The 115,343-nt window shown below is 32.3% G+C and carries 102 protein-coding genes, 8 pseudogenes, 1 riboswitch and 1 other annotated feature (1 of these 112 running past the window's edge); of the genes and pseudogenes, 27 read left to right on the top strand and 83 right to left on the bottom strand.

What is annotated here, in order from left to right:
- Window positions 1-1,053 carry the 5' portion of an AimR family lysis-lysogeny pheromone receptor gene (locus ACLBXA_RS18700; RefSeq protein WP_414978455.1) on the bottom strand. 99 nt of this gene lie to the left of the window's left edge, so the window shows 1,053 of its 1,152 coding nt (coding positions 1-1,053); its start codon is at window positions 1,051-1,053; the stop codon falls past the left edge of the window.
- Window positions 1,054-1,598: 545 nt separating this feature from the next.
- Between ACLBXA_RS18700 and ACLBXA_RS18695 the strand changes: the two genes are divergently transcribed.
- Complete coding sequence (locus tag ACLBXA_RS18695) at window positions 1,599-2,708, top strand: site-specific integrase (RefSeq protein WP_414978454.1); 1,110 nt, start codon at window positions 1,599-1,601, stop codon at window positions 2,706-2,708.
- A gap of 68 nt (window positions 2,709-2,776) precedes the next feature.
- Here ACLBXA_RS18695 and ACLBXA_RS18690 read toward each other — a convergent pair whose 3' ends face one another.
- The 10 genes and pseudogenes from ACLBXA_RS18690 to ACLBXA_RS18645 all read right to left on the bottom strand — a co-directional run bounded on the left by ACLBXA_RS18690 (window position 2,777) and on the right by ACLBXA_RS18645 (window position 11,957).
- Complete coding sequence (locus tag ACLBXA_RS18690) at window positions 2,777-3,448, bottom strand: pPIWI_RE module domain-containing protein (protein WP_447617372.1); 672 nt, start codon at window positions 3,446-3,448, stop codon at window positions 2,777-2,779.
- Window positions 3,449-3,759: 311 nt separating this feature from the next.
- Window positions 3,760-4,245 (bottom strand): hypothetical protein, encoded by a 486-nt coding sequence (locus ACLBXA_RS18685; RefSeq protein WP_002041181.1) that lies wholly within the window; start codon window positions 4,243-4,245, stop codon window positions 3,760-3,762.
- A gap of 209 nt (window positions 4,246-4,454) precedes the next feature.
- A pseudogene (locus ACLBXA_RS18680) lies at window positions 4,455-4,586 on the bottom strand (site-specific integrase); the annotation flags it as partial.
- Between the two features lie 152 nt (window positions 4,587-4,738).
- A complete protein-coding gene (locus ACLBXA_RS18675) occupies window positions 4,739-5,041 on the bottom strand; it encodes a heterocycloanthracin/sonorensin family bacteriocin (RefSeq protein WP_082199992.1) in 303 nt (100 codons plus the stop codon).
- A gap of 447 nt (window positions 5,042-5,488) precedes the next feature.
- Window positions 5,489-5,752: a DUF3937 domain-containing protein gene (locus ACLBXA_RS18670; protein WP_002082716.1), complete on the bottom strand. Its 264-nt coding sequence runs from the start codon at window positions 5,750-5,752 to the stop codon at window positions 5,489-5,491.
- Window positions 5,753-6,149: 397 nt separating this feature from the next.
- The gene (gene tenA, locus ACLBXA_RS18665) at window positions 6,150-6,839 is read right to left on the bottom strand and encodes a thiaminase II (RefSeq protein ID WP_000144509.1); all 690 of its coding nucleotides are present in this window, start codon (window positions 6,837-6,839) and stop codon (window positions 6,150-6,152) included.
- A gap of 127 nt (window positions 6,840-6,966) precedes the next feature.
- Window positions 6,967-7,072, bottom strand: a riboswitch (TPP riboswitch).
- Between the two features lie 73 nt (window positions 7,073-7,145).
- Window positions 7,146-8,060, bottom strand: a complete 915-nt coding sequence (locus tag ACLBXA_RS18660; RefSeq protein ID WP_002082718.1) for a D-alanine--D-alanine ligase — start codon at window positions 8,058-8,060, stop codon at window positions 7,146-7,148.
- A 4-nt stretch (window positions 8,061-8,064) separates the two neighbouring features.
- Entirely contained in the window at window positions 8,065-9,513 is a 1,449-nt protein-coding gene (pdxR, locus tag ACLBXA_RS18655) for a MocR-like pyridoxine biosynthesis transcription factor PdxR (protein ID WP_000471637.1), read from the bottom strand.
- 89 nt (window positions 9,514-9,602) lie between these two features.
- On the bottom strand, window positions 9,603-10,628 hold the full coding sequence (locus ACLBXA_RS18650) for a homoserine dehydrogenase (RefSeq protein ID WP_000701766.1): 1,026 nt from the start codon (window positions 10,626-10,628) through the stop codon (window positions 9,603-9,605).
- A gap of 87 nt (window positions 10,629-10,715) precedes the next feature.
- Window positions 10,716-11,957, bottom strand: coding sequence for an esterase/lipase family protein (locus tag ACLBXA_RS18645; protein WP_000517058.1), 1,242 nt, complete (start codon window positions 11,955-11,957; stop codon window positions 10,716-10,718).
- A 276-nt stretch (window positions 11,958-12,233) separates the two neighbouring features.
- On the opposite strand from ACLBXA_RS18645, the gene ACLBXA_RS18640 reads away from it, so the two are divergent.
- Entirely contained in the window at window positions 12,234-12,575 is a 342-nt protein-coding gene (locus ACLBXA_RS18640; RefSeq protein WP_001165517.1) for a DUF3914 domain-containing protein, read from the top strand.
- 77 nt (window positions 12,576-12,652) lie between these two features.
- Here ACLBXA_RS18640 and ACLBXA_RS18635 read toward each other — a convergent pair whose 3' ends face one another.
- The 6 genes and pseudogenes from ACLBXA_RS18635 to abc-f all read right to left on the bottom strand — a co-directional run bounded on the left by ACLBXA_RS18635 (window position 12,653) and on the right by abc-f (window position 19,040).
- Complete coding sequence (locus ACLBXA_RS18635) at window positions 12,653-13,336, bottom strand: lipoprotein BA_5634 family protein (RefSeq protein WP_231130553.1); 684 nt, start codon at window positions 13,334-13,336, stop codon at window positions 12,653-12,655.
- A 53-nt stretch (window positions 13,337-13,389) separates the two neighbouring features.
- The gene (locus ACLBXA_RS18630; RefSeq protein WP_000144146.1) at window positions 13,390-15,321 is read right to left on the bottom strand and encodes an ABC transporter permease; all 1,932 of its coding nucleotides are present in this window, start codon (window positions 15,319-15,321) and stop codon (window positions 13,390-13,392) included.
- Entirely contained in the window at window positions 15,296-16,066 is a 771-nt protein-coding gene (locus ACLBXA_RS18625) for an ABC transporter ATP-binding protein (protein ID WP_000404444.1), read from the bottom strand. The genes ACLBXA_RS18630 and ACLBXA_RS18625 overlap by 26 nt, the downstream gene beginning before the upstream one ends.
- Window positions 16,067-16,380: 314 nt before the next feature.
- Window positions 16,381-16,742, bottom strand: a pseudogene (locus tag ACLBXA_RS18620) (DUF3267 domain-containing protein); the annotation flags it as partial.
- A gap of 55 nt (window positions 16,743-16,797) precedes the next feature.
- Window positions 16,798-17,391 carry a GNAT family N-acetyltransferase gene (locus ACLBXA_RS18615; protein ID WP_000503550.1) on the bottom strand — a complete coding sequence of 198 codons (594 nt, stop codon included), beginning with the start codon at window positions 17,389-17,391 and terminating at the stop codon, window positions 16,798-16,800.
- A 20-nt stretch (window positions 17,392-17,411) separates the two neighbouring features.
- Window positions 17,412-19,040 carry a ribosomal protection-like ABC-F family protein gene (abc-f, locus tag ACLBXA_RS18610; RefSeq protein ID WP_002082721.1) on the bottom strand — a complete coding sequence of 543 codons (1,629 nt, stop codon included), beginning with the start codon at window positions 19,038-19,040 and terminating at the stop codon, window positions 17,412-17,414.
- A 518-nt stretch (window positions 19,041-19,558) separates the two neighbouring features.
- On the opposite strand from abc-f, the gene ACLBXA_RS18605 reads away from it, so the two are divergent.
- Window positions 19,559-20,548 carry an aldo/keto reductase family protein gene (locus tag ACLBXA_RS18605; RefSeq protein WP_000395976.1) on the top strand — a complete coding sequence of 330 codons (990 nt, stop codon included), beginning with the start codon at window positions 19,559-19,561 and terminating at the stop codon, window positions 20,546-20,548.
- 58 nt (window positions 20,549-20,606) lie between these two features.
- Here ACLBXA_RS18605 and ACLBXA_RS18600 read toward each other — a convergent pair whose 3' ends face one another.
- The 4 genes from ACLBXA_RS18600 to ACLBXA_RS18585 all read right to left on the bottom strand — a co-directional run bounded on the left by ACLBXA_RS18600 (window position 20,607) and on the right by ACLBXA_RS18585 (window position 24,434).
- Window positions 20,607-21,503, bottom strand: coding sequence for a LysR substrate-binding domain-containing protein (locus ACLBXA_RS18600; RefSeq protein WP_000354655.1), 897 nt, complete (start codon window positions 21,501-21,503; stop codon window positions 20,607-20,609).
- Between the two features lie 201 nt (window positions 21,504-21,704).
- Complete coding sequence (locus tag ACLBXA_RS18595) at window positions 21,705-22,688, bottom strand: sensor histidine kinase (protein ID WP_002082724.1); 984 nt, start codon at window positions 22,686-22,688, stop codon at window positions 21,705-21,707.
- Complete coding sequence (locus ACLBXA_RS18590) at window positions 22,685-23,392, bottom strand: response regulator transcription factor (RefSeq protein WP_447617371.1); 708 nt, start codon at window positions 23,390-23,392, stop codon at window positions 22,685-22,687. The genes ACLBXA_RS18595 and ACLBXA_RS18590 overlap by 4 nt, the downstream gene beginning before the upstream one ends.
- Window positions 23,393-23,519: 127 nt before the next feature.
- The gene (locus tag ACLBXA_RS18585) at window positions 23,520-24,434 is read right to left on the bottom strand and encodes an acetamidase/formamidase family protein (RefSeq protein ID WP_000285670.1); all 915 of its coding nucleotides are present in this window, start codon (window positions 24,432-24,434) and stop codon (window positions 23,520-23,522) included.
- A 150-nt stretch (window positions 24,435-24,584) separates the two neighbouring features.
- Here ACLBXA_RS18585 and ACLBXA_RS18580 point away from each other — a divergent pair, with 150 nt between their 5' ends.
- On the top strand, window positions 24,585-25,013 hold the full coding sequence (locus ACLBXA_RS18580; RefSeq protein ID WP_001128402.1) for a cell wall hydrolase: 429 nt from the start codon (window positions 24,585-24,587) through the stop codon (window positions 25,011-25,013).
- A gap of 59 nt (window positions 25,014-25,072) precedes the next feature.
- Here ACLBXA_RS18580 and lysS read toward each other — a convergent pair whose 3' ends face one another.
- Window positions 25,073-26,626, bottom strand: a complete 1,554-nt coding sequence (gene lysS / locus ACLBXA_RS18575) for a lysine--tRNA ligase (protein ID WP_000558611.1) — start codon at window positions 26,624-26,626, stop codon at window positions 25,073-25,075.
- Between the two features lie 84 nt (window positions 26,627-26,710).
- Window positions 26,711-26,967 (bottom strand) — a binding site (T-box leader).
- Window positions 26,968-27,036: 69 nt separating this feature from the next.
- Window positions 27,037-27,207: a DUF2197 domain-containing protein gene (locus tag ACLBXA_RS18570; RefSeq protein WP_000551042.1), complete on the bottom strand. Its 171-nt coding sequence runs from the start codon at window positions 27,205-27,207 to the stop codon at window positions 27,037-27,039.
- 144 nt (window positions 27,208-27,351) lie between these two features.
- Between ACLBXA_RS18570 and ACLBXA_RS18565 the strand changes: the two are divergent.
- Window positions 27,352-28,253, top strand: a pseudogene (locus tag ACLBXA_RS18565) (SMP-30/gluconolactonase/LRE family protein).
- Entirely contained in the window at window positions 28,250-28,951 is a 702-nt protein-coding gene (locus tag ACLBXA_RS18560) for a class I SAM-dependent methyltransferase (RefSeq protein WP_001079445.1), read from the top strand. Before ACLBXA_RS18565 ends, ACLBXA_RS18560 begins: the two are co-directional and overlap by 4 nt.
- A gap of 111 nt (window positions 28,952-29,062) precedes the next feature.
- Here the strand turns inward: ACLBXA_RS18560 and ACLBXA_RS18555 are convergent, their stop codons facing one another.
- The 5 genes from ACLBXA_RS18555 to ACLBXA_RS18535 all read right to left on the bottom strand — a co-directional run bounded on the left by ACLBXA_RS18555 (window position 29,063) and on the right by ACLBXA_RS18535 (window position 32,392).
- Complete coding sequence (locus ACLBXA_RS18555; protein WP_150158028.1) at window positions 29,063-29,695, bottom strand: type 1 glutamine amidotransferase family protein; 633 nt, start codon at window positions 29,693-29,695, stop codon at window positions 29,063-29,065.
- Between the two features lie 265 nt (window positions 29,696-29,960).
- Window positions 29,961-30,590: a class I SAM-dependent methyltransferase gene (locus ACLBXA_RS18550; protein ID WP_000397583.1), complete on the bottom strand. Its 630-nt coding sequence runs from the start codon at window positions 30,588-30,590 to the stop codon at window positions 29,961-29,963.
- Between the two features lie 258 nt (window positions 30,591-30,848).
- Window positions 30,849-31,346 carry a DUF421 domain-containing protein gene (locus ACLBXA_RS18545; RefSeq protein ID WP_150158029.1) on the bottom strand — a complete coding sequence of 166 codons (498 nt, stop codon included), beginning with the start codon at window positions 31,344-31,346 and terminating at the stop codon, window positions 30,849-30,851.
- 55 nt (window positions 31,347-31,401) lie between these two features.
- Window positions 31,402-32,076 (bottom strand): zinc-binding dehydrogenase, encoded by a 675-nt coding sequence (locus ACLBXA_RS18540; RefSeq protein ID WP_002082729.1) that lies wholly within the window; start codon window positions 32,074-32,076, stop codon window positions 31,402-31,404.
- 37 nt (window positions 32,077-32,113) lie between these two features.
- Window positions 32,114-32,392, bottom strand: a complete 279-nt coding sequence (locus ACLBXA_RS18535; RefSeq protein WP_002162791.1) for an alcohol dehydrogenase catalytic domain-containing protein — start codon at window positions 32,390-32,392, stop codon at window positions 32,114-32,116.
- A gap of 110 nt (window positions 32,393-32,502) precedes the next feature.
- Here ACLBXA_RS18535 and ACLBXA_RS18530 point away from each other — a divergent pair, with 110 nt between their 5' ends.
- On the top strand, window positions 32,503-32,745 hold the full coding sequence (locus ACLBXA_RS18530; RefSeq protein WP_043333358.1) for a hypothetical protein: 243 nt from the start codon (window positions 32,503-32,505) through the stop codon (window positions 32,743-32,745).
- A gap of 23 nt (window positions 32,746-32,768) precedes the next feature.
- Here ACLBXA_RS18530 and ACLBXA_RS18525 read toward each other — a convergent pair whose 3' ends face one another.
- The 4 genes from ACLBXA_RS18525 to ACLBXA_RS18510 all read right to left on the bottom strand — a co-directional run bounded on the left by ACLBXA_RS18525 (window position 32,769) and on the right by ACLBXA_RS18510 (window position 35,451).
- The gene (locus tag ACLBXA_RS18525) at window positions 32,769-32,972 is read right to left on the bottom strand and encodes a hypothetical protein (protein ID WP_000290889.1); all 204 of its coding nucleotides are present in this window, start codon (window positions 32,970-32,972) and stop codon (window positions 32,769-32,771) included.
- 175 nt (window positions 32,973-33,147) lie between these two features.
- On the bottom strand, window positions 33,148-33,498 hold the full coding sequence (locus tag ACLBXA_RS18520) for a hypothetical protein (RefSeq protein WP_001254188.1): 351 nt from the start codon (window positions 33,496-33,498) through the stop codon (window positions 33,148-33,150).
- Window positions 33,499-33,518: 20 nt separating this feature from the next.
- Window positions 33,519-34,889, bottom strand: coding sequence for an aminotransferase-like domain-containing protein (locus ACLBXA_RS18515; protein ID WP_000280114.1), 1,371 nt, complete (start codon window positions 34,887-34,889; stop codon window positions 33,519-33,521).
- A 70-nt stretch (window positions 34,890-34,959) separates the two neighbouring features.
- Complete coding sequence (locus ACLBXA_RS18510) at window positions 34,960-35,451, bottom strand: DUF4030 domain-containing protein (protein WP_098578616.1); 492 nt, start codon at window positions 35,449-35,451, stop codon at window positions 34,960-34,962.
- Window positions 35,452-35,871: 420 nt separating this feature from the next.
- Here ACLBXA_RS18510 and ACLBXA_RS18505 point away from each other — a divergent pair, with 420 nt between their 5' ends.
- Window positions 35,872-37,563, top strand: coding sequence for a M3 family oligoendopeptidase (locus ACLBXA_RS18505; RefSeq protein ID WP_001190030.1), 1,692 nt, complete (start codon window positions 35,872-35,874; stop codon window positions 37,561-37,563).
- A 14-nt stretch (window positions 37,564-37,577) separates the two neighbouring features.
- Here the strand turns inward: ACLBXA_RS18505 and ACLBXA_RS18500 are convergent, their stop codons facing one another.
- Window positions 37,578-38,672 carry a helix-turn-helix domain-containing protein gene (locus ACLBXA_RS18500; RefSeq protein ID WP_001002111.1) on the bottom strand — a complete coding sequence of 365 codons (1,095 nt, stop codon included), beginning with the start codon at window positions 38,670-38,672 and terminating at the stop codon, window positions 37,578-37,580.
- A gap of 331 nt (window positions 38,673-39,003) precedes the next feature.
- Between ACLBXA_RS18500 and ACLBXA_RS18495 the strand changes: the two genes are divergently transcribed.
- Window positions 39,004-39,951, top strand: coding sequence for a phosphotransferase enzyme family protein (locus ACLBXA_RS18495; RefSeq protein WP_001037122.1), 948 nt, complete (start codon window positions 39,004-39,006; stop codon window positions 39,949-39,951).
- Window positions 39,952-40,029: 78 nt separating this feature from the next.
- Here the strand turns inward: ACLBXA_RS18495 and ACLBXA_RS18490 are convergent, their stop codons facing one another.
- The 5 genes from ACLBXA_RS18490 to ACLBXA_RS18470 all read right to left on the bottom strand — a co-directional run bounded on the left by ACLBXA_RS18490 (window position 40,030) and on the right by ACLBXA_RS18470 (window position 44,002).
- The gene (locus tag ACLBXA_RS18490; protein WP_447617370.1) at window positions 40,030-40,779 is read right to left on the bottom strand and encodes an aminoglycoside phosphotransferase family protein; all 750 of its coding nucleotides are present in this window, start codon (window positions 40,777-40,779) and stop codon (window positions 40,030-40,032) included.
- A gap of 116 nt (window positions 40,780-40,895) precedes the next feature.
- Window positions 40,896-41,690, bottom strand: a complete 795-nt coding sequence (locus ACLBXA_RS18485; protein WP_000627906.1) for a VOC family protein — start codon at window positions 41,688-41,690, stop codon at window positions 40,896-40,898.
- 117 nt (window positions 41,691-41,807) lie between these two features.
- The gene (locus ACLBXA_RS18480) at window positions 41,808-42,641 is read right to left on the bottom strand and encodes an alpha/beta fold hydrolase (protein ID WP_447617369.1); all 834 of its coding nucleotides are present in this window, start codon (window positions 42,639-42,641) and stop codon (window positions 41,808-41,810) included.
- Window positions 42,642-42,777: 136 nt separating this feature from the next.
- Entirely contained in the window at window positions 42,778-43,530 is a 753-nt protein-coding gene (locus ACLBXA_RS18475; RefSeq protein WP_098578044.1) for a class I SAM-dependent methyltransferase, read from the bottom strand.
- Window positions 43,531-43,663: 133 nt separating this feature from the next.
- Entirely contained in the window at window positions 43,664-44,002 is a 339-nt protein-coding gene (locus ACLBXA_RS18470) for a winged helix-turn-helix transcriptional regulator (protein WP_000365520.1), read from the bottom strand.
- A gap of 349 nt (window positions 44,003-44,351) precedes the next feature.
- Between ACLBXA_RS18470 and ACLBXA_RS18465 the strand changes: the two genes are divergently transcribed.
- Window positions 44,352-45,068 (top strand): SDR family oxidoreductase, encoded by a 717-nt coding sequence (locus tag ACLBXA_RS18465; protein WP_000029094.1) that lies wholly within the window; start codon window positions 44,352-44,354, stop codon window positions 45,066-45,068.
- Window positions 45,069-45,331: 263 nt separating this feature from the next.
- Here the strand turns inward: ACLBXA_RS18465 and ACLBXA_RS18460 are convergent, their stop codons facing one another.
- The 7 genes from ACLBXA_RS18460 to ACLBXA_RS18430 all read right to left on the bottom strand — a co-directional run bounded on the left by ACLBXA_RS18460 (window position 45,332) and on the right by ACLBXA_RS18430 (window position 55,957).
- Complete coding sequence (locus tag ACLBXA_RS18460; RefSeq protein WP_000472619.1) at window positions 45,332-46,141, bottom strand: MerR family transcriptional regulator; 810 nt, start codon at window positions 46,139-46,141, stop codon at window positions 45,332-45,334.
- 168 nt (window positions 46,142-46,309) lie between these two features.
- Window positions 46,310-49,480, bottom strand: coding sequence for an ATP-binding cassette domain-containing protein (locus tag ACLBXA_RS18455; RefSeq protein ID WP_151618894.1), 3,171 nt, complete (start codon window positions 49,478-49,480; stop codon window positions 46,310-46,312).
- 79 nt (window positions 49,481-49,559) lie between these two features.
- Window positions 49,560-50,039 carry an SRPBCC family protein gene (locus ACLBXA_RS18450; protein WP_016077658.1) on the bottom strand — a complete coding sequence of 160 codons (480 nt, stop codon included), beginning with the start codon at window positions 50,037-50,039 and terminating at the stop codon, window positions 49,560-49,562.
- A gap of 239 nt (window positions 50,040-50,278) precedes the next feature.
- Entirely contained in the window at window positions 50,279-50,842 is a 564-nt protein-coding gene (locus ACLBXA_RS18445; protein WP_141481291.1) for a class I SAM-dependent methyltransferase, read from the bottom strand.
- 156 nt (window positions 50,843-50,998) lie between these two features.
- Window positions 50,999-53,242 carry an MSCRAMM family protein gene (locus tag ACLBXA_RS18440; RefSeq protein ID WP_136804123.1) on the bottom strand — a complete coding sequence of 748 codons (2,244 nt, stop codon included), beginning with the start codon at window positions 53,240-53,242 and terminating at the stop codon, window positions 50,999-51,001.
- Window positions 53,243-53,404: 162 nt separating this feature from the next.
- Window positions 53,405-54,208 (bottom strand): class C sortase, encoded by an 804-nt coding sequence (locus ACLBXA_RS18435; RefSeq protein ID WP_079997319.1) that lies wholly within the window; start codon window positions 54,206-54,208, stop codon window positions 53,405-53,407.
- A gap of 87 nt (window positions 54,209-54,295) precedes the next feature.
- Window positions 54,296-55,957 carry an LPXTG cell wall anchor domain-containing protein gene (locus ACLBXA_RS18430; protein ID WP_082180164.1) on the bottom strand — a complete coding sequence of 554 codons (1,662 nt, stop codon included), beginning with the start codon at window positions 55,955-55,957 and terminating at the stop codon, window positions 54,296-54,298.
- A 591-nt stretch (window positions 55,958-56,548) separates the two neighbouring features.
- Here ACLBXA_RS18430 and ACLBXA_RS18425 point away from each other — a divergent pair.
- Window positions 56,549-57,775, top strand: a complete 1,227-nt coding sequence (locus tag ACLBXA_RS18425; RefSeq protein WP_000162842.1) for a helix-turn-helix domain-containing protein — start codon at window positions 56,549-56,551, stop codon at window positions 57,773-57,775.
- 332 nt (window positions 57,776-58,107) lie between these two features.
- On the opposite strand, the gene ACLBXA_RS18420 is transcribed toward ACLBXA_RS18425, so the two are convergent.
- The 6 genes and pseudogenes from ACLBXA_RS18420 to yqeK all read right to left on the bottom strand — a co-directional run bounded on the left by ACLBXA_RS18420 (window position 58,108) and on the right by yqeK (window position 64,698).
- Entirely contained in the window at window positions 58,108-60,789 is a 2,682-nt protein-coding gene (locus tag ACLBXA_RS18420; RefSeq protein ID WP_150158034.1) for a M4 family metallopeptidase, read from the bottom strand.
- A 175-nt stretch (window positions 60,790-60,964) separates the two neighbouring features.
- Window positions 60,965-61,339: a hypothetical protein gene (locus ACLBXA_RS18415; RefSeq protein WP_001059022.1), complete on the bottom strand. Its 375-nt coding sequence runs from the start codon at window positions 61,337-61,339 to the stop codon at window positions 60,965-60,967.
- Window positions 61,340-61,531: 192 nt separating this feature from the next.
- Window positions 61,532-62,380, bottom strand: a complete 849-nt coding sequence (locus ACLBXA_RS18410; RefSeq protein WP_336454846.1) for a GNAT family N-acetyltransferase — start codon at window positions 62,378-62,380, stop codon at window positions 61,532-61,534.
- Window positions 62,381-62,523: 143 nt separating this feature from the next.
- A complete protein-coding gene (locus ACLBXA_RS18405) occupies window positions 62,524-63,261 on the bottom strand; it encodes a phosphorylase family protein (protein WP_002082744.1) in 738 nt (245 codons plus the stop codon).
- Window positions 63,258-64,076, bottom strand: a pseudogene (locus ACLBXA_RS18400) (DUF3885 domain-containing protein). Before ACLBXA_RS18400 ends, ACLBXA_RS18405 begins: the two are co-directional and overlap by 4 nt.
- 13 nt (window positions 64,077-64,089) lie before the next feature.
- The gene (gene yqeK, locus ACLBXA_RS18395) at window positions 64,090-64,698 is read right to left on the bottom strand and encodes a bis(5'-nucleosyl)-tetraphosphatase (symmetrical) YqeK (RefSeq protein ID WP_098506502.1); all 609 of its coding nucleotides are present in this window, start codon (window positions 64,696-64,698) and stop codon (window positions 64,090-64,092) included.
- Between the two features lie 192 nt (window positions 64,699-64,890).
- On the opposite strand from yqeK, the gene ACLBXA_RS18390 reads away from it, so the two are divergent.
- The 3 genes from ACLBXA_RS18390 (at window position 64,891) to ACLBXA_RS18380 (ending at window position 67,925) form a co-directional block, all read left to right on the top strand.
- Window positions 64,891-65,586: a response regulator transcription factor gene (locus tag ACLBXA_RS18390; RefSeq protein ID WP_001038808.1), complete on the top strand. Its 696-nt coding sequence runs from the start codon at window positions 64,891-64,893 to the stop codon at window positions 65,584-65,586.
- Window positions 65,576-66,733 (top strand): sensor histidine kinase, encoded by a 1,158-nt coding sequence (locus ACLBXA_RS18385; RefSeq protein WP_098425356.1) that lies wholly within the window; start codon window positions 65,576-65,578, stop codon window positions 66,731-66,733. The genes ACLBXA_RS18390 and ACLBXA_RS18385 overlap by 11 nt, the downstream gene beginning before the upstream one ends.
- A gap of 175 nt (window positions 66,734-66,908) precedes the next feature.
- A complete protein-coding gene (locus ACLBXA_RS18380) occupies window positions 66,909-67,925 on the top strand; it encodes a D-alanyl-D-alanine carboxypeptidase family protein (RefSeq protein ID WP_426827784.1) in 1,017 nt (338 codons plus the stop codon).
- Between the two features lie 61 nt (window positions 67,926-67,986).
- On the opposite strand, the pseudogene ACLBXA_RS18375 reads toward ACLBXA_RS18380, so the two are convergent.
- Window positions 67,987-68,076, bottom strand: a pseudogene (locus tag ACLBXA_RS18375) (DinB family protein); the annotation flags it as partial.
- A 181-nt stretch (window positions 68,077-68,257) separates the two neighbouring features.
- Between ACLBXA_RS18375 and ACLBXA_RS18370 the strand changes: the two are divergent.
- Together ACLBXA_RS18370 and ACLBXA_RS18365 are read left to right on the top strand one after the other, a co-directional pair.
- A complete protein-coding gene (locus tag ACLBXA_RS18370) occupies window positions 68,258-68,395 on the top strand; it encodes a DUF3956 domain-containing protein (RefSeq protein WP_000376554.1) in 138 nt (45 codons plus the stop codon).
- Between the two features lie 608 nt (window positions 68,396-69,003).
- The gene (locus tag ACLBXA_RS18365) at window positions 69,004-69,612 is read left to right on the top strand and encodes a hypothetical protein (RefSeq protein WP_000136050.1); all 609 of its coding nucleotides are present in this window, start codon (window positions 69,004-69,006) and stop codon (window positions 69,610-69,612) included.
- Between the two features lie 271 nt (window positions 69,613-69,883).
- Here the strand turns inward: ACLBXA_RS18365 and ACLBXA_RS18360 are convergent, their stop codons facing one another.
- Both ACLBXA_RS18360 and ACLBXA_RS18355 read right to left on the bottom strand, forming a co-directional pair.
- Window positions 69,884-70,417, bottom strand: a complete 534-nt coding sequence (locus ACLBXA_RS18360; RefSeq protein WP_000990084.1) for a GNAT family N-acetyltransferase — start codon at window positions 70,415-70,417, stop codon at window positions 69,884-69,886.
- Between the two features lie 105 nt (window positions 70,418-70,522).
- Window positions 70,523-70,879: a hypothetical protein gene (locus tag ACLBXA_RS18355; RefSeq protein WP_000535572.1), complete on the bottom strand. Its 357-nt coding sequence runs from the start codon at window positions 70,877-70,879 to the stop codon at window positions 70,523-70,525.
- Window positions 70,880-71,478: 599 nt separating this feature from the next.
- Between ACLBXA_RS18355 and ACLBXA_RS18350 the strand changes: the two genes are divergently transcribed.
- Window positions 71,479-71,889, top strand: a complete 411-nt coding sequence (locus tag ACLBXA_RS18350; protein WP_447617368.1) for a hypothetical protein — start codon at window positions 71,479-71,481, stop codon at window positions 71,887-71,889.
- A 320-nt stretch (window positions 71,890-72,209) separates the two neighbouring features.
- Here ACLBXA_RS18350 and ACLBXA_RS18345 read toward each other — a convergent pair whose 3' ends face one another.
- From ACLBXA_RS18345 to ACLBXA_RS18310, 8 genes are all read right to left on the bottom strand, one after another.
- Window positions 72,210-74,150, bottom strand: a complete 1,941-nt coding sequence (locus ACLBXA_RS18345; protein WP_098832876.1) for an AMP-binding protein — start codon at window positions 74,148-74,150, stop codon at window positions 72,210-72,212.
- Between the two features lie 49 nt (window positions 74,151-74,199).
- The gene (locus ACLBXA_RS18340; RefSeq protein ID WP_063675383.1) at window positions 74,200-75,741 is read right to left on the bottom strand and encodes an acyl-CoA carboxylase subunit beta; all 1,542 of its coding nucleotides are present in this window, start codon (window positions 75,739-75,741) and stop codon (window positions 74,200-74,202) included.
- A 2-nt stretch (window positions 75,742-75,743) separates the two neighbouring features.
- Complete coding sequence (locus tag ACLBXA_RS18335) at window positions 75,744-76,532, bottom strand: enoyl-CoA hydratase (protein WP_000939799.1); 789 nt, start codon at window positions 76,530-76,532, stop codon at window positions 75,744-75,746.
- 4 nt (window positions 76,533-76,536) lie between these two features.
- A complete protein-coding gene (gene mvaB / locus ACLBXA_RS18330; protein ID WP_000775428.1) occupies window positions 76,537-77,448 on the bottom strand; it encodes a hydroxymethylglutaryl-CoA lyase in 912 nt (303 codons plus the stop codon).
- Between the two features lie 21 nt (window positions 77,449-77,469).
- Complete coding sequence (locus tag ACLBXA_RS18325; RefSeq protein ID WP_001987345.1) at window positions 77,470-77,685, bottom strand: acetyl-CoA carboxylase biotin carboxyl carrier protein subunit; 216 nt, start codon at window positions 77,683-77,685, stop codon at window positions 77,470-77,472.
- A 26-nt stretch (window positions 77,686-77,711) separates the two neighbouring features.
- Complete coding sequence (locus ACLBXA_RS18320; protein WP_000486743.1) at window positions 77,712-79,049, bottom strand: acetyl-CoA carboxylase biotin carboxylase subunit; 1,338 nt, start codon at window positions 79,047-79,049, stop codon at window positions 77,712-77,714.
- 15 nt (window positions 79,050-79,064) lie between these two features.
- Window positions 79,065-80,210, bottom strand: coding sequence for an acyl-CoA dehydrogenase (locus tag ACLBXA_RS18315; RefSeq protein WP_000397282.1), 1,146 nt, complete (start codon window positions 80,208-80,210; stop codon window positions 79,065-79,067).
- Between the two features lie 216 nt (window positions 80,211-80,426).
- Window positions 80,427-81,395: a YbgA family protein gene (locus tag ACLBXA_RS18310; RefSeq protein WP_001248638.1), complete on the bottom strand. Its 969-nt coding sequence runs from the start codon at window positions 81,393-81,395 to the stop codon at window positions 80,427-80,429.
- 233 nt (window positions 81,396-81,628) lie between these two features.
- On the opposite strand from ACLBXA_RS18310, the gene ACLBXA_RS18305 reads away from it, so the two are divergent.
- A complete protein-coding gene (locus tag ACLBXA_RS18305; protein WP_000728159.1) occupies window positions 81,629-81,928 on the top strand; it encodes a WGxxGxxG family protein in 300 nt (99 codons plus the stop codon).
- A gap of 121 nt (window positions 81,929-82,049) precedes the next feature.
- Here the strand turns inward: ACLBXA_RS18305 and ACLBXA_RS18300 are convergent, their stop codons facing one another.
- From ACLBXA_RS18300 to ACLBXA_RS18270, 7 genes are all read right to left on the bottom strand, one after another.
- Window positions 82,050-82,703: a TetR/AcrR family transcriptional regulator gene (locus tag ACLBXA_RS18300; RefSeq protein WP_001168192.1), complete on the bottom strand. Its 654-nt coding sequence runs from the start codon at window positions 82,701-82,703 to the stop codon at window positions 82,050-82,052.
- A 24-nt stretch (window positions 82,704-82,727) separates the two neighbouring features.
- Window positions 82,728-83,747 (bottom strand): ABC transporter permease, encoded by a 1,020-nt coding sequence (locus ACLBXA_RS18295; protein WP_001266715.1) that lies wholly within the window; start codon window positions 83,745-83,747, stop codon window positions 82,728-82,730.
- Window positions 83,744-84,469 (bottom strand): ABC transporter ATP-binding protein, encoded by a 726-nt coding sequence (locus tag ACLBXA_RS18290; protein WP_001187074.1) that lies wholly within the window; start codon window positions 84,467-84,469, stop codon window positions 83,744-83,746. Before ACLBXA_RS18290 ends, ACLBXA_RS18295 begins: the two co-directional genes overlap by 4 nt.
- 187 nt (window positions 84,470-84,656) lie before the next feature.
- Window positions 84,657-84,908, bottom strand: coding sequence for a hypothetical protein (locus ACLBXA_RS18285; protein ID WP_000548621.1), 252 nt, complete (start codon window positions 84,906-84,908; stop codon window positions 84,657-84,659).
- A 214-nt stretch (window positions 84,909-85,122) separates the two neighbouring features.
- Window positions 85,123-85,965: a metallophosphoesterase gene (locus ACLBXA_RS18280; RefSeq protein ID WP_000727189.1), complete on the bottom strand. Its 843-nt coding sequence runs from the start codon at window positions 85,963-85,965 to the stop codon at window positions 85,123-85,125.
- 263 nt (window positions 85,966-86,228) lie between these two features.
- Window positions 86,229-87,155, bottom strand: coding sequence for a class A beta-lactamase Bla1 (gene bla / locus ACLBXA_RS18275; RefSeq protein ID WP_041487946.1), 927 nt, complete (start codon window positions 87,153-87,155; stop codon window positions 86,229-86,231).
- Between the two features lie 217 nt (window positions 87,156-87,372).
- Entirely contained in the window at window positions 87,373-89,505 is a 2,133-nt protein-coding gene (locus ACLBXA_RS18270; protein ID WP_000662990.1) for a peptidoglycan D,D-transpeptidase FtsI family protein, read from the bottom strand.
- A 383-nt stretch (window positions 89,506-89,888) separates the two neighbouring features.
- Here ACLBXA_RS18270 and ACLBXA_RS18265 point away from each other — a divergent pair, with 383 nt between their 5' ends.
- Window positions 89,889-91,649 (top strand): peptidoglycan D,D-transpeptidase FtsI family protein, encoded by a 1,761-nt coding sequence (locus tag ACLBXA_RS18265; RefSeq protein ID WP_000902382.1) that lies wholly within the window; start codon window positions 89,889-89,891, stop codon window positions 91,647-91,649.
- A gap of 11 nt (window positions 91,650-91,660) precedes the next feature.
- On the opposite strand, the gene ACLBXA_RS18260 is transcribed toward ACLBXA_RS18265, so the two are convergent.
- From ACLBXA_RS18260 to ACLBXA_RS18240, 5 genes are all read right to left on the bottom strand, one after another.
- Window positions 91,661-92,488, bottom strand: a complete 828-nt coding sequence (locus ACLBXA_RS18260) for an SH3 domain-containing protein (RefSeq protein ID WP_001060767.1) — start codon at window positions 92,486-92,488, stop codon at window positions 91,661-91,663.
- Window positions 92,478-93,011, bottom strand: coding sequence for an RNA polymerase sigma factor (locus tag ACLBXA_RS18255; protein ID WP_000438327.1), 534 nt, complete (start codon window positions 93,009-93,011; stop codon window positions 92,478-92,480). The genes ACLBXA_RS18260 and ACLBXA_RS18255 overlap by 11 nt, the downstream gene beginning before the upstream one ends.
- A 405-nt stretch (window positions 93,012-93,416) precedes the next feature.
- Window positions 93,417-95,384, bottom strand: a complete 1,968-nt coding sequence (locus ACLBXA_RS18250; protein ID WP_000737764.1) for a penicillin-binding transpeptidase domain-containing protein — start codon at window positions 95,382-95,384, stop codon at window positions 93,417-93,419.
- Between the two features lie 548 nt (window positions 95,385-95,932).
- Window positions 95,933-96,988 carry a hypothetical protein gene (locus tag ACLBXA_RS18245; RefSeq protein WP_001088900.1) on the bottom strand — a complete coding sequence of 352 codons (1,056 nt, stop codon included), beginning with the start codon at window positions 96,986-96,988 and terminating at the stop codon, window positions 95,933-95,935.
- Between the two features lie 990 nt (window positions 96,989-97,978).
- The gene (locus tag ACLBXA_RS18240) at window positions 97,979-98,131 is read right to left on the bottom strand and encodes a hypothetical protein (RefSeq protein WP_000812116.1); all 153 of its coding nucleotides are present in this window, start codon (window positions 98,129-98,131) and stop codon (window positions 97,979-97,981) included.
- A gap of 999 nt (window positions 98,132-99,130) precedes the next feature.
- Here ACLBXA_RS18240 and ACLBXA_RS18235 point away from each other — a divergent pair.
- The gene (locus ACLBXA_RS18235; protein ID WP_000732058.1) at window positions 99,131-99,589 is read left to right on the top strand and encodes a DUF5065 family protein; all 459 of its coding nucleotides are present in this window, start codon (window positions 99,131-99,133) and stop codon (window positions 99,587-99,589) included.
- Between the two features lie 673 nt (window positions 99,590-100,262).
- On the opposite strand, the gene ACLBXA_RS18230 is transcribed toward ACLBXA_RS18235, so the two are convergent.
- Together ACLBXA_RS18230 and ACLBXA_RS18225 are read right to left on the bottom strand one after the other, a co-directional pair.
- Window positions 100,263-100,496, bottom strand: coding sequence for a hypothetical protein (locus tag ACLBXA_RS18230; protein ID WP_000979114.1), 234 nt, complete (start codon window positions 100,494-100,496; stop codon window positions 100,263-100,265).
- Between the two features lie 32 nt (window positions 100,497-100,528).
- The gene (locus tag ACLBXA_RS18225) at window positions 100,529-101,053 is read right to left on the bottom strand and encodes a DUF6843 domain-containing protein (RefSeq protein ID WP_001233343.1); all 525 of its coding nucleotides are present in this window, start codon (window positions 101,051-101,053) and stop codon (window positions 100,529-100,531) included.
- Window positions 101,054-101,203: 150 nt separating this feature from the next.
- Between ACLBXA_RS18225 and ACLBXA_RS18220 the strand changes: the two genes are divergently transcribed.
- On the top strand, window positions 101,204-101,779 hold the full coding sequence (locus tag ACLBXA_RS18220; RefSeq protein WP_000091044.1) for a hypothetical protein: 576 nt from the start codon (window positions 101,204-101,206) through the stop codon (window positions 101,777-101,779).
- A 492-nt stretch (window positions 101,780-102,271) separates the two neighbouring features.
- On the opposite strand, the gene ACLBXA_RS18215 is transcribed toward ACLBXA_RS18220, so the two are convergent.
- The 3 genes from ACLBXA_RS18215 to ACLBXA_RS18205 form a co-directional block, all read right to left on the bottom strand.
- Window positions 102,272-103,093 (bottom strand): peptidoglycan-N-acetylglucosamine deacetylase, encoded by an 822-nt coding sequence (locus ACLBXA_RS18215; protein WP_000694595.1) that lies wholly within the window; start codon window positions 103,091-103,093, stop codon window positions 102,272-102,274.
- A gap of 134 nt (window positions 103,094-103,227) precedes the next feature.
- A complete protein-coding gene (locus ACLBXA_RS18210) occupies window positions 103,228-103,731 on the bottom strand; it encodes a DUF3902 family protein (RefSeq protein ID WP_000833542.1) in 504 nt (167 codons plus the stop codon).
- Between the two features lie 381 nt (window positions 103,732-104,112).
- Complete coding sequence (locus ACLBXA_RS18205; RefSeq protein WP_003260087.1) at window positions 104,113-104,253, bottom strand: hypothetical protein; 141 nt, start codon at window positions 104,251-104,253, stop codon at window positions 104,113-104,115.
- A gap of 101 nt (window positions 104,254-104,354) precedes the next feature.
- Between ACLBXA_RS18205 and ACLBXA_RS18200 the strand changes: the two genes are divergently transcribed.
- Window positions 104,355-104,909, top strand: coding sequence for a helix-turn-helix domain-containing protein (locus ACLBXA_RS18200; protein ID WP_001059815.1), 555 nt, complete (start codon window positions 104,355-104,357; stop codon window positions 104,907-104,909).
- Window positions 104,910-105,059: 150 nt separating this feature from the next.
- Here ACLBXA_RS18200 and ACLBXA_RS18195 read toward each other — a convergent pair whose 3' ends face one another.
- Window positions 105,060-106,478, bottom strand: coding sequence for an S-layer homology domain-containing protein (locus ACLBXA_RS18195; RefSeq protein ID WP_000680992.1), 1,419 nt, complete (start codon window positions 106,476-106,478; stop codon window positions 105,060-105,062).
- Window positions 106,479-107,491: 1,013 nt separating this feature from the next.
- Between ACLBXA_RS18195 and ACLBXA_RS18190 the strand changes: the two are divergent.
- A pseudogene (locus tag ACLBXA_RS18190) lies at window positions 107,492-107,678 on the top strand (hypothetical protein).
- 1,017 nt (window positions 107,679-108,695) lie between these two features.
- Here ACLBXA_RS18190 and ACLBXA_RS18185 read toward each other — a convergent pair.
- A pseudogene (locus ACLBXA_RS18185) lies at window positions 108,696-108,875 on the bottom strand (nuclear transport factor 2 family protein); the annotation flags it as partial.
- Between the two features lie 467 nt (window positions 108,876-109,342).
- On the opposite strand from ACLBXA_RS18185, the gene ACLBXA_RS18180 reads away from it, so the two are divergent.
- Window positions 109,343-110,443 carry a response regulator aspartate phosphatase gene (locus ACLBXA_RS18180; RefSeq protein WP_001102552.1) on the top strand — a complete coding sequence of 367 codons (1,101 nt, stop codon included), beginning with the start codon at window positions 109,343-109,345 and terminating at the stop codon, window positions 110,441-110,443.
- Complete coding sequence (locus tag ACLBXA_RS18175) at window positions 110,443-110,601, top strand: Phr family secreted Rap phosphatase inhibitor (protein WP_000721348.1); 159 nt, start codon at window positions 110,443-110,445, stop codon at window positions 110,599-110,601. The genes ACLBXA_RS18180 and ACLBXA_RS18175 overlap by 1 nt, the downstream gene beginning before the upstream one ends.
- A gap of 551 nt (window positions 110,602-111,152) precedes the next feature.
- On the opposite strand, the gene ACLBXA_RS18170 is transcribed toward ACLBXA_RS18175, so the two are convergent.
- Window positions 111,153-111,446 carry an ArsR/SmtB family transcription factor gene (locus ACLBXA_RS18170; protein WP_000631350.1) on the bottom strand — a complete coding sequence of 98 codons (294 nt, stop codon included), beginning with the start codon at window positions 111,444-111,446 and terminating at the stop codon, window positions 111,153-111,155.
- 851 nt (window positions 111,447-112,297) lie between these two features.
- Between ACLBXA_RS18170 and ACLBXA_RS18165 the strand changes: the two genes are divergently transcribed.
- Both ACLBXA_RS18165 and ACLBXA_RS18160 read left to right on the top strand, forming a co-directional pair.
- Entirely contained in the window at window positions 112,298-112,702 is a 405-nt protein-coding gene (locus tag ACLBXA_RS18165) for a DUF3221 domain-containing protein (RefSeq protein WP_000482311.1), read from the top strand.
- A gap of 717 nt (window positions 112,703-113,419) precedes the next feature.
- A pseudogene (locus ACLBXA_RS18160) lies at window positions 113,420-113,886 on the top strand (RsfA family transcriptional regulator).
- A gap of 172 nt (window positions 113,887-114,058) precedes the next feature.
- On the opposite strand, the gene ACLBXA_RS18155 reads toward ACLBXA_RS18160, so the two are convergent.
- Complete coding sequence (locus ACLBXA_RS18155; RefSeq protein WP_001258009.1) at window positions 114,059-115,333, bottom strand: MDR family MFS transporter; 1,275 nt, start codon at window positions 115,331-115,333, stop codon at window positions 114,059-114,061.
- Window positions 115,334-115,343: the final 10 nt, after the last annotated feature.

The raw sequence follows: 115,343 nt of genomic DNA, 5'->3' as shown, positions 1-115,343 counted from the left end.
AGTACCTTCATATGTTAAACCTAAATATGCAGTCTGTATGTCTGTTAATCTTCCATTCTTCTCTTTTAATTGAATCAATAGTTTTCTCGCTTCAAACCTCTTACCTTGTTTAATCCTTAAATATGCTAGTTCACCTGGATGAACAACATCTATGCTACTAATTTCTTTATCATGATGGATCTTTAGAAATGATAATGTATGTTGCACCATTTTTCTTTTTCTCTCAATTCCTTTAACCTTACTATCCCCTAGCACTTCAAGAGTCTTTTCCAAATAATATTTTGCCTTCTCATATTCATTCGCTGAAAAAATATACGATTCTCCTAGCTTTAAATATGCATTTACTTTTGGAAAAGAAAAAAAGTTATCCCATTCAAGATCATCTAATAGTTCCATGCTAACATGCCTTGCTTCAATGACTTCACCACCCTGCAACGAAGTAACCGCAATGGCTTCTTTATATCGTAATTTATAACATTCTCGAATGTACCTATTACTTATTTTATTTATTTTTATTTCAAGAGATTTTAATCGCTCATTTAAAGAAGTAAAATTACCCGATTGATATTGCGCTTGACATAATAAAATTTCAATTAACACTTCCATCTCTGAGGTTCTTATCGATTTACTTTCGAGGCTTAATGCCTTATGGTACTGTATAGCATCAATCTCACCTATATATCGTCTATATATAATTCGATACACATTAGCAAATTCTCTATTTTCTGCTACCTTTGATTGTGATTCACTTTTTATAATATTAATTAATAGATTAAACTTTCCCCTTAAAGCTAAATCCTCCATTGCCTCACGTAAGTTTTCTGATTTTGGTTTCGTTATATATATATAGTCTGTTAACAAATTTTCTTGAACCTGTATGCCTTTGTTTAATAGGATGACTGTCTTAGAAAGAAAGCCAAAACTCATGTCTGTGTTACCTTTAAAAACTTTTGTAACAGTACTTGGCTTAACTCCCCAATAATTTGCTAGTTTATTTTTCCTTATTCCAGCTGCACATAACTCTTTTTCAATTTGATTTAGAGCTTTCCACATGTTTTGTCCCCCTTATTGGAACAAGACACACTTCCCTATCATGAAAACGCACCTTAATGATGAATTACATCTAAAAGTTGTGTTATACTAGCCGTATATGTTACGCATAGTCGTAACTAAAAGGCTCATGGCAAATGTTTTCCCTACTACAATTAGGGCAAACGGTGTAAAAGTGTTCCCAGCACAATTACACACGCTATGGGTCTTTTTCGTTCCATCAAATTATATTATTAAGAATATTCTATCATAAATAACCCAAACATCTATTCTCTCATATTCTGAAAATACTTGAGAAAGTTAAAAATATTAATATACTCCTTGTTTTTTAGACTTCCTAAAAAAATATGCAATATTGCATTTAATAATTGGAGTAGACATTTTACTATTGTTTAACAACAAATGAATCCCCTACACTATAACTGAATTTATTTTTATATGGTAAAATATATCCATCGCTGATATGTCCAAACATGTAATTTTCATAGCAGCAAAATTACAACTAGACTTATACAACATGATTCAAAACAAATGAAGGAGTGTTTTAAGTGAAAGGACATATTCGAAAAAGAGGAAATAAATACTGTATCGTTATTGATATCGGTCCTGATCCAGAGACAGGAAAAAGAAGACAGAAGTGGTTTTCTGGGTATAAGACCAAAAAAGAAGCACAGGCTGATGTGGCAAAGAAAATTACAGAGTTGAATGAAGGAACTTTTATAGAACCATCTAAAGTTACGCTAAAAGATTACCTAAATCATTGGCTAGAAATTAAAAGTATGAGCATAGAAAAGAGTACTTTTGCTGGTTATAGGGCATTTATCAGCCAACATGTTATACCTAGTATAGGAATGGTCGCGCTCCATAAATTAAATGTTATGCACATTCAAAAATGCTATAAGGCTGCGTTAGATAAAGGGATTGCAAACAATTCTATTCTGCTTATGCATAGAATTTTAAAGAGCGCTTTAAACCTAGCCGTAAAACAAAATATTATTTCTCGAAATCCAGCAGATTTTGCTGAGATACCTAAAAAAGAAAAAACCCCTATCCAGACTTGGACAGAGGAAGAAGTAAAAAAGTTTTTAGCTCATTCACAAGAATCACGATATCACATTGGGTATCTACTTGCAATAACTACAGGTATGCGTCTGGGAGAAGTTCTAGGTTTACGATGGCAAGACATTGATTTTGAAAAACACACTGTTACAATAAATCAAACATCTGGTCATGACAATAAAATCAAACAAACTGCAAAAACAAATTCATCAAAACGTACAATTCCTGTACCTAATGAAACAATAGCAGCCTTAAAAAAACATAAAATTTTAATTAATAAAGAGAAATTAAGGTTTGGTTCTGCATATCTAGATCAAGATTTAATAAATTGTAATGAGTTTGGAAGAATCATAAAAAGAGCATCTTTCAGAAAAGGTTTCATTAAGGCGACACACACAGTAGGTATAAAAGAAATTAAATTCCATGATTTAAGACATACACACGCAACGCTACTATTGAAACAAGGAGTTAATCCTAAAATCATCAGTGAGCGATTAGGTCATACAGATATTTCAATGACATTAAGTGTCTATTCTCATGTTTTACCGAATATGCAAGAAGAAGCCGTTAAAAACTTTGGTAAAAGCATCTTTGGATAACGTATGTTTGCAAAATGTTTGCAAATCATAAAAATAGGTCAAACAAACGTTGTTATATCAAGGTTTCTTTAACCTATCATCTTATATTCTTGATAAAATCTCCGAATCCCTATTAAAATATTTAATAATGGAGCGTTCTCACCACCACGGGTTATGCATTCGAATCGATATACATAGGAGAAAAAATCTTGTGTTTTTTCATCTTTTATTGGCCCTGACATCGCCTCACAAATATTTTGTGATCTAAGAGGAGAAAAATAGATTTCTTCTGCATTTGTATTTTCTAAATATATAGGACGCTCACAAAAAATATGTGAGATTAAAGCGGGCACCCACTTAGAATACGTTTCATTATCATGTAGTACTGGCAAATTAGAAATCAAATCGGATTGCCATTCATATTTTGGTGGTTCTACTAATCTATTTGGTTTCCAATCATGAATAATCTCATACCAACTTTGAAAAATATAATCGAGCTGCTCTTGTCTAATAGGTTCTTTCGATACAATCCATGGTGTATTTTCATTTAATACGTACGGGTTATGCTGAATAAACAATATATCCGAAAACATATCATACAATCTTTCATTCAAACGTTTCAACTTACTCGTTAATAAAAATGTCTTATAATGTATCTCTACGATGTCCAGCCATTCAATAGGAAAGTATATAAATGATACCTTTTCATTTAAAAGGGGTTCTACTATATTTTCAAATGTTAGCAGCCTTAATTTTTTCATAAAATGATTCCTTCCTTTCTTCAGTTGTCTTGATTATCAAAAAGCTAGAACAATAGTTACTTAATCTCATCCATTTAAACCAAGTATTTAAAAGAAACGTAAAAACTGTTTATCTACATAAATTATTATCAAACCGACTCTTTTAAAAATTCAAAGTAATTATCATGTATAACACCTCTATTATATTTGAATTTCGATACATTCGAATTATACATTACGCTTAATGCATTGCACTTATCATTTACAATATCTTTACAAAAAAACCAAAAAAGAACACCTTAATTCGGTGCCCTTTTTACAAATATCAACCTTTATGTAATTGAACATATAGATAACAGTAATCCCCCAAATGAAATTGCTCCTAGTAAACCTACTACAACTCCTGTTAAACAAATACAATCAGCAAGACAAATAGAAGACTGCGATAATGGAACAAATGACCTACTTGTACTCGAACCATATTGTTTTATTTTCTCATAATTCACATCTAACATTAGATGTAAACATGTTACACCATCCTCAATAGTATGTAGAGGTTCTTTTTCTAATCGCTCCAATAATTTACTATCAAAAGCAACTGATAGAGGATACTGCTTATCTAATTTCATATTTTGATAAATTAGTTGCAAACGAGATAATATATTGTTTTTCTTCTTTTCAGATGTTACTGTACATTTCATTTTATTAAATTCATTTAATAACAGTGTCAATTCATCTCTTTTTCCGTATAAATCTTTAGCTATTTTTCTCTTTAGTTTATACGAATGGATAATAGATTTTAGTTCAATCATATTCATACACTTCCTAATTACATATTATTTACCCGATTATTTTATAGATAAACAGTACTTTTTAATCTTATTTAAATTACACTCAAGCATCTTCATTTACTATCGATTAACATTACATTAACCTTACAAAGTTGTAATAAATTCATTAGCTAGAAGGAAGCAATGCCCAAACTAGACAGATATTTAATGATAAAACCATAAGAAAAAAACAATGATTAGATTTTAAATCTAGTCATTGCTTTATCCATCACATCTTGATTACACCTATATATCTTATTGTTACTCTTTCACTTGAATGATTGAATATATCCATTAATAATGACTATATTCTTTGTCGGCACGTACATATATAAAACTAATGTTTTTTAATTGATAAGGTGAAACTTTAATTAGCCCTCATCCATCGGGCTTTTATGGGCAGCCGGCCACCTAACTTCTCTTTGCTCTCGCTGAATTTTTTTAGGGTCTTACTGCCCGGCAAATAGCAGGATAAATGCAATCAATATTCATACGTTATAATAGTACCAGTAGTATCAGTAGTACCACTAAAACCATTAAAACAGTTAGAGCAACCGCCACAACCTCCGCAACCAAAACAACCGAAGCAACCAATACAACGGAATCCGCCACAACGACCTCCGCCACAACCCCCACAGCGACCACAACCCCCACAGCGACGAGCAGCATCTTCAATATAGTAATATGGATATTGATTTTGCTGGTCCCAATAGACAATATTTCCAGATCGGTAATCATTAAGGCTTAACGCTTGTATTTCTTGTTGAAACTGATTCATTTTCATAACCTCCGTTTATAAAATACAACCTCATTGATGCTTCCCTATATTTCTGTTCGTTACATCTAAGTAGAAATAGCGCTATAAACTAAGTTCAATACGTACACCAACAAAGTATGACTTATCACTAGATGATGCACCTTGTTCATATACCTATTTTTACTATGGGCTCATTTTTATAAATAGAAATTATAAAATATAAATTCTAGCGTCATATCTTCATACTTACTAAGCTCAATTAATTTCTCAATAATCACGCGGACAAATCCTATATATTTCCATATATCACTTAGATTTTCTTGTACTGTAAATGCCTTTGCTATAACACCTCTAAGTAACCGGTTTCTATGACGGTTAAGAAATTCCTATAAAGAAAAAAGCCCTAATTAGGGCTTTTTATTCTATTTCTCCAGCAAAGCTCTCTATGAAATTTCTAATTGAAAAAAGACACACTTAGATTGATGCGTCTTTTTGTGATGCCTCTTTTGTGAAATCATATAATGCAATTGCGCCTAAAAGAACAAGTATACCTTGAGGAACATCTAGTAAAATAGTTTTCCAAATTTCTGGAATTACCCATTTAATATCTGCTGCTGTTTCAAGATATGTTTGGAAATAGCTGATTGTAAAATTAATTATCCCTAAAAATACAAACAACGATAAACCAAATCGAATTAATTTCTTATTTGTAAACATATAACACCTCTCAAAATTCATTGGATATTCCTGCTTTTGCTTCTTTATATTTATATATCTCTATATTTTATTTTAACACACAAAGAACTCAAAAAAATACAATATGCAAATTTGCATATTGTATGAACAGCACTTCATGTTAACTTAGAAATTCCTGCAAAGAAAACACAACTCCGTTACAGCTAACAGCTCGGGTTTCTTTTCTTATTTAACTTCATACCACCAACATTTACGTTCTTTAATTGTAAAATAAATGTGACAGAAGTTTATCCAGTTAATGCGTAGACAATTAAATGAGCTAAATTATCGATATTCTATTTCACCATATCCGTAGCACTAATGACTTTACGCAAATTTGACAAGAAAAAATATAGAGATAGGTATGATCCATACCTATCTCTAACATTACTTCTATTCTTTATCCAATTACGTCTTTTACGTCTGTATCCACTGGCCACTTTTCTAATGTATAAGCCATTTCCCAAAATGAATATTCATATTGACTGCTAATAATAAAATGCTGTTTCATACGCTTGCGGTCTGCCTCTGTTACTTTTTCAGCAATAGTATCTAACCGTGTAATTTGTTCTTCAACTAGCGTACGGAACCAATCAGATCCATAAGCAGAAATCCATTCGTTATAAATTGGCTCTTCCGGCTGACATTCTTTTAAACGTTCCCCAATTTCGTAATACAACCAATAGCAAGGTAAAATTGCTGCAATGATATCTCCTAAATGCCCTTCATACGCAGCACGATACATATGTGAAGTATACGCATATGCAGTTGGCGCAGGAATAAAATTATCTTTTTCTTCTTTTGTTATCCCTAGCTTTTTAGCAAAATTCTCATGTAAAGATAACTCGGCCTCATATGTATTTTGAGCATGATGTGCCATACGAGCTGTCGTCTCTAATTCAAGAGCTTTTGCAGCTCCTAAAGTTTGTACTCTAGCAAAATGACTCAAATAATATGAATCTTGAAGCACATAATAGCGAAAACTAGCTAAATCTAACGTTCCTTCACCAAGTTTTTTTACAAAAGGATGGTTAAAACTCGCTTCCCAAATTGAATCTACTTCTTTACGTAATGATTGTGAAAAAGTCATTTAAATCCCTCCAATAATGTATAAAATATAAGTATTTATCCACAATTATTAAAGCTGTAAAATAAAAAAACTTTCTTTACAGGCGTAAAGAAAGTGAAATTGACAGTATTTATTTACTCATTAAATAGCAACGTCTTTCCCACTTCCCTACGCTGGCATTAACCAGATCAGGTACTAAGAGTCTCAAAATCACATTTGATCTCAGCCTATAAAAGGCCCCCCTAGTGGATAAATATTTTGTTTTTATAATGTATTCATCATAGCATACTTCGTGAAACTGTCAAAAGAATTAGTTATATAATCCCCTTAAAACCCTTCTTCTTTTCTAACTTTTAATGATGTTTCAATAATCATATCTAATAGTTTGCTATAACTAATTCCCGCTGCTTCTGCACTTTTTGGCAATAAACTTGATTGTGTCATCCCTGGTAATGTATTAATTTCCATTACATATGGAATTCCATCCTTCACCATCATATCAACTCTTGCATAAACACTACATTTTAATGCTTTATAACAAGCCAGTGACGCTTTATTTACACGTTCATTAATTTCCGCTGGAAGTTCGATAACTTCCTCAACTGTACTAGTATCATCATATTTTGCATTGTAGTCAAAGAACTCGGCTGCATGTCGAATTGAAACTATAGGTAACTGTTTTCCATCCAGAATGGAACATGTAATTTCATCACCTTTTATATACTTCTCAATTACTACTTCAGAATCCCATTCAAATACAGTTTCTAGCATTGAGATCAATTCATTTTTATTGTAAACGATTTTCACCCCGACACTCGATCCGCCAGAGTTTGGTTTTACCACTAATGGAAATCCTAACTTATCTAACTCATCAAGCTTTAGATCCTCCATTTTTGTAAGTTCAATCCAATCTGGTGTTTCTACACCTTCATAACGTAAAATCTTTTTCGAAATATTCTTATCCATACATATACTACTAGATAACATATTACTTCCGCTATAAGGAATCCCTAAACTCTCCAGTGTTCCTTGAACTGTCCCATCTTCTCCATATTTCCCGTGTAATGCGAGCAACGCAAAGTCAATGTCTTTCGCTTTTTCAATTAAATCCATTTTTTCATTTAATGTAATTGGGACTATTTCATACTTATTTTTATCTAAATGAGCAATCATTTCATTCCCTGTCATAATTGAAACTTGTTTTTCAGACGATACCCCGCCCATAATAACACCGATTTTCATTTTCTCAACTCCAAATTTCATTTTTTAATGTATCACCAATTATTTTAATTCCCCGAACTATTTCTTCTTCTTTCAAGCGCGAAAACCCTAATCGGAAAGTGTTCGCCCCTTCTCCATCAGAGTAAAAAACATCTCCAGGTGAAAACGTAACGCCTTTCTCATAACACTTTTGTAAAAGTGTGCGGGCATTCATATGCTCTTCTAGCTCTATAAATAAATGAAGTCCACCATCTCCAGTCATTCTTTTGAAAGGAATGAACTGATTACACGCGCCGACAGCTAACTCATATTTTTTCTTATAAACCGATCTTGCCTTTTTTAAATATTTCTCAAAATACCCCTCATGTAAATATTGAAATAGAACCGCTTGATCTAACGTAGATGTGTGGATTGTTCTTGCTCTTTTTACGCTTTCTAAATAATGAATCAGCTCTTTATCTGCAATAATCCAACCTACACGTAAACCAGGGAAAAGTACCTTTGAAAAGCTACTAATATAAATCACATTATTGCCAGCTCCAGCAAAAGTTAATAAGGGAGCTAAATGTGAACCTGAATAACGTAATTCTTCATTAAATCCGTCCTCTATAATAGGAACCTTATATTTCGAGAATAACCTCATCAATTCCGTTCTTTTCTCTGAACTCGTAACAATACCGGTTGGATTATGATAAGAAGGAATTAAATAAGCAAAATCAAAATCTTTTTCACGTAAGCTTTTTTCAACTTCATTCGTATCAATACCATCCTCATTCATATCAATCCCATGAACTTCAAGTCCATGTAAACGGAACAGCTTTAGTGCAGCGTGGTGAGTTGGATTCTCACAAATGACACGACCGGATTTTTTTGATAAAGAAGAAAGTACAATATCCAATCCTTCTGTAAATCCATTTGTAATTAGAATATCTTTATTCGAAATGTCTACACCTTTCATTTCCATGTAATGAAGTAAATAATTCATTAACGGTTTATATCCCTTTGCATATCCGTAGTTCAATACGATGTCCCCTTCAATGGACATACGAGTAAGAAAAGCTCTTTTGAAGTTTTCAACATCAAATAGCTTCTCATCCGGGGCTATACTATTAAAAACAATCATTCCCTTTTCCCAACGAACACCATGTTTCATTAAATCTAATTCATCCGCTAATGCGGTCACTGTATTAAGTTTATTTTTCCAATCTATTTCAACAGACGAAGTGTTAGATATATCTACCTTCGCAACAAAGTTCCCTTTTCCTTTAACTGCATAAATGAGTCCTTCTTGCTCTAAATCTGCATAAGCAGCAAGTACAGTGTTTCTACTCACACTTAGTAATTCACTTAGTTCCCTTGTTGATGGGATTTTTTGATTCCCGAGCAAGTGCCCTTTCATAATCATCTTCTTCAAATAATCTTTCAATTGAATATAAACGGGACGATCTTTAACAACTTTAAAATCCTTAAACAATTCCTTACCCCCTGCAATCATTTTTGCATATTTATTTCATTCACAAAAGGTCCACGACATATGTATTTTTTATAAAGGGCGGTACGGTCTTACAAGTCTTTTCGATATAAGTTAATTACATCTTTTAAAGCTGCAGCTGCAGCGCCTCGTGGATTAGAAGCCCCACCAATTGTAGTAACTTGTCCCATCGTATCTGTAAAGAACGTAATTCCTTTTTCGGTCCCATTTACTTTTGCTAACGGATGATCTTTTTCTATTTCGCACGGTTCAACATTTAAATTCACATTGCCACCCTCATCCTTATATATTGATGCTATTAATTTAATAATTTTATGTTGTTCCTTAGCATTTTGTATTTGTTGTTTTGTAACGTGCTCGATTCCTTTTATATGTATATCAGTAAGTGTTTTCTCTGTTTCCATTAAGCTGTTTGTCAAAAGTAACAATTTACACGCACTATCTGAACCACTTATATCTAATATAGGGTTTGTCTCAGCAATTCCTTTATTTTGCGCTTCTTTCAGTGCTTCTTCAAATGTCATATCTTCCTCATACATTTTCGTAAGAATATAATTAGTTGTTCCATTTAATATTCCTTCTATTTTTTCAATACTGCAACCGGCTAAACTAAATTGTCCGATATCTAGCGTCGGTAGTGCAGCGGCTGTTGCACCGCTATATCGAATTCGTACATTTACGCCTCTTGCTGCTTCATTTATTTCTCTCCAGTTTGTAACGAGTGCACCTTTTGAAATTGCTACTATATCCATCTGTTTCTCAATCGCTTGTTTCATATATTGTTTCCCTGGATTTCCATCTTTAAGATTTGTAACTGTTGATTCTACCAATACAGTACCACTTATGCTAGTTGTTGCACGTTCCTTCGGATGATACTCTAAATATTTTTCAATTGCAGCGGTACCGCCACCATACATCAATAAATGATGAAGAGATAAGCCGTCTTCATTATGTATTGCAATATTTCTTCCTAATACGCCACTTACAACTAATTGAATCCCATATGTTTCATATATATATGAATACTTTTCATTTAATAATTTTATAAACTCTCTGCCTACTGTTCCGTATCCTGATAATACAACTTGAATCTTCATAATATCCCCCCATATTTTTCTACCAAACCCCTCTTTCAATATAATATAAAGCGCTCTCGAATTCCATCGAGAGCGCTTTATTATTACTTATTTCGGTAAACGTGATAGCTTTTCAGCAATTGTTCTATAAAACTCTTGAATGCTAGAAAAACCTAACGAGTCTGAAACACTTAATCCTACCATGTCGAGATGATCCCAATTCGCTTTCGTTTCGATATGATTCCATTTTCCAACCTGTAATGACTCATGATTATTTACAGCAACATTAGAAATTGGTGCAATCATAGAATTGGTATTTACTACACCATCATTTTGCCACCAAGAAGTATCAACTAACGGACGGTTTTCTTCATATCTCGCATAAGAACCTAAGAAAAATGCATTCCCCATCAACACTTTATTCATCGTTATATGAGGCAAATGTAAACCTGTAATAGGTGCTGCTTGTGATGCATGTCCACTATAAGATAAGTAATAAACATCCGGTTGCGTCTTTACCCAATTATTTAACTCCTTTGCACCATCTGTACTTAAATCCCATTGACTTATATCTTTTGTATTTTTCCAAAGTGAACTATTTAGAATACGATTACTATATTGGAAAAAGGACTCTCCAGCAATCTTCTTTATACCCCATTGATCCAATTTAAAATCATATAAAGATAAATTATTGTTTCCTCCAAAGCTCGCAGCTGTAATGAGTAAATCTTTAACGAACGGCAGCAGAAGACTACCATCCGCAAGTGTTGTACCGTTGTGAGGGGTTGCTAATGTTGTAACACTATGAACATATGATTTTCCGCCTTCAAATAGTGGTGATATTTTGGTGTCTGGGTGATTTTTCGCATAATTCTTTTCTTCAAAACTACCTTCTTTTAATAGCTGTACTAATGTTCTAATCGTTTGTCCACCCATGCTATGCCCAACTAAATGAACTTTATTTGTTTCACTCCAATTCGGCGTAAAACCACTATAAGTTCTGCCAAAACGATTATGTCCATGTTTCTCAGCATGCGAGGCACCATAGTCTACTGTGCCACCGCTAATTTGCGCATACAATTCACATGCACGATCCCAGTTACTAGAAACAGGTCCAACAGCTGCGGTATGTACCGTATAACCATTTCGTTTCAAATCTTCCTGTATATCATGAACACCACCCCAATACTTTACGCCAAGCATTTCTTCTCTACCCCATCCAGCAAATCCATTCACCAATATGATAGGATAATTATTTGGTTGCCTCTCTTCAGCATATGATATTTTCGCTACAAATGAACATAAGGTCACTAATGCGAAAAAACATATTTTTAAAAATAACTTCCCCATACTTTCTCCCCCTAATAAAACGTTTACATTTTTCTTCTAAAAATTAACACAATGTTTTAACAACTTAAACATAATGTAAAGTATTTTATATACGTTGTATATATAGAAAACATATACAATTGTTGATAAATATTAATTCAAGTGAACATTTACTTTTTACAATACAACTTGTAAATCTGTTTATTTGAATTTATAATTAGATATAGTTTCCTCATGTTAAAAAAATTTAAAAACCATAAGAAAACTAATCTCATTGCTTGAAAAGGAGGAAAAAGCATGCAAATCGGATCAAATATTCATACATTATCTCAACCTACTAAAATAACTCCATCTACTCTTGAGCATAATACTATCTCTTCTACTAAACTGGAAAGTAAGAAAGTAAATGATCCTATCAAGTTTGATATTCGTTCATCTGAAAAAGAAATGAAACAGCCTGAGCATAAATTTAATGAATTAGATTTATGGAAGATGTTAAAGGATAAAGGTGTTCCTTTATGGATCATCCTTGAAATGCTACAAAAGGCTCGTAAAGAAAAAGAAGCCCAAAATAATTCAGTTCAAAATTCAAATGCGATTGAGGAAACAAACGAGACTCGATTAAATGAAGTAATGTAAAGCATAATATTTGATTGGTCTACAAACTAAAAAGAGTTCGGGGGTGATAAAGTTTCTATCAACCTCGAACTCTTTTTTTATGATTTTTCTCCAATCGTTACAAACTGGAAAGATACTTTTCCTTCCAAACCTTTAATTAGTTTTTTTACTTTAACATTTTCATTAACCAATGTATTATCTGTCGACATTTTAGGTTTTTCGTCACCTAGAGATTTTTTCAAATGAAGAAGATGCATTTTCATTTCATTTGCCTTTATTTCTTTATACACACTATTTTTTGCTACAATCATATACCATTCCGTTGAATATTTACGATTGTTACCTATCCAGGCATCACTATCGTATGTAACAGGAATCTCTTCCCCTCCTATTTTAATACTTTTCATAGTCTTATCGTCTTCACTTGTAAATAATAGTGACCCTTCTTTTGGGAATTTCGGTAACGTATCTATAATATAATTGGAGCCATTATCTTGTTTTCGAAAAAGTTTTTCTTTAATCAATGCTTGTGCTGTAGATTCATTTAAAATTAAGACATTTCCATTTCCAACTTCCCCTTTTTTCACAGAAAACACTTCATTTTCTTCCGTAATTTCCTGATAACGATTAATAATTGGTGAAATATTATTTTCATCTCCAATAATTAATACACCGTTTGCAGGAAATGAGTTGTCCTTTTTAGAACATGCACTAAAGCTTATTAAAAGTATTATAGTTAACATAAAAATAGTTAATATTCTTTTCATCACGATTCCTTTCATCATACAGTTCATTTTTCCACATACTTTAGTGTAGTCTTACAAGCTAATAAATTCTATTGCTCCATAACCTTATAAAGCTTTTGCAGGTAACGCCAACGGGTTATAAAGAAATATAAAACTTGTATACATATAAATGAAATTAAAATAACGATAGAGCTATTTATGATAGAAAAATCGACTAATTGCTGTAATGCTATATAAGCAACTACAGTATGAATCACTGCAACGAAAATTGGTAAAAAGAACATTAATAATAACTGCCTCGTTACAACTTTTTTCAACTCACCTTTACTTAATCCCATTTTCGAAATCATTTTATATTGCTGTTGGTCGCGATCCAAATCTGTATATAATCGGAAATAAATAAAACTAGCGGCGAATGTAAAGAAGACGATTCCAACTAAAATACTTACCATAAGTAATAAACCATTCTTTTGCTTTGCTTCCAACAAGTTTAATGTTAAAGCTTCAAAGTAGAAATCTCTGTCCCTAAGATTTTTATCGAATATACTCTTTAATTGATTTGAAATCTCTTTCGTTTTTATCCAATCATCTACAACAAATCCGTAAGTACGATATGGAATTTCTTTATTAACTGGGTCACTAGTAAGAGGTATTCCATCATATACCTGATCTTGAACAGCGATATAAATAGTTCTAGAATCATGTGGTAAAACTAAATTTTCTACAGCTTTTTTCACATGAAATGTCTTTGTCCAGTCACCTTGAATGACTTCTATATTCTTTTTATACTCGCCATTTTTAAATTCTTGTTTTTGTGATACGACTCCAGGAATTAATAAAATTTCATCTTCTTTTTCAATTGTTTCTTGTTGATAGCCTAGTGCTTTAGCAAGATCGTTGTATTCACTTAACTTCATTACATTTACGCCATTTTCTGTGTATATATATGAAGATGAAGCCATTCGATACGGAATATTAGCATCAGAAAGGTGTTTTTTTATAATAGAAAGATTTTTATTCAATACTTTGTCATTTTCAAAACTTCCATACAAAAATGTATACGGATTTGTCATCCTTACCAAATCCCTATTTCCAATTGCGGCCGTTGTACCAATTGCTGTAAATGCAACTGCTGAAACAATAGATACTATAAAAAACATCGTTGCATTATCTTTCATACGGTAAATTAATTCAGAAAATGTTAATATATTTGTTCTCTTTAAAAAGAAAGATTCTCTCCTTTTAGCAAGGTGCAGTATATACACGCTACACTGTGTATATAAAAAGTACGTTCCTATGATTACTAGAAGCACACCTATTCCAAGCGTAATAAAATTGGTACTTGGTATGAAGCGAAATACTGAAAAATATCCATACCCTATACTAATTAAAGAAAGTATCGATAATAAAACTGAAGATTTCGGTTCAGGTTTTGGCTTTTCCTCTGCTCGAATAAGTTCCACAAGTTCCGTTACTTTTATCATTTTAAATGTAAATAATGAAACAATTAAAAACAAGAAAAGAAATGTAATAACTGTTAATAATACAGCCTGCACTGGTATATAAAAAGGTAAACCATTATTAATCATTAATACACTTGCACTTATCAATAAGACTAGTTTAGAAAATATGAGTCCAATGAAAATCCCTATACAAATTGAACCAAGTCCAATCAACATATTTTCAATTAATAATAATTTCTTAAGCTGTCTCATTGACATACCTTGCATCATTAAAATACCAAATTCTTTCTTACGCGTTTTTAAAAACGAACTAACTGAATATAGAATGAAGAAAAATGAAAATACAAAAATCAATCCTTGCGAAACTGAAAATCCCAATGTACCAAATGCACTTATTGTTGCACTTGTCGATTTCAACTCACCTTGTAAATCAGGATGAAATAATAAAAGAGCATACGTAAAGAAAATCATAATAGAAAATGCACTACTTAAAAAATGGGCAGCATATGTACGCTTATTGCGAAAAATATTATTAAATGCGAACTGACGAAAAGTCATGCCTTTTCCCTCCTAACAAAGAAAGGACATCCATAATCTTTTGATAAAAAGTTTGCCTACTTTCACCACAATAAATTTCGTTATATAGTTGACCATCTTTAATAAAGATTACTCGGCTGCAAAAGCTCGCTGCATACGGATCATGTGTAACTAACATCATCGTTGCTTTTTCTTCTTTATTTAGAGTATCAAGCATCTCCATTACATCATTTGAAGATTTAGAGTCTAAATTCCCTGTTGGTTCATCTGCAAGTAACAATTGCGGCTTATGAACGATCGCACGAGCAATTGCTGTTCTTTGAGCTTGTCCCCCTGATATTTCAAACGTTCTTTTACTCAATATATCTATAATGTTTAATTTCTGTGCAATCTCTTCCACTCGTTTGTTCATATCTTGCACAGAAACACCATCTAAAGTCATCGGCAATACGATGTTTTCTTTTACAGTAAGTGTGCTAAGAAGATTAAATGATTGGAAAACAAATCCTAATTGTTTTCTGCGGAATAACGCTAATTCTTCTGATGATAATTGGAAAGGATTTGTACCATTAATAAATATTTCTCCCGATGATGGAGAATCAATAGTAGATACCATATTTAATAACGTTGTTTTCCCACTACCTGACGGGCCCATAATTCCTACAAATTCACCTTCTTGAATTGATAAATCAATATCTACTAATGCTTTAAAAGGTACTTTCCCTCTATATACTTTACTAATACTATTTGCCTGCAAAATTTCCATTTATATTCTCCCTTCATTTCCACCGCTCACTATAGAGTGTAAATGAATTGTCTTACAGCTCATATTGATTCATCTTTCATTTATCTTACAAGCTTGTAAGATTTCTAAAAAAACTGATAACAAACCTATTTTCAATCTATAAACAAAGCATATCTATCTTATAATATTTGCATATTGGTTTGAATTACAATGCTATTTTCTAATCTTTATTTTATTAATATGAAAAGACCGATTTTTATCGGTCTTTTTACTTTCAAATATTATATTTTAACTGTTGTATGTAGTTAAAGCATATTTGAGTTACCCATTAAATACTATTTCACTTTATAATAACCTCTGCAAAAAAAAATGAGTGCTTCGGTTTCATTGCAATCAAAAACGAATTGTAAATATCTGAGGCGGAAATGAATGTGTTTATCCAACATATAAATAATAAAATTGATTTAATATTTCCTGATACAAAGAACGACATCATGGCAGGTACTACTGATAATACAATAATAGGCAAGCTCATAAAGACCCAAAATCTCGTTTTGGATAAGACTGCATTTGTATTTAGCCCAAAAAATCTTTTACTAAATGTTAAGCTAATATCCCCTTTTTTACTTATTACTAAAATGTGTAAACATTCGTGAATGATAAAGATTAAGGTACCTATGCGGGATAAAATGAATATAAAAAAGCTTAGAGTTTTAGCTCTAAGCTTTTTTATGATTTCGTATTAATTCCTTTTACTGCACAATATTTTTTATCCATTCAGATTTACTCAATACATAATGATTATATAGTTGATTTGCTATCTTGTGTTCACTCAAATAAGTAAACCCGCATTTTTTAATAACTTTATTTGATGGTACATTGTTAATTAAAGTAATTGCGTTAAGGACAATTAAATTTGTTTCTTTAAACAAATAGTCAATTAAGCCTTTAGTCGCTTTTGTAGCATAGCCATGATTTTGATGTTTATTTGAGATAGCATACATTATCTCTCTGTTTGGTGAAGGGAGTTCTTCTTTCATGCCTGTGCAGCACCATCCAATGCATTCATTTGTAGCTTCCTTAAATATTCCTAGCTTTAACATATGATTATCTATGTTATTCGTAGTTTTCACTGCCTCAAGAAATGCTTTGTTTGCTGGTATTTCATAATTTGCAATCCAATCCACCCTTTGTTCTTTCGTCGATTTCCAGTCTGGTAAAAACTTTTCTATTTCCGGTTGATTGGCTATTTTATAAATACTTTCTGCATCTTTGACCATAAACCCTTGCAAGTATATATCTCCACAATCTATTCTAAATAACTTAGTTGAACTCTCTTCTCCCATGTTAATTCCCCTTACTTACGTTATAACGCCTTTATCTGCTTCGTAAGTTCTATAAATCGTTCATCAAGTTCTTTATATTCTTTGTCGTTAGAAGTTAAAAAGCTTAATTTCCCTAATACTTCTTGTCTCTCTGTTTCTAACGTTAAACGTAGCTCTTCAATATTATCTCTTGTTTTAGTAGGTTCTTCTAGCTGCTTTTGTATCGTATTGTTTAAAAACACGAGTTTTATGTTAGTTGTTTTCTCTAGAAAATATCGATCGTGAGAAACAATTATTAATGTTCCGTTATACTCAGCTAATGTATTTTCAAGTTGTTCACGTGAAGGTAGATCCAAGTGATTCGTCGGTTCATCTAAAATGAGTACATCTTTTTCATCTAAAATATAAGCCATTAGCTTACATTTTACTCTTTCTCCCATACTCATATGCTCAATCGGCTCTTTCCATTGAGAAGCTTGGAACCCTAAATGTTTCATTAAATTTTGGACTTTTCCTCTTTCTTCAAACGTCTCTTTAAAAAATAAATCTTCTGGCGTTTTGTCCAGTGGCAAATCAAAAACCTCTTGTGTTAAATAACCGATGTTTGCAGATGGTGAAATCCATATTTCTCCTTCAGCAGTTTCCGCTCCCATAATCATCTTCAGTAATGTTGTTTTCCCGCTACCGTTTGGTCCAACAATTGCAACTTTCTCACCGTGCTGAATTGTAAAATTAACGTTTTCAAATAATGCTTTTCCATTAAATTCTTTTTTTAATTGCTTTACTTCTAAAAAGCGTTTTCCTACTTTTTTACTCGCTTGAATAGAGAACTCAATTGAATACTCTTCTTTCACACGTTCTACTTTCGTTTTCTCCAGCTCTTTTTCGAGACGTTTTCTTTTTGACTTCACTTGCGCATCCATTCGTTTCGCTTTTACACGATAAAACTCTTTAAAACTTTCTTGTTTTGTAGACTGCGCGTGTGCCTTTTGTGACCATGAACTTAATTCTTTTATATGTGTTTCTACTTGTTCTATCTTTTTTTGCTGCTTTTCATATTCTCGCTGCTGCGACTTCCTTCTTTGCTCACGTGCTTTCATGTAACTTGTATAATTACCACTATGGTCAATTAATTTTTTGTCCTCAATTGACCATATTTTTGTTGCGACAACATCTAAAAAATATCGATCATGCGATACAACGATAACTGTACCTTTCATATTTTTTATTTGTTTAATGAGAAATTCCGTACTCATTTCATCTAAATGATTTGTCGGTTCGTCTAATATTAAGACATTAGGATTTTTAGCAAATCCTTTTGCTAATCGAATTTTTAACTTTTCACCACCACTTAAAGTATGAAAATCGTTCGTTGGCACGCCCCATTTCGCAAGCAGTTCTGCTTCTTTTGCAATTACATCGTTACTAATAAAAGATTCTATTTCTTGCTCAACATATGCGGTTGTCATATTCATTTGCTGCCATTCAACAATCCCTTTTGAAGGCTCAATCTTTCCATTTATTAATTGAAGTAACGTTGATTTACCAGCACCGTTTTTACCAATTAATCCGATAACATCCCCTTGTTTTACTGTCACATTCATTTTCTCTAACAACATATTTTCTTTTATTTCAACATAAACATCATTTAATTTTAATAGTTCTTTCATAATACCGATCCCTTTCATTAAGGGAGAATAAAAAAATCCTCCCAAATAAATTTGGCAGGATTAGTCGTTAAAATATTTACACCCAAATAAGCTATTACGCAACATAAATAGCAATACCGTTGTATGGAAATCGGGCAGACTAATCCTATTTTTTAGAAATTGAAATTTATTGAATTTCAACATTTAAAAATAAGATTAGTTAATCATCGTCCACCCATCATTCCTTTCCCTCATTAGTAACCATATTGTACCATAATAGTACTGTATGAGTAAATGCAATTATTTGTGCTGCTAAAAAAGATTGCTTTCTTTTAAGGTCTATTCATTATTTCTTCACTTCATATCGAACAAGTATCAGCCACATTTGTTGTACTACTTGCTTTAGCTTTCCCTAGCAATAAAATTGTAAGCATTCCCTCTTATATAAATTTTATATAAATTCATCATAAATCATATATTATACATACTAAATTTCAGTTCTTATAATAAAGGTATCATTTTTAAGGGGTGGTTCTACAATGGAATTTAGTAAACTAGGAAACAGTGGATTAACAGTAAGTAAAATCGCATACGGGAACTGGATAAACCATGGTGGAAAAGTAAACGAAGATACTGCAAATGATTGTGTAAAAGCCGCACTAGATGTTGGAATTACAACGTTCGATACTGCTGATGTTTATTCGGACACGATAGCTGAGGAAGTACTTGGCCGATCTTTGCAAGGTATACGCCGAGAAAGTATAGAACTATGTACAAAAGTATGCCATCCGACCGGTCCTGGAAAAAATGATCGTGGATTATCAAGAAAACATATTATAGAAAATTGTAATGCATCGTTAAAACGATTACAGACAGACTATATCGATATTTATTATGCACATAGATTTGATATAACAACTCCTCTTGAGGAAACAATGTTAGCTTTCTCAGATCTTGTAAGACAAGGTAAGGTTCTCTATTTAGGCGTAAGCGAATGGACATCAGAACAAATTACCCGTGGTGCAGCACTTGCACGCGAATTGAACATTCCATTTATCGCTAGCCAACCTCAATATTCGATGTTATGGCGAGTTATTGAAACTGATGTGATTCCAACATGTCAACGTGAGGGACTTGGCCAAATCGTATGGTCGCCACTTGCACAAGGTATTCTTACAGGAAAATATCAACCTGGTAAACCATTACCAAATCAATCGCGTGCTAACTCCGATGCTGGAAAACCGTTTTTTGACAAACTCGTGCAACGTTGGATGAGTGATGATGTGCTTACCGCTATCCAGGAAATTAAACCTATCGCACAAGAAATTAACCTTACCTTATCTCAACTCGCAGTTGCTTGGGTATTACAAAATCCAGCTGTTTCTTCTGCAATTATTGGTGCTTCAAATCCGGAACAAATAAGAGAAAATGTAATTGCTTCTAGTGTTAAATTGCAACCTGAAATTATGGATCAGATTGACAGTGTATTAAAAGGTTTCGCTGAGTATGATACTAGTAAAACAGGTTGAATCATGAGTAAGTTTTATCTATAAATAAACACCCCTTGCCAACTTCCCACAGCCCATCCTATAAAGATGGGCTGTGGGAAGTCATATAAACCTCTCTAACAACTGTTAAAAAGTTCTTTAACACGACAGACTTTTCATCCTTCCTCCATCCAGCATATAAATTTATTTCCGGTGTATTTTCTAGAATATCTTTATACATCACTCCTGATTTTTTATAGCTTTCCACCGAGGATGGAACGACAGAAATCCCCATTCCAGCTGCAACTAAGTTTACAATCGTTTGCATTTGAACTGCTTCTTGAACAATATTTAAACTTACCCCATATTTCCAAAAGTAACTAATAATTAAATCATAAAAATTTGTACCGAAATGACGAGGAAATAAAATGAATGGTTCCTCCACTAATGATTTGATTGAAATATTAGGTAACGAAACGAAAGGGTGATTTTCATGCAAAACCAACTTTAAACACTCTTCAGAACAAACTTCAGAAGATAATATTTCATTATTTTGCTCCGAACGAATAAATCCAATATGAATTTGTTTTTCGTAAAGCGCTTTTATTTGTTGGTCTGTTGTCATCTCACGTAATATGAGCTGAATTTTTGGAAAACGTTCTCGAAATGTTTTTAATATGCCTATAACTGTTTCTGTAGAATCGACAAAACCGATGATTAAATGCCCGATTTTCCCTTCATCTGCAAGCTGTGTTTCTTTAATCGTTCTATCTACTTGAAGTAATGTTTGCCTAGCACCTTCTAAAAAGACTTTCCCCGCCTCGGTAAGCTCAACCATCCTTTTTGTCCGGTGAAAAAGTTGAACTCCTAATTCTTCTTCCAATTTTCGAATTTCTTGACTTAAAGGCGGTTGTGCCATCATAAGACGCTCTGCTGCACGACTAAAGTTTAATTCTTCTGCCACCGTTATGAAATATTTCATTTTACGAATATCCATTTCAAGCCTCCTATCATTCGCAACTTCTATAAGATTCTATTTTTATTATAAAAAATGGTTCATGTATGTAGTCTTACATTTATTCTTATTGGGTTCATTTTGCCTCTCTTATCTATAGAATATTTCATTCTCCAATGTTATCAAGGGTACAAAACAAGGCTAAAAAACTTATCTCCAAAGTTCTTTAGCCTTGTTTACTTTTTACACATTAAAAAATATTACTCGCACTACCGTACCTTTACCAACTTCTGAATGGATTTCCACACTATGTCCTAATTGTTTTGTAATTTCATATACAAGATATAGCCCCATTCCTGTTGATTCTTTAAAATCTCTACCGTTTTCTCCTGTAAAGAAAGGTTTGAATACTCTTGGTAAATCTTGCTTCGGTATACCTACGCCATTATCAGCAATTTCAAGTATAACGGTATTACCTTCCTTACAAGCTTTCATTTTAATCTTTTCTCTACTACCTGATGAATACTTAATCGCATTCGATAGTATTTGTCCGATTAAAAACTTTAACCATTTCACATCACTTTCTACAGTAATGTCCTTATCAATTTCAAGCTCTGGATATACAAAATTCCGTATAAAGAAACGTTTATGTTCATGTACCGAATCATTCACTATTTTATGTAGTTGTACCCTTTCTACATAAAAATCTTGTGTGAACGCTTCTAATCGTGCGACATATAGAGCCATTTCCAATCCCTTTTTTAATCGGTCTGTTTCCTCATTTATACTTTCAAAACGTGAATCTACTTCATCCTGTGTAATTAATTCTATTACAGATAAAGGTGTTTTCATTTGATGGATCCACTGATTCATAAAGGTTAAATGGTCATTATTTTTTCTCTCTTGTATTTGCAGCTGATTTTGATAATGTCGATATTGCACCTCAAGTAGTTCTTGAAGAGCAGCCGATACAGCTGCAAAATCAGATTTTTGAACAGATTCATCTAAAGATTGCATCGGGTTTGCTAGGCGCTCATAAAAAGAACGATGTGTAAAATAACGAAACACTAAATAACTTCCCATAAAGAAAACACCTAGAAACATTGCGTATAACGCCGTTGTAATATGATTATGCCCATCAAACCAATATACGAGAAATATAGCTAGTAGTTGAATTATGGTAAAGCAAATAACTGGTATATGATCACGTATAAACAACCTTATCATTTTTCTATACCATTATCCCAAGTAATGTGCAATCTATATCCAACACTACGAATCGTTTCAATCGCACCTTCTATATGTAACGTTTGTAACTTTTTACGCACACGTGTTGTATTTACACTTAATGTATTATCATCAACATAAGATTCACTATCCCATAATTTATTAAGTAACACTTCTCTACTCACAACACGCGGATAATTTTTCATTAATGTCTCTAATAAAATAGCTTCGTTTCTCGTTATATCAATTTCGTCGTTTCTAAGTTTCAATACAAGCCTTTCAGGATATAAACAAAGGCCTTGTTGCTCAATCATTCGCTCTTCTAGTTTCGGTGCATAATCTCCATATGCACGTCTTAAATGACTACGAATTTTCGCCACTACAACTTCATAATGAAAAGGCTTCGGAATAAAATCATCGCCACCGTTTTCTAACGCCATAACTTGATCCATCGTGCCTTCACGGGCCGAAATGAATATTATCGGACATGTAGAAACACCGCGAATTTGACGACACCAAAAGTACCCATCAAAACTCGGTAAATTAATATCTAATAAAACTAACTCTGGTTGTTCTTCTAAAAAAATGTTTAATACATTTTGAAAGTCCGATACAATAACTCCTTGATAACCATATTTCGCAACATGTGTCGATAATAGTTCTGCAATTTTCATATCGTCTTCTACAATCATAATTTTGACCATTATTGAACTCCTTTTTAATCCACAATCTCAAATATACTTATATAAAATAAATACTACCTCTTTTCACAAAATCAGTAAATTAAAAAAAGGATGCTTTTATACGAAAGTATCCTTTTTCGTCCCTTATCTATTTAATATGAAATTTACTAAAAGTAAATCCTAGTTTCTCCACATAATCCATTCCTAGTTCCATACGCGCTGTTTTCAGCGGATCCACAACTTGGCAAACTTTTAAATTACCTGCTGCCGATAATAAAAGCGTTGCATCAGCTTTAGACATTGCCAATTCTTCATGTAAAAATGTCACCATATTACGTACAGCACGATTTGCTGCATCATCTAACAATTTCTCTGAAGCAATCGTCATCATTTTTTCTTTTTGAATAGCCATTGGTAATGGCCATTGTTTTCCTTTTATCGTTTGAACTGTTACCGTTACCTCACCAGCAACCTCTACACCACTAACACCAATTTCACCATCACCCATTGCTGCGTGTAAATCACCTAATGCTAATAGTGCTCCTGGGACATTAACTGGTAGTAGTAGTGTTGTTCCTTCTTTAATTTCTTTACAGTCCATATTCCCGCCGTGATCATGCGGTGTGCCACATGAAATGCTCTCTTCTTTCGGTGCAGTACCAATTACCCCAATCATTGGATTAATCGGGATTTGTAGTTCACTTGAAAACAAAACATATTCATTATGTATTGGGACAATTTTCACTGTATTTTCATTTAACTCATCACCCATTACACCAAGGTTTGCACCTGTAGTTAAAACACCCTGCTCTGCAATTTCAATTTTTTCAATCGTTACGACTAATATATCGCCAGGTTCTGCTCCTTTAACATATACAGGTCCAGTCGCTGGATTAATTCGGTTCCAATCTAATTCTTGTAACACAACATCTTCAGAATCGATTTGATTTTCAAAGCAATCATATGTTTCAAATACAAGACTGCTCCCAATTTCTACTTCCATACACGGCTTATTTTCTGGTGACATTGAGTAAATGATATGGTCTTTATGAATTCGATACATAATACCTCTCCCTTTTATATTTATCTACTATTACTAATTAGCTTTTTTTATACAAGCTCCTCTTAAAATTAAATGTTATTTTCATGTAAAAAAGCACGCAGATTGTTTTATAACATACACTCTTTACTATAACAGAAAGGTGGTATCACTATGCCCCTTATTCCATACAACGAAAGTGATGTTGATTTACTAGCTCGATTAATTCGTGCTGAAGCTGAAGGCGAAGGTCGCCAAGGTGAGGAGTTAGTTGGATGCGTTGTAGTAAACCGTGTATTTTGTGATTGCTTAGATTTTAAACAACTCCGTACCGTACGAGACGCTGTATATCAAAGCCCCGGCGGATTTGAAGCAGTACAATATGGATATTTTTATCAACGCGCTCGTGAATCAGAAAAAGAAATCGCACGAAAAGTTTTACAAGGTCAATGGCGCTGGCCTGCACGATGGGCTCTTTGGTATTTCCGTCCAGTTGGAGCTTGTCCGCCTGAATGGTATAATCAGCCATTTGTAGGACAGTTTAAAAGCCATTGTTTTTATGAACCAAGTGGTGATGAATGTCCGAAAATGTATTCACGATAGTAAAATTTGCAACGCAAGTACTTAGAAATTTTGGTACTTGCGTTGCTTTTAACTGTGTTTTAGAAATCTAATAGTGTGATGAAATTTTCTATGCCTACTACATGTATTAATAATGGTATACGAGGACCATTTGATTGATTCATAATGAGCTTATATATAATAGTGAATAATTGTTTTTGATTTTCTTTCATTATTTTTTTATTTTCATGATGACAAATCGCATATAATTGCTCCATTAAGTGAGAGTAATCTTTGTTAGAACGAAGTATATCGCAAACTTCTACTAACCATTCTTTCTGTCTTTCATCCAATGTGTTGTAAAACTCTGTATTTCTCTCTTGATTTACCGCAATTAATTTTTCAGATTGAAAATTTCTTATCCAATACTCTGTGCGATTACTCACCGCTCTCATTTCATCTAATGCATAGCTCCTATCTATTTTCTTTAATATCCCCTGTAAAATAGTTGAATCAAAATTTAATAATGGTAACGTTCCTGCTACTTGATTAAATTTCGGATATTCTTTAAACCCGATAGTAACTCTAGAAAGTTTAATTGCATCAAGTAAATCTTCATTTTTGAGCGTTTTATTTTCATAACTATCTTTCAATCGCTCATATTCTGTATAATTGCGAATCACATCTTCATCAAGACCGATATGAAAAGCTGCGTTTGGTCTATATTTTGCAAACATAAACAGAATTACTTCTGGTAAATACACTTTTAACAACTCACTAGGTGTAATACTATTTCCTGAAGAACTAGACATTTTTTCATGATTGCCTTTAATTCCAATAAAATCATAAGCAACATAATGAGGAGCTTCACGATTGAATATTTTCCTTGCAATTTCTTTTGATACATTATAACTACCCGTTTCTGCTGAATGGTCTCTGCCACCCGGCTCAAAAACAACCTCCTCTATCATCCATCTCATCGGCCAATCGATTTTCCAATTTAGTTTCATTTTATTTGTATTTAATACGGATAACTCTTTTTCATTTCCGCATTCACATTCATACCGGATTGTTTTTAATACTTCATCAAAATGTGTAATAGTTGTTGTATCTTTCCCGCACCTCTCACAATATAATGTAGCTGGATAAAAGCTCTCTCGCTCTTCTTCACTACACTCTCCAGTTTTAAAATCCATTAAAATATCATATATATCTTTTCGTTTATACAAAGCCTCTAATATATTTTCGTTATACCTTCCGCTTCTATATTCATCATGTTGATAAATAAATTCCACTCCAATTCCAAATGCTTGAAGCGATTTTTCAAACTCTTTTTCAAAATGCTCCGCATACGAGTTATGACATCCATACGGATCTGGAATATCACAGTATGGCATACCAATATACTTTGCAAAAGATGGATCAATATTTTTTGGAACTTTTCTAAACCTATCATAATCATCCCACGAAAATATAAAACGAGTCTTTTTCCCTAAATCTTGAAGTGCTCTTACTACGAAATAAGTCGTTACGATTTCACGAAAGTTCCCAATATGAACAGAACCTGACGGACTAATTCCAGATGCACAAACAAACGTTTCTTTATTTGGATGTTTCCTAATTAATTCATGTGCTACTTCATACGCCCAATGCATATATTACTCACCTCAATTATTTTTTTGTTTTCTAATTTCCAGTTTTATGCAACAAAAAAAACTCTCACCCCCAAGATTATTCATCTTGAGGACGAGAGTTGTTAGCTTCGCGGTACCACCTCAGTTTGTTAATATGTCACCATACTAACCTCTTCAGGTACGGCAAAATATGCTTATACCCTATCTCTATAACGGGAGAACCCGTCGCACCATCCCTAAATAAATTAGTTCCTTGCGCAGCTCCAAGTCTTTTTTCGTTAAGATGTATACCGCTCTTTCTCAGCTACCAGAGCTCTCTGTACGTATTCTTTCTTAACTACTCTTCTCTTCTATGCCTTAAATATTAGTTTTTTAATATGATAATTTATAACACTTTTATTGTCAAACTTTTCCGAATCGAAATCGTAAAATTATCTAAAAAAATTCTTTATCGCTTCTAATTGAATTTTGTGGCTACACTCATCACAACAATATGCCCCTTTTGGTTTCTCTTTAAATCGCTTATATTTTTCACTACCTTCGTAAACACGAAATATATTCTTACAAGAAAAGCAAACAATTTCATAAAACATCATATGCATTTTCCTCTCCTTGTTTATACACTTTTTTAATCACTTGTGAGAAGGTCATTTTTCTACATTATAAATTTTAATATCCTTTGACTAAAAGGTTTACCTCTATTCTTATCGAATTATATTAATATCTTATAACGCGAGGTGAACATCTTGTTCAGTAATATAGAATTAGTTTTAGATGCTAAAGCAAGTTTAGCTGAAGGACCATGTTGGAATGAAAAAAAGCAACTTTTATATTGGGTTGATATTATGGAGAGAAAATTATGCATATACAATCCTACCGCTAATACGAACCGAGTAATTGCTCTCAATCAACAAATTGGCTGTGTTGTTCCATATTTAGAGGATGTACTACTCTTAGCTATGGAAAACGGCTTTTATTCTATTAATGTAAATACAGAAAAACTGACACATATTTTTGACCCCGAACAACATTTAATAGAAAATCGTTTTAACGATGGAAAATGTGATCCCGCTGGTCGTTTCTGGGCAGGTACTACAGATACATACGGTATTAATGCTGCAGGTTCCTTATATTGTTTACATAATAATTTGAGTGTAGAGAAAAAATTTCACATGTAAATACTTCAAACGGAATGGCTTGGTCACCTGATCATACATACCTTTACTTTATAGATACACCTACTAAAAAAGTGGTTCGCTATCAATATAATATACGTACTGGAGAAATTCATAATCCAAGTGATGTAATCATTTTCTCTGAAAATGACGGTCTACCTGATGGTATGACAATTGACGAAGAAGGTTGTTTATGGATTACACATTGGGGAGGTTCAAAAATAACTAGATGGAATCCCTCTACTGGAGAACAAATATTAAGTATTCCAATTCCTGCGTTATATGTAACATCATGTACGTTTGGTGGGCCTAACTTAACTGATTTATATGTTACAACAGCCAGAACAAGAATGACGGATGACGAATTAAAACAGTATCCACATGCTGGTGGTATTTTTCGAATTCAAACAAATGTTAAAGGCTGCCCCACCTATTCATTTTGTAATGAAAATATTGGAACTGACACAATATGAACCGTATCGATTACATAAGACAAGAAGAAAAGGAATATCACGATCTTTGCTATGAACAATATAAACTATTTGAAACTGGATCTTGGCTTCACAAGCCGGTTAAAACAGTTATGGATTTAATGGACTACTTTGAAGAGAAAAACAAATTACAAGTGCTTGATCTTGGCTCTGGCGTCGGTAGAAATAGCATTCCAATTGCACAAAAGATTAAAAATGCTAGCGGAACTGTTACATGTGTTGATTTACTTGATTCCGCTTTAACAAAGCTACAAATTTATAGCAAAGAACATGACGTATTCGAGGTTATAAAAACAGAACAAGCAGCAATTGAAAACTATCATATTAGATCTAATACTTATGACTATATCGTTGCAGTATCAAGTTTGGAACATGTCAAATCAGAAGAAGATTTTAAAAATGTACTCCAATCTATGAAAAGAGGTACAAAAAACGGCGGTATTAATTGTTTAATTATTAACTCTAACATACAAGAAATTGATTCAATAACGAATGAAGAATTAGAAGCTTTAATTGAAATTAATCTTTCAACCGAAGAAATGATAAGTGCTTTAAAAAGCATTTATAAAGAATGGAAAAAACTAAAAGTTGAAATAAAGGAATTAGCTTATAATATAGTTCGTAATGAAAGACACGTTCAATTAAAAACAAATGCCATTACGTTTGTAGTTCAGAAATAACACTATAAAAAGTAAGAATATTTCCTCATATATTCATAGGAATACCCTTACCTTTTATTTTGTTATTAGTTTTCGCATCATCTAAAATATAATTTTCATTCGAAATACTACTCAGCTATTAATTGAATTCATTAACTGGAAGAAATATTCCACTTCATGAGTCTCATTCAATTTATACCATGAATGAAGTGTATCCGGCGCAAATACATCTAATTTACTTAATACTTCCATGGCAAATTCTAGAGGTGCTACACCCGATGCAGTAATAAGATTTTCACTGGATGCTACAGGTCCTACTTCATAAAAATTTTCTCCTTTATAAGTAGGACAAACCATTTTCATATAATCTAAATTATTACTTGTGTGATTTATAGAATCCAAGTAACCGTAATTTGCAAGACCTATAGTTGCACCGCAAATGGCAGCCACAATTGTACCAAGCCTTAAGGCTTCACCAACTTTTTTCAAAATAGGTTTATGTATTTCTTCACTCCAAGTATTCCCTCCAGGTAAAATTAATAGATCGTTACTCTCAAGGATACATTCATCTAGGGAAATATCCGGCTTTATATTCAAGCCCCCCATTGAAATAATCGTTTCTTTATTTATTCCAACTGTTACTACTTTAAAAGGCGCTACATCTTTTTTGAAATATCTTCCTGTATTAAGTTCAGCAATTAAATGTCCGTATTCCCAATCAGACATCGTGTCAAATACATATAGATATGCTTTTCTTGTTTGCATTCAATAACACTCCATTCATATACTACAGTTTTAAATAAAAAAAGTACTCTTTTCAAGTTTAACATTTTATGCAATATTTATGGTTTAAAATTCCAAATAAAAGAGCACTTGTTTCCGCAAGTGCTCTTTTCGGGGATTTTGAGATACCCTATTAACGAAAGTTAAGGTTACTTAAAGTTAAGAGGTATTTATACTATATGCTTGTCCTTTATATTTGTGCATAATCAATATATAAATATCTTTAGGAATATTTAAAAACTTTTATTTATAGTTCTTTCTGGCATTTTATCATTAAGAAATTTATTGAAGGTTTATTCTCCATGTTCTTATTTGGTTCATCAATTTCGGAAACTTGTACTAGTCCATATTTATTAAAATCTCGTTTTATAGATTCAGAATTATAGAAGAACATTTTTATGCCTTCCATTATTTCGAAATAGTCTTTATCCAACTGTTTCCCCTTCCCAAACATTGGGGCTTTTTGAGAAACAGTTGTGAAAACCATATATCCACCTGGTTTTAGCTGATTATAACAACCTTTAATAAATTGCTCTCTCTCTTGCTTATTCAACAAATGTAGAAGTGCATGACTATATATACCCTCATATGATTTGTTATTAAAAGGCATCTCATTTACCGAACCGTGATAGATACTAATATCTTCTAGGCCATTTTGCATTGCTAAATTAATGGCTGTTTTTGAAATCTCAATACCTGTTACATTTATACCATTATCGATAAAAACCTTTGCATTTCTTCCATATCCAATACCAGGAACTAATATATCCTTAACGTTCTTTTCAAGGAAAAAATCTTTTGTACAAATTGCAGATTCTGTAGGTTCAAATCCCCACATCGTTTGTTTTTCAATAAAACTTGATTCCCAAAATTCCATTATGTATCTATCTCCTTATTTTCAATCCATTTTTAGTATCAAATTAAAAGCATTTTTGTATTTGCTATACAGTTTTTTCTTCTACTTATACCACTTACCTTAGTCATCGTAGCTCCATTGAATATAGCATAATAATAAGCCCATATCTAATATAAAGATTGGTTAAAAATCTACCCTATTTTATTAATCCTTACGTTTATAGAAAATAAAAAAACAGCCAATATTTTTTTGGTAGTATTGGCTGTTTCTCATGAGAAATTATCTTTTTATATTGTACCGATCTAATACTTTTTCTAACATTTCTAAAGTTATTGGTTGTGCTTCTTTTATTAATTGATAACCAATACGCCCATTCGGTTCCGCTGTAACTTGCTGTAAACTCTTTACGTCATGAATCCCTTTTTCTCTTAATTGCATATAAAGTTGTTGTTCCGACATTTTTGCCTGCATCAAATTCTCTTTTACAATCTCTCCGTTTTCAACAATTATAATGCTACTTCCATTTAGGAATTGTTCCACCTTCCTTGATTTCAATTCAAAGAAATGAATGATAAGTAATATGCTTGCAAATATGATAGCCGCAAATATAGATGGGACTACTTTTCTACTTAATACAGGTTCTACAATAATACGGCCAATTGATACAACTAAAATGATTTCAGCTCTTGTCATTTGGCTGGCAGATGTACTACCTGTCATTTTCAAAACAATTATTCCAGTAAAAGTTAATATAATACTTTCCAAAATTATATTCATAACTACCCAATCCTTTAATGGTGTATTTTACTATCATTCCCATTAAAGGTGTGTTTTACTTACCTATTAAGTTGTTAAATCCTTCAGACCATGATGGAAATAAAGGTATCCAACCATACTCTTTACGTGCCTTATTATTGGAAGCTCCTCTTTCCCAACTATTTTTCCCATCTTGAACTTTAGGCTGAGGTGCCCCTATCGCTGCTGCATATATTGGTAACCATTCTTTACTAGTTGCTGGATAATTATCTACAATATTTACGATTCCTGAAGGCCAATTAAGGGCTAGCATAGTAGCTCTTGCAGCATCTTCAACATGTATAAACGAGCTTATCCCGTCTGATGCGATAATTTCATTATTACCATCAGAAAGTATACATATTTGTCCATTAGTTTTAAGAGCTTTTTGCAATGCATGAAATCCACTATTTGTAGCAGAACATTCGAAACCATAATTATATGTTTCTATTATTTTTTCTTCTGAATCATATATGTTTTTCGCACCAAAATTCTTTGCAAAATCTCTTCTATTTTTATTAGGCTCAACAACATCCACGTGCTCAACGCCTACATAGTATTTTAAGAAATAACAAGCGAGTAAACCAATAACTCCCATTCCAGTTATAAGTACTTTTTCATCCTGTTGCGGGTTTAGTTTCAATACTCCTTTAGCGGCATCACACGAAAGAATAGATAATAAAGCAACTTTAGGTTGTATAGAACTAGGCACTCGAATTACTTTATGCCCCTTAACTATCCCTATTGTTTCATGTCCATAAAAAAACTACTTTATCGCCTACGTTTACATGTGTTACTTTATTACCAACTTCAATCACTTCACCATAACTTTCATATCCAGTTTTTCTTGGATAAAAAGGATTCGTATCCGTAACATCGGATCCATTATACTGTGGTAACTCGGCCCCAATGCTTATAGCTCCTGCAATTGTTTTAACAATAATTTCATCGTCCTGTACGGATCTAATTTTACCCGGTTCCCACTTAAGTTGTTTCGCACCTTCTAAAACTAACTTATACTGTTCCATTCATATCCTCTCACTTTATAAAAATATATTCTCACTAAATTTCAAACAATGTATAATAGATTCATCCAAAATTAAAGCTATAACGTTGGCTAGCACCCAACAGTGATAACATGATAATTGAATTTGATGGATATAGAATAAACGAGTATGTTATTGGCCGTAACTGTTCTATTAACGAATTAATAACGATGTATTTAAATGTAAGAAATGAAGAGATATCTAATGAGGATCTGCTACGCTTATTTTGTGTACGATATTATTACAAAAAAAATCCAAAGTTACTACAAGAAGACGTCACTAGCAATGTTGTCATTGATTTAGATACGGACTATATTTATACCCCAAATAGATAACAGTAAACTAGATTGATTAGTATTTATGATTCAGCTAAGTGTTTAATAAAATAAGTAATTGCCCAAATTAATGTCGCAAATTGAGTGACAAAATACATTGTCCATTCAAAGCCAGTCAGTTTTCTCTCTCGTTTAACCTTCTTTAAGTATCTGTAAAATATGAGTGTACTTAAAAACATAAGTAACAATGATAATTGCTGTAAATCATCGACTATACGTACCGCCATAGACTCCATCGCCCTCCTATTCAAAATAAAAGCTATACTTTAAGAGTATCATTAATTGGTAGTTTATTTCCATTTTAAACACTTATGTCATAAATAAAAAGAGCACTCAGCTATTGAGTGCTCTAAAAAATATTAATTAAACTCAGTTCCTTGTAATGGTTACATGTAATTCCCCTTACTTTTTATAACTCAGTTCTATTACTTGTGGTATATACTTACTATCATATTTTCTCGTATAGATTTCTCCATCTGGAGTAACTAATTGTAAAACAATCTCACCACAAACCCCATCTAGTATTTCAAATTCACCTTGTGCATTTGAAATACTGCGTTCCTTACTTTCTTCAATTGAATCTTCATATATTTTCACATTAGATATAGGTTCGTTATTTTGATCTACGATAATACCTCTTGAATACTTACCAACCACGATGCATTGGTCATCTTTTTTATAATATTTAGTCACAACTATAGCTCCAATTATTATAGCGGCACACACAAACAAGAGAATTATTTGGCGCCTCACAACAAACCTCCTAATTCAAATTATTCTTTTCTAAACTGAAAATTCAAGTGTCTTGATTGGTTGATTTCCTCAATTACTTTACGAATACCTTCTTCAATCTTATCTTCTTTTACATTCGAAACATTTAACTTTAACAGTTTTTCTTTAGGAAAATTCCTCATATAATTCTTATCAATAGTATCGACACTTATTTGCATGTCACCTAATTTTTGTATAAGTGTTTCTGTAACTGTGTTTTTCTGCATTTCTAAACAAGTGTGTATTCCAAATGTGTTTTGTCTATTATATGTAAATAATGATTGATCTTCATTTTGCACTTTTTCTAATGTTTCTGCTAGTTTTATTGATCTATTGTAGTAGGAAGAATTAATTTTACTTTTATGACGTTCAAACATACCGCTCTTTATATAAATTTCTAAAGCCGCTTGAGAAATCATCGGACTATCAATATCTAGTATCTTTTTGTATGTATAGAAAGCATTTGCAATGGATGGTGGGATGACTGCAACTCCAACCCGTAAACCAGGAAAAATAATCTTCGAATAACTTTTCAAATATATGACATGACTACAATTATCCAAGCTATATAACGGATCTGCTTTTGAATCAGTTTCTAAATCTGCTAAATAATCATCTTCCACTATAAATACATTGTATTTCTTAGCCAATAGTGCGATTTTTTCTTTCTCATCTTTAGAATAAGAAGTTCCAAGCGGATGATGATATCTCGGTATCGTATAAAAGAATTTTATTTTTCCAGTTTGAAATATTTGCTCCAATTCATTCAAATCGATACCTTCATTCGTACGTTTAATACCGATTACAGGAACTTTATTTATTTCTAGATAATCAATATATAGATGATATGTTGGCTGTTCAATTAATACAGTTTCATTTCCATTCGGAAATGGTATAGAAGTTAATATAGCAAGCGCCTGCTGCACACCTGACGTTATAAAAATATTGTCTTCTTTCGTGAACACTTGATAATTTGCCAACTGTTTTTGAATGACTGGAATTAAAGATGGTAACCCTTTCGGTGTTCCGTATACGAACAAATCATTTTTATAAGTATCAATAGCCTTATTAATGCAATGCTGAAAATCTAAATATGGGAAAACATCTGGATCTGGTGCTGAAGAAGCGAAATCAATTATCTCGTTATTTTCTATGGTACTCCCAGATTTCTTAACAACGTAGTATCCACTTTGAGGGACAGAATATATAATGTGACGCTTTTCTAATTCATGAAGCGCACGTATAACTGTTGCCTTATTACATTCATATTGCGTAACGAGTGACCGTATAGACGGTAATTTCTTCCCTTCTTTTATTTCTCCATTTTGAATCATATTTTCTATGTCATTTAAAATATGTAAATACTTATACATATTACACCTCCTCCAGCAATTCTATATTTAATTACATCGGTTCTCTATTCATATAGCATTCATTCCTCAATTAGTTAATTTTCCGATCATCTATATCGTAAATCCCAATAGCATATGAATCATTTTCAATCCATTTCTTTACTGCTTCTGTTTTAAGTACACCTTCAACTTCTTTTTCTATTTTCTGTCCAAGTTCTCTCGCCCCTATTTCATCATCGCTAATCTTAGTTTTTATATCAATGGTAACAGGTTGATTCTTTTTATAATTTATTTGCTGAATACCAAACCCTTCATATCCGTTTTTTCTGAATGCGTCATCAAATATATGTCCAAAAACTTGATTCCATCTACTCTCTGCCTTTACAACTTCTCTATTTCTTTGAGTTATATTGATTTTATAAGCCATTACACCTTGTATCGCCAACCTTTTATTAATATCATTTTTTATTTCGTTACTATCTTCGCTATCAGCAATCTCTAAATCTACTATCCTTTCTTTTTCATCTCTTATAGCAGCACTAAAAAAAGATTCCTCCTTTACAGCTGCTGTAGCAATATCCATCACTATAGACTCTTCACTTTTAGCATCTTCAATCTCATTCTCACAGGCACATAATAAAGTGAAACTTTAATCATTGGGGGTTTTGTTCATCCCCAATGATTATTAGTTGAACCAATCGGGCTTTTACGGGCAGTTGATCCCCCCACCTAACTTCTTTCGCTGAATTTTGAGGTGGGGATCTTACTGCCCGTTAATGCGGGATAAAGCAAATGGAAATAAAAATACAAGTAACTTCTTTCCCTTTCTCATATAGCACCCCTCCAAACATTTTCATTTACGATAAACTTTTTACTTTGACATATAAATACCTTCTTTAATTATTTAAATTTAACATTATTTCACATTTACCCCACTTAACAAGGGAATTACAATTAATAAATAGAATATCTCTATGAATAAATAAAAAGTGAGGGATATATAATGCAACGTGTAAATACGATTGATATTAGTAATGTACTACAATTGGAAAAAACTCTTTCGACTTTATTAAATAAAATGATTTCTTCAAAACTAGACCTTGAAAATTGGTTAAAAGAGCAGTCAAAAGTAATTTGGGACATCGAAGAACAATTAAGATCACATTACATCGCCTTTCAATGTAATACGGATGATGAAGAAATAAAGGATACTTTTGAACATGATCAACAATTTGTAAAGCCACTTTTAAAGCGGTACCAAAATTTATTGGATAATAAATATTTAGAGTCACCTTTTCGAATGGAATTAGATTCTAACGTATATGGTTTATTAGATACAAAAATAAAAAATGCTCAAAAGTTATTTTGTGAGGAAAATATCGAATTAGAAATACAGGAAGACAAATTAGTCACAGAGTACTTTGAAATTACTGGAGGATTAAGTGGAATTTGGGACGGAGAAGAAAAAACGATAACAGAATTACAATCCTATTTACAAGATTCGAATCGTGACACCCGTAAAAAGGCAAAAACCATTATTTCTGAACAATTTTTATCTGTTGAAAAAGAACTCCAAAACATATTAAATCAATTAATTGAAATTCGCCATCAAAAAGCAAAAAATATTCAACTAGAGAATTATCGCGATTATATGTTCAAAAAATACGAGCGTTTTGATTATTCAGCGAAAGATTGCTATGAACTAGCTGAATCCATACGTAAGTATGTTGTGCCTCTTAAAGATAAAATATTGCTAGAGAAAAAAGATAAACTGCAAGTTGATACGCTTCGCCCGTGGGATGTATCAGCTGTAACTCCAGATCAAAAAGTACTTAAACCTATTGCAAATGAAAATGATTTAATTGAAAAGAGCACTCATATCTTTAATAAACTAGATGTTGAATTTTCAGCACTTTTAAACCGAATGTATAAACACAATTGTCTTGATTTAACAAGCCGCAAAGGAAAAGCAGCTGGTGGCTTTTGTGAGTACTTACCAGCTTCACAATTATCTTATATTTTTATGAACTTAAATTATACACAAGATGATATTGTCACTTTTATACATGAAATGGGTCATAGTATTCATAACGAACTCATAAAACCATTAAAATTACGACAGTATATAGAAATTCCAGCTGAAACAGCTGAGCTAGCCAGTATGACAATGGAGTTATTCTCGCTTAATTATTGGGATACCTTCTATACAGACAAAAAAGATTTAAAACAAGCAAAAATTAACTTCTTTAAAGATGTTATTTCATATTTACCTATTATGCTTATTGTCGATCAATTTCAACACTGGCTGTATGAAAATCCAAGTCATACTTCTGAAGAAAGAAATGAAAAATACTTACAACTTCAAAAACATTATCAGTCTAGCGTCATACATATTGATGGCTACGAAAACTGGATAGCAACGAGTTGGCTACCTGTACTCCATATTTTTGAAGTACCATTTTATTATATTGAATATGCGATCGCCCAACTTGGTGCATTACAAATGTATAAACAATATAAAGAGGATCCTAAGCAAGCGCTAGAAAATTATAAAAAGGCATTATCACTAGGAAGCTCGCAATCTATAAAAGAAGTGTATGATGCAGCCGGTATTCGTTTTGATTTTTCTGGTGAAACAATTAAAGAACTAATGCTATTTGTAGAAAAAGAATTAGAATTACTTGAGCAATTATAAGAAGAAAGCTGCACCTATATTTTTGGTGTAGCTTTCTTCTTTATTTTATTAATCAGCTCTATGTACTGAGTATCTCCATATCCGATTGTTGGAAAAAGATAAAACAACTTTATTAATAATTCACGAGTTGATAAATCTTTATTTTTAGAGATGAATTTCATTACTGCATTATCTTCTGTTAACATTTCTAAAAATAAGTCTATAGCCTGATACATTACAGGTGGTACCTTATGAGAGGTCTTTTTATGGTTTACTAATACTTCATTGTATATAGAAGAGTAATTCCCCAATTCAAGTTCAATTTGATTTACTTTAAATTCATCCTCTCTAAAGCTATTTAAGTATACCTTCCCTTCATAAGCAGACTGTTCAAGGTGAGAAAGTATGGTAAGTAGGTTCATTTGGCAAAACATATCTTCACCAAACCATAGAACAATACATTTATACTTTTTCGTAAAAAGGTTTTCTAACGGATCTATAACCTTTTTTATATAACTTTCTACTGAACTGTTATGTCCTTTCGCTCTTGTTTTAATAAACTCTTCATTAAAAACTTGAGTAGTAGCCGAGTTCACACACATTGCCTCATTAAATGGTGCATAATCAGAATCACCCATTAGCTTTTCGTTTTTAAATTCTTCATACATAACTTGACCATTTAATATGTTAAGTACCTCTTTATCAAATAGCTCACTCTTCCTATTTCGTAACTGCTCAACCTCTATTTTTCTAGAAATATTCATATTAAACGCCCCTTCTTTATTTAAATTTAGTTTAACAAATGATTGAATAGGCATTTTGTTAAGTTGGTATTCTCTTGGATTCATTCCAAAAACATTTTTAAAACTTCTACTATAAACCTCTTGGGAAGAGTAATCGTAATCCAATGCGACCTCAATTATCTTCCTACCATTCTTTAAATCCTCCGTAGATAAATACAACCTTCTAAGAAGAATATAACGTCTAATACTGAAACCCGTTACTTGATGAAATTTAAAAGAGCAATAATAAGGAGAATACCCCATGTAACGAGATAATTCATCTAATGAAAATCTCTTTTTTAAATTGCTCTCAATCCAATTAATCATCTGCTGTATATGTTCATTCATTTCCTTCACTCCTTATTTAAAAGTATAGGAGAAGTGCGTTTCTTTCTTTTGATATTTCTTGTGTTTTATAACATGAGCCTTTCTCTAAAGTCTTTATAATCTATATATAAGTATTAATTTTATATTTTTTCATCTATCTTATTTTGTCATACCTTCTATTCATTTTTCAATTTAGCGTTAATGAGTATGTTGGCAACACCTTACTAATTATTAAAGGTCAATTTACATCATATTTCATTTTAAAGGATTTCAAAAATTAAACACGAATTTTATAAAATAAAATTCTTTTAATTCCCAAGTTAAAAAATTAAGGTTTGGAAAGGACGTTTCAATGAACAAGCTAGAAAAAGAAATACTTCAATTCATAAATGAACAGTATCCGTTGAATTTTATTAACATTAAGCCAATAACAAATGAGATGTATGAATGTCTTACAGAACAAGGTACATACTTCAGTAGAATTACAAACTACAAAACATATGAAGAACAGATAGAGGAAGTTTTATATACAAATTTTTTATATCAAAATGGTTTAGGTGTTCCACCAATAATCCCTTCATTACAAGGGAATTTTGTAGAAAAATTCACATTAGACAAGGAGATTTTTGCTGTATTATATAAAGCTGCTCCTGGTATACATTTACCAAGGTCTGAATGGAATTCTAATATATTTAAAAAACTTGGTAAACAAATTGGAAAATTACATCGTATATCTAAAAGCTTTGAAAAGATTAAACCAGTAAAACATATAAACGATTGGTATGAAAATGAAGAATATAATTTTCTTAAATATATCCCTAAAGAAGAAAATACAATAAGAGAAATTGCATCTGACGTTTTAACTTCCATAAAAGAGCTACCAAAATCCCCTTCAAATTACGGCTTAATACACGGAGATTTATGGTTAGAAAACATTTTAGTCGAAAATAATTCAAACTTAACAATGATAGATTTTCAAGACTGCGAAAAACATTTTTACATATTCGATTTAGCCGTTCCTATTTATAGTGCAATAGAATATTCATTTGCTGGAAATGGGAATATCGTTGACTATGAGTATTCTATTACAAAAGCACTATTTGAAGGCTACCAAGAGGAAAATGAGCTACCAAAAGAGATGAAAGACAAGTTTCCGTTATTTATTAAATTAAAGGAAATTTTTGAATATAGCTTAATGCATATGTATTGGGATAAAGATGAATTAACGGAGGAACAAGTACGGATTATGAACCTTTATAGGATGAAGATCGAAAATAAGAATACCTATATCAATATTTAAGAATACTGTTGTTTAACTACAAGGAAACTTTGGTTAAACAACAGCATTTATTAATTAGCTGACAACCTTTTTTATGACTTATAAATACTGATTCAATAATCTTTTCAAATACACTTCATTTTGCGGTGATACTTTTTCAGAAAATCTAACTGCAATAATAATAGGAGCCCATTGAAAAACTTCATCTCTTGATATGCCGGTACGACTGCAATATATATGTAAATACATCTCAGCTAATTCTACCGAAGATTGTGAGTACAACAAGTATGTTCGAAATACATCTGCGCGAATATCACCTGAACTAGCATCTACCCAATCTATAACTTTCACTTTCTCTTCCTTACTCAAAATCAAATTAAATGGATGAAAATCTCCATGACATAGCCTAAAATCAAATGTAATAGATTCTAATTTTTGTAATATATCCTTCTTTTTGCGTTCATCCAATTTATGCACAGATTTAATTTGACGCTCTAACCTTTCCCTCATTAACTCCATTTCATCTGTATTCACATGTATAGCATGGATCTTTTTTTGCTCATTAACACAAAGGCCGATATAACGCTCTGCCTCATTTAAATTATTAAGCAGAAGATCACCAATGTTGTCCCCTTTTACATGTTCCATAATAATTGCCTGTCTATTTTGTATCTTTGTCACTTCAAATACGTTTGGAACTGGCAGCCCGCATGAATAAGCATATTTTTGTTTTTTTGCTTCATTCATAGACTCTGTATCTGGGAGGTAATCTTTAAATAATTTTACAACCTTATCAGTTAAATAAATTTCTGCAGTATTCCCTTTTGCAATTGGATTACCTAGATTCACTTCATTTCTCTCCTTAAAATAAGTTTGAATAATGCTTAATCCTTTTCTTTGCATTCACTCTAATCATAACGAAAACCTTCTTCACGAAGATATAAAAAACTTACCACTTTCTATCCTTAAATAGAAAGTGGTAAGTTTAGTTCTTTAGGAATATTGGAATGAAACTCTGGTGTATACACAATAGAAAATGAATATCCCTGCTCAATAAATGATACTTCATTATGTTTACATTCAAAGGGAACATTATTTTTCTTAAAGTTATTTTGGATGTGCTGTAAAAATGCTGAATCCGGTGTTCCGAAAGAAACATGAACTTTCGGTGGTAAAGCTTTCATTGCGATTGGAATCCAAGGTCTCTGCCACCAAGTCGCGACGATATATGCAGTGCCACCTATAACAAAGTTAAAAATATCCCCATCTTCCATCGTTTTCATATTTAGATTTGATTTTAACCATTTCGTAAAAACAGGTACACTTTTAACAGGAAGACCAATTTCCCTTACGTATAAAATGTTTAAAGGTGAGTGTGGTACTAATACATCTTCTTTAACATAACTATGCGCGATAATTTCGAGAAGATTTCCATCGCCATCTCTGAAATATAAGTTGAATCGGCCGCTCTCTTCATCAATTGTATGACCATCTTTCCATTTTACAATGAGTAATCCAGACTTTTCAAGCCATCTTGCAACTTCATGAAATTTTGAATATGGAATCTCAAAAGCAAAGTGCGCAGGTGCAATTGGTTCATATAATTCTTGAAAACTAATTGTAGTGTACGGTGTTACTTTAAATTGAATAAATGATTCTGTTTCTTTTTTTATTGGAAAAGATAATATGTCCCTATAAACTTGTTTTACCCCTTCTATGGAAACCGTTTGTAATTTTATATCTAATATATGTGTAATCACGTTACATTCCCCCTTGTTTCTTATTATCTATTCGTATTGTATTACACTTATAAATAGATAAAATCAAACGGAAGGATGGATTTTTCATGTAGAAACTACAACTTTAGTATGAATATGTTAGCTCCAATTATTTTTTATTTCTGCTATAACAATTTCTGGTTTATCCCAGTGCAACATGTGTGTAGTATCAGGAATTACTTTTACTATACTGTCCGTTTTCTCTTTAAAAACATTTACTGTCTTATCTCTATAATCCGCCCAAACTTGTGGGACTGTAGCTCGAAGTAATACAATATTAGCCGATAGCTTCTCATATATATCTATAGTTTCATCTTTATGCATACCTCTTATTATATTACTAGCTGTATTTCCCCTGGCATGCCACCATACTTTATTATCCATTTCGATCCCTAGATCCTTTACAGCAACTTCTAACAATGAAGACCACCTAGTATAAGCTGCTTTTTCACTTTTGAAAAATTCGTCCCAATTATTAAAAACGTATTCATCAAAGTCCTTTTCATAATAAGCCATTTCATCTTCCAACGTTTCTTCTTTAAGCCTTTTTGTTTGATATCCACCATCAATAAGAATACTTCCTTGTACTTTTTCTGGATGATTTAACAAATAAAATAACGCTACAAAACTTCCCCATGAATGTGATAGAAAATAGAAGTATTCGATTCTCAATTCATTTATTATTTCATTTAACCAATTTGCTAAATTGTGCATCTCATAATCTTCTGTTCTTTCAAATGGGGGTGTTTTACCATGTCCAGGTGCATCAACGGAGATAAATCTATACTCTTCTTTTAATTCCTCAGCAATTTCTATAAAACTTAAACTCGTACTACCTAATCCATGTAAACAAAAGATAACGGGCTTGTCATTATTCCCCCATTCAGTAATATGTACATTTATTTTTTCATTGCTAATATAGTAACGTTTCAAAACATTTATCCTCCATATTTTGATTTTTTAATTTACACTTTATTTATTTCTATTATTTTCAAGTATCTCCTGTATTCTTTTCCACACAAAAAGCTGCTTTTCTTTAAATGAAAAGCAGCTTTTACACTAAAATATATTACAATTTAACAGCAATAATCATAAATCTTTTTGAATTAGTACGAATCCCTTTTTCAAAACTATACGTATCAATGAACTTTTGTAAAATAGTAAAATCCTCTTCCTGTTCTCCGAATCTAGGAATAATAGGGGTATGTTTTAATAAGAAAATGAGATCTTCAGACCTACTGTAATAATCAGTAACATCATATTCACGTACTTGCACGAGATCAAATCCTGCACTAATAAGTTCATTCATATACTTTTCTTTTAAAGTACCATCCCGTTCACCTAAGCATTGCCCTCTACCAAATGCTTCTTTCAGGTTTAATTTATCATTCTCACTTACTTGTTGTGTTAAGAAAAAGGCACCCTTTTTCATTACTTTCGCTAACTCAGATGCCAGAAACGGGGCATGACAACTTGAAGCAATATCAAAATGTGCATGTGGAAATGTTAAAGCTTCAGAACCCATTTGAAGAAACTCAACATTTTGTACACCTGATTTTTTCAAGTTAGAATGTGCCGTTGCAATCATGCCGTTAGAATTATCAATTCCAATCAACAATTTAGCTGATGATGCTATGTTAAGTACATTTTCTCCTCCCCCTGTACCAACATCAAGTAAAATATGTGATGGTTTACACCTTTCTTTTACCTCACTATAAAAGTCCCATGTATCTCCTACAGTTTCACATTTTATTTTACTAAAATCCCATCCATTTAATCTTCCTATTTTATCATAGAAGCTTTTATACTCTAATTCGTTCATCTTATTACTTCCCCTTTGTAAAAATAAATTAAATATGTATAATAACCTACGACACTCCTTAATTATATATTATAAATTACAAATTATTAAAACAATATTTCCCTTCACACTACAATAAGTTTACATAACATTTTTATGGTTTATCTTTATCTATATATTCTAAATGCCCTCTTCCCCAACTACACATACTATCCAAAACAGTACTGACTGTTTTTCCATGTTCAGTTAAGCTATATTCTACTTTAGGTGGTATTTCTTGATAAATTTCGCGTTTTATTAGTTGATCTTGCTCTAATTCACGTAATTGCTTCGCTAACGTCCCTTGAGATATATCTGGTATCAATCGCTTTAATTCACCAAAACGTTTCATTCCATCTGTTAGCAAAATAAACAAAATGAGTGGCTTCCATTTCCCACCGATTATTTGTAATGTTGCTATTACCCCTTTTAACTTCGGTTCTTGTAAATCCATTTTTCTCACCTCTCCTCAGATATCATAAAGTGAAACTTTAATCAGTGAGGGTTTTGTTCATCCCAAACTGATTATTAGTTGAACCAATCGGGCTTTTACGGGCAATTGATCTCTTACCTAACTTCCTTGCATTTTCCTAACTTTGAGGTGAGAGTTTTACTGCCCGTTAATGCGGGATAAACCATATTTAGCGATTTTTCCAATTACTTATCCGCATAAATAGCGATTAGTACGAAATTTACGACTATGTACATATAAAGTGCGTACTTTTCACTTGCTCCCTTTTAGCGAATAATAAAAGCATAGCACAGTTATATTCTAAATTTTTTATTAAAGGAGTGGCTAAAATATGTCTATTACTACATTAGAAAATAGTCGTATTGTTATCATTGGCGGGAGTTCTGGTATTGGATTGGCAACGGCAAAACAAGTAATTGAACAAGGAGCACATGTTATTATTGCAGGGCGTTCGGAAGAAAAATTAAAAGTTGCTAAAAAATTAATAAATAGCAATCATCTTCAAACTTATATATTGGATAATCAAAATAAAGAGCAATTACAAATTTTTTTCAAGACAGTTGGGAACTTTGATCATTTATTCACACCGGGAGCCTCTTACACACTTGGACCAATTACCTCTACAGAGGAAATTGCTGAAAGTAGCTTCATCGGAAAGTTTTGGCCTCAATATTATGCCGTAAAATATGCAATTCCTTTTCTTTCAAACTCTGGATCTATCGTGTTAATGTCCGGTGCATTTAGTCAAAGACCACTTAAAGGCGCACCTGCTTATGGAGCTTGCAATGGTGCTATTGAAAGTTTAGGGAAGGCTTTAGCTGTGGAATTAGCTCCTATTAGAGTTAATGTGGTTTCTCCTGGAACAATACAAAAAGAAAATGAACAAAATGAAAATAGACTAGTTGCTTACGAAGCTTATAAATCTCTTTCACTTGTACAACGAGCTGGATATAATGATGAAATTGCACATACTGTCCTATATTTAATGCAAAATAGTTTTACTACGGGTAATGTATTGTTTCCTGATGGAGGGTACACATATCATTAAATTATTTAAGACAAAAGCCCCTTATTACGGTGGCTTTTGTTGCTCATTTAAACATTGCTGAAATTTCCAAATAGATGATTACATTACTTTAGTACCAACTGGTTGGTTTTTAGATGATTCATTACAATCCGCTCATTTTGTACATTTGCAAATAAAATTGTGCTAGTAGTTGACGAATCGAATCTCGAAGTAATTTGTCTTGATATTTATGGATAAGTTTCCAAAGAAAAAAGGCATATAATTAATGCCTTTTTTCTTTATCATTATTTAACTGGATAACAAACTTCTGTAACCCACTTATTAGGATCCGATTCCATCGCTGGGCTCACATGATAAATATTAAACATCGGGCCTGCTAATTTGTAACCTTCTGTCTCAATCCATTTTGCCGCAGCCTCATTTACAGCTGTCATCTGTTCATAACTTCCATTAACTGTTATAGAAGCTATATTGGTTGATTTCATATTTTTAAATGTAACGTCTTTTGTATTTTCGTGCTTACCTAGAATACTTAGCTGTATTTCTATATCTACATCATTTTCTTTGTATTCACGATCATGGAAAACCGCAATACTATAACTCGGATGGGCAATACTAATATTTTTCATTTGAATTTCTTGCATTAATACACTCCATAAATCACCTTCGCAATTATACGATGGAATAATCTTTCTAACACTAGCTACAGTTCTTTCTGGAATTTCTTTTATTGAAACATGATAATTCATCTCAACAACATCCTCTCTCATCGTTTTCATTGAGTCTTCGAGGAGACGTAATTGTTTTTGGAGGTTATTCATGTCTTCTTTAATTTGAGCACTACGATTTAAAAATTGCTCTTTTATGCTATCTATATTATCGCATTCTATTATTTCTTTGATGGTAGCAATATTAAACCCCATAGCTTTTAATGTTTGAATTTGATTTACCTTTTTTAATTGGTCAGCTGAATAAAATCGATATCCACTCTGCTCATCGACTTTTACTGGTTGTAATAATTCCACTTTATCGTAGTGTCTCAACATACGTATACTAATGGAAGATAGTTTCGAAAAATCCCCTATTTTAAACATGATTTCCTCCTATAAGTTACATCTACTTTGAAGCTCAACTTCATCATAAACAATGACATTATGTGAGGGTCAACTATTTTTAACGATTTAAATAACAATTTAACATGTTATATTTATATAATTAAAAACCTATATTCCTGTTTTTATGACTACTGCAATTGATAACCATTAGTTATTTTTCTCAAGACATTCATAAACCGCCATCATATCTCGTTTATCCAACTCACGAATACGATTAAAAATTGGTATTTGCCCAACAGCTTCTGTTAATAAGCTCTCATCCACAACATCACTAACTTTTCCAGTTAACCACGTTTGTACATCCACGCCCTCGACAACTTCTTTTAACCCTTCGTCATTAATACCACTTGCATTACAAGTTACACATGGAATTGTTAGTTTAAAGACACCATCATGTAGATTATCTTCGGTTATCACTTTCTTACCTTTACAAAATGGACATGGATTACTTTTTTTAATTTTATTAATTTGGGTAACTATTTTTTTGTATCCAAACGCTTCGTATACATACGTAAGTTTTTTATATTTACCATTTGTGAAATACTTATCTATAATGTTTTCTCTCGTTTCATAAACATTAGGGAAATCACAAACAGTTACTTGATTATTAACACTAATGGATTCGATATTTCCTTTTATTTCACCCCAGAATGGTAAGACATTTTGTAACACCATTTCATAGTTTGAAAAGCTTGCTTGTTCTAATTCAAACATCTTCAGTGCAACTTGTGCTTTTCTTGGCAATAAAGAAACATCTTCTGTCAATACCATATCGCCACCAACAATAGACTTCAATTTAACAAGTGTCGGTAAATCACCAACTGTTTTCACTACTTCATTAATAGGCTGATTAATTATTTCACGAATATCTACGTTATCAAATTTAAGTGGTTTATGATGATTTAAAACCGTCCCCTCGCAAATTGGACATTTCATCATTTTTTTTGAACTTTTAATTTCTTCTTTAATAGGTGCTTTTGAAATAACAATATATCCACCAATAATTGTATTAAATCCTACCCATGTTCTGCGTGTCTTTCCTTTTTTATCATAAAATGATTTTTCAAAATACCCGTACCAAAACGTATGCTTTTCTTCTTCTGACATATCATTATAGCTCTTTGACAAATCGTGATCAAGCTCATTTTTTATTTCTTCGAATAGAAATTCTATTTTTTCATGCTGATAAAATTTTAATACCTTCATGATTTCTGGATCGAATAGCCCATCCCAAAATGGAACACTTTTATCTTGAATGGCAATATCTTTATCAAAAACTTCAATTTGAAGACGTCCAGAACAAGATGGACAATGATTGTCCTGTGAATAGAAATCAAAACTTCTCGTATCTTTATTAATTGGATGAGCAGCTACAATATGATTAATTAATCCACCAATCTCATATAAGAAACTATATTGACTATATAAATGTCTTTCAAGATCAATAGCAATAACAGGTGCGATTGTATCAGATTCATATTCACCATAAATTAACCTAGCCATTGATGATAAACTTTTTAAAATACCGCCCTTATAAATATTTTCGGCATTTTTAAAATAGTTAATATGATTTTCTTCTAAATAGTGAACCCCTTTTTTCTGCTTAAGCATTGAAGAGATGTGTATTTTCTCTGTGCTATTCACATTACTTTTTTGACGATAGTAATCCTCATGATTGACAACATCCAAATGCTCTATAGATTCATTCTGCCTTTTTCCAAAATCAACTATATAATCAGAGCTTTCTAACATGTAACGATTATGCTCAATCATAATGATCGAAACTGATTCATCTTGCAGAATACCTCTAATACTATCGATAAATTGATTTAAAATATTTTGTGATAAACCTTTTGAAGGCTCATCAAAAATAAATAATGTATGTGGATTTCTAGTGTTTGCAAATAATTCCGAAACTAAATGAACACATTGAAACTCACCTGTCGATAATGTTTGTGTTTTTCTCTCTAATGTTAAATAGCCAAGCCCTAATTTAATTAGTAGGCTCAAACGTTTATAAGCGATATCTTCATTTGGAAGTTCATCAATAATATCCTCAATCGAGCGCTCAAAAATATCATCAATGTCTTCACTATACTTTGTCAGTTTCTTTTTAATATCTAGGAAAGTTGCTACAGTTGATCGACTTGTAATTGATTGATTTCGGTCTTGTCCTACCATAACTAATTTATCTTTTGGATATCGTTTCAAAAAATCTGTAGCTAGACATTCGTTGACAAGTGTAGATTTCCCACATCCTGATTCTCCTGTAACTGTTACAAGCCTGTTTTTAGGAATTTGAAACTCAGCCATTTGGATATTACGGCAATATAAATCATAGAATGTATAATATTCTGTTGGTATTTCTTTATTTCGATCCCACAGTATTGACTTTGGTCTTGGTGATTCTTCCACAATTTTCCCGCCATATTTTCCGCTACCAGGTCCAAAGAACAATTGCTCATCAGTTGTATCTAGTACTGTATCTGAATGATCAATAAGCCAAATTTGATTTTTACACCCTAATCGTTTAATCTCTTCTAAAATTTGTAATAAAGTTTCATGATCAAGTCCAACTGAAATCTCATCAATAATAATTACAGCATTTTCACTTACTGCCATGAATTCGGCCAAATAAAGTCGTGTTAACTCTCCACCTGATAACGTACCCATAATTCGATTTAATGTTAAATAACCAATGTTCATATTAATAATATTTTGCAGTATATGCTGTTTTTCTTCACTAATATTTAACTCTTTTGCTAGTGAAAGAATAGATTCAATACTTAAATCATTAATATTTGAGATTGAATGTGGCTTGTCCAACAAATCAATTTCATGTTGTTCAATTTCTTCACTATAACGTTTTCCCTTACATTTTTTACACTCAACATTTTTTGTAGTACCACGGCCTTTACAACCAGTACACCAGCCTAATTGATTATTAAATGAAAAGACCTCTGGAGAAAGATTAAATACCTCAGCAAGTTTTTCCCGAACCTCTGTAAAAACACCAGTATGAGTACCAATCGTTGAACGCGGATTAGACGAAATCGATGATTTTCCTAGAAAAAGTACTAAAGGTATTTCTTCCATCTTAATGGCACTAAAATTTGTTTCCATAATGTTAGGAAATAAATATTGATATTCAGCCTTTGGCAATAAAGAAACTAATCGTTTTTTTGATTCTTCACCAATTGTTTGGCAAAAAGTTGTTTTACCCGATCCAGATAAACCAGCAATTCCAAACGATTTATTAAACGGTATAGTTGCATCTAATTTATTTATGTTATTAGCAATTAATTGATTTACTTTCATATTAACCTCTATTCTTATTTATTCACAAAAGCATTTTTACAATATAATAATTACATAATGAATATTACCTATTATGCAATTATCCTCTCGCTTCATGAATCTTATCCTTGTATATTTCAAACCATTGTTGCCATTCATCTTTAGAAAATTCTTTCTCTTCTCCTTTTAAAACGTAAGAAAAAAGATTTAAACAAATATGCCAACCAGCTATATCTCTCGGTGTATGATCTGTTAATTCATGAATGTACTCTTTAAGAAGTAAAAGAGTACCATTTTCCTCTTTATGTATTTCAAATCGGACACGGTCTTTATCCCAAGTAAATTCAAGTACTGAGTTTAGTTGACATTCTAAAATATCAATGTTTATGAATGAACCGTCCATCATGTCGAACTTTATTATTCCACCAGTTTTAAGGCTTTCAATCTGTAAATTGGACATCCATTTTTTCAGCTTACTGTTTTCTGTTAATACAGACCAAACTTCCTCTACCGTATATGGAAATTCGCGTTCAAATTTTACAATATATCCACCAGTTAGTTTCCCAATTTCAGCTATCATTTTAATTGCCTCCTTATATAGAATATATGTTCTCATCTCATTTTACACGAATATAAATATAAAATAAATATTTATGTCAGCGAAGTGTTAATTTAAAGTGAATGGTGCTGAGAAAAACTTAAATATTTTCTAAATCGAGTTATATAATATTGAAAATTAAATATAGATTTGCGTACAAATAAAAAAGCCGCATTTGCGACTTATGAAATCATAGGATTAACTCCTGTTTTGTTGAATGATTAACGCTTAATCGCATCGACAATTAGCGATAGAAAACCAAGTTTATCGCCTTTATTTCTAGAATCATACCTTTTCGAACGGAAAATAACACCGTCGTTTGCATCCCATTCGTTGTAATAAAACCGACCATTTTCATCACAATATTCAAGTAAAACTACCTCGAATCCAGCAGTTTCAAACATTTTCGTTAATGTTATATAATTATGAACGATTTTATGACTTGCTGCTGGATGATCTTTCGGACCGGGTCCCCCTATTTGAACTATATTTTGATATGCCTCATCCTGAAAGAATGCATCAGGGACTCCGCACCGAATATGACCAGATGGTTTTAAAAATTCATAACAAATTTCAGCTGCTCTTACACCTTCTTCAAAAGTAAGGTGTTCCCATACATGCTCAGCTAAAATAGCTGAAATAGAGTTGTATTCAAATCTTCCTTCCCACGTAGCTTTATCTAGTAAGTTAAGTTCATCTTCTTGCGTTTGAATCCAACCTGGATTATTATTAAACACTCCAGCTCCGACAACTACTTTAATTTCGTCTTGTTTTATTGCCACCATGTTCACCTCTTAAACATTTTAATTCATTAATATATTCTATGTTTACTATTATCCTTCCTCCTTCAACAAATGTAGTAACATGAGTCCAGTACAATACCGAACTCATGCCCTAAAAACTCTCTAACGCAACAATCTGTCTAACTCTATAAAATTAGTTCATAATATACGATTTTTCTTACAGAAATATAGCACAGCAAACATTAGCATAATACCAATTACGTAAAAAATTGTTGTTCCGCTCCCACCAGTATTAGGAATTACCCAATTATTCTTCGCATTTTTCACTGTTATTTTTTGTGTCTTTACTGCTTCTGTAATTTCTATTTCTATTTCTATTGGATCCCTAAGTAACATGTATCCGTTCGGTGCTTTTATTTCTTTAATCGTATACTTTCCAATTGCTAATTGGTTGGAAATTACCTTTCCTTTTTCATCCGTTATTAATCTACTAACTTCTTTCCCTTCTTTATCTAACACTTGAAATACAGCGCCTTTTAGCTTTAATTCACTATCCTTATCATCAACTTTTTCAATTTCAAATTGCCCAGTCGGATCTGGCAATTTCTTATTTTCTATTTTAATTTCTACTACTGTATCTTTTTCTATTTTTACAGCTATTTTTTCTTTTAATAATTCATAACCTTTAGGTGCCTCTATTTCCACTAGGGTATAGTTTCCTATTGGTAAGTCCTTTGATATCATTTCTCCTTTTTCATCTGTTATTAACTCTCCAACTACTTTTCCTTTTGAATCTTCTATATGAAACTTTGCTCCTGCTAGTTTTTTATTTTTATCACTTATGTCTACTTTCACAAGCTTCATTTTCCCCATTGGATCTGGCAATTTCTTATTTCCTATTTTAATTTCTACTACTGCATCTTTTTCTATTTTTACAGTTATTTTTTCTTTTAATAATTCGTAACCTTTAGGTGCTTCTACTTCCACTAAGGTATAGTTTCCTATTGGTAAGTCTTTTGATATTACTTCTCCTTCTTCATTTGTTACTAGTTCTCCAACTATTTTCCCTTTTGAATCTTCTATATGAAACTTTGCCCCTGCTAGCTTTTTATTTTTATCACTTATGTCTACTTTCACTAACTTCATTTTTCCTATTGGATCTGGCAATTTCTTATTTCCTATTTTAATTTCTACTACTGCATCTTTTTCTATTTTTACAGTTATTTTTTCTTTTAATAATTCATAGTCTTTTGGCGCTTCTATTTCTACAAGGATATAGTTTCCTATTGGTAAGTCTTTTGATATCGCTTCTCCTTCTTCATTTGTTAATAGTTCTCCAACTATTTTTCCTTTTGGATCTTCTATATGAAACTTTGCTCCGACCAATTTTTTATTATCATTATTACTATCAACTTTTTTTATTTTTACTTTTCCAGTACTAGGCTTGTTCCAATGTTGCCAGTTAAATTTGAAATTGTGAAATTCAAATCCACCAGTTTGTTGTACCGCACCGACAAATGCTTGTCCATTAATCGAACCGCCTTTTGTTTCTAATACAGCATTGGGGGCAAACACACTACCAACGACACCATATCCCTCTGTTATAATTTTTTTCGCATTTGGAAAAACCCAAATCACTTTCCCATATAGCTGAGTAAACGGGGAATTAGGAGAATATGGTTGTGATGTAGGAACTATATCTGTAGCCCTTCCAATATTGTTCGTGTCATATAGAATAGACCCATTTTTAAATGTAACCTCTGTTGCATCCGAATACATAACAATAAAATCTTTGTCCTTAGCATTTGGTAAAAATACATCTCTTATATCTAAATTAATTTTCCCTGTCAATTCTGATGAAACATAAATATTAGGATTGTTTATATCTTTTCCGATTCCATGACTCATATTTGGAATTGGGGTATTTGTTTTATATTGACCTGCATTTTTACTGACTTGGTTCACTATATTGCGAAATTCATTAAATTTCGCGTCAATTTCTAGTTTTTCTTTATAAACGATACGATCATAAGAGGATTGTATGATGCGATCTGGATCACTCTCTTTTGTCATTACTACTATTCCGTTTTGAATGATAAAAGATTCTTCTCTTGATTTCTTAAATTTTCCAGACAACAACAAGGACGGATATCCCTCATCAACCCATTTTTCACCTACTATATTAGATGTTCCCGCTGCAGCACCTACAATTGTATACCCCGATGCATCCATATCACCTTGAACTGCAGTTGCTCCTTCAATGTCGCCACCTATTGCTTTATGGTTACCAAAGACAACTGCATTATAACGCGATATATCACCTAGACCTTCTAAGTTTGTCGTGGATCCATATACTTCTTTTGGTACATATATGACAAAACTTACACTTAACATTAACAAAACAATAAAATGAATACTTACCAGCTTTAATCGTAGCCTCAATTCCTTTGTTCCCACCTTTACCGTATTTTTTCTATAGTCGAATAAAATGACATATTCACCAATGAGGATTTACTTCATCTTTTATATACTTTATATACTTTCTTTACTTATCTCTGAATTTCCGGTCCCACTTCCCATTAATGCAGGATAAATAAATACATTCTATCGAGTTAACCTTTTCTTATAAATTACGACTAGAAACACACATAACAATAGGATTGGAACTATTACAGTCCACTTATTAAATATAAATATCTCTGTACTCACTTTTTGTTTTTCTTTCCCGTTTAACTCCACACGCACACCTCGAACTAGCAACCTATTGGTGTTTACTCCATAAGGCGTACACGTAATTAAAGTTGTATAATCTTTATTTTCTACAATTTGTAGATCGTCCGTTTCGTGTGGTAACACTACTTTAATTTGATCTACTTTATAAGCAAGAACTTTGTCTAAAGAATGAATATAAAAAAGATCTCCTTCACTCAACTTATCTAAATCTGTAAATAATTTTGCTGATGGTAAACCACGATGCCCTGTTAAAATAGTGTGCGTATTTTCTCCACCTATCGGGAGCGAAGAAAAATCTAAATGACCTATCCCGCGGCTCAATACTTCCTCAGATGTCCCTTGATAGATTGGCAGTTTTATATTAATTTTCGATATTTCAATATACCCCATTACATCTCCTAAATTTAACGCATCAGCATATGCTTGATGATTACTTTTTTTTTCAGAAAATGGATCAGTAAATGTTTTCGTGGAAGTGTGAACTTGTTTATTATATTCGGCTGCTTCTTTTTCCCTACGTTCGACTTCTTTCTTTTGTAATGCTTTGATATTCTTATCGTAAGAGCTAATCTCAGAATAATGTGCACGAGTCGCCAACCAATTACTAATAGTAGGATATAAAAAAACACCTAATCCAAATAAAAAAATACCTCCCAAAACAAGATTTCGTTTCATATTTCCACCTCTGTATATGCTTAAATATCGAAAAGAGGGAAGCATTTTGCTTCTCCCCTTTTCCCATAGTTACATGTTCCTAAAATCTTAATTATTAGCAGACTTTTTTCTAAAGAAAACAAATGCCGCTGTAACCATTAACGTAAGACCTATTACAGTAAAAAGAGTCGTTCCTATGCCACCCGTTACCGGAAGAACCCATCCACTTTTATTATTTTCAATCGTTAATTTAACCGTTTGATTATTTTCGCTAATCTTTACATCAATGGGATCTTTTAATAATTGATAAGAAGCTTTTGTACCATCTTCTTTTGTATATGTTGGAGCTTTCGTTTCGAAAATTTGATAGTCTCCATATGGAATGTTAGACCATTTAATAACACCATTTTCATCTGATACACCTGTTACTTCTTTTCCTGCTACAACAACTATTTTTCCATTTTTATCTTTAAGTACAAACTCTGCACCTTTTAATTTATTCTTATTAGCACCATCAATTTTTGTTAACTCAATTATTCCAGTTGTTGGAACAACAACTACAGGTTTAGATTCCTTTTCTTCAATTACATCATTTTTATTTGTAAAATCAATTTTTGCTGTATTTAAAATTTCCGAACCAGATGGTACTCCTTCTTTTACTTGAGATTTAATTTGCAAATGAAATTCTTTTTTACCATCTAATTTTGTGAAATCTTTTACTGTAGCTGTTACTTTTTGACCTTCTATAGCTACCTCTACAATGCTTGCATTTACTTCTGCTCCATCAATTTTCACGATTGGCTTTCCTTGAATCACTAAACGATTATCCAAAGTATCTGTTACCACATATTTTTTGTATTCCTTAATGTCTTCTGGAATTAATGTTTTAATATCATAATTATAATTAGTTAACGGATTGATCGGTAACGCTTCCAATTTTCCGTTAATCTTTTTATCAATTATTGGTTCTTCATAGTTTTTCACTTCTAATTTAACTACTGTACCAGAAGTAATAGTTCCATCTTCATTAATTGTTCCGGAGTTCTTAACAAAAAACTCACGTTTAGTTGGATCTATTACATAGCCTTTCGGAGCTTTTGTTTCTTGGAAATAGTATTCTCCATACACCAATCCTTGCACGCGAATATGACCATTAGCATCTGTTACTAACTCTTTTTTCACTTCTGTACCGTCTTTTTTAAATAAAGAGAATACTGCACCTGCTAATGCTTTTTCATTTACACCAGTTTTTATTAAATCCACTGCACCACGTTTAACCTCATTTTTAGGATACATGTGAACATCATAGTTTAGCACCTTACCCTCTTTATTCGTTAATGGGATATCCACTGTATACGTATTGGGATTTAGATTAACATGTGGAGGTCCTGCCACTTCTTTCACCTCATAACGTCCTAGTGAAATATCTTTTAATACAGCTTGTCCGTTATCATCTGTTACTACTTGCGTTGGAGTTGCTCCCATTACAGGTTTCACATCTTCTTTCACGATTTTCCCATCGTTTGAAATTTTTTCAAAAGACGCAACCTTTTTCACTTCAAACGTTACACCTTTTAATGGTTTCGCATCTTTTGGCACCTCTTGATTTGCAGAACCGTCACCTTCTAGTCCCTGCGCTCCATCTTTTTCTTGTTCATACTTATGAATCGTTAAAGTACCTTTAGATGGTGAATCTGCCTTTACTAATACACTAGACCATGTAGAAAATGTTAAGAATAACACTAAAAGCACACTAAATATTTTTTTCATTTCTCTTATCCCCTTTACTACTTCTATCATTTTAAAAATCTCTTTATTACTATTACCTTCTTAAAAGCAATAGTGTGCCAAGTATCAGATTTAAACGAATAACATAAAACATAGTCGTCCAACAATCCATTGTTTACAATCACTTATTCACATTTCTTATCTTCTATTATTACGTTGTCTCTCCACATGATATATGTAATTTTCTCCCCTAAATTACACTTATATCTCTACTTCAAAAATCATTACATTTGTTACATAATAGCTTTCACTGCTAATTTCGACTAGTCACTTACTGTCAATCTATTAATTTCTCACTTCCTATCCCTATTTAAAATCCAACCTTAATCATTTTTAATACATATAAGTAATAACCAACAAATAAGTGTGACGATTCATATTTTACGCTACTGTCCAAAACTATTACCTGTATATTCAAATAATATGTGCTATTCATGTTAAATTATGGTATTATTCTTAGAAGTTTATAACTTTTATTTATATTTTTTATTAATAAAGGTTTTCCGTTTCTACTTATGAAAAAAGGAATATATGTTTATTTAACTATTACGCATAACTGTAAGGAGGAAGAATATGACTAAAAAGCTCAGTCTAGTTGAGATAGAGTACATTTGCAATATGTTTTTCCAATCTTTTGAAATTCCAGTTTGTTTTTTAGATTGTAACAAAAATATCCTTTTAGAATTCACATCAAAAAATGATTCACACTTGTTGTATACATCAAAAATAGAACAGTTACATGTGCTTTTTCAGAGAAATGATACATATAATTCCCCCATCTTCAGAACTCACGAACATCTAGGGCACTTCATTTTAATTCACATAAAGAGCGATTATATGGTGAACGGTACTGTTATTATTGGGCCCTTGGCACATGTAAATTTTTCTACAAGTAAAGCGGATAGTAAACTTAATTTTATTCCAAATTATAAAAGAACAAGAGACCATTATTTTTCATTGTCAGTCAAAGATCAAAATTTCTTTGTAAATATAGCAATATTGTTCTATAACATTCTCTATAAAAAAAATTCAGATGTAAGCACATTTTCAAATAACAGTGACTCACTTCATATAAGTCATAGCAGAATCTTAAACGAAGATGTATATATTTCAATGCAAAAAGACGAATCCATTTATCATAATTTATATATAGAGCAGCAACTACTTGGTTCTATAGAAAACGGGGATAAAGAAACCGTGCTCAAATATTATTACGAATTCCAACAAGAGACTCTTTCATCTTTATCTTCATTCCATCAATTAAGACGTCATAAAAACATTTGTATTTCATCCATTACGCTCGCCACTAGATATGCGATAAAAGGGGGTCTTCCATCTGGGATAGCTTACAAAATTTATGATTTACATATTCAAAGAACAGAAAATTTAAAAGACAAAGAATCTGTTTGGGATTTATTAAAAAATGCTTTTTGTACCTTTGCAGACCGTGTAAAGGCACAAAAAACACAGCAACATTCACAGACTATTGCTATTTGCAAAAACTACATTCTTAAAAACATTTACAATCCAATATCTGTTAAACAACTTGCTAAATTTGCAAATGTGAATTCAGATTATTTATCTATATTATTTAAAAAAGAAGTCGGTATTTCATTAATTGAGTACATTCAACGTGAACGAATCGAAGAAGCAAAGAAATTATTAACTTTCACCACCTATCCCTTATCAGACATATGCGCTTCGCTTAATTTTAGCGATCAAAGTTATTTTACTAAAATTTTTAAAAAATTCACCAATGAAACACCTGGTAAATATCGAAAATCTCATGTTGTCATTTAGAGTGACACTTCCATTAAAGCAAAGTGTTTTCAGTAACTTATCAATGGCAAATTAGAAGTACTCCTATATTCATGAGCTATAGGATTTATGCTATTTTCAAATCAAAAAACACGTTACTATTCTCATTAAAATAAAAGAATAGTAACGTGTTTTATATGTAATATAGTTCTGTAGACAGAATAGTATCCAACTGCAAATTTTTATAAAGGTCAAATGTACCGCTTAACTATTAAAATCTTAATAAGTAAAAAATCCATATTTCGTTTTATTTACTTTCTACTTTATTTCTTTTGAATACTGAACTCTTTTCTTCAAACGAATAATCCCTACTATTATTTTTGTATCTTTCTAAATTTGCGAATCAAAGTGAGTACTGTACCTGTAATAATCATCAATATGCCGATTGCTGCACTGTTAGTTGTACTTACACCCGTCTTTGGCAGCTCCTTATATGTATATTCTTTTTTATCGCTATTACTGTTGTTTGAAATATTACTCTTATTTGTCTTATTAGCAAGACCATTAGGTTTGCTAGTTTCTTTATCTTTCACTAATACTTTTTGTATTGTATTTACCTCATTACCCACGGAATCTCTTACACTATATATTATTTCATAAATACCAGCTTTAGTTGTATCTATAGTTCCTTTATACGCTACTTTAGAAGTAAGATCACCGTCTTCTTTGTCAGTAGCCGATACTCCTATCAACGGATCAAATTGATCACCCTCAGTAATCGAAGTTGTAGCAGGTACTTTTAGTATTGGTTTTTCATTTTTAATTTCTTCTCTAACTTTGACCGTTACAGTTTGCTTCGCCGTTACTTCATGACCTTTAGAATCTGTAACCGTGTACGTTAATACGTAAGTACCGGCTTTTGATGTATCTACTTCACCATCAACTTTAATTTTAGAAGTGAGATCACCGTCTTCTTTATCGATAGCTAATACTTCTGCCATTGGAACAGATGAATCTCCTACATGAAGTATCGCTCCAACAGGCACTGTTAATTTAGGTTCTAAATCTGATATTTCTCCATTTCCCTCTACAATTACAGTCTGTATAGCCGTTGCATTCCCGCCTTTAGAATCAACAACCAAGTATTCCACAATGTATGTACCTGGTTTTGAAGTATTTACATCGCCTTTATGCTTTACTTTATTTGTTAAATCACCATCTTCTTTATCAACAGCTTTTACATTTCTCATTGGATCAAACGTATCTCCTACACGTAGTGTAATCGTAAACGGTACAGTTAACTCTGGAGCTTGGTTTTCTGCTGTTTTTTCGTTTTCTTTCACTTTTTCTATAATTTTTGCAGCATCAAAAGCATTTTGGACTGCTTGAACTTCAATTGAGTTCGTTCCATATTTATTAGTTGCCACTTTAAGGCATGCCAATTTCAATTCAGAAAAATTAGAAGTCATGTTTAATTCATCAGTATTTGCATAATAGAAAATATCAAACATTTTATCTTCACCAATGCCATTTACATTTACACCGTTATGAGTACCACCTTGTGCAATTAAATACGCAACTTTATTAATAATACTTGAGTTAAAATGAACGCCTCCATAATCCTCTCCATTTAAATCATTATATTTACTATAATCATCAGGATACGGTAGTCCATCTGAAAAATTAATTGCAGTTGGATTTTTCATATTACGAAAAATCGATCCAGTTTGTTCTCCTATTGTCCAGTTAAATTCCCCATTATTTATGTATTTCTCTATAGCCGTTCCCATAATATCCGATAATGCCTCATTAATTGCCCCAGATTCTCCTGAAAATTCAAGGTTAGATTCACTTGATGTAACTGCATGTGTAAATTCATGACCGGCTATATCGAACGCTTTTACCATAGGATCTCCATATAAAAGCATACTAATGTTATTAATATTAGTACTAAATGCATTTTCCCAATTTTCAGGATCATTTGTTCCTCCAGAATCCCATGCATGTACAACTGAAACTACTTTATTTCCTTTATTATCAAAACTATTACGCTTATATTTTTCTTTATAAAAATCGTATACCTTTGTTGCTAAGAAATGAGCGCTTACCGCCTTTGGATCATTAAATGTTGTTGAAACGCTAGTTGCTAGTATACCAGGATAATAACTTTCTTCATTTGTAATATCTCTATAATTTACATCATATGTCTCAATTCCTTGTCCTCTTGTGTAATCAGCAAGCGCATAATTCCCACTGGTCTGTTTAGAAATACCAAATGTACGAGTTACGCCTAAATCATCTTTTCCTGTTCCAGTTAATGATGTAAAATTGCTAGTTTTATTTTCCTTAACGGATTGAACATACTCTTCACTTATTTTCAAACTTGATTCTTGTACCATATCTTTTAACATTTCACCATTATGAGCATTCACTAAATAAGTTCCAGATACATAATTTGGTGTTGTAGCAGCAAATGTAACTTGATATGCATTGCTAGCCTGTCCATGATTTTCATCAACAAAAATAACTGCCTTAACTTCTGGCTCAGAAATAAATTTAGTATCGTTTCCGTACTTTTTATAAATATATTGTTTTGCTTCTTCTTTTGATAAATTAATAGGTTTCTTTAAATCTTCTTGTGTTAAATTTTGTGCGCTATCTCCTGAAATACTTTTAATAATACCTTTTTTATCTACGTGAGCAGTCAACTGGTGACCATATACTTCTTTTCCTTCATATATTTGTTGCATGCGCACAAGTGTAGTTCCATCATAAGAACCACGTTTTTGAAGAACCTTGTAATCTACTCCTGTTTCTGCACTAACTTGTTTTGGAGACAAAGCATGCTCCGTATTTTCCTTAAGTGCATCTTTCACTACATTCTCTGGCGCCTTTTTTGATGGTTGTGTAAGATCACCTGTACGGAACGAATCCTCTTGAATTTCTACTTGCATTTGACCAGTTTCCTCTGCATGACCTAATCCATATGGCGTTACACTTGTTAAAACGAATCCTGTTGTTAATGCAACTATAGCTATTTCTTTTTTATTTCCCATGATATTCCCCTCGTATAAATTCCTATTATTTATATGAAACTGCTAAAATGTATACAATCTATTCCTAACATAAAAAGATGACTTTTGTAATCAACAAAAGCCACCTCTTTAATATGTAATATCCCTAAAATGTTTTTAATACATAATTTCTATACAAAAAAGAAAAAAGCATTCATTAACGAGCATTTTGCAATACTTTTATTAGGTCATTTATATTTTCAACTTTCTGTTGAAACTGATCAAGTCTGCTATGTAGCAATGAAGGATTTTTATCTTCAGTTGAAATAACTTGTTTTAATTCGTTTTCTAATTTATCATACATATCAAAGAAATTATCAAATTCTACACTTACAAGCTCTTCATTTTCGCGATAGAATCTTTTTGCTTCTATATAAGTCATATATGATTTATTTAAAAATCCTAATGAAATTAAATATTTAGAAGTGTTTTCTTGATAAATAGCAATATCACACGCTATTTTAATATCAGAATAAGTCTTTTGAACAAGACAATGCAATTCAAAAATCTTAAACTTTAATCCATTATTCATTTCATCCCCTCCCATCGTATCTATTCTACATAAAATTAGAATATTATACAAAGAAAATTATTAGCATGAAATTGACAATTAAAAAGATAACTTAAGGATAAACAAATTCCTCTCATTACAAATTATAGTTGCGAAGCATTTACCAACTTAACAGAAAAAATAAAAAGCGAAAAGAATAAATCCCTTCCGCTTTTAGAGTAATAAATACATTTCATATTGCGCTAAAGAATTCTTTTCAAATCCACATTTCTTTAAAAAACCCTCCAGTAAATTATTGTTAGGAAACCCAATTGATAAACTTGATAAAATTAATTCTTCTCTTGCTACTTCTAATAATTTCATCCCAACACCAATATTTCTATAAACTTTGTCTACGAAAATAAAACTAATTTTACCTTGTTCATTTACACATAGAGAGCCTTTTAAGTCATTATCGACATATGCACCATAAAATACATTATTTGTTTTTTCGATATAATCAACATCATTTTGCCAATTTATATGGAAGTTTAACCATTTCTGAATTTCATCTTTAAAAGTTGGAAATTCTAATTGTTTTACTTCAATATCCTTACAATCTTTATTCATTATTTTAGTCAAATCATTTAAATTATAATAAGAAAGATCGTACACTTTTTCATAGCCCAACTTATTATAAAAATGAATCGCTCGGTCGTTTCCTACAATGACTTCGAGAAAAAGTTGCTTACATCCATGTTGAATCACCTCTTCTTTATGCAGTTCAAATAATTTTTGACTCACACCAATACCGCGGTAATTAGGATGAACCGCTAATGTTCCACAGCGCATAGTCTTTATACTTTCATAATCCTTTATACCACCTAATATTACGCCAACTGATTTGTCACCGTCTAAAGCAAGAAAAGAATGTTCTAGCAAATTACCTTCTGGTCCAAAAAAACGTTGTATAAAACCCTCTTTTGAAACTTCCATCTTAATAATATAATCGGAAAATCCATCTTTAAAAGCTTCATATACTAAATCAATATTTACTTCACTACACCTTTTATATTGAATCATATAAAATTGCCCTCCAATTGCTTGTATTAATCTCAACATGTACCCATATAATATATTCCATCTATTATAAATTTCAGCTCTTAATTTGAAATGAACGGACATTTCCCTACATATAACTTACTATTAATTTGTTTTATAACAAACTATCTATTATTTACTACATTAATCTCATAAACACGTAAAAAAGCAATTAAATGCTCACATGCTCTTTCGCATGCTAGCATTTTAAAGATTTTTTGTTCTTCTTTCGTTTTATCATTTGCTTGATCTGAAGCAGCTTTTAAACATAAAAATGGTTTTTTATTTATTTGACACACATAGGCGAAAGCTGCTACTTCTTGATCAACTGCCAATGCTCCGTATACAGTATGAAGTAAATATCTCATTTCTGAACTACGAATACGTTGATCTCCAGATAAAAATGTACCGAAATGTATCGGATCATACAATCGTATTTTTTTTATTCTTCTTACAAGTGATTTTGTTGTTTCAATAGGTGCTGTTCTACCGTTATATAAATTAAAAACATCTTCTCCTGAGCCAGCAGCAGTAACATCGTGTTGTATTGCGTTTAGTGCTACTACAATATGACCGTTTTTCACTTTGTTTGATAAACTTCCGCATATTCCTGTCATAAACAACTCATCTGGCTGAAACTCACTAATTAACAATTGTACACAACTAGCGCAGCTTACTTTACCGACACCAGTTACAACTGATATAATTTCCAGCTCATTGATAGTATGAAAATGAAATTCCCAAGCTGCTCTTTTTTCAACACGTTCACTCGGATAATGTTGATGCAAATACGTCAGTTCTGGTTCCCATGCAGATACAATTGCAATACGTTTCATTACACGCTTCACTTCCCCTATTGTCATTTAAATAAGTTATCTATACTTTCTCGTTCATAATCTGGAATCCATTCTTTATATTTCTTATATAAATCTCGTATTATTTCTTTATTCTTCGCAATTACTTCACATCCTCTATCATCATACATAAACATGACAATATCTTTCGTTGCATTTATGAGAAATACATCTGGATAAGAAATTTCTTTTTTCCGTCCAAATCGAGGATACAAAACAGAGAAATCCTCATGATTAGCAGCTTGTATAAGCGATTCATATTTAATATCTTCCGCAAGACATTTTAAAGAAAATTGATATGTACAATATAATGTGAAACTTTAATCAGTTCATCCCCCACTGATTATCAGCCCTCACCAATCGGGCTTTTAGGGGCAGCCCGCCCCCCACCTACCTTCTTTGCTTTCGCTGAATTTTGAGGTGGGGGTCTTACTGCCCGGCAAATAGCGGGATAAATCTGCCTCTTCATCTTCAAATAGAAACGGTAACGTTTCTTGTCTTATATGAAATCTTAAATCTCTTTTCTTAATATATTTATTGTATACATTTATTTTCTGTGGAGTTTTTGTGTTTTCCTTTTTAAATCTATAAACATTTGTCACTACAAACACTACATCTTCTTTTGAAAATATGTCTTCAAATAAGAATTTATTATATGTATATAGCTGAGAAAAGTATTCCATATTTAAATCGTCGGTTCCTTCTACAATTTGATATTTATCTTTTCCAAAATCAAAATACAAATGATTTTCCCACTGAGAATATAAGTACGGTACTAATGTAACTCCTGGAAATGTTTGATTCATATATTCTTTTAATTGCATTTCCTTGTCCCTTCTACTGTACAATTCTTTTTAAATACCAATATGCTTCTTCTAGCCACGGATGTATAACTTTCAATGTATCTTTCCTTTCCCACAAATATGAAATATATACAAAAGCAGCTTTTTCCAAAGATTTTTCCAATCCTTTTTTTATTTCTATTAAATATGGTGGTGTCCCCTTTTGATCCCATTCTATTTTATCTGCAACAAATAAAACTAAATCCATCTTTGTTGGGTGTTTACGCAGTGTAGTATGACAACAAATTGCATCTAATACGTCTTCATCTTCTACTTTAAATATTTCTTTTGCGATTACTCTCGATAGTTTTTGATGAATAATCATAGGAAACTTTCTTTCTGCTTCCTCTATTTCTACCCCAAATTCTTCAGCAACTGCAATCCGCTCCTCGTTCGGAAAAATGCCACTAATATCATGTAAATATCCTGCAATTGCTGCTTTTTCTTTATCTACGTGAAACTTTTCTGCAATCTTTTTTGCCTTATTTGCCACACGAATTGAATGTTTATATGTAAACTCTTTATTATATTTTAGTAGAAAATCTTTAATATCATTGTCTATTTTTCCAGTTGGAGCAAATGAATATATATCATTATATAACATAGAAAATCCCCCTTATAACTAACTTTCAGTATAATGCAGAATTTAAATATCTTTGTTATTTTATATTCGTTATTAATCTTTTTACTCCTTTTTAATACGTTACATGAAATTTTATACAGAATCATTGCTACAAGTACATAAATGTTTGATATTATAGTAATGTTGATGATTTGTAAGGAAAGGAACTACAAAATGAATAAAAACATATTAATTATTGATGATGATAAAGAAATTGTTGAATTACTTGCTGTTTATTTGCGAAATGAAGGCTATAACATTTATAAAGCTTATGATGGCGATGAAGCATTGCAGAAGGTTTCTACATATGAAGTTGACCTTATGATTTTGGATATTATGATGCCAAAACGAAACGGATTAGAAGTTTGTCAGGAAGTACGTGAAAATAATACTGTACCAATTCTAATGCTTAGTGCAAAAGCAGAAGATATGGATAAAATATTAGGTCTTATGACAGGTGCCGATGATTATATGATCAAACCATTCAATCCATTAGAATTAGTAGCTAGAGTGAAAGCTTTATTACGAAGATCATCTTTCCAAAATGCTACTTCGCAAAAGAATGAAGATGGTATTATTCGTATTCGCTCTGTTGAAATACACAAACATAATCATACTGTTAAAGTAAATGGAGAGTATATTAAACTAACCTCTATTGAATTCGATATTTTATATTTACTTGCGAGTAATACAGGAAGAGTATTTAGTTCAGAAGAAATTTTCGAACGCGTTTGGAATGAAGATGGTTATGGTTCAAATAAGACGGTAATGGTCCATATTAGCAACTTACGGGATAAACTTGAAACGGTAATGAATGGAGAAAAATTTATTCACACTGTTTGGGGAGTTGGCTATAAAATTGAGAAATGAAGCATTTGATATATTAAAAGATATCCCTAAATGGAAACTTATTTTTTGGCTCTTACTAGCTATCACACTCACTCCTATTACTGAATTAATTATTTATCGCCTCGTTACGAGTGTAATTGAAAGTTCACTTACTCTAACCGAGCTCGGTAAAGAATTCATTCGAATTTTTGGTTATGAAAAGTATAAAGGGGTTAAAGAATCTTTATGGATGATGATTGTTTCTTATTTGTTTTTATTTTCTATTTTTTCATCCTATCTTTACATTTTTTATCGTCACGAGAGAAAACTTTACTATGAAACTTGTATAAAAAAAATGATAGAAGAAATTCGTTACATTGCAAATGGAAACTTCAATCATAAAGTTTCTGTTGTAAATCATAATTATTTGGAAGAGTTAGCAATCGGGATCAATGAAATTGTTGAACAATTAAAAGTCTCAATTGATGAAGAAAGACAAGCGGAACAAGCAAAGAGTGAACTTATTACAAATGTATCACATGATTTACGTACTCCCCTTACTTCTATAGTTGGATACGTAAATTTAATTCATCATGATAATTATAGAGATGAAGTGGAATTGCGATACTATATTCAAGTCATTTATGATAAAGTAACTCGTCTTAATGCATTAATGAATGACTTGTTCGAATATACACGTGTTCAAAATAAAGAGTTAAGCTTGTATTCTGTCCCCATTGATATTGTAGAGTTACTTGGACAATTAACTGTTCAATTCCGAATACAGGTTCAAGAAGCTAATATAGAATGTAGACCTTCTTTCCCATCTCAAAAGCTCATGGTATTAGCTGATGGTGACAAATTAGTGCGTGTGTTTGAAAATCTTATTATAAACGCTATCGCTTATGGAAGCGAAGGTCGCTATATTGACCTTACTGCTTATGAAAGCAATAATATGATTACAATTGATATAACAAATTACGGACAACCTATTCCTAGTACGGATTTACCTCATATTTTTGAACGTTTTTATCGCGTTGAAAAATCGCGCTCTACAAACACTGGTGGATCTGGACTTGGATTAGCAATTGCAAAAAGTATAGTCGAATTGCATAAAGGAACAATTGAAGTATATAGTGATGACGAAAAAACAACTTTCACTGTAAAACTACTCCCCTACAAAGGTTAATATCACAAATAAAAAGTTCAATTTCTTATCATATAAGAAATTGAACTTTTTCCATTAATTACAAAAAATTAATAATCCTTTATAATTCTTTAGAAATTCTTTACCTTTTCTTTCTTCCTAATTAAGCATTCTTTTTTACAATACTATTATTGATGTCATAATAGGAGGATCGCTTATGCAATTCTTAAAAAAATTCGCTATTTTATTATTATCTTTTTTCATTACTGCACTTATCGTTTTATATTTTTACCTTTATGTAAATGGTCCGATTATTCAAGCTAAATCAGCTATCTTAATAAATGCTAATTCAGGTGAAATTGTTTATAAAAAAAATGAAGAAACTCCAGTACAATCAGCTGCTTTATCTAAATTAATGACAGAATATATCGTATTGGAGCAACTAAATGATAGAAAAATACAGTTAGATGACTTCGTACAAATAAGTAACGAAGTATTCCGAGTAGAAACAAGCCCTATACAAGTAACATCGAATGATAAAACAACGGTTCGTGATTTACTTCATGCATTGCTACTGGCAGGGAATAATCGTTCTGCACTCGCTCTTGCAGAACACATTGCTGGAAATGAAGATAACTTTACAGTATTAATGAATAAAAAAGCAAAAGAACTAAAGTTATTACAACCATCTCCATTTCTAAACTCTACTGGAATTAATAATGATACAAATAAACAATCAACTACAACAGCAATAGACGTAGCTAAATTAGCAGCACGATTAATAAAAGATTTTCCAGATGTATTGAATATTACGAAACTAACCTCTTACCAATTTCCCTTCAAAGATTCCCAGGTTTTCAATACGAATAAAATGATATATTCCCTTAATGAAAACATTAAACTTCAAGGTGTTGATGGCTTACAAACTAGTTTTTCAACTAATGGTAATTATAGTTTTGTCAGTACAGCAAAACTTGAAGATACTAGACTAATTTCAGTAATATTAGATGCAGATGAAGAAAACATTTCATTTATTGAAACAAAAAAGTTGCTACAGTATGGTTTTGATCCTTCCTCGTACTCTGCACTCCAAGCTTTTAAAGACACCCTTACATCGTGGACAATATTGCTTCAGTTTAAAAATTTAATTATACAAACTATAATGATTTTTTTAATCATTACCACCTTAATGTTTTTACATATACGTCAGAAAAAATCCGAGGATTTCAATTAAGAAATCTTCTTATATATAAAAACCGACTTGCGTTTGAGATGCAAGTCGGTTTTTAATTCTATTATCCTCTTCCAATTAAATTTGCTGAAACTGGTTGCAAGTTTAACTGCCTCGCCCATATAGACAGCTGACCAATATGATGAATTTCATATCCCATGTCTTAAAACCTATGTTTTTCGAGGCATACACCCATCTCTGTTTCCGTTCATTGTGTTCGTTTGTTTAGTTTAAATGGGTTAATCTATTAATTCTATTAAATCCAACAATTTAACTATTACATATTAAAGTTCTATTCATATACTATAGTAGATTACTAGAAAGGAGGCTTAACTATGGATAGTTGCGTTGTATTTGTAAACGGACAACCTTTTTTAGTTCTTTCAGTAGCTGGTATTGAAATTGCTAGATTAGAGATTTCCCTTCAAGTAGCATTAGCTCTAAGAGTGCTTGGGATACCAATCTGTGATTAATTACCAAATTAATAAAAAAAGAGGGCATTAGCCCTCTTTTTTTATTTTCTTCTCACCTTTTCTTAACAACAAACAAAATTCAAATTTGATTAATTATAAAAAATTAAAGTACATGAACGTTACATGAAACACTTGTTAAGATCGCTGTCCTTCACACTATTTATTTCGCCGACATTATATAATCAAAGCACACGATGATTAACTTTTTATACGGCTTATTTTAAGTGTGCTAGCCAATACTTTTACTTGTATGTTCTATACACTCATTCTCTACGGTATACTGATACCAACTTATATTTTTTGATGAGAGCCCATTTCCCTATATCCCTCTTTATTCCCATGCACTTTTTTCTCAAATCCAAGCTAAATAATCTATATTGTTATCTTTTAAACTCGCCTCACTATCCGATTATATTAATAACCTATCACCTGGTAACCATTATCTAATTTATCTTCAATTGGATGGTCCATCATTTATACTTACGGATTGGCTTTTCCGTATCTATTGTGCATGGACATTAGGTTTTCTAGCATCTAGCTCATTTCTTTAAAAATGTAGGGTATTTCGTCTATTATTAAATGAATAATGTTTGGAAGGGTGATGTAATATGACAGAAATTAAAGTAGGGCTTACACAATTTTTAGACTTCACACTGAAAGGTAGTACAGCTAAAACAAACTTTATAAAAAATCTAAAATCCCAACCTGAATATCAACCAGCTTTTGATTACTGGAAACAATTACGAGAAACTGTTATTAAATTTCATCAAAACAAACTACCTTTTGAATGTTTCGAAACATTAGTACAAACGGTTGATCAGAAAAAAAAACAAAACTACATTGATGTTATAAAGCAATACAAAAAATTCATTAAAAATAAAGACATCTCCTGGTTTGATCCAGGTAAATCACATTGGAAATCAGATGATTTAATCGTCCGTTCATCACCTGAACTTGGCTTATTCATTAATAATGAGCCACATCTTATCAAACTGTTTTTCAAAGGAAAAAAAGAGCGAATTGATAAATACAACATTAACTCGACACTTACACTATTAAATGAATCAACATTTTCAAATGAACGAAACGATGTGAATTATACGGTACTTAACATCCAAAAGAACAGAATGTATACGAATAACTCTATTAATAATAATCATTTAGTAGCGCTTAAATCAGAAGCTAACCAGTTTTGTTACATATGGAATAATCTGTAAAGTTTACTATTCATCCCTTTCAATACCTTGTTGATGCATACTTTAGTTACAATTTTTACAGATTCATTCAGTTTCGTTTAATTAGGGCTCACCCTCTTATTCCTCAGAAACAATGCAGGTGGGCCTTTTTCAAAAATGGTTTCTTTGTCAGTTTTAATATACTAGCTCTCCCCCTGAAACAGCTGCAATTGAAATTATTTTTGTTTTATTATCCACTATACCCACCAAGCCCCTTTTGTTAACATAATATAATTATAAATTACTATTGTTGCTACTTCTTCCATTCATATTCTAACATACTCATTTCCCATAAATTCCAATACGTTTCTCCTACTCTTTTTGACTCTCTTAATAAGCCTTCTTTTACAAACCCTATTTTTTCGTAACAGAAAATGGCCGATGTATTAAAATCGTACACACCAAGAGTTACCCTATGTAGTTTTAATTCGTCAAAAGCAATATGAAGTACTGCTTTCATCATATGTTTTCCTATAGAACGTCCTCTCATCTTCGTATTACCAACTAATACTTTTCCAATTCTAGCGGACTTATTAATATTATCTATTTGCCCAAGCGAAATATGACCAATAACGTCTGAAGTCACTTCATCTACCACTTTGAAAGCGAGTGTATTTGCACTTTCTATATACTTCTCTAATTGCTGTTCATCTAAAGGGAATGTGAATGCATTTCCTGACCATTGTATTAGAAATTCTTCGGAGTTAATCCAATTTATTAATTGTTTAAAATCAGATTTCTTAAAGCTTTCTAGTTTAATCACTTCCTTGCTCCTTTCATACATCATGCTTTATAACCTCAAACTTATTTCTATATAAAGAATATATTCTCCTTTTATATGAAATTAAAATAAAGCCATTCATGTGAATGGCTTTACAAAAAAGCAGCATAATTATGCTTTGTTTGCTACATCAATACCATTAAAATCAAAGTCAGCAGTAACCGTTGTAACAGGTGGGAAAATTGCTTCAATTTTACAAATGGAAATAATTACTCCAACCGATCCAGGAATAGCCGCAAGCCTAACTAGATCACAACTTACAGACGAAACAGTACCTACATAAGTACGTCCCTCTGTATTAATTTGAACTGTTCGATTAATTAATTTCTTAAGTTCATCTCTAATTCCTTGTACACAAGAATTATCACATTTCTCATGCTGTTCTTTTTTACACTCTTCGAATACTTCCCAACAATCATCTTGTTTACATGTACACTTCTTTTTACAATTATTAAATCGAGAACCCAATACCTCACCCCCTAATCCTTTCTATTAGTAAAGTATGTCCACTAGCTTAAAAGGGTACGAGGCAAACACATAAAAAGAAAAAAAACAAACAATTGTACTATACTTTCTTTTCATTATTCATTATAAAAACAGACTTCTCCTAATTAAAAGCTTGTTTAATGAGCGGCCGTGAATTTAGTCCTACTCCATTTAATGTTTAGACACCACTTTCTAAAACAAATCTTTTTTCTTTTAAATAAGACGCACCTTAAAAACACACTAGATTTTTCCATTAACTCACATATACATAGACTTTATTTGTGGATTTTTCCTTTGTTATTGTGAAATATACATTTAAAAAAGCGTACTCGAAAATAAGATATTATTTGTAATCAGAACGCTTTCTTCAACAAATGTTTATTGGAAAACACCATAACTAGTAGTAGTTCTCTCCACTATCTCTTAAAAATTAGCATGGTTTGTATGAACTCTATATCGAGTAGAAAACACTCTATCATATAAAGATAAAATAGTAGGTTAATAAACAAGCCATTTTTTTATTAAAACATAGAATAATATGAACACTATTGAAAGGAGGTAGAAATGAATGTCTTGGAAAAATGATTGCTGGAGTTCTCAGAAAAAGCATTGTTGTGATGATTGGTGGAAATCTAAAGAAAAGCATCATTGTGATGATGATTGGAGTTCTCAGAAAAAGCATTGTAATGATGATTGGTGGAAATCTAAAGAAAAGTGTCATCGTGACGATGATTGGTGGAAATCTAAAGAAAAGTGTCATCGTGACGATGATTGGTGGAAATCTAAAGAAAAGTGTCATCGTGATGATGATTGGGGTTCTAAACGAAATAAGTGTCGTTGTAAATGTTTCTTTATTTGTTGCCATTGTAAAAGAAAAAATTGGTAATTTTTTTTATGTCAACGTAAAGGAAAGAATATGGCTTTTGGAACCAATCGGGCTTTTCCGGAAAGTTAATCCCACACCTACTTCCTTACTTTCGCTGAATTTTTAGGTGGGGGCATTACTGCCCGGCAAATAGTGAAATAAATACTAGAATGTAATATATAAAAAGCTGACTGAGTATAGTCAGCTTTTTATATATTAACACGTAAAGGTTTAAACCGGCATATAAGCAGTCGCGCTTTGTCATCACCTTGTTGTTGTAAATTAGTATTTCTCCATTGAATAGACATTCCATAATATCGTATTTTGATTAAAACAAAAAACATACTTAACACCAATAGTAGAATTTTTCTTCTTCATCAAATTCACTTCTTTTCTTTTTATTAACATAAAAAAGGAGCTCTGTTTATATAGAGCTCCTTTCTAATTTTATAATTTACTAGACTGTAACCCTTGAATAAACGGTACTACTTCAGGATTTACAAGTGACGACAAATCACCTAATTCTTTTCCTAAATAAGCTGCTTTAATAACACGGCGCATTACTTTAGAATTACGTGTTTTCGGTAAATCTTCTACAACGTGGATGTCTTTAGGACACAACGCTTTTCCAATATGTGAGTTTACTAAACTCATTAATTCTTTCTTTAAATCTTCTGTAAATATTACCCCTTCTCGTAATACAGCAAAGCAATGACAAACTTCACCTTTCACTTCGTCAGGTACACCAATTGCAGCAGCTTCGATTACATCGTTATGTTTCACAAGAATAGATTCATATTCAGCAGGTCCAATACGTTTACCTGCAATATTTAACGTATCGTCTGAACGCCCTGTGATGATATATTGTTCACCATCGTAAATGACCCAGTCACCGTGGACCCATTTATTTTCAAAACGCGACCAATATGTGTTCACGTAACGTTCATCATCTTCCCAGAAGCTTTTCGTCATACCTACCCAAGGTTTTTCTAAGCATAATTCTCCGACTTCATCTCGAATTGGTTTACCTTGATCATCCAGTACGACAGCTGCCATTCCTGGTAAAGATGCGTTAAAACTAATCGGTGCGATTGGCTTAATAAGAACATTACCGAAAATCCCACCTGAGATTTCAGTTCCACCTGAGTAGTTACAGATTGGAACATTTCCTTTTCCAACTGTTTCAAACAGCCACATCCATGGATCAGGATTCCAAGGTTCTCCTGTTGATGCGAATACTTCCAAACTCTTTAAAGAATGTTTATTGACATACTCATCACCTTTTGCCATTAATGCTCGGATTAACGTTGGCGAAATACCTAGATGAGTAATTTCATATTTATCAACTGTCTCCCATAACCGGTCTGCTTCTGGGAAGTCTGGAACACCTTCGTACATAACCATCGTTGCTCCATTAATGAGTGAACCGAATAATAGAAACGGCCCCATCATCCAGCCCATATCAGTTACCCATAATACACGATCACCTTGTTTAATATTCATTCCAAATCCTGCATCAAAAGCTGCTTTCAAAGGAAATCCTGCATGCGTGTGTACTGTTCCTTTCGGCTTACCAGTCGTTCCTGATGTATAAATGAGCATTAATGGATCATCACTTTGCATTTCTTCGGCATGTATGAATGGTTTTTCTTTTTCTAGCGTACTCCACGAAAAGTCATAGTTATGTGGTGTAAAATCATTTCCTGCATGACGAACGATTACCACTTTTTCAACAGTTGGGCAATGTTCACAAGCTTTATCTACTTCATCTTTTAAAGAAACAATTTTTCCTCGGCGTGAAAATCCATCTGCGGTAATAATCATTTTTGAACCTGCCGCTTGCACACGTGTCATGACTGCATCAGACGCAAAGCCTGAGAATATTGGTGAAATAATTGCACCGATTTTCATTACAGCTAGCATCGCAACAACTGTTTCTGGAATCATCGGCATATAAATTGTTACACGGTCACCTTTCTCAATACCCGCGTGTTTCAAACCATTTGCAACACGGCTTACCCAGTTATCAAGCTCTTCATATGTAAATGATTTTGAAGTTCCATTTTCCCCTTCGTACTGAAGTGCTGGCTGTATTCTCGTTTCTTCATCCGCAAGCCAGCGGGATAAAGCTGATTCTACAACGTTACATGTTCCGCCATTATACCACTGTGCAAACGGTGTACCATTTTCTAAATCTAACACTTCTGTATAAGGTTTCATCCATTGATAGCCTACTGCTTTTTCTGCCTCTCCCCAAAACCAAGCTGTTTCCTCAATAGATTTATTATAAAAAGTTTCATAGTCTTCATATCCCAATGATTTCATCCAACCATATAAACGTGTTTTTTCCTTATACTCTTCTGTTGGAAACCAAACTGCTTGTTTCAATGTTTTCCCCTCCTTAACTTTTTGAGCAAGAAAGCCCTAATTAGGGCTTTTAAACTGGATATACAGGATGTTTACGATCCGTGAATAATTGATATTTACTCATATACATTTCGAAACGTCCTTTTAACTCTTCACGTAAATTGTTTGGATGAACAATACCATCAATCACCATCTCTGATGCTAAGTGGTATATATCAATATCTTTCTTATACTCTTCACGTTTTTCAGCAATGAAGCTAGCGCGCTCTTCTTCTGGTAAAGCTGCAATTTTATTTGCATATACAGCATTAACCGCAGCTTCTGGACCCATTACCGCAATAGAGGCTGTCGGTAATGCCAGGCAGCAATCTGGTTCAAATGCTGGACCTGCCATCGCATATAAACCAGCGCCATATGCTTTACGAACAACGATAGAAATCTTCGGTACAGTTGCTTCACTCATTGCAGAAATCATTTTTGCACCGTGACGAATAATACCAGCACGCTCTACTTTTGTACCAATCATAAATCCTGGTACATCCGCAAGGAATAATAATGGAATATGATATGCATCGCATAAATTAATAAACTTAGCAGCTTTATCAGCTGAATCGTGAAATAATACACCCCCCTTCATACGCGGCTGATTTGCAATAATACCAACTGGCTTACCATCAATACGTGCTAAGCCTGTAATTAGCTCTTGAGCAAATAATTTTTTTACTTCATAGAATGAACCTTCATCAATAACTCTATTAATGAGATCTTTCATATTGAAAGGAGCATTTTGATTTTCTGGAATGATTTGTTCTAACGTTTTATCGAATTGTTTCGGTTCTTGAGGTGTAACCAATGGAGTCTTTTCTAAGTAGTTGTTTGGAAAATATGAAATGTATTGTCTTGCTTGTGTAATCGCATCTTCTTCTGTCTTACATAAAACATCTCCGCATCCTGATACAGAGCAATGCATACGAGCTCCGCCCATCTCTTCTAAAGTTACCTTCTCACCGATAACCATCTCAGCCATACGAGGAGATCCTAAATACATAGATGCATTTCCTTCTACCATCATTACAACGTCACAAAAGGCTGGAATATATGCACCACCAGCAGCAGAAGGTCCAAATAATAAACATACTTGAGGAACTTTACCTGATAATTTCACTTGATTATAGAAGATTCTTCCTGCACCGCGGCGCCCTGGGAACATTTCTACTTGATCTGTAATACGCGCTCCAGCAGAGTCGACTAAATAAAATAACGGAACACGTAATTTTTCAGCTGTTTCTTGAATACGTAAAATCTTTTCAACTGTGCGTGATCCCCATGATCCAGCTTTTACAGTAGAATCATTAGCCATTACACACGCAGTACGACCATGTATTTTACCCGTTGCAGTTACAACGCCGTCCGCAGGTAAGCCTGTTTGTTCACAGTTAGCAAATAATGCATCTTCTACATATTCGCCATTATCAAATAGAAGCGCTAAACGATCTCGAACAAATAATTTTCCTTTTGCTTTATTTTGTTCATGATATTTCGGTGCCCCGCCTTGTTTAATCGTTTCAACACGTTCTTCAAATGAATTAGATTGTTGTTTTTGGTCTAACATATTTACTCCCCCTTATACATCGGTTTACGTTTTTCTTTGAATGCCTGTAATCCTTCTATTCGATCTTTCGTATGGATTACACCTTCATACGCTTGTTTTTCCATTTGTAATCCGGTATGTAAATCAACTTGAATACCATTTGAAATTGCCTCTTTTGCTAATCGAACAGCAATAGGTCCATTACTAGCAATTTTCTCTGCTATTTCAATCGCTTTCTCTTCAAGTAAATTAGCTGGTACAACAAATTCTACTAAACCATATTCTTTTGCTTCTTGCGCTGAAATACGTCTACCTGTATAAATTAATTCTTTCGCTCTACCAACTCCAATTAATCTTGGTAAGCGCTGTGTACCACCTGCTCCTGGTATAATTGCAAGTGTCGTTTCAGTAAGACCAAGACTTGCAGATTCAGCAGCAATTCTAAAATCACAAGCTAAACTTAATTCCGTACCACCACCAAGTGCGATTCCATTTATAGCAGCAATAACTGGCTGTGGTAATTGTTCAACCATCTCCATAGTAGTGCGAATCATACTAACAGCATGACGAACTTGTTCTTCATTCATATCGGCACGCTCTTTTAAATCTGCACCAGCACAAAATGCTTTTTCACCAGCACCAGTCAAAATAACTACACGTGCGCTTGAATCTTCACTTATTTGAGTTAATATAGTTTGTAATTCATCTAATAATGCCAAAGATAATGAGTTTGCTTGTCTCGCACGATTTAACGAAATCTTTACTACGTGAGGTGTTACGTAATCAACGGAAATGTTTTGTAATTGTAGCATCTACTCACCTACTTATCGTTTTATGTTGAAGCGCTCTATACACATGACTCGGTAATTGGATATTTAACTTACTTTGAATAAATTGACTAGCTCTCAATAACTTTTCTTCGTCTATATTCGTTTGGACTCCTAATTTATGGAGCATATGTACTAGGTCATCAGTAGCAACATTACCTGATGCTCCTGGTGCATAAGGGCAGCCCCCAAGTCCACCACAAGAACTATCAAACGTTGTAATACCGTATTCTAATGATTTAACTACATTCGCTAGAGCCATTCCATACGTATTATGAAAATGCATTGCAAACTGCGAAGCATCATACTTCTTTAATAGGTGTTCTAATACTTGTTCTACTTGTAATGGATTCGCTACACCGATTGTATCCCCAAGAGAAACTTCATAAATGCCGTATGAAAATAGTTGATTACATAATTCGTCAACTGCTGTAGCACTTATATCCCCTTCATAAGGACATCCAAATACAGTAGAAACATAGCCTCTTACCTTTTTCCCTTCGAATAATGCCTGTTTTGTTATATCTTCAATTACAACTAATGCTTCTTTAATCGATTTATTAATATTACTTTTATTATGAGATTCACTTGCTGATAAAAAAACATTCACCTCATCTACATTTTGCAAAAAAGCTCGTTCCAAACCATTTTGATTCGGAACAAGCGCAGCATATGTAACATTTGGATCCCTTTTCAGCTCAGAAAATACATCATTTGCATCTGCTAATGCAGGGACCCATTTTGGGTGAACGAATGAGGAAACTTCAACATACGACAATCCTGCTTCTGTAAGTAGTTGAATCCATTTTACTTTATCTTTTGTGCCAACAATCTTTTTTTCATTTTGTAAGCCATCACGTGGCCCGACTTCTTTAATGACAGCAAAATTAGGTAGTTTCAATTCGCTTCCCCCTATATCTCCCTATTCAATTTCTAATAATACATCTCCTTCATTTACAAAATCGCCTTCTTGCACATTAATTTTCATAACTGTGCCGGCTTCTTCTGAAATGATTGGAATTTCCATTTTCATAGATTCCAAAATGACGACATCCTGCTCTTCCTCTACTGTATCTCCTACTCCTACAACAATCTTCCAAACGTTTCCTGCCATCGATGCGTATACTTTCGTCATCATTTTTTCCCCCTTAATATTGTTAAATCTTATTTTTTAACGAGTTGTTTCGTTACAAAACCCGTTGTATAAATACCCTCTTTGAACACTTCGTCTTCCAAAACTTGCAGTAGCATTGGCGTGTTCGTTTTAATACCTTCTACTTTTAATTCTTCTAGAGCATCATGTAATTTCGAAATTGCTTCTTCACGAGTCTCGCCATGTGCAATGACTTTCGCAATCATTGGATCATAGAAAGGTGTAATCGTTACATGATTTTCTAAGAAGTGATCGATCCGTACATTTGACGGTAATGTTAAATTTGTAATTTTCCCAGGTGATGGGAAGAATGTTTTCGGATCTTCTGCATAAATACGAGCTTCAATGGCATGACCACTACGTTTTACATCATCCTGAGTAAATGATAGTTTCTCTCCACTTGCGATAAGAAGTTGCTGTTCTACAAGGTCTAATCCCGTAATTTCTTCTGTCACTGGATGCTCTACTTGTAATCTCGTATTCATCTCTAAGAAATAGAAGTTCTTCTGATCATCTACAAGAAACTCAACTGTACCTGCATTTGTATAGCCAAGTGCTTTGGCAGCTTGTACAGCAACTTCTCCCATTGCCTTTCGTGTACCTTCATCTAAAAATGGTGAAGGTGCTTCTTCGATTACTTTTTGATTTCGGCGCTGCACCGAACATTCACGCTCCCATAAATACACTGTGTTACCATGTGTATCTGCTAAAAGCTGAATTTCAATATGATGCGCGTCTGCTATATATCGCTCTAAATACATTTCTCCGTTACCAAAAAAGTTTTGCGCTCTTGTTTTATTACTTTCAAACGCTTTGGTGAGCGTTTGCTCAGTTTCCATCAACTGCATACCAATGCCTCCGCCGCCTGCGGATGCCTTAAGCATTAATGGATAACCAATTTGTTTTGCAATTTCAATTGCTTCTTCAGCAGTTTCAATATTTGTAGTAATACCTGGGACTACTGGGACATCTGCTGCTTGCATTGCGATACGTGATTCGATTTTACTTCCCATCTTCGTAATGATTTCTTCTGAAGGACCGATAAATACGATTCCTTCTTCTTTGCAACGAACCGGAAAAGACGGATTCTCTGATAATAAACCATAACCTGGATGAATCGCTTCTGCATTTGTCTTCTTAGCTATTTCAATAATTTTTTCAAGGTTTAAATAACTTTCTTGAACACGCGGTCCACCTACTAAGTAAGCTTCATTTGCCATCTTCACATGAAGGGCATTTTCATCTGCTTCAGAATAAATAGCAACAGTGCGTATGCCAAGTTTTTGACAAGTTTTCATAATACGAACAGCAATTTCCCCGCGATTCGCAATTAATATTTTTTGAAACATAGTGATTCCTCCCTTTTATCTACATCCTAAATGTCTAGCAATTACGAGACGTTGAATTTCAGAAGTTCCTTCACCAATTTCTAATAGTTTCGCATCACGAATATGTCGTTCAACTTCATATTCACGCATATAACCATATCCACCATGAATCTGTACTGCTTGATTCGCAATACGGCTTGCTGCTTCCGATGCAAATAGTTTTGCCATTGCCGCTTCTTTGCCGAAAGGTTTATCGTTATCTTTTAACCAAGCTGCTTTATGTACTAAATTGCGTGCTAGCTCTACTTCAGTCGCCATATCAGCTAATTTAAATTGAATCGCTTGGAAATTAGAGATTGACTTTCCAAATTGTTGACGTTCTTTCGCATATTGCAATGCACGTTCAAAGGCTGATTGCGCAATACCAACTGCCAATGCTGCGATTGAAATACGCCCTCCATCAAGTGTATATAAAAATTGTTTAAAACCTTTATTTACATCACCAAGAATATTTTCTTTCGGTACACGCACACCATCAAGTACGATTTCACAAGTATTAGAAGCACGAACACCCATCTTATCGTATGGACTTGAAATCGTTAATCCTTCACTAGTAGTAGGCACGATAAATGCAGAAATACGTTTTCTACCATTCTCTTCAACGCCATTGACAGCGGTTACAATAATTGTATTTGCATACTCTGCGTTTGTAATCCAACACTTCTCACCACTGATTACATACTCATCGCCATCTAATACCGCTTTCGTTTGAGTACCACCTGCATCAGATCCAGCATTCGGCTCCGTTAATCCGAAGGCACCTAATGTTTTACCTGACGCCATTGGAACTAAATACTTTTGTTTTTGTTCTTCTGTACCGAAATAATAAATTGGAGAAGCACCTAATGAAATTGTTGCAGCATAGCTTAAACCAGTGCCACCACAAGCGCGACCAATTTCTTCAACTGCTAACGCATACGATACCGTATCGCCACCTGAACCTCCATACTCTTCTGGGAATGGGATGCCTAGTAATCCTAGTTCGCCCATTTTTTGAAATGTTTCATATGGAAACTCTGCAGTTTTGTCATAATATACAGCTTTCGGTGCGATTTCCTTTTCAGCAAAGTCACGTACCATTTCTTTAATCATTTGTTTTTCGCGAGTTAGAGTAAATTCCATTCCGCTACACACCCCTTATCGAATATTGAGTTTCGACAGCGTGCGAGTTTCTACTACAAACATAACAACTTAAAAGACAAGAATATTAGTTAGACAATTGCTATAATTCTGTCATAACTTAATTTTAAAACAGATTCTGTACTAATGCACAAAAAAATTCCTACATTGTTCTACAACAACATAGGAGGTTTTGTGTCGAATTATGTAATTTATTGTTTAATAATCTCTACCTTTTCCGGAATCAGAAATTTCTACTAATGCTTCAGGATATGGTTCGAAATATGTTTGTCTTAATAAATACTTTTCATCAAATCGAATAGCCCATGATTTTAAAATTGTAAGTAAACTACTAAGTGGTATTTTCTTTTCTGCATACTTTTGTAACAGTTCTATAAAATGATCTTTTTCTTGTTTTTTTAACTTTGTTTTAAAATATCCAAAAATGTGCTCGCATACATTTACATTCGATGTATAACGGGGCGCACGCATAAATAATTCATATAAAGTCTTCTCATAGTTTTCAAATACCACTTCAATCTTTTCATTTTTTTGATTTGCAATTATACGACCTAATTCCTTTTGTTTCACCTGATTATATGCCATAAATAAATATTTATTATCCGACTGAAACGATACAAGTTCTTTCATATTTTTATTGTGTTTAATCATTTTGTAATATGCGATTGTAAATAGCCTTGTAAAGAAATGCTCTCTAATAATAAAATTCGACAATCTACCTTCCTCTTCAATAGGAAGATGCGAAAATTTTTTTACTACTGCTCCGCCAAATAAGCCAGCTCCTTTTCCCTTTGCTGGCGCTTTTTCAAAACCAGAATAAATTTTCACATCACGCGTACCACAACTTGGTGAACGATTCTTTAAAATAAAACCATCCACATCCGGTATCGTTTGTAAAAAGTCATTTGAAAACTGCTCCATTTTTTCAGTTACATCTTCTCGTGTCGACGGTTGCACAAGTCTATTCTCACCATTTTCTTCTACAATTCGTATCGTTTCACGAGGAGTCCCCAATCCAATCTCGACTTCTGGACAAACAGGTATAAATGTAACAAATGGCTGCAAATTTCGTATTGTTACATCTGGAATCATCTCTCCATTATAACGACAAGCATCAAATTCTAAACATTTACTTACGACGATTGTAGGTTTTGCAAATTGTCGCATCTTATTACCTCCTTATTACTAGTCCGTATAATATAAATTGTACTAAGATTAACATTTTAAGCAAAGTTTGATTCAGTTATTTTTATGAGAAATATAAATCCAATGATACATTAACAATCATTCAACTCTATTTTCTATAAATGTGCGCCCTATTAATGAGGGTTTAGATATTGTGAAATGAATAATACACACATGCTTCGGAGAAATTAATGATTAAGAAAGGAGGGATTGTTATGAAAAAGAAATTATCATCTATTTTAAGTGTTTTAACACTATCTATTATGTTTTTAGGTACATCTACGCAAGCTGAATACGATGGAAATAATATGAATAGAGTTAATAACACTGATATTTCAACTCGAGTAAATGACAATAACTTAGACAGAGTTAATAATGATGTAAGAACTCGAAATGTAAATACAACAAATGATTTAAATGATAATCGTGATAAAAATAATAATTGGGCTTGGCTTGGTTTATTAGGACTAGCAGGATTATTAGGTCTTAGAAGAAGAGACAAAGAAACACGCTGATTTAGAATGTTTTTAGTAAACAAGCACTTATTTATCAAAAATATATAATGAAAATAAATCGCCTTTTTAAAGGCGATTTATTTTTACTTAAAAGTAATGTATGTAATTCACACTTCAACGATTAAATTCGTGGAGTTAATCCATACAATATAAATTGAATCGTATTTTCAATTTCCGCTTCATCATTCCATTTTTCTTCAGGCAATAATAAAAATCGTGTTAATAATAAACCTAATACAGCTGATAAAGTAAGACGTAGTACGGAAGATGGTGGTATCTCAATAATTTCCCCTTCTTCTTGAAATTTCACAATCAACTTTTTGAAATGTGAAAACAGTTCTGTTTCTACTAATTGCTGTATTTCATTTTTCAGTTCTGGTTGGAATGGCACCTCTTGAATTAATATTTTTATCATAGGAAAGTGTTTTTGAGCAAATTTAAACCTATTATGAATTACAACCCTTAAAAGTCCTTCGTATGATTCATACTCCGATTTAAATATTTCTTTTGCAAAGGTTTGTACGAAAAATGGTGCAGCGAACTTAGTTAAAGTTGGCATTACGACCGCTAGTAATAAATCTTTTTTCGTCTTATAGTAGCGGAAGATTGTTCCTTCCGCTACACCAGCCCGTTTTGCAATTTCACTTGTTGAAGTTGAAGCGTATCCTTTTTCTCCAAACATATCAACAGCCGCCTCTAATATTCGCATTTGACGTTCATTTCGTTTATCCGTATTAGTTGCAGCTATTAATTCCTCCAGCCAATCCTTCTGCATTTATAAAGCTCCTTTTTGTCATTATTATATTTTGCGATGTTTCTTTAAAGCAAATACGTTTCCTACTGCAAATAATATTGAAAAAAGTAATAATACAGTAAGATCTAATGCAATCTCTGTAAACCCTTGATTCCGAATCATCACTTGTCTCATTGCGTCAGCGCCGTATGTGAGTGGAAATACTTTCCCTAACATTTGTAGCCACTTGTTCATAGATTCCAATGGAAACAATCCAGAAAAGAAGATTTGTGGCACAATAACAAGCGGTATAAATTGAATCATTTGAAATTCATTATTTGCGTATGCCGATAAAAACGTACCTAATGTTAGTGCAGTTAAAGAGAGCATACATGTAATAAGTAGCGTTAGCCATATGGAGCCAGCTACGTATAAATCTAAAATATAAACGGAAAAGCTTACGATAATAATGGATTGTATAAAGGCAAAGATTCCAAAACCAATAATATAACCTGCGACTATTTCCCATCTTCTTACTGGGGTGGATAATAACCTTTCTAGCGTACCACTTAAACGTTCTCTTACGAAAGATACACCTGATAATATAAATACAAAGAAAAATGTAAAGAAACCAATTAATACAGGACCAAGCCCATCAAACATCGTAAAGTCTTTAGAGCCATGTAAATAATTTACTTCAGGTTTCATAATCGATACATCATTCTTCTCTGTGCTTTTTTGCAATACTTGAAGTACAGCACGATTTTTTGACGAATCACTACCTTCCAACAGAAGTTTCATTTTTCCATTCTCTATACGAAATACTGCATCTACCTTTTGTTTTTCCAACTCAGAAATCGCCTTTTCCTTACTGTATTCATAAATTGACGCTTCTTGATTTTTCATCATTTTTACTATTTGAGCAGGCATATCAACAACAGCAATTTGCGGTATATAGTCTTTCTGTGTAAACACTAGTGACAAAAGCCAAAGTAATAGCATCGGTGCTCCAAACATCATTGCTAACGAACGCTTATCTCGAAAAAATTGACGAATAATACGTATAATTACACCAGTAACTCTCATGATGGCACCACCTCTTCCAGCAAAAAGACATCTTCAATCCGTCCAGATGACACGCGTTTTTTCAATTCTTCAGTTGTTCCAACCGCAACTAGTTTCCCTTCTCTAATTAATCCTAGACGCTCACAAAATTCAGCTTCATCCATAATGTGCGTCGTTACAATAATCGTTGTGCCTTTCTTTTTAAGATCATAAAATTTTTCCCAAATCGTTTTCCTAAGAAGCGGATCTATCCCCACTGTAGGCTCATCTAAAATTAATATTTCTGGTTCATGGAGGAGTGCTATTGCTAATGATAAGCGTTTTTTCATTCCACCTGAAAATTGTTGTACTTGCTTTTTCATATACTGTGACAATTGTACAAGTTCAAAAACCTCTGCAATTCTTGTCTTTTTACTTTTTCCCTTTAATCCATACATCGTTGCTATAAAATCTGCATTTTCATATGCTGACAATTCTTCATATAATGCATCCGCCTGGGCCATATAACCAATTCGTTTCATTTCATTTAAATTAGGCATATTAGTATTATTAACAAGCACTTCACCTTTCGTTGCCTCATTAATACCTGCAATCATTTTAATGAGCGTTGTTTTCCCCGATCCAGAAGGTCCAACAAAACCAAAAATCTCTGCTTTTTCAACTTGCAATGAAAGATTGTGTAACACTTCTTTTTTCCCAAAACTTTTTGATACAGTCCGTAAAATAATTGAAGGTTGTTGCACGTTTCATCCTCCTTTTCCAATAAAATGAGTGAGTACTCACTTTTATTTTACCCTTGCTTAATTATATGTCAAACTTCATTGATTAGTATGTATGTTCAATCAACGATATTAAACAATGAAACAGAGTCGACATTAGAATTTCATTTCCTAAAGTCGACTCTGTTTCATTTAAACTATAAATTTCACTTTACGTTTTTAAATTCATATACTTCCGAATTCTAGCAACGTCTAAAGAATATTCAATAACTAATTGCTGTAACGGTAAAATAACTGTGTCAGGATATAAATGGGCATATTGTAATGTTTCTGCATATTTTTCTAACCTTTTTTCTAAATATTTTATTATTTGATCAGGATGACTTACTAATAAACATTTACAATAATAATGTATTTGTTCCTCAATCGCCGTGTATTCTTCAATTTCATATTCTTTATGCATGTGTACACCCCTTTAAGTTTTTTACATGAATTACTTATCACAATTTTCACTCGACAAATTTTAAGTTTTTTGATTATTTACACTATAACAAACACTCAGGGTCAAATTTTGTTACTTTATGTAACGTAGAAAATTTTTAACAAAATTGTAATGTTAACTCCCGCAAAATACATAAAGCCCCTTTACTCATTATTGTATAAAAAAATCGTACAGCTTAATTTAGCTGCACGACTACAATCTCTGGCCTATTCAAAATTCTTTGCGGAATGATACTATTTCCTAATCCTCTACTCACTACCATTGATGTATTTTGTTCTACATATAAACCTGCTGTATATTTAGGTAAAACACCTTGATTTGGCGCAACTAATCCACCGATAAATGGCAATCTAACTTGCCCTCCATGAGCATGTCCCGATAAAACCAAATCCAACCTCTCATTCGTATATTCCTTTATAAATTCAGGCCGATGGGATAATAATACATTATATTTATCTGGCTGCATTTCAATTTTCGCTTTTTTAATTTCATCTATTATAATATTTCCTTCATCACGGTTTCCAGTAACAAACTCTGGATCATCAATACCTAGCAAGTTTATTTCTTGCTCACCCTTTCGAATGCCTACATGTTCATTCCTTAAAACATTGACATCATATTTCTTCAACTCTTTTTCTAAATTGTTATACTTTCCAGACCATTGTTCATGGTTTCCTGTCACAAAATATACAGGATACTTCTTTACAATTTCTCGTATTAATTGCATACTAACTTCTGCATCGTATGATTTACTGTCAATTAAATCACCCGTAATCGCAATAATATCTGGGTCTATACTTTTTATTTTTTGAATTAACACATCTTGATTATCGCCAAATTTTTTATTGTGTAAGTCTGAAATTTGTAGAATTTTATACCCTTTAAAAGAGGATGGTATTTTACTAGAGGTTATTTTAACCTCAGTTATACTTATTAAATTGTTCTGTAAATATAAAAAGATTGTAAAACCTACTAATATACAAATAATCATTACGATTCTATTAATCTTTTTTTTCATATTTTCTCCTTTATATTCTCATCAAACACTTCTATATGCTAACTGAATTATATTATACTTTCTTGAAATTTATTTAAATTAATAAAATAATACAGTACATAAAATTTCATATGAGATACGTCATAATATATATTCGTTATATTTTTACTTTTACCTTTTTAATAATACGAACACAAAAACGACTCTTATCACACGAAAAGAGTCGTTTTCTAACTTTATACTTTTAATACTTTTATGTTAAAAATGCGAAAACTAAAATACTATTACCTAAGAGCCTTAACTATAACTTCAGTTGCCTCTGCAATGAGTTGATTATCATAGGTAGCCTCTTTCTCATCTTTACTAGATAAAATTGCGATGATAATTGGTGCTCTATTCGGAGGCCAAACGATAGCAATATCATTTCTTGTCCCGTAACTACCAGCACCTGATTTATCTCCAACTACCCAGTCAGTTGGTACGCCTGCACGAATAAGTTTGTCCCCTGTAGCATTTCCTTTCATCCACTCTGTAAGAATTTTACGTTTTTCAGCTGGAAGTGCATTTCCGACCGTAAAAGCTTTAAGATTCGTAGCAATAGCTTTCGCTGTACTAGTGTCACGAATGTCTCCTGGAATAGCTTCGTTTAATTCTGTTTCAAAGCGATCAGACATAGTAATCCGATCCCCCATATGCCTAAGCGCTTTTTCATATCCTTTCGGTCCGCCTATTTTATTAAATAAAATGTTCCCTGCAGTATTATCACTTGAACGAACAGCAGCCTCAGCAATTTCTCCTAGTTTCATTCCAGTATCTACATGTTTCTCTGTAACAGGTGAATAATCCACTAAGTCTTCTTTCGTAAATGTGATTACTTCATTTAATGTATCAATTGAGTTTTGCTGTAGTAATACTCCTGCAGCTAAAGCCTTGTAGGTTGATGCGAAGGCAAATCTTTCGTTAGGTCGATAAGAGATTGTTTGATTTGTACCAGTATCAATCGCATATACACCTAATCGAGCATCAAATTTTTTCTCAAGTTGAGAGAACTCTTTATGCGTCGCCTGATTTTTATGTTTCACTTGTCCAGTCTTTTCTTTCGCTTCAACTTGCAGTGCCCCTCCTGTAAAAGCTTCTAGGCTTGTAATACTTAAACCTAATATACCAACGCATATTCCTATTTTTAGCATCCTCTTATTTTTCAAAATCATCATTCCTTCCAAATTTTTAGCACCTTTTTATACGTACACATAATAGACAATCACCGAACCAAATTTGTTCCATAAACTAAAAAAATTATAGCTAGTATGAGAGTTATTAACAAAATAAGAGATAGTAGCTACGACGCCTCTATCTCTTATTTCATATTTCATTTTTTTACTTATAAATGGCTTTATATGAACAGGGTCTTTCCCTGAGAAAAGTACTCTAATTTTGCTTAGAACTACCTGTACTAGTAGCTTCACCATGTATGCGTTGCTGTTTTAAATCAAAGTATACATCTAATACTTCCTTTCCGATTATAGAATTAATTCCATTTTTATCATCATGAAGCCATGGAACTACTACGGAAAATGCTACTTCTGGATTATCATATGGAGCATATCCAACTAACGTTAAGTTGTAACATTCCATACGTTCTCCTTTTGCATTTCTACCAATCGGGTCATCTCCACCATATACAGTTTGGGCTGTTCCTGTCTTTCCTGCTGGTTTATATGGCGCGTTTTTGAAATATTTCACGCCAGTTCCATCACCTTCTTGGAATACCCATCTAAACCCTTCTTTTATCCGATCAATATGTTCTTTCTTCATATCAATTCGATTTAATACGACAGGCTCTATGGAACGTATAACTTTGCCAACCTCTTCTTTTATTGATTGTTCTCGTATTTCTTGTACAATTTGAGGTTGCATTCTATAACCACCATTCGCAATCGTTGAAATATATTGCGCTAATTGCAACGGCGTATACGTATCATACTGACCGATAGAAAAATCTAGTAAAAACCCAGGTTGACTATCTACTTTTCTCGTTTGTCCAATTATTTCATTCGGTAAATCAATACCTGTTGGGACACCTAAACCAAATTGCTTGAAATAATAGCGCATCGTATCAAATGCTCCTTGTTTAATATCCAATGAGCCATTTGGTACGTAATTAACTCCCGCAATTTTTAAAGCTGTCTGGAACATGTATACATTCGAAGATACTTGTAAAGCCCGTAAATCATTAATATTACCAAATCCGGATACATTCCACGATTTCTTAGCTTGTGTACCTTTAAATTTCATCGGCGCGTCATAAAATTGATCTCCTGGATGTATTGCGCCTGTCTCATATCCAGTTAATAAAGTGGCACCTTTTACAGCTGACCCTAGCTCATACGAAGTTGTCATGTTTCCTAATGCCAAATCCTCAACTTCTATTTTCCCTTCTTTTTCTACAATCTTTTTGCCTGCCATTGATAAAATTTGTCCGTTATTTGGATTAGTCATGACAACAAAAGCTCGATCGAGCAGTGGCTCTGAACTCTTAAAAGCTCTCAAGTTTTTCTCTATACTTTCTTCCACTTTCTTTTGTAATTCCATATCAATCGTTAATGTTAAACTATTACCACTTTTTCCTTTAGAGATTATTTCTGTGCTAACAATGTTTCCTGATTTATCAGTAATATTTTTCACTTCTTCTTTTGTGCCGTGTAATACATCTTCATATCGTTGTTCAATATAACTTTTTCCAACACGATCATTACGGTTATATCCACGTACTAAATAAGAATCTAAATTTTCTTTCGGTAATCCTTCTTCACTACTCGTAATATTTCCTAATACAGAACGAAATAAATTACCGTTTACATAATTACGTTCCCAATCAACAGTTGCATCTACTCCTGGAAAATTCGCAAGATTTTCGCTTATCCGCGCATACTCTTCATCTGTTACATCTTTTTTAATGATTTGTGGTGTTAGTTGATAACCTGAACTCATTTTACTTTTAATAGCTAACACCTTTAAATCTTGTGCTGTTAATTCTGCTAATTCTACCTCTGTAACACGACCTCGTCTTAAGTCTTCTATTTTTTTATCTAACTCTTTTCCCTCTATACCCTTTTCTTTAAACTTTTCTATATCTTTCTTAGTAATCTTTGTCTCCGCACGTTTCGAATTCAACTGCATCCAAAAATCTTTTTTATCGATATCTGTTAATTTATTTATATCTTGTTCAGGCATTTCAAGTACTTTCGCCAAGTCTTTTGCTGTTTTTAAAATATCTTCACTCGTAATTCCCTTCACCCTTGTATACGTAATTGTGCGAAGAGATTTATTATTAACAACTGTTTTCCCTTCTCGATCTAAAATTTGTCCACGTGGAACTGGAATACTAGTTATTGCATTTTGACTACTTTCCACTTGGTTCTTATAAGCCTCTCCCTCAACGATTTGTACCTTTCCTAGCTGCATAATAATAGCTGAGAATAGTACAAATATGCAAAGGAACATTATATTTAATCGAATAGATATATATGTCTTCTGCTTCTTGCCTTTTTGTTCTTTCATAAATCCTCCATTTAATCTTTTCAGAAATTGCTACAAATACTAAAAGCATTCCTTATATATTAGATACCGATAATCGGTTATAAATATCGCCTCAATTTTTTGCTTAATCCTTGTAAGCAACCATTTCTTTTCGTTTAGATACGGAATTAATAACTCTCCCTTCCTGTTTTCTCTCTATTTTTTTGCCACTTGCATGAGAAGTGCTAAACTGTATAATGACTCTTATTAAACTTACATATAAACTTGCTAGTAAATTTTCATGCTAATTATTCCTTTCTTCATGCTGTAATACTTAATAGACAACCTAAACAATAAAGTTGTTCCACATTTACAAAAAAAATAATTAAATATAAGATGAAATAGGCTACATAAGGGAGGGTTATATGTTACATATAAAAAGATGGAGATTTTTTGCGGTTTTTTCTATCGTAGGTTTGATTTTACTAATTTTATTAAAAATCAACTTCATTTCAATTACTATCGCAACTTCTTCAGCTGAAAGAGGAAAGATTTTTGATCAAAATGGTGTAATACTAGCTACAAATAAGAAAGTTAAGTCTCTATATTGCACTTCTAATGACGAAAAGCTATCGAAACAAGATACATCAAACACATTAGCTTTTTTTAATCAATTTTCAAGCGAATTTCAACATGATATTTCTACAGAGAACATAAAATCTCAATTACAACAATCTTGTAAAAAGCAGACTATGAATGATATACCGTTATACTCTGATATAACTGAAAATGAACTTGCATTCATAAACAAAAACAAACCCAATAATGTAATAATTAAAAATGAATGGATTCGATATTATCCTAAACACGAAATTGGTTCACAAGTAATTGGGTATGTAGAAAATGACCTTAATTCAAAGCATAAGGCTGTTGGAAAAAGCGGGATTGAGCTGCAATATGAAAATGATTTAAAAGGAAAACCAGGTAAAACTCTTATTTTTAAATTGAATAATAAAAAATTCTTATGGAATATTCAAAAAGTACAAAAAGGTAAAGATGTACGGCTAGCTTTAGACTCTGAGTTGCAGCAAAAGGCAGAAGAAGCATTAAGATCTCAAATTAAGAAAACACCTGATGCTAAAGCTGGTTATGCTGTAGTAAGCGATGCAAAAACTGGCGCAATTTTAACTATGGCCAACACGGCAGTTTTTGATCCAAATATATTAAATACACGTGTATCTTCTAGAAAAGAAAACATTAACTCTCTTTCGCAAAATAAAGCAATTCAAAAATTAAAGTATGGTGAATCTTATGTAAATATGGCTTCTACTATAAAACCACTCACTATTTTAATTGGATTAAACGAAAAGCTTTTCCAACCCGAAGATACTTATTTAGATAAAGGGACTTTTCAGTATGATAATCAAAATAACATTACGAATGCACCTGGAACGCCAACAGGTGAGATTACACCGAGGCAGGCTATCATTAATTCATCTAACACATTTATGACAGCAAAAGTAGCTCTGCCCCTATTCAACCAAAATAATGGGAATATAGAAAAAGTGGCACATATATGGACAGATTATTTAATACAATTCGGCCTACGTTCTAAAACCGGGATTGATTTACCCTTTGAAGAAGACGGACAATATGAATTCCATCCATCTAATAAGTTTGAAAATGGAATCTCCGCTTTATTAAACGCCTCTTGGGGAGGAAATGAAGTGCATACCCCTCTTCAACTCGCTCAATATGCAGCAACTTTGGCAAGTAAAGGTGATAAATATAAACCTCAAACTGTAAGTGCAATTATTAGTCCGGACGGTAAGGAAACAAAAAAGTTTAAACCAATTTTAGAAAGTTCAAATCGTTACCCGATGAACTTTTGGAGTGTCGTGCAAGGTGGAATGAGTCAAAATATAGAGGAAATTAAAAAGTTGCCTTTTGACGTCGCAGGTAAAACAGGTATTACAGGCTTTCCAAATGAGCAAGAAAGAATGATAAATCATTCTCTTTTCATTGCATATGCTCCTACTGAAGATCCACAAATTGCCGTTTCTGTCGTTATTCCTGGTAGTAATTCAGAAAAAAACATTGCCGCTCTCGTTACATCAGAAATTTTAGAGTCTTGGCATACACTTCAAAAAGAGAATAAAAACAAAGAGGAAGGTTCATTAAAGTGAACCTTCCTCTTTTACCAAATAGAATCTATATTTATTATTTTCCATTCACCATTATCATTTTTTTCGAACATAAATGAATACTTAATATCAGTTAAAACATACTCTTTTTGTACGTATCCAGTATTGCCATTAATTGTCGATATTTTTATATATCCATCATTTTGCACTTTTTCTGGAATCCAAGCTTTTACCATTTCATTAGATACTTCATATAACACTTGTGATTCTCGTTTTGGTTCAGCTAAAATTTTCGTTTTATTTCCAGTAACCGTTGCATATATAAAATGCGCTTGCTTTGGTTGGTTACTTTCTGTCAATCCACTTGGTACTTTGTATACTTTTTTTGTATCATTTGCAAACTCTCCCCCCATTGTAAGAGCGACTTGCAACTCATGAAAAATATCTTCATCAAACTTCAGTTCATCCTTCTTATAACTCTTCCCTTTAAATAGAACTTCATCATTTAACGCTTTATACAAGTCATTTTCATTTTTCGAGTTTATACTTTGATATAGTTCATTCATAAATTGTTTTAGTGATGGATCTTGAGCAGACTCATCTTTTGTTTTAGGCTTAATTTGAGTACTACTTTGTACCGGTGATTTATTATCATCAAGCCAAGGTTGTTGAACAATGAAAAATAACATTGTACAAACCAAAACAACTACAATAGGTAATACTTTTTTACGAAATGGTCTTTTATGTTTTACAAAATCCACTTCATTATTTTCATATATAGACTGCTTTATTTTAGAAATAAATTCTTCTTCATCTTTACGATTCTCCATTGGCCCTTTTTTTATTTTTCTATACCAGTCAGGATTTTGTTTATTGTTCATCACTACTACCCTCCCCTATTAATTTTGAAACCTTACTTCTCGCTCTACTTAATCTCGATTTTACAGTTCCAATGGATACTCCTAATGTTTCAGCCATTTCTTCATAAGATAATTCATATTTTGCGTCCAATATAATTATTTCACGGTGCTTTTTAGGTAGTTCTAATACAACCTTCCACACATCATTCATTTCTTCTTGCTTAAAAAATTCTTGTTCTGCTGACAGGGATTGCTTATCGTCACTAAAAAATCCTATTAAAGATATCCTTTTAAAATAAGAGGATTTCAAATAGTTTATTGCCGTATTTCTTGTGATTTTTAATATCCACGTTTTAATAGATGACTCCTTTCGAAATGAATTCCAATTTTTAAACACCTTTATAAATACATCTTGCGTGATATCATCTGATAAGTGTGGATCTTTCGTAATAATAAATGAATAATTCCATACATCTTGCCAATAGTCTTTTATAACATAGTCCAGCTCATCATGATTACACTTTTCAATAAACGTCTGTTCCATTTCCACACCTCAAACTTATTTGAATAAACATAAAACTGCCCTCACTTTTATTATGGTTTCAATATATAGACAAGATACAAGTTTCATTTGTTCCATTGTTTATCTTTTTTCAGGCAGTATAATACTACTAAAAAAACAAGTAAAGCATACAATGATAAAAATCCACTCATAAAAATCTGTTTTTTTGAATTTAACGTAAAACTCCACTTGTCCATTTCAATTTGCTATCCCCTTCTATTTACCATTAGCAATGCCAACTTTTCTAGAATCACAGCAAAAAAGCATTCTCGATTAGAAAGAATGCTTTTTTGAAATTTAATTGTTCTATATTTTCCCCAATTTATATCTTTGAGTTAAGCAAACATGTAATAAATTTAGTGAAAAAATTCACCTTATAATTAAGTATTATTTCTGAAATACATGTTTTACTTTTTCACCTGGAACGTTACTTCCTCCTCTTCCTTTTACATCTTCAATCATCATTGTAACAATCATGTCTGGTGCATTTGCATCGAAAGCTGCGAACCATCCCAGTTCTTTTCCGTCTGCTTCTTTCGACTCTTTCAGTTCTGCTGTACCAGTTTTACCAGCAAGCGTTACACCATCAACCTTTGCAATTCTCCCTGCGCCATCAGGGTCATTAATGACTTTGATTAATGCACTCTTTAATATCTCTTGATTCTTTTTAGAAACCACATTTTCTTTCCAATTCCCTGCTACTTTTGCTTCTTTTAAAAGATGTGGCGACGGAATATTCCCTTCATTCACAATCGGTGCATATGTTAATGCTAAATGAAGTGGCGTCATTAATACTTGTCCTTGTCCATAGCCCGTGTCTGCTAGTTGAATATCGTTTTTTATCCCATCTTTTGCAATGATTGAAATAGGAAATTCGTATTCGATTGGTAATTTTTCATGAAATCCGTACTTTTTAAATTCCTTTACATACTGATCTTTTCCCATTTTCAAAGCTTGTTGAGCAAAATAAATATTATCAGAGTACTTCATTGCCTTATCAAAATCAATTGGACTTGCATCCTTTACACGCGTTACATAGTAATTTCCCCAAGACGAATCTTTTGTCCACTTCAATCCTTGAATTTTAAATTCTTCCTTCGGATTTATTGTGTTTGTTTCCAAACCAATTGCACCTGTGATCGTTTTAAATACGGAACCTGGTACAAATGCTTGTGTAAAGCGATTCGTCATTGGTAGTTTCGAGTCGTTATTCCATGCTTCTCGTTGGGCTTTCGATGCTCCTCTAACTATTATATTTGGATTATAAGCAGGGCTACTTACAAGTGCGATTGTTTCACCTGTTTTAGGATTGACCGCTGCACTAGATCCTGCTTCAGTTTTCATCTCATTAAAGATTTTTTCTTGAATTGCAGCATCAATTGTTAACGTAACATTTTCTCCTTCTTTTGCTTCTTTTTTTGCTACGTTTTTAATCTCTCTCCCATTCTCATCTTCTATAAATACGCGTCCACCCTTTTCACCACGCAATTTATTTTCTAACACTTTCTCTAAACCGGTCTTACCTACTAAATCATCTGCTTGATAACCTTGTTTTTGAAGTGATTTTAACTCCTCCGCATTCACCTTTCCTATATATCCAGTTAAGTGTGCCGCTGCTTCACCTAATGGATACGTACGAATATTTACTGGGCGAGATGAAACTCCTTCTAATTCAATATAATCATTCTGTCTAGTTCCCTCTTTTAAAACGCCAATTGGTACAAAGGAGTCTGGTTTTATCCATTTCGCTGTGAGCTTTTGTTCGACCTCTTCTATAGACATATCAAGTAATTGCGCTACTATTCCTTTCGTTTGCGCTGCTGCTTCGCCTAGTTTCTCTGGAATAATTCCAACCTCAGTTGCTTTACCATTCGTTGCAAGCCCTTTTCCATTTCGATCATATATTTCTCCTCGTTTTCCTTGCTCTATTTGCATACGTACTTTGTAATCTTTTTTCATTCCTGGGAAAATGAAGTCCGGTGTCCAATCTATTTTCCAAGATTCTTTATCTTTCACAAGTTTTGCTTCGTGGATGAATGAAACTGATCCTACATCCGTATCCATTTTAACTTCAAAAAGAAAAAGCTCTTTATCTTTCGTATTCTCTCCTTTCATTTTAACTTTTAAATTTTTAGCTCCAATCCCCTCATAGATTTTTTGATATTTTTCTGTGAATTCTTTTTTAGAAATCGATTTTTTGGCATGATCTGATAAATAATCATACATATTTGCAAATTTTCTATCATTCCATAAGTTGATATATTCTTCAAATGCTTGTTTTGGCGGTTCGTTTTTATTACATCCTACCAACATAACTGCGAAACAAACGAAAAGCAGCATCCATAATTTTTTCAATTCAATCTTCTCCCTTAGTTAAAAATGATGATTCCTTTCTTAATTTATTTAATAAAAAATGTTTAACGCTTAATAGACAGTGTAAGTAAGGACATTGTTCCATATTTACAAAAAATTAATTTACGCTTAAGTTGCATTGGAAGAAGGAGGTTTGTAAGCTTCTTACAAACTTAAGGAGCTCCTATATTTAGCAAACGTTATCATTATTAGTGGTGTTTTAAAACATACATTTAAAATACCTTTTAGTTCGTTTTCAAAGAAGTTTGGTTGTTGCAAATTAATTATGAATATCTAATCCAATTAGAAGAATACAATAATCAATTATCCAAAGTTAATTTCATACAAAAGCTAATAACGAGCATTAAAAAACTTTGCCTACTCTTTTAACATGGAAACATAATCTATTTATCAGAAGTCAATAATGAATAACAGGCGCTCCTAACCAGCAAAAAAAATAGACCTAATTGGAATTCATCAGAAATTAATAGATACATAAAAAACGCCATACTTTCTGTAAATTTCTACAAAAAGAATAGCGTTTTCTTATTTTACCTTTCTATATATGCTATACCGTGAGCTCCTTGATTTACAGAAGGATCTGCATTTCGATCTCCTGGATCAACTTCAATGGTATGAACATTCTTGTAATTAACTAAATCTAATACACTTATTGTCCCTGATCTAAGGTTAGAAACATATCCAACCGTTCCGTCCGTAGAAGAACGCATTGTAATTGGGAGTAAATCTACTTCTATTGTACCTAACACATTTAACGATTCTCCATCAAGAACAGAAACATACCCTGGTGCTGGAGAAAACATACTTCTTGTTCTCTCTCCATTCTTATTCTGAAAACGCGTATGTCCTACCAATACTTTCCCATCATTCGTTACATGAACCGGAGTAATTAAATCTGAAAATGATTTTGTCTTTATAATTTTATCGGTTTCTGTATTAATGATGCTAAGTGTAGGTTGCTCCTCTTTGTAGTCTCCAAGTAAACATGGTGAAGGGATATAAACTCGATTACCTTTAGGAGAAATAGCTAGTTCTTCACTACCATAGGGCATAGATACTTTTCCAATTAACTCCTTATTATGTGTATCTAAAACCGATATAAAGGGCGCCTCTTTATTAGAGGAATATCCTTTTGTACCATCTGGATTCGTCACAAACCAATGTGGACCTGTTGCTTCTTTAGAGATTCTATCTAGCACTTTTCTTGTGTTAAGATTAATAATTAAAATTCCTCCTTCACCAGATTCAACACTTACATACAATAAGTCTTTTTTTTCATTATAAACTAAACCATGTGGTGCAAATTCCGGCGAAATATCAATGATATCAATTACTTTAAATTGATCAATATCGATAACTAAAATTTCATGGCTTTTTTCCGGATTATTTCTATAAAAACCTGAGCGATAAGTAATACTTACATATAACAATTGACGCTTAGAATCGAAACATAATTCATGAGGTTCTGTAACTGGAGAATCTATAACCCCTATTCTTTCAAAATTTTTCGTATTGAAGAAATGAATTTGATTACCGCTGGAGCTAACGACCGCCAAAATAGGATTATTTTCTTTAGAACTATTCATTAATTAAACCCTCCTTGTTATTTGTTCCAAATTTCTTAAGTTCCATAGAAATCAGTATATTTAAGTAATTTGTATTATTACTAAGACAAGTTGTAAACAATTTTCACCTCCTTCTAATTAAATTAGCTTAACTTATAATAAGTTAGACTAACTTTTATTCTGTAAAAATACGTTGAATTTAATAATCCAACGTATTTATCTATCTTCTCCAACTTTATCTTTTATACTTACATGTATTTTATTTAATAACTTTACTTCTCAATTAATTATGCACAAGAAGCACAGAAAGCAAGTAATTAGCGACATACCATTTCTTTGTCTCGTGCATTATCAGATACTCATAACATAAATAAACCAAGCTTAGCTGCCATTTAATTAGTTTCCCTTCGCTACCGTTTTTTTAAATTCATTCTGCTTACAGCTCTATTCTTTGAGGAATCGCCCTATAGATTAACAAATTTGCTTCAGATTCTTGTTTTTTATTGAACTATTCCTGTGTTGAAAATCCAACTATAATTAGTTAGCTTAACTAACTATAATTATAAATACATCCACGTTTTATCGCAAGAGTTTTAAGAATATTCAAATAAATTAATAGAGAGATAGAATTATTTTCATCATAAGATACATGATCTTAAGTTAATAGTAATGCATAACGAGATTTTCGTACGTTAAGAAAAAACTTGCTACATATGTAGTAAAGTTTTTTAATTGTTTACTTCTCGCTCAGCTATCAGCTTTTTTTAACTAACACTTTAATTGTTTTAACAGCCTTTTGTTTAATTCCCACAAAGCTGTTTTGTTACTACCTCATTTCAAGAATCTCTTAATCCAATTTAATAAAGTGAAACTTTAATCAGCCCTCACCAATCGGGCTGCGCGGCAAATAGCTGGATAAACAACAATTTCAGTTGGTAGCAGGTTTGCTAAATCAGGAAATTGAGACGTATTCTACCATTACTTCTTTTGGAATCATACTCCCTCCTGTTCTTAATACAATATCCCTGTAAAAGCAGGCTCTACGTATTCTCCTAAATTATCAAAACCAACAATATCTAACACAACATCACGGAGTTTGCTCGCGACTTTGACATTGCCATCCACTACAAAAATCGCAATTCGTTTTTCTTCCATCTGTTTCATCCTTTCTACACCCTAGTTTTACAAAATAAGAAGTCATCCAAACTTATATTTATTACTTCCTGTTATCTCCTCACTACTGTTCTATGCATTATGTATGTAAATTTTAATTGCCTACTAAAAAATAACGTATTTGCAGGATGTATAAAAATTATACAAAAAGTAATAATTCATCGTTTACCCAACAATAGATAATATGGATAAAGAAAAAACACTAGAGAATATCACAGTGTAGTAGTCTCAAGTATCTTTTCATAGTATTTTAACGGCTATGCAATACGAAGGGATAAAAAAAAGACCTCTTACGGAAAGATAAGAGGTCATCAAGAAGATAAAAATGTTGTATTTGAAACACGCGAGTTTCTAATTAACATCATAACACAATATATTTATATATTCAATATATACATAAAAGCAAGGGATATATGTTCAAAAAACACACGGAATATTAATTTGGAACAGTATGTTTTATTCTTTTAACCTATTTCTTCTACAATGCCGTAATTGTAACAATGGATGGTCTCCTCTATATACTGATGAGCAATTGTAGCAAGTTTTTCTAAATTCTCTTCCGTTACCTCATGAATAAACAGAACAAAATTACTGTCGGATTCGGAGTCTGTTGAAATGGAACCATCGATCCGTTATGAAATGTTGAGCTTGCATCTCCTAGATTCCATGTAAATATTCGCTAATTCCAATCCCCTTTCGTGTCTATTTTATGTTTAATATAGTCTCGTACCGTACAAACGGGAAATGTTGTTAATTTGAAAAGAGAGAGGAATAAAATTTCTTTATCGCCTCTGTTCTTTCTTCTGTATGATAGAAAAAACGGAGAAAGGTAGAATTTTATCTATTCTCATAATTTGTTAGAAAATTCTAATTTGATTAAATTAAAAGAAAATGATATATTGATTTTATAATAACAATCCAATTAATGGATGACAACCTAATACCTGTAAGTAGACTATGAAAATGTCAGATAAACGGGAGGAATTTAATATGAAAAAATTATGTTCATTTGCTTTAATTGGTGCCTTAACCTTTTCGGGTTTTATCGTTTTAGACAGTACGCTACCTGATAAAGCGCGCGCTGAAGTAAATACGATTAAGCAAGCTTCAGCTGTTGTGGATGATTGGCCATGGCAAACGTATTTCTTATTGCATCACAATGCGGACTATATACAAGAATTAGCCCCTGGTAGGTTAAAACAAGGTGGTACGTTTGATACGACGGTATATATAGGCGGAAAAGATGTGGGTGTTGTAAAGATTTATAGATTGAACGGAGAAGGTGAATTGCAGCGCTACAAAACCATTTCTGCAGGTGAGGCTGGGCACCACTACTATTCTAGGTTCACAACACCTATTACAACAGTTTACACACCAGGTACATATGTAGCAGTACTGAAGATAGACACTTCATATTATTATGGTGGCTCCTTCCAAATTACAAAGTAAAACATATAGGTATATTTGTCTGAAACGCACTGGGTTACGGTGCGTTTTTGTTATCTAACGAATAAATGATCACGCGGGAATTCAAAGCATATTATCGAAACGGAGCTGAATGTGATGAAAATTGTAACAGTTAGTGCGGATGCAACAGTCCATGTTGGTATTTTAAAAGGGATGACAGGAAGTGTTACTAGTTATGATGCGGATACTGGGATGGCCGAAATCTAATTGGATCCATTTACAACGGTTATAATTAGGTCTGTATTTCTAACACAATAAGGTTTGTATAGGATTCTTTAGAAAATTAATATTTGATTTTTATAGTGACTCAATACATTCTATGATTAAAACTGAGTTACATATTTTAAAATCATCACCAGGAGAATCTGCAAATTTACGGGTTCTTATTTAAAACATAATGCCAGAAAAGCTGAGGTGAATAAAGTGCAAAGTTTAAAATCTTTAAAACGTGACGTATACATTTTTCTTCCATTGTCTATTTATTTTTCCTCCATTTTTATTTCATTCTATATTATAGAGAATACATTCAACTTGCTAAGTTTTTTACCAGAACTTGGAACCCTGTATGTCTGGGTAACTAGTGTGATAGACATTAAAAATAAAAATTACAAAATAAAATAAAAAAGCAACTGAACTAAATGCTTTGCTCTTAATGTTATAGAATATTGACGCCCATGACCATACAGCTACCAAAAACAATACATACCAAACCTAAAAATATTAAAAACCCTGGTAAATCAATATGCTCGAGTAGCGCGCATATTAATAATAAAAAGGGATAGACTAGAATTTCAATCCAGGTAACGCCCCCTGCTTTCTTTATTTCTCGGTATGATACTATGCTGACAAGTAAAATGCCTAATACAATTAGCCCTATCCCTAACATCATCCATCCATTCACCCTTTTTAGAATTTTAAAATTTAGCTCTTCACTTTCATATACTGCTCTTTTACACGCACCAGTAAGTCCCTCAGTTTCTTCTCTACAGGATGTTCTTGATTTTCTGGTACTTCTCTCCCGTATGATGAGAAGCTTTGTGAGCATGCACTAGGTGTGACTTCCAATTTCGCGTATGAGAAAGTATGCTCATTTTCTTCACCGATGTTTTCAGTAGTGCTTCCATTTGAACCAACGCGTATGTAGCTTTCGTCAAGTTTGGTGCGCTTTCCTTCCTTGTTAACCGTGTAATAGGTATCGTTGACTTCCCCATATTTCATATTAGGTGTTGATGTTACTGCGGTCCCGTCTGCAGAAAAAGTAACAACACGAAACCCATCTTCTTCTGGCAACAACTCAGCTCCTGGAACATTGTATAGAACCAAAAGGTCTCCTTCGTATGCTTCTGGAATGAGATAAATGGTATCTGTAGTGTCTTTTCCGAATCGGATACAACCGCTTAAAAGAATCATACTAAAGATCCCACAATACATTATAACTTTTCTCATAGAGTCTCTCCCGTTATGTGTAAGAATGGTATAGTATGTATTATATTCCCTTGGATAGAATAAGTTTCTAGTTTGAAGACGATTTTACTATTGTTATATAAAATATTTATGTCAGTGGATGATTAGCACGAAGAGAAATGGAGTGAATTGATGAGCAGACGTTTTGCATTAACATATGAAAATAAGATTTTGAGAAAGATAATGATTACCGTAAGCATTATCACACTCGTTTTCATTACAACAGGGTGTGATTCAGTCCAAAATGATGCAAAGGATGTAACGGAGATTCCGCTAAACAGCAAACTAGATTCCCTTATTTCAGAAAGTATCATTGCCTGGAATCAAGACAAATTAAATCATACAAAAAAACAATTTGAGACGCATGTAATCTATGGAACTGAGATGAAGGATGAAAAAATGTATGTCTATCTCCATTCCCTCATGCAAGGATATAACCGCGAAACACAGACAGTTCCTCAAGCAGGACATTTACTTCCAGTCCGTGTGACAGTCACAAAAAATGGCGATGATTACATCATTGAAGATTACCGTGAACCAGGAGATGGTGCTGAAAATGAACCTACTTTGCGCAACATGTTCCCGAATAAGTATGCGGATCAAGCACTTGCTATATCAAATGAAACGATTCAATCATTAGAATCTCGTATGCAAGAATATGTTTCTAAGTGGTTGGAAGATACAAGTAATAAGAGACAAGATAGATAACAAATATAAGTATGAACAACCTCTCTTGATATATGAGATGCTCGTTTAGTAACTTGTAACATCCCATCAGTAGAAAAAGTAACTTCTTGTGTTGTGTTTTTTACTTCTCCAATTAATTTTTGCAAGTTATCCAGCATACTATTAAAAGACTTCACAATGCTCCCCTTTATTAAGGCCCCAAAATCCTAGTATAGATAATATGATACAAGAGACACTTGCTATAACTACCATTACGTTTAGTGTTGTGCCAATTTTACTGTTTTTTAAAAACGACAATTAAATTCATTCAATATTTATATAACAATTAAGTAATTTATTGTATAAAAATAAAAGATATTTAATTATTTATATACGATAAAAACCCTATACTTACATTTAAATAATAAAAAATAAATAAAGAGCGTGTTGGTATATATTTAGATCAACGCGCTCTTACATATATTTAAACCCTATATCAATTTCTTATTCCATTCATTTAACTCATAAATACTTTTATATCCGGCTATCATGCCAGAAGTTTATTGGAAAATGATTGTTCTCACCATAAGCTTCAAATTCATACCCTTTTTCTCTTAATCCTTTTATAATTGCTGGAACTGCCGCAACAGATTGTGGATGAATATCGTGCATTAAAACAATTTCCTTTGAAGACGTCGCACCTGCTAAGACATTTTGAACAATTTTTGCGGCCGCTACATCCACAGGTAGTTTATTATATTTCCAATCTAGAGAGTCAATTGTCCAATCCCATACTTTTAAATTATTTCTGACTACTTCATTTCGAAGTGATTCATTTAATCCAGGCATTGATCCATATGGTGGGCGTGTTAATTTCGGGGAGTTTCCAATAACATTTCTAATTAAAGATTGATCCTCTTTCATTTCCTTCACATATTCCTGATTGGTGTATAAATTTTTAAAATCATGTGTCATACTATGCATACCCACATAATGGTTCTCTACATGCTCTCGTTTCACTAAATCTGGGAACCTTTTCACATTATCGCCAATTAAAAAGAATGTTGCTTTCACATCATTTTTCTTTAATACATCTAATAGGTTAGCTGTATATTTTCCTGGTCCATCATCAAAAGTTAAATATGCAACTTTTCTTTCTTTACCATCAAAACGATTAGGTATTGGTTTTTTTAATTCATTTTTAGGTAGACTGCTCACTTGTTGAACACTGTTTCCCTCTTCCGCATTTACCAGCTTAGGATTTGTAATAGATTGAAACATGTAATACCCTATTGCTACTAATGTAATAGCTAACAATACACTTATAATTCTTTTTTTCTTAAGCTTAATTTTCATATTATAATCTTCTTTCTATCAAATCATTCCACTTTATGTCGTTTAGTTTTACTATCCTATTAGCTTATTAAGTTTTTTAACTTAAACAATCTCAATTTTGGACTAATCATTTTAATAATCTATATAGGTGAAAATTAGTGCCCTGCACTAACGTTCATGGCATTTCCTATAATAGTTAGAACTACTGGAAATAATACTGGTCCTAAGGTAAGGACAATGTTTAAAAGTATAATAAAACTATATAGTAAGCTGTAATTTTTACTATTACCGTTTTCGAATACTAGGATGACTAATGTTATTACAGTAATTAAATGTAGTAATAAAATTATCAGCCAATAATACATCATTATAGTAAGATTCCACTTTCCTAATAGTTGGTATGTTACCCCTATTATTATCCCTAATATAGTTACATTAAAGGAAATAAACAAAGTTCTTTTTAGTATTTTAGGAAATGTTTTGTGATCCACAGTTTTATTATATAAACCGATTAAAATGCCCAAAGATAGATATGCTAGTAATAGCCCTACCCAATTCCAGATCCAATCTTGATTCCCCATTAAATTAAACAAAAGCGAAAGGATCCCTCCTACTGCAAAAATCGAGGAGATCATAATACTATTTAAAGCTGATTTCATACTTTTTTCACTTCCTTAAAAATTTTACAATACAGCATTGAAGTCTACTCTTAAGTTGTCCTTTACTTATTAGAATCCTTTTCATTAAAAATCTTGTATGGGAATCCCATCATATAATCCGGTCATCATACCTATTAGCATATACGAAGAATGGATAGCCCAGCAAAAATTACATGTACATGATCCCATACCATAATTTTTAAACTAAACGAAGCTCCACCAAATCCTACTCCACATGGTAGATATACAAATAGAGGATGCGATCCATCAACTTTTATTTGTATATCAATTATTCAGACGAGTAGCAACTACTGCATTACCTTAAAATACATGCTTTGATTTTTCATCGTTAATAAAATAGCACATTTGATTCTTATTAACTTATGTTCCCCCTTCTTCTACTGCTTTACTATAACCAGCTGTATATTCAAAAATAGTAGCCCCTTTATTTCTAAGTAAATCTTTTTCCCACTTTTTCGCAGCTGCTGCCATATGTACATACGATATTTTAAAATTAATCATAATTTATTATAATTAAGTATATATTAACAATATATTAAGTATAAGTAAATAAAATTAATAATAATTTAATTTTATTTACTTATTTAAAGGGGATTACATATATGAACAATATTAATGTTGGTCAAAAAATTATGGCATTTAGAAAAGGTGCCGGATTAACCAGTAAACGTTTAGCAGAGTTAGCTGATATAACACCTTCCATGTTAAGTCAAATTGAGAAAGGAATCACAAATCCATCATTACAAACACTAAAATTAATTTCTGTAGCATTAAATATTCCATTGTTTAATTTTTTCTTAGAGGATACCAGTACAGAAGAATTAGTTGTAAGAGCTAACCAAAGAAAAAAAATAACTTTTCCTGAAAGCGGCAATGTTTCGTATGAGCTATTATCTCCTAATTTAGATGGATCACTAGAATTGGCTTTAATGAATCTGTTACCTCAAACTGCTTCATCTATGGAACCTGTGGCACATAAAGGGGAAGAAATAGCATTTATTATGGAAGGACAAGTAAAACTATATCTAAATGATGAGGTTTTACTTCTCAATACAGGTGATAGTGTTAAAATCCCACCTTATGCAAAGCATAAATGGGAAAACACTTCTTTAAACAAGGTCACTGTTATATTTGGAGTAACTCCACCATCTTTTTAATTTCAAATACTAGCGAAGAAAAGTTAGAGAAAATAATCCTCTAACTTTTCTTGTATACATAACTTTATTTTAAGAAAGTAAAAAAATTGTCTCTCAATTATATGAGATTATAATCTAATCGATTAAAAGTAGTGAAATAGATCTTTTTAATTACATACTTAATTTACTTTTTAATGTCCAGTATTTTTCTCCATTCGCTTCAAAAGAGAATTCTACCCATCCATTTGGATCTTCACGATAAATAAAGATGGTTGTTCCAGAAGTTACTGTACCAACTTTATTCTCCTCGACAGCTACATCTGGTCTACTTTTAATTTTTAAATTAAATGGATAAGGTACCTGATAGTAAGTAGCTGATGATACAACATTTGAGCTTGAACCGTCTGCATACATTTTATATGGAATTTCATTAGATAATGCGTCGACATCTAATGTTTCAGGATTCTTTGGTAATTTTTTTGCATATGTATAGTCTTCTACACGAAACGGTTTAATACGTTCCATAATACCCGCAATTTTCTTAGCCCAACCTTTATCTGATGCATATTTCACGTTCATGCCAGTTAATGTTGGCCCGTTATAATACATACCACTTTCTTCTAAATATCTTTCTCGTACATAATTAGCGTTATAAGCAATGCTATCGCCGTAGCTTGGTAAATATTTCGCATATTTAAACGGATCTCCATCATATGCACGTAGACCGAATAGATTATGTTTTTGATATGCGATTTCTGATTTTCCGTATCCAGATTCTAAAATCGCATGCGCTGCTAAATAATGAGCACTCACGCCATATTGATTTTGCGCATTGATAAAATCTTGCCCATGTCCAACTAAAGGACTATCCGAATGATATTTCGCAATAAAACTATCAATCTCTTGAGCTGTAATTTTCGAAGCCACTGTTAAATTTAAATCTTCATATGAAGTAGCAGTAATAATCTCTTTTTCATCGTTTGAATTTTGTTGTAACATATCTGTTTTTGCAGTAAGTTGAGCAGCTTCAGCACGTGTTATAAATCTATTTGGTTGCCAACCGTTCTCAGTACCATTAGAAATTTTTAAATCTATTAAAATATTGGCATATTTTTCTCCCCAATGCCCTTTTAAATCTTCAAATCTAACCTGCTCGTTATAATTTGGTGTGTTTTGTAGTTTATATGCATTTACTAGCATCGTAGCCATAGCAGCGCGAGTTACTTTTCCGGATGGATTGAAGATTCCATTACCTTCACCTTTAACAATACCAGCTCTTTCAGCAGCAGCAATATAAGGAGTAGCCCAGTGGTTTTGTGAATCTGTAAAAGATGGTTTTGCATTAGGATCAATTTGTATCCCTAAAACTTTTGTCATAATTTTTGTAGCCGAAGCTCTGTCTAATGAGTCATTTGAACCAAAAGTTCCATCTGGATAACCATTCAATACCTGTTTATCAACTAAATAATTAACAGATTTATCAGCCCATACAGGAACATCAGGGAATTTATGAGTATCTGCTAAAATATTAGAAGAATAGGATAATATAGATCCTGCAAGGATACCTGTTGCAATTAATTTGTGCTTCATTAAAATAAACACCTCTACCATTGTATTTATCAAATTGGGATTTTCTATTTTTATATTTACATGTTTGTAATAATAATAAAATCGTATTATCACACATTCAATTTGATGTAACGAGTATAGTTACTTATATACGCAAGTGTCAATGAATGTCTTTTACAAAAATGTATAACATTTACATAATTTTAAATTTTACATGATCTTATAATTGACTTATGTATAAATTTTGTAAAGGACCTTTTGATAGATTACTTATTAGCTTACCTGAAGAAATCTCTTTAGTTGTTAATTTGCCAACCTTTCTTGTTTACTATGAATCAATTAAAAAAAGAAGTTTTTTGTTTAAGAGCTACTTTAAAATCTTAAGTTGATGGATGTGTGAACGTACCGCTACTAAAATTCTTGCTTTTAAATCATTATTACTGTATTATGTTTACGTAGCAATATAAGGATTATAGTATGTAAAAAGGAATCAAATCTACAAGTAATATTTAAATCCTTTTCCAAGTCAAAAAGACTTTGCCAAAATCTAATATAATTTATACTTGTCTTTTTAATATGTATCTAGTAAAAACATATTTTTTATCAATAGAATTCTGTTTTCAATATAAATTCAAACTTTTAAATAGAAGTTTATTTAATTTCAATGATAGGAATTATTGTTCTAAACAAGGAACCATACAAAGTAATCTGAAAAACCTGATAGATATTGTATGTAGTTTGCTCATCTCGAGGTACTACAATAAAAGAGCCTTACCTCTCTAGGTAAGACTCTACTAGTTTCGTTGTATAATATTTACATGATAACTAAGAAGCAGAAAACATATAACACCAAATAACAGCACCCTATTACTCCTCCTACAGCTAATACCTGTTTAACCCAACTCTTAAATTTTTGATTACTGTAAATCGCTTGCACTCTTTCCATATTTCCTCCTATTAAGGAGAACCCTTAAAGACTCTCACCTCGCTATAGTACCATTAAAAAATGAATGATAGAGATCTAATGTATAAATATGCAATATTGCATACGAAAATGTATTGTAATAATTGTAAGCGCTTACTATAATGAATTTATAAAGATTTATCATATCCTAATACGAAAAAAGAGGAGAGAATAATATGGAAATCGCAATGGCAGTTTTAAAATTTATAGGTGGAGCAATCCCATTAATTCAAGAACTTCTAAAAGCATTTATGTAAATTCACTATTCAGCAATTATTTACAAAAATTATCATACAAATGATCTGCCTATCAAAAATGAATTGATTTACAGATCATTTGCGTGATCAAGGTCCCTTTAACATGACTAAGGGGACTTTTTTAAAATTTCCAAATAATTAAGGTTACGTCACATCACCATCAAGTTAGCAAAATAAAATGAAACTTTAACTTGATGGTACTGGGGTAACAGTTGTGATTTAGAGATAAGATCAGATTATACAAAGATTACCCACTGATATGTGGAAGATAAAGAGATAAAGAATACACTTGCGAAATTTAAACGATTGAATTAAAAAACTTGATATTAGTGCGGTTAACAGAATATGAAAATTACTTAAAAATCGTGATATTAGCTAAAAAACACCAAGCCCCCCTCCCCTTCAGGGCCATCTTGGTATTTTTTACGTTCACATACAAATTATTATTTATATTGTTGCATGGGTTTCCTTTTAAATTATATACGTCTACTTTACCATCGATAAGCAATGACTCATGTCTCCCATTTAATCGTACTGATTATGTTTTAAAAACCATCTTGGCTAAAATGATAAAGTAATCTAGCAACTTAACCACGTATAATACTATCACCGAAACCATATATACGATTTCTATAACCTGCTACGATATTTTTCTCTTTTATGCTTTATATGACCAAATGATGATCAGTAAGAACATCTTTAAAAGTTGTATCTGCCCGTAACATTTGTTGCTGCAAGTACTGAGCCTGTTAAAATCATTACTTTCATTTTCATGCTATTTTCCCCTTCTTATCCTAATTATTTTTCATTATTAATAATAAAAACATTAATTTCTCCCAGAATGCTATAGACTTACTAAAAAACTCTTCTTGCCTATAGAAGAGTTTTTACTATGATGTGACTCATACATCAAGGGTACTGTTAATTTTATATGGAAAATAAAAAGACTCCATTTTGAAAAAAGGTTAATCAAAATGGGGGTTTTTATTATAAATCTGAATTTATATATCCTTCTACCTAAAACATCGTATTATCATTAACTGCTTCACTTGGAATCTCTTGAATTACATCCCAGTGTTCGACAATCTTTCCATCCTTGATACGAAATATATCAACTATAGCAACTCCCTTATCTTGAGAATTAGTACGAGAATGTACATGAAGAGCAACTGTATCCCCTTCAGCTAATTCTTTTTTTCAAAAAACATTTAAATTCTACCCTAACGCTTGCAGAATTCTAGCATCCATTACTTTTCTTCTTGTTCTTAAATTTGTCATTGTCCTTAGTAAATTAATCCCAAAACTTATCATAAACTAACGCTCACTTTTCAATATAAGTAGACATGAGTATACTTATATTGAATTCCTTGAAACTTAATAAGTCCAATATTTTCTCAAAAAAATAGCAATGTAAGCTACCTCCTTTTCTACCATAGTACTAAGACACCTCTTATACGATATATTCAATAGCAAACATTTAAGCATCAAAAAATCACTTAGCGAAATTTGTACTATCTTAGCTATATTTTGTCGCATTACAAAGGGTGGGTAACTGCCATATTCTGAATATTCTGTATATTTATGAAAAAAACTCATTGTTAAATTTAATGTATCTAATTCCTGTTATTATCAGAATAAGCCTTTACATAGAAAAGGGGGATATTATGAATGTTCAAGAGAAGAGTAATGAGCAATTGATGGGATTATTACACGAATGGTATGAAGAAATTCGTTTATATCATGTAAAAGAAGCAAAACAAACATACCTAAAAGTAAAAGAAAGTTTAAAAGGACTAAAAGCAGATCACTATGTATCATTCTATTATTCCCTACTGAATTTTAGATATATGGTCTTGGTAGATGCAATGAGTATTACAAAAGATTCTTTTAATCAAATAGAAAAACTCTCTACTATCAAAGATGATTTTTTATTTTTAGCTTACTATTATCATTTCTTTAAGGCAATTCATTCTACAATTTTAGCAAATTATACTGAAGCGAAAACACACTATGAAAAGGCGGAAGAACTTTTAATTGATATACCTGATGCAGTAGAAAAAGCCGAGTTTGAGTATAGATTTTCAACTTACTGTTATCAATCTTATCAACCATTTGAAGCAATTCAACATGTAGTAAAGGCAAAAAAAGTATACCAGAATCATGTAGGCTATGAAATTAATGTTGCCTTATGCGACAATGTATACGGTTTAGCTTGTATAGATCTAAGAGAGTTTGAAAGAGCTGAAGAATGTCTCAATACGGTTATTGATGTTTTTAAAAAGTATAATGAAGAACAATTATTATTAAGAGTACGTCATAATTTGGGCTGGTTATATAATATTCAAGATTTATTTCCATTGGCGATCAGACAGAGTTCTGAAATTATAAATACCCTACCGAATCATTTTAAAGCATTATTTGTCTTAGCAAGAGCATATTATAATTTAGAAGGCATTGAAACAGCAAAATCATATATCGAGCAAGGAATGAAGTATACAAATGAATCAGGAAATGAGGAATATAAGCATCGTTTCGCAGTTTTAAATGAACTAATCACAGAACTACCTAGAATTAAACTAGAAAAAGTAGTTACTGATGCTATTTCTTATTTTGAAAAAGAGGAAATGTGGGATTGTGTAAAAGAATATGCAGGGATTTTAGCAATCCAATTTTATGAGGCAGATAATCATGTTAAGGCAAGCAAATATTTCTATATTAGTAATAATGCTGATAAGAAATATTTGAGAAAAGGAGCGTTAAAATAATGAAAAAGATTAAGAAAATTGTATTAAATATGGTAGTAGTAAGTGCATTAGCATGTAGCATAATTAGTTTAAATGTATCACAACACTCTTCGTTTAATGGTGGAGATACGCCAGCACCAACAAAACTGATTGTCTCTGGTGGAGTATCTATTGATTAACCTAATACATTTCCTTTATTAAAATCCAGAAAATTCAACTTATTACCTTTTACAAACCGTTGAATGAAAATGGATAAAATCTCGAACCTCTAATCCGAAACATATTTGTTTCGGATTATTCACATTATCTTTTTATATCCTCCCCTTCAAGCCCAGGAACTCCGTATTTACTAGGTAATGAACTCTATTAAACAATTATTAAATCTCTTTTCATCCAAGTTAAATTAACTGTAAAGTTCATTTCATTCCTGCCACATTCTTATAAATATATGCCTTTACAACAACTATTGATTATTTTTTATTTCATTAATTCTATAATTTCTTTAATACACTTACCATTATCCATTGTTATATCTAATTTCCAATTAAAACCCTTCTTTGTAAGTTTATACCTATATATCGTGTTAAATTGTGTATGGCAAGATAAAACAAGCTGTTAAATTTAAATTATTGTTAGGTAGTTTCTACAGTATGATATTATCACACAATTAGTTATACATATAAAAAAGGTTTCCTGCCTTGTAACAGAAAACCTTTTATGTATTATTAATCTACAAACCTAAAATTTCAACAATCTGACGTGCCTTAGCATTATCTATATAATAATGCATCTCTAACCCTCTTCTTTCTGAACGGAGTACGGTTCCCCTTAATTTTGATAGATGTTGTGAAACAGTAGATTGGGGGATTCTTAATATTTCCGTTAACTGTGTAACATTACACATTTTATGGTGCATTAATTCATTTACAATTTGTAATCGAACAGGATGTGCCATTACTTTTAATACATCTACATCGTCTTCGTGGATTTCAGCTAGATTTTTTTCAGATATTAATGTTATCATTTCGCATTCTCCTTTATTATTAATTTCTATTTTCCTTTTATTCTTATAACTAATACTTATAGCTGATTACCATTTGTCCTGTTGAGAAAATATATTCTCTTTTTAAAACAAAAAGGACACTAATTCATTAAAACGTTTTTACTGCTTTAATGAATTGGTGCCCTCTAATTTTTTGAACCAAATATATCTTATTTTAAAGGATATTTTCAATTCTTTTTTCTCACATCTAGTAAAAATTTTGTATTTTCTTTAAAATCAATATAAAGAATATTCTTCAAATTATGAAAGTATAAATTTGCGACAAACTTATGCTTTCTATCACATTCCATACCAATCAAGATAGTTAACACTATTAATGTAGTACTAACTATCTTAATTAAATATTACTAATAGTAAGTCTAAATATTATCAATTCACTTTATATTACATATATGTAAAAATAATAACATGATAAGCTTTTTCAAATTTTTCTCCTTGTAAAGATTTGAAAATAGCATTTCATTACTCTCCTTACTGTTAATATGCCTAGAAAAAGAACCCCATAGGGTTCTTTTTCTGTTCATTCCCTAAAGTCCCATATTAATAAAAAAAGAAGAGGGATATATCCTCTCTTCACCAATAAAATCGAACATCTTTACACTTAAGGAAGGGCATACATTCATCAAGAGATGAAATGAACAATAATAGTTCACCTAGTGAATTATAACATAAACCCAATTCCATTAATAGATAATATTAACATTTATGGAATAATTGTGACAGAATTGTTAAATATCTTAATATTAAAAGGCTTTATATGTATGTAAATTGAAAGTGGATAGTGTAAGGATAAAATATAAGGGGGATATATCATGTTTAACAAAAAACAAACATTCGTAACAACGGTAACAGCTTTAACACTAGGATGTGGATTTACATTCGGATTAACACCGGCCTTTGCAGATTTTAACAAGATTTCCGCCAACAATATTCCTGTTCATTCTATTCAGAACCAAGAACAAGAACCTTTTACTGGATATGTCATTTCAGTAGAGAACAATTATTTAGTAGTTGCAGCTACGTCCACAAAAGATGAAGCTCTTGCTTATCAACATGATTGGTGGAATCTAGTTTCTCAAAATAAGATTTTAAGAGTTCCTGTTTCAGATAGTGAAAACTACACATTAGGTGAGAAATTAAATGTATATGCAGCTGCATGGACTAAATCCCTACCACCAATAGCTGTTATGCCCACAATTGAAAAAGTATTTCATTAAATTATATTTAAAATTAAGAAGGGCATCATTCTAATTAGAATGATGCCCTTTATCTCACCAACTTTTTTCTCTTATTAATCAAGCTGTCTAGTGATAAATAAGAAATGGTTACAGTAAGAAAACCCCATCGCGCCTTTTACAAAATAATTTTTTATTTCTCAACATAAAATGATTAGAATTAAATTCCTAATCATAGTACCTACAGTTGTCAATTATCCTCCCTTTTTGAAAGGTCCTATCTTTAATGACAATTCCATTCAAATTTTCCTAACCTAAAATATCCTCTCTATTTCGTTTTCTTTTTAACCCCAATAGTATATATCCTCTTTTAATCTATTATATTCAAGTTACATGCCTCCATTTAGAGATGTTAAATTAACAAATATCTACTAAATGTCTATTAAAAACTCATATTACAATCGTTATCCAGAACCCAAAATACAAACAGATAAAGTACTCTTATTTCCTATTAGTGGCTATATCAGCGTAATTGTCTCTTGTCAGAAGATCCTATAATATTATGTACAACGAAATTAATTTTTCACTAATAAATTGGTGGGTGATATAAGTAAATCCACCTAACGCATCATCAGCAATCTACGTATTAACGGATTTATTCTAAGTAGATTAAAATGAGAGATTGATATTAAATTTACAAAAGGAAAAGAGAACGTTTAATTTGATTAATGTTATAAAACATATAAAGGAGGTTAAAACGTGGTACTCTCAAGACAAGATTCCTGGACGAACGATAACGATTTACTTCTCGCATCCACAGTACTCCAGAATATTCGTAACGGTGGAACACAGTTAACTGCATTCAAGGAAGTAGCAAAGCTACTAAATCGGACACCTGCAGCTTGTGGATTTCGCTGGAATTCATACGTGAGAAAACAATACCAAGAGGAAATACAACAAGCAAAACGAAATCGAGAAGTGGGAAACAATATTTCTCCCTCTCAACAAAAAAAGAAACATACTCTTTATCTTTGACATTAGATGATATTATTCTCTTTCTACAAAATTATAAAAAAACATATGAATTTACAAACTTACAAAGTCAAATAAAAACTTTAGAGACAGAAAATCATTCCCTTCTACAACGTGTAACTATGTACGAAGAAGAGTATCGTATGTTACTTAATCATATTGATAAGACAAGAAGTCTAGTTGAAATTAATTAAATAAAGTAGCAAATTACTTTTATACACTTAAGTCGTCACCTAAAAAACTCACTATATATAAATTAAGTTTAAACACTAATAAATAAAGTGCACGTTTACTCTTAATAAACGTGCACTTTATTTATTCCTTAAAACATAAAATTTAATTTTCAACTCATTAACAATATTAAAATTAAGATGTTTGTTTTATAGGTATTTGTTTACTTCTATTCTCAATAAGTCTATCTAATAGTAAGTAAACAAATCCAGAAATAATACAACCCACACCTAAGATTGTAAATAACATATGTCCTAAAAGCTGATCCAGTAATACACCGCCTAGAAGAGGTCCAAATACATTACCTGTAATCCATTGCAGATTAGCCGCCCCCATATAAGTCCCCCTCAAATGTTCTGGAGCTATATTAGCGACGAATGTCATTTGGACAGGTGACATAATCATTTCCCCTACTGTATAAACTGTATAAGCTATTAATAATGAGCCTAGAATAATTAAATCATTTGCGTCTATTACTTGAAACCACTTTGGTAACCATCCTATTGCTAAAAGGCCAACGCCAAAAAGAATAGCACCATATAGCATTGATTTACCAATTGGTTTGTGAGTTAACCACTTTGAAATAGGAAATTGGAAACATACAACCAATAAGCCATTTAAAGTCATTAAATATGGAAATGGATTACTATTTCCAAAAATCATTGTATTCTCATTACTAAAATGAAGTGGTAACATACCTTCCGATTGTGAGAATCCCATAAATATAATAATTCCCGTCACTATATAGAATAGAAATATTCTATCTCTTATAACAACTCTTAACGTAAATCTTATTGACTGTTTATGTGTTTCCTCATGTATCATTATATTTTTAGGCTTTGTTTCCTTTAGAAACAATAACATTAATATTGTATAAAACAGCATGGTTCCAGAAGTAATCAAAAATATGACATCTTTTGATACAACCACAACTGCTGCACCAATTATAGGGCCTATCGCAGCTCCTATATTATGAGCCATTCTAAGTAATCCATATGCCTCAGTTCTTTTTTCAGGTTCTGTTACATCGGTAACCATTGCAGATGCCGCTGGTTCAAAGAAAGAATTACATAGCCCTAAACCAATAGATAAAATGGCATACCCTATAAAACTATCAATAAACAAAAAAACAAGCATTAGTAGCCCATTACTGGCCATAGAGAGTACCATAGTTGGTTTCCGTCCATAAGTATCCGCTATATGCCCTCCAATTAATGAACCAAAACTCGCCGCAATTGGGGATAAAGCTATAACTATACCTACCTCAAGTAGAGAATCCACTTTATCCTTTAAATATAATGCAAAAAATGGCATTAACATCATCATTGCAATACCATTTAAGGCTTCTCCGATAAAGCGGATCCAGACATTAAGATCCATCCCCTTTAATTCTTTCCATGTACTCCTCATATAGTTACCT

Source organism: Bacillus sp. D48C (assembly GCF_053345735.1).
Note: the sequence above shows the minus strand (reverse complement) of the source record. Positions and strands in the feature narration are given on the sequence as shown.

Bases quoted from the DNA above. Each gene is read 5' to 3' on its own strand.
- ACLBXA_RS18690 (WP_447617372.1), bottom strand. From the start codon at position 3,448: ATGAAAAAATTAAGGCTGCTAACATTTGAAAATATAGTAGAACCCCTT.
- ACLBXA_RS18685 (WP_002041181.1), bottom strand. From the start codon at position 4,245: ATGAATATGATTGAACTAAAATCTATTATCCATTCGTATAAACTAAAG.
- ACLBXA_RS18675 (WP_082199992.1), bottom strand. From the start codon at position 5,041: ATGAAAATGAATCAGTTTCAACAAGAAATACAAGCGTTAAGCCTTAAT.
- ACLBXA_RS18670 (WP_002082716.1), bottom strand. From the start codon at position 5,752: ATGAATTTTGAGAGGTGTTATATGTTTACAAATAAGAAATTAATTCGA.
- tenA (WP_000144509.1), bottom strand. From the start codon at position 6,839: ATGACTTTTTCACAATCATTACGTAAAGAAGTAGATTCAATTTGGGAA.
- ACLBXA_RS18660 (WP_002082718.1), bottom strand. From the start codon at position 8,060: ATGAAAATCGGTGTTATTATGGGCGGGGTATCGTCTGAAAAACAAGTT.
- ACLBXA_RS18650 (WP_000701766.1), bottom strand. From the start codon at position 10,628: ATGAAGATTCAAGTTGTATTATCAGGATACGGAACAGTAGGCAGAGAG.
- ACLBXA_RS18645 (WP_000517058.1), bottom strand. From the start codon at position 11,957: ATGGGGAAGTTATTTTTAAAAATATGTTTTTTCGCATTAGTGACCTTA.
- ACLBXA_RS18640 (WP_001165517.1), top strand. From the start codon at position 12,234: ATGCAAATCGGATCAAATATTCATACATTATCTCAACCTACTAAAATA.
- ACLBXA_RS18635 (WP_231130553.1), bottom strand. From the start codon at position 13,336: ATGAAAGGAATCGTGATGAAAAGAATATTAACTATTTTTATGTTAACT.
- ACLBXA_RS18630 (WP_000144146.1), bottom strand. From the start codon at position 15,321: ATGACTTTTCGTCAGTTCGCATTTAATAATATTTTTCGCAATAAGCGT.
- ACLBXA_RS18625 (WP_000404444.1), bottom strand. From the start codon at position 16,066: ATGGAAATTTTGCAGGCAAATAGTATTAGTAAAGTATATAGAGGGAAA.
- ACLBXA_RS18615 (WP_000503550.1), bottom strand. From the start codon at position 17,391: ATGGGAGAAGAGAGTTCAACTAAGTTATTTAGAATAGATTGTGGAGAT.
- abc-f (WP_002082721.1), bottom strand. From the start codon at position 19,040: ATGAAAGAACTATTAAAATTAAATGATGTTTATGTTGAAATAAAAGAA.
- ACLBXA_RS18605 (WP_000395976.1), top strand. From the start codon at position 19,559: ATGGAATTTAGTAAACTAGGAAACAGTGGATTAACAGTAAGTAAAATC.
- ACLBXA_RS18600 (WP_000354655.1), bottom strand. From the start codon at position 21,503: ATGGATATTCGTAAAATGAAATATTTCATAACGGTGGCAGAAGAATTA.
- ACLBXA_RS18595 (WP_002082724.1), bottom strand. From the start codon at position 22,688: ATGATAAGGTTGTTTATACGTGATCATATACCAGTTATTTGCTTTACC.
- ACLBXA_RS18590 (WP_447617371.1), bottom strand. From the start codon at position 23,392: ATGGTCAAAATTATGATTGTAGAAGACGATATGAAAATTGCAGAACTA.
- ACLBXA_RS18585 (WP_000285670.1), bottom strand. From the start codon at position 24,434: ATGTATCGAATTCATAAAGACCATATCATTTACTCAATGTCACCAGAA.
- ACLBXA_RS18580 (WP_001128402.1), top strand. From the start codon at position 24,585: ATGCCCCTTATTCCATACAACGAAAGTGATGTTGATTTACTAGCTCGA.
- lysS (WP_000558611.1), bottom strand. From the start codon at position 26,626: ATGCATTGGGCGTATGAAGTAGCACATGAATTAATTAGGAAACATCCA.
- ACLBXA_RS18570 (WP_000551042.1), bottom strand. From the start codon at position 27,207: ATGCATATGATGTTTTATGAAATTGTTTGCTTTTCTTGTAAGAATATA.
- ACLBXA_RS18560 (WP_001079445.1), top strand. From the start codon at position 28,250: ATGAACCGTATCGATTACATAAGACAAGAAGAAAAGGAATATCACGAT.
- ACLBXA_RS18555 (WP_150158028.1), bottom strand. From the start codon at position 29,695: ATGCAAACAAGAAAAGCATATCTATATGTATTTGACACGATGTCTGAT.
- ACLBXA_RS18550 (WP_000397583.1), bottom strand. From the start codon at position 30,590: ATGGAATTTTGGGAATCAAGTTTTATTGAAAAACAAACGATGTGGGGA.
- ACLBXA_RS18545 (WP_150158029.1), bottom strand. From the start codon at position 31,346: ATGAATATAATTTTGGAAAGTATTATATTAACTTTTACTGGAATAATT.
- ACLBXA_RS18535 (WP_002162791.1), bottom strand. From the start codon at position 32,392: ATGGAACAGTATAAGTTAGTTTTAGAAGGTGCGAAACAACTTAAGTGG.
- ACLBXA_RS18530 (WP_043333358.1), top strand. From the start codon at position 32,503: ATGATAATTGAATTTGATGGATATAGAATAAACGAGTATGTTATTGGC.
- ACLBXA_RS18525 (WP_000290889.1), bottom strand. From the start codon at position 32,972: ATGGCGGTACGTATAGTCGATGATTTACAGCAATTATCATTGTTACTT.
- ACLBXA_RS18515 (WP_000280114.1), bottom strand. From the start codon at position 34,889: ATGTATAAGTATTTACATATTTTAAATGACATAGAAAATATGATTCAA.
- ACLBXA_RS18510 (WP_098578616.1), bottom strand. From the start codon at position 35,451: ATGGATATTGCTACAGCAGCTGTAAAGGAGGAATCTTTTTTTAGTGCT.
- ACLBXA_RS18505 (WP_001190030.1), top strand. From the start codon at position 35,872: ATGCAACGTGTAAATACGATTGATATTAGTAATGTACTACAATTGGAA.
- ACLBXA_RS18500 (WP_001002111.1), bottom strand. From the start codon at position 38,672: ATGAATGAACATATACAGCAGATGATTAATTGGATTGAGAGCAATTTA.
- ACLBXA_RS18495 (WP_001037122.1), top strand. From the start codon at position 39,004: ATGAACAAGCTAGAAAAAGAAATACTTCAATTCATAAATGAACAGTAT.
- ACLBXA_RS18475 (WP_098578044.1), bottom strand. From the start codon at position 43,530: ATGAACGAATTAGAGTATAAAAGCTTCTATGATAAAATAGGAAGATTA.
- ACLBXA_RS18470 (WP_000365520.1), bottom strand. From the start codon at position 44,002: ATGGATTTACAAGAACCGAAGTTAAAAGGGGTAATAGCAACATTACAA.
- ACLBXA_RS18465 (WP_000029094.1), top strand. From the start codon at position 44,352: ATGTCTATTACTACATTAGAAAATAGTCGTATTGTTATCATTGGCGGG.
- ACLBXA_RS18460 (WP_000472619.1), bottom strand. From the start codon at position 46,141: ATGTTTAAAATAGGGGATTTTTCGAAACTATCTTCCATTAGTATACGT.
- ACLBXA_RS18455 (WP_151618894.1), bottom strand. From the start codon at position 49,480: ATGAAAGTAAATCAATTAATTGCTAATAACATAAATAAATTAGATGCA.
- ACLBXA_RS18450 (WP_016077658.1), bottom strand. From the start codon at position 50,039: ATGATAGCTGAAATTGGGAAACTAACTGGTGGATATATTGTAAAATTT.
- ACLBXA_RS18445 (WP_141481291.1), bottom strand. From the start codon at position 50,842: ATGGTGGCAATAAAACAAGACGAAATTAAAGTAGTTGTCGGAGCTGGA.
- ACLBXA_RS18435 (WP_079997319.1), bottom strand. From the start codon at position 54,208: ATGAAACGAAATCTTGTTTTGGGAGGTATTTTTTTATTTGGATTAGGT.
- ACLBXA_RS18430 (WP_082180164.1), bottom strand. From the start codon at position 55,957: ATGAAAAAAATATTTAGTGTGCTTTTAGTGTTATTCTTAACATTTTCT.
- ACLBXA_RS18425 (WP_000162842.1), top strand. From the start codon at position 56,549: ATGACTAAAAAGCTCAGTCTAGTTGAGATAGAGTACATTTGCAATATG.
- ACLBXA_RS18420 (WP_150158034.1), bottom strand. From the start codon at position 60,789: ATGGGAAATAAAAAAGAAATAGCTATAGTTGCATTAACAACAGGATTC.
- ACLBXA_RS18415 (WP_001059022.1), bottom strand. From the start codon at position 61,339: ATGAATAATGGATTAAAGTTTAAGATTTTTGAATTGCATTGTCTTGTT.
- ACLBXA_RS18410 (WP_336454846.1), bottom strand. From the start codon at position 62,380: ATGATTCAATATAAAAGGTGTAGTGAAGTAAATATTGATTTAGTATAT.
- ACLBXA_RS18405 (WP_002082744.1), bottom strand. From the start codon at position 63,261: ATGACAATAGGGGAAGTGAAGCGTGTAATGAAACGTATTGCAATTGTA.
- yqeK (WP_098506502.1), bottom strand. From the start codon at position 64,698: ATGTTATATAATGATATATATTCATTTGCTCCAACTGGAAAAATAGAC.
- ACLBXA_RS18390 (WP_001038808.1), top strand. From the start codon at position 64,891: ATGAATAAAAACATATTAATTATTGATGATGATAAAGAAATTGTTGAA.
- ACLBXA_RS18380 (WP_426827784.1), top strand. From the start codon at position 66,909: ATGCAATTCTTAAAAAAATTCGCTATTTTATTATTATCTTTTTTCATT.
- ACLBXA_RS18370 (WP_000376554.1), top strand. From the start codon at position 68,258: ATGGATAGTTGCGTTGTATTTGTAAACGGACAACCTTTTTTAGTTCTT.
- ACLBXA_RS18365 (WP_000136050.1), top strand. From the start codon at position 69,004: ATGACAGAAATTAAAGTAGGGCTTACACAATTTTTAGACTTCACACTG.
- ACLBXA_RS18360 (WP_000990084.1), bottom strand. From the start codon at position 70,417: ATGATGTATGAAAGGAGCAAGGAAGTGATTAAACTAGAAAGCTTTAAG.
- ACLBXA_RS18350 (WP_447617368.1), top strand. From the start codon at position 71,479: ATGATTGCTGGAGTTCTCAGAAAAAGCATTGTTGTGATGATTGGTGGA.
- ACLBXA_RS18340 (WP_063675383.1), bottom strand. From the start codon at position 75,741: ATGTTAGACCAAAAACAACAATCTAATTCATTTGAAGAACGTGTTGAA.
- ACLBXA_RS18335 (WP_000939799.1), bottom strand. From the start codon at position 76,532: ATGCTACAATTACAAAACATTTCCGTTGATTACGTAACACCTCACGTA.
- ACLBXA_RS18325 (WP_001987345.1), bottom strand. From the start codon at position 77,685: ATGATGACGAAAGTATACGCATCGATGGCAGGAAACGTTTGGAAGATT.
- ACLBXA_RS18320 (WP_000486743.1), bottom strand. From the start codon at position 79,049: ATGTTTCAAAAAATATTAATTGCGAATCGCGGGGAAATTGCTGTTCGT.
- ACLBXA_RS18315 (WP_000397282.1), bottom strand. From the start codon at position 80,210: ATGGAATTTACTCTAACTCGCGAAAAACAAATGATTAAAGAAATGGTA.
- ACLBXA_RS18310 (WP_001248638.1), bottom strand. From the start codon at position 81,395: ATGCGACAATTTGCAAAACCTACAATCGTCGTAAGTAAATGTTTAGAA.
- ACLBXA_RS18305 (WP_000728159.1), top strand. From the start codon at position 81,629: ATGAAAAAGAAATTATCATCTATTTTAAGTGTTTTAACACTATCTATT.
- ACLBXA_RS18300 (WP_001168192.1), bottom strand. From the start codon at position 82,703: ATGCAGAAGGATTGGCTGGAGGAATTAATAGCTGCAACTAATACGGAT.
- ACLBXA_RS18295 (WP_001266715.1), bottom strand. From the start codon at position 83,747: ATGAGAGTTACTGGTGTAATTATACGTATTATTCGTCAATTTTTTCGA.
- ACLBXA_RS18285 (WP_000548621.1), bottom strand. From the start codon at position 84,908: ATGCATAAAGAATATGAAATTGAAGAATACACGGCGATTGAGGAACAA.
- ACLBXA_RS18280 (WP_000727189.1), bottom strand. From the start codon at position 85,965: ATGAAAAAAAAGATTAATAGAATCGTAATGATTATTTGTATATTAGTA.
- bla (WP_041487946.1), bottom strand. From the start codon at position 87,155: ATGATTTTGAAAAATAAGAGGATGCTAAAAATAGGAATATGCGTTGGT.
- ACLBXA_RS18270 (WP_000662990.1), bottom strand. From the start codon at position 89,505: ATGAAAGAACAAAAAGGCAAGAAGCAGAAGACATATATATCTATTCGA.
- ACLBXA_RS18265 (WP_000902382.1), top strand. From the start codon at position 89,889: ATGTTACATATAAAAAGATGGAGATTTTTTGCGGTTTTTTCTATCGTA.
- ACLBXA_RS18260 (WP_001060767.1), bottom strand. From the start codon at position 92,488: ATGAACAATAAACAAAATCCTGACTGGTATAGAAAAATAAAAAAAGGG.
- ACLBXA_RS18255 (WP_000438327.1), bottom strand. From the start codon at position 93,011: ATGGAACAGACGTTTATTGAAAAGTGTAATCATGATGAGCTGGACTAT.
- ACLBXA_RS18245 (WP_001088900.1), bottom strand. From the start codon at position 96,988: ATGAATAGTTCTAAAGAAAATAATCCTATTTTGGCGGTCGTTAGCTCC.
- ACLBXA_RS18240 (WP_000812116.1), bottom strand. From the start codon at position 98,131: ATGAAACAGATGGAAGAAAAACGAATTGCGATTTTTGTAGTGGATGGC.
- ACLBXA_RS18235 (WP_000732058.1), top strand. From the start codon at position 99,131: ATGAAAAAATTATGTTCATTTGCTTTAATTGGTGCCTTAACCTTTTCG.
- ACLBXA_RS18230 (WP_000979114.1), bottom strand. From the start codon at position 100,496: ATGATGTTAGGGATAGGGCTAATTGTATTAGGCATTTTACTTGTCAGC.
- ACLBXA_RS18225 (WP_001233343.1), bottom strand. From the start codon at position 101,053: ATGAGAAAAGTTATAATGTATTGTGGGATCTTTAGTATGATTCTTTTA.
- ACLBXA_RS18220 (WP_000091044.1), top strand. From the start codon at position 101,204: ATGAGCAGACGTTTTGCATTAACATATGAAAATAAGATTTTGAGAAAG.
- ACLBXA_RS18215 (WP_000694595.1), bottom strand. From the start codon at position 103,093: ATGAAAATTAAGCTTAAGAAAAAAAGAATTATAAGTGTATTGTTAGCT.
- ACLBXA_RS18210 (WP_000833542.1), bottom strand. From the start codon at position 103,731: ATGAAATCAGCTTTAAATAGTATTATGATCTCCTCGATTTTTGCAGTA.
- ACLBXA_RS18205 (WP_003260087.1), bottom strand. From the start codon at position 104,253: ATGATTAATTTTAAAATATCGTATGTACATATGGCAGCAGCTGCGAAA.
- ACLBXA_RS18200 (WP_001059815.1), top strand. From the start codon at position 104,355: ATGAACAATATTAATGTTGGTCAAAAAATTATGGCATTTAGAAAAGGT.
- ACLBXA_RS18195 (WP_000680992.1), bottom strand. From the start codon at position 106,478: ATGAAGCACAAATTAATTGCAACAGGTATCCTTGCAGGATCTATATTA.
- ACLBXA_RS18180 (WP_001102552.1), top strand. From the start codon at position 109,343: ATGAATGTTCAAGAGAAGAGTAATGAGCAATTGATGGGATTATTACAC.
- ACLBXA_RS18175 (WP_000721348.1), top strand. From the start codon at position 110,443: ATGAAAAAGATTAAGAAAATTGTATTAAATATGGTAGTAGTAAGTGCA.
- ACLBXA_RS18170 (WP_000631350.1), bottom strand. From the start codon at position 111,446: ATGATAACATTAATATCTGAAAAAAATCTAGCTGAAATCCACGAAGAC.
- ACLBXA_RS18165 (WP_000482311.1), top strand. From the start codon at position 112,298: ATGTTTAACAAAAAACAAACATTCGTAACAACGGTAACAGCTTTAACA.
- ACLBXA_RS18155 (WP_001258009.1), bottom strand. From the start codon at position 115,333: ATGAGGAGTACATGGAAAGAATTAAAGGGGATGGATCTTAATGTCTGG.